Raw genomic sequence first — 96,068 nt, 5'->3', positions numbered from 1 at the left:
CGGGTTCTATCGCTTGAACTACTGATTCATAATCTCTACTTTCTTCAACTGATTCATAAACAAGCTCTAGTTCATTATTAAGCACAAAAAAATCCCCTCTGAAAATATCAGAGGGGATTATCTTATAGCTACAAGATCGTTCAACTATTTCTTAAACGATCGGCATTAAATTATAATAATTAGGCTTTTAGTGTATTAATTTTTGCTTTCAAAAAGGTTAGCGCTTAACCGCTATTTTGCGTTTAACCGAGACTTTCGCTTCAATACGTCTGTTTTCTGCGTGTGCAGTTGCGGTGTTAGCCGGATTAAGTAACTCTTCTTCACCTTTACCTTCGGCTGTTAAACGTGATGGCGCTATGCCAAACTCTTGCACTAAAACATCAACAATTGCTTCAGCACGTTGTTGAGAAAGCTTCTTATTATAGGCAGCCGCACCTTGGCTTGAGGTATGCCCAGAGATTGTTAAGTCTGTATGAGGGTATTGTTTTAAAAAGTCGGCAGCCACCTTTATGTTATCAAGGTACTCTGGTTTTACTATGGCTTTGGCATTATCAAAATTAACCAGTAGGCGCATCTCATCGTTAGCTTCAGTAAAAATAGTACAACCATCGCTATCGACTTTATTGGCTGCAGGGGTATTAGGGCACTGATCTTTGCGGTCAATTACACCGTCGTTATCAGAGTCAAGCTCTGCCTTTGCAACTGGCGCAGGCGCTGCGGGTTTGATTTGGGTTGGTGCTGGTGCCGAACGAACGATTTTTTTCGCCGTATCACCAAAAAAGTAAACCAAGCCAATTTGCGCACTTAAATCTGTGTACTTATTATCAAATTGATAGTGACCATTACCTTCAAAGTATACCGCGCTGCGCTCACTGAGGTAATGACGATAACCAGCACCTATGTTAGCGGAAAGGTCAGAGTCAACAACATCGATGGCACTAGCTCCGGCCATAACATAGAAGTTTTGCTTATTAGGAAAGTACAAATAATTGGCCGCTATGTTTTTACCTGAAGGGGTACTTGGTGCCCAACCCGTTCTGGTTAGGTTAAGACGAGTGTAGGAAAGCCTTAATTCTGAATACTCACTCAAGCGGTGGCCAAACTCTAACCCTATGCCATTAGCGTGTCTAATGTAGTCAACATTGTTTGGCGCTAATCTGTCATCGTCAGTGTTCATGCGCATGCCATGAATACCCAAATAATTTTTTCCGACTAAGTCAGCCGCTTTAGGTTGCTCTTGTGCGTTGACATTAAAAGCACAAATTAACCCCGAAATTAATAAACCTAATTTTTGTTGTTGGCGCACAATAAAATTCCTTTTGAAGTAGATGTTAACAATTTGTTTCACTGTGTTTATGGTATTGGATTTTAAGCGCAAATGCAGCATTAATATAACATTTAAGTAGAGAATTTTATGCTGTAGCAGTATCTGAGACAGATTTTTACGGCGCTATTGCCAATCGTTAAGGCCATATTTAGTCAGTAAAGGTTTTAGCTTACCAGAGCGACGAAAATCACGAATACCAGAATTTAAGATACCTTGCAGCCTAGCTGCTTTTGCATTGGCTATTGCAATGTAAAGCTCAGTTTTCTTACCTTGGTGACCGGCATGAATAATATTATTCAGTTTTAAGCGCTTTATTTCATGGAGCACTGTGGCTTTATTGTCTAATAAAATATCAATTCGGCCTAATTGTAGCTGCGAGAGTAGTTGTGCCAGTGGCGAGTCGCCATGGCCATATGAAAATAGCTCAGGCCTTTGCTGGATAAGTTTACTGAGCTCTTCACCGTAGAAATAACCTTTTATAATCCCGATTTTATGGCCGTTTTCAGCGTATTGGGCAAGTTGTTTAACAGTACTAAAACGCCAAGTATTACCTTGGGTAACAAAAAATCATTATTTGTAATACCCACTGATAGTTTAGAGCTAACCAATTGATAATAATCGATATGTTGTTTTGTTAAACCTAGTACAAGGTCAATGTTATTTTGTTGTAAGTATTTGATAGCGCGCGCCAAAGGCATGGTTTGATTTAAAGGGCTTAGTTCATTATCAATTAAAATAGCGTTAATCATTTCGACCACATAGCCAGGTTGTTGGCTATCCGTACAAATGTACGGGCACCAGATATCTGAGGCAATACTGATCTGGTTCGCGTAAGCTTGACGATTAAACGCTATTATCACGCTAAAGATTAAACGCTATTATCACGCTAAAAATGAAGAGCTTTATCCATAGACTAGACTTACAATAGGTCAAAGGCATAGGCAATTTTTTCTTGTCTAAAGTACAATAGTATTATGCAGTTATATTTTGATTTCGCAAAGTATTAGGGTCTGATCTTTCGAGATTACTTTTACAGCGACTTGTTTGGTATTTATACAAGTGCTGTCTTAGGTTCATTTAAAACAACCGTAGGCTTTGTTGCTCGTTTTTTAAATAGTCTAACGATTATTCAAAGCTCGCGCCGCGATTACATTCGTTTTAAATAGCATAAGCTTTAACCCTGAAAGATCAGCAGACCCTAGTTAGGTTTTGCGAAATGCGTTTAATTGTTAGGTTAAATCTGCTGTCGTGTATTTGATTGTGATGGCAGCCGGGTATAATGCCAGGTAAACGATGAAGAGGCTTCATCAAAAGTGGCAAATAAACTGTGAGTTAATGACTAGGTAATAAATATGAATACACAAACTGCATATGGGATTGGCACACCAGGGAAAAAATGGACCGATGGTGATAAAGAAACTTGGTTATCACAACAACAAAAAAAGCGTAGTTATTATCAGCAAGTGGTTACCAAACTTGAAGATTTAGGCACTGCATTTACTATCGAGCAATACGGCAATTTGTTATATGGCGCAGACAATTACCCTCTTTATGCCGTTAAATCATCTAACTGGCAAGCGGATAAACCGACAATTTTAATTACCGGCGGCGTGCATGGCTATGAAACTAGCGGCGTACAAGGGGCCATTCGCTTTATAACAACAGCGGCGGCACAATATGAAGCGAGTTTTAATTTCGTGGTATTGCCATGTATTAGCCCCTGGGGATATGAAACTATTAATCGTTGGAACCCGTTAACGCTCGACCCTAACCGTTCATTTTATGAAGGTAGCCTAGCGCAAGAATCTGCAGCAGTAATGCAGTATATAAAAAACCTTAGCCTCGAATTCTTGGCACATATTGATCTACACGAAACTACCGACAGTGATAATACGGAGTTTAGACCTGCACTAGCAGCCAGAGATGCCATTGAGCAGAAGAATTGGAATATTCCAGACGGATTTTATTTAGTGGCTGATAGCACTAAACCGCAGGCAAACTTTCAAAAAGCTATTATTGATTCAGTGGCAAAAGTTACTCATATTGCGCCTGCTGACCAAGACAATAAACTGATCGGTGTTCAGTTAGCGCAGTTTGGTGTCATTAATTATGCTGCTAGAGAATTAGGCTTATGTATGGGCTTAACGGATGCACCTTATGTAACTACCACAGAGGTCTATCCAGATAGTCCAAAAGTTGATGATGAAAACTGTATCCTTGCACAAGTTGCGGTTATTACTGGCGCATTAGATTTCTTATTAACGTTATAAACAGGCCAAGCGCTGCATGAATACGGCTAACTTTGTTAGTAGAGTCGGCGGCGCGAGATGTTATTTTTTGCATTATTAAAAGAGGAAGAGTTTTTCATGCCAAAAGCAAGTGATATAAAAAAGAATGCTGCCATAGAGTACAATGGTAAAGTCATGATAGTTAGAGATATTGAACGTTCAGTGCCGCAAGGTCGGGCGGGTGGTAGTTTGTATAGAATGCGCATGTATGACGTTGTCACTGGCGGTAAAGTTGATGAAACATTTAAAGCAGAAGACATGCTTAACTTTGCTGATTTAACGCGCAGGCCGGCAATGTTTTCATATATAGACGGCGACGAGTACGTGTTTATGGATAACGAAGATTACACGCCTTATAACCTAAATCAAACATCGATTGCGGATGAGATACTTTTTATTAATGAAGATACTCAAGGTCTTCAAGTTATCTTAGTTGATGGTGTGCCTGTGGCCATTGATTTACCCTCTAGCGTTGAATTAGTGATCACGGAAACTGATCCGTCGATTAAAGGCGGCTCGGCTACCGCGCGTACTAAACCAGCAATACTCTCTACCGGCTTAACGGTGCAAGTGCCTGAGCATATTTCGACCGGCGATAAAATTAAAGTAAATACTGAAGAGCGCAAATTTATGGGCCGTGCTGATAAGTAAGCCATAAAAGAAAGTAGCAACACTGACAATGTGCTAGTGAACTTGAACACTAAAAACCCGTTAAGCGATTAACGGGTTTTTTATGGTTTTCTCATGTAGGTGCTGTAATTTGTCGTGCTAGTGTTTGAGTACAATTGCTTTACCGCGGCCGCCACTTTCTGCGGCTGCATCTAAACTTTGTGCGTTGGCAATAATTAACTGTACAGCGCCAAAGCGATTTTCTTTCAGTTGATAACCAAGTTGTAAAAGGGCGGTCTTTTCTTGCTCAGCTATGCCTGGGTAATGCTCAATCACGTCTTTAGGTAATAGCTGGTGGTGAAATCTCGGCGCATTAACCGCTTGCTCTGCATTCATATCAAACTCAATAACATTTAAAATAGACTGATAAACTGAGCTAATAATTGTGGTGCCCCCTGGTGAGCCGGTAACAAGCTTAACCTGATCACCTTTTAGCAGAATGGTTGGTGTCATCGACGATAACATACGTTTATTGGCTTGAATTTCATTGGCTTTACCACCCACTGCACCATAGACGTTTGCCACACCAGGCTTAACACTAAAGTCATCCATTTCATCATTTAAAATAAAGCCAGCGCCGTCAACGATCACGCCACTACCAAAGGTGTAGTTTATCGTGGTGGTATTAGATACTGCATTGCCCCATTTATCGATAATTGAAAAGTGCGTGGTATCTCGGCTTTCTTTTAGTCCGGGTTGAATGGTTTTAGTGACCGAAATTCGCTGGTCCGAAATGTCGGCAATGCGGGTTTTTAAGTAGCTATCTGCCAATAATTTTGCTTGTGGTACTTCATAAAAATCCGGATCACCTAAATATTCTGCCCGGTCAGCAAATACGCGTTTACCTATTTCTGCTAAACGGTGCATATAAGGGGCGGAGTTATGAGCTAAAGGCGCTGTTTTGTCCGCTAATAAATCGTACATATTTAACCACTGCAATATTGCAATACCACCAGAGCTAGGCGGTGGCGCTGTGATCACTTGGTAGCCACGCCATGATTTTTGTAGAGGTTTACGCCAAGTGGCACGATAGTTTTTTAAGTCTTCATAACCGATGATACCACCGTGCTTGTTCATAAAGTCGGCAATGATTTGTGCGGTTTCGCCGTGATAAAATCCATTGCGCCCTTGATCGGCAATGCGTTGTAGGGTTTTCGCTAAATTTTTCTGTTTAAATACTGTGCCAGTTTTTGCTTTGGCAAAGTGCTCAGCAAAATTAACGTTTATGCCTTGTTGTTGAAAGCTTTCAATACGCCATTTAATGTTATCTTCAAGGTTTTTATCAACAATAAAGCCTTGTTTTGCTAGTGTAACGGCGGGCATCACTAACGACTTCCATGGCAAAGAACCATACTTTTTGTGGGCTTGCCACATACCATCTACGGTTCCTGGAACGCCAGCAGATAGGGCACCATAAAGAGATAAATTAGCGATAACATTACCCGCATCATCTAAATACATATCGCGGTGCGCTTTTAATGGTGCTACTTCGCGATAATCTAAAAAGTCGCTTTGTTTATCTTTATAAATCACCATAAAGCCACCGCCACCGACATTGCCAGCTTCTGGCAAGGTTACCGCTAAAACAAATTGGGCAGCAATAGCCGCGTCAACGGCATTACCGCCTTGCGCCAATATTTTTGCCGCAACATCCGCACTATAACCATCAGGCATAGCCACCGCGGCTGATGATAATTTTGCTGGCTGGTTTGCGACAACAGTGAGAGAGTAAGAAATTAAAGCGATACAAAGCAAGAATTTATTTATCATAGAGCCAATACATTCCAAGAGTGAGGTAGCAAATAGATTACCCTGATAACAAAAAATGTATAGTGGCTAAGCGCAATTAAGCGATAACTTTTTCTAGTGTGTAAGCAACACTGGGCATCAGCATTAACTAAATGTTTAATTTGCTACATTGAAAATGTTAATTCACTTAACTTTATTGGCCTTTATGAATAGCAAAGGTTCATTTTGCGATTTGTGAAGCTGAGTTAACTAGACTTAAAGTAACTCAGCAACAATACGTTTAAGTAAATAGGTTTCACGCTCGATTGACAAACCTTTCTTGTCACTATTTTTAATCACGGCTTCATTGTGCGCTATAGCATCATGTATATTGATCCACAGTGGTTGCATACCATTGGCTAATTCATGAGCTTCAAATGCGGGGGCTAGGCGCTTTTGGTCAACGTCACAGGTATAACAATAAGACAGCATATGTACAATATCGTAATCATCTTTATACCAATGGCGATATTCTTCATAGCAGCCAAAAGCTTGAATATTGGTAATGTTTTGTGCGCCAGTTTCTTCACGTAACTCGCGTATTAGCCCACTAATTTTATCTTCATTGTCATCAATACCACCACCTGGCAAGCTGTAGTCGTGATATCGCCTGGTGTAAAGCAAAAGAATTTCTTCACCATTTAAGACAATCGCCCGTGCTGCTTTTCGGGTGAATTTTTGCACTGAAGTTTTGTTTAAATCTGGAACTTTTGTTGATTTTAATAGGCGCATTGTTCGGCTAGTTAACAAAAAAGGGCTAATAATGGCTAGGGTATTAAAACAATTCAAGTAATTTTGTCACAATATTTGGTTATTCATCCATTGGCAAGTAGGTTGCGCCGCTACACTTAGTATTAACACTAGCAATGTTCTTTCGTTTCACTGTTGATATGTTTCATTGTGGTTGCGAATGTTTTCGAAGTGAAATATTTATTTGATTTTTTCGAGTAAAATGAAACTTGCTGTGTAATACTACAAGTGAAGTAACGTGAATTAGGAGAGTATTATGGCTCACGAAGAAGCAATTAAAGAATTGGAGTCTAAGAATAAGGCTATAGATGTGTCGAAAACAATTGAGCAGCAATTAATTGATGCCAACGCTGAAATTGAAGATTTAAAGCTACAAATTGCTTGGTTAGAGCGCTCTTACGAATAACAGCAATTTAGCGAATAAAAGCCAAGATAAGACCATTATCTTGGCTTTTTTAATGGACGAAATTTAGTGTAGATTATTATTTAGCGCGAGTGTTTGTATTGGCGTGGTAGTTAGCAAACCCTAGTAATAGCCTTGCTAAAACATTGGCTTGCATATAAAGTCAAAAGACGATTGTAGTGACTAGGTGTATCTTTAATGGCTAGTAGTCGCGGCAGATAAGATTTAGTTTTCGCTTTGTTAGGACCAACCTATGTTAGCAATGCATGGTGAATATAAAATAGAAGTAAACGAACACATTATCCGCGTTTTAGTTAAAGGCGCCTTTAATGATGTGGCAGCAGAAGCGTTAGCTCAAGAGTTAGTAGCAAGGATAGAGGCATTTGATCATGCTCCGTTTGTTATTTTAGCGAATTTACTAGAATTTGATGGTGGCACGCCAAAAGTCTTTGCGGTTTCCGATGAATTCAATGCTTGGCTAAACCAGCACCATATGATTGCAAAAGCATTAGTTTTTACTTCTGAGGTCCTCATTGGTATTGAAAAGGCATTAGTAACATCAAAAGCTAGACAAAATATTGAGTACTTTCCAAGTGAAGCTGAAGCCTTGGTGTGGTTAGCGCAACAAGTTAATGAGTTTTATGAAAAGTTAGCATAACCACAAGCTTGTATTTTGAGCTAAATGTTAGCAAAGAACATTGAAGCTATTTGAACCTATACTGAAGCTTCTAGTACATGACAGGCAAAGGCAGCACACACCTTAAGCTTTATGCTCGCTAATAATGTTAAGTTATTACCCTACTTTCAATCACTTAAAAATAATTACCTTGCTTTAAGTGTTGCAGGGTTATACTTTAATTTATCTTGTTAGCCATGCTAACCTGAATAAGAAAAATACATAATAGGTTGGCAGCAATGTCTTTTGATACGATCATATCTAGTATAAATAATATTCTTTGGGGCGAGGGGCAAGTGCTTATTTATGTCTTGCTTTTTGCCGGTTTCTGGTTTTCTTTTCAACTTAAATTTTTGCAAATATTTAATTTTCGCCATATGTTTTCGGTGCTAAAACAAAGCAGCAAAGTTGACGATGAAAAAGCAACCAACTCTGGTATTAGCTCTTTGCAGGCACTATTTATAGGGTTATCGGCTCGAGTAGGCACTGGCAATTTAGCGGGTGTGGCAGTTGCCATTTCACTGGGCGGTAGTGGCGCGATATTTTGGATGTGGGTTATTGCCTTATTGGGTATGGCGACTGGTTTTGCAGAAAGCATTTTAGGGCAATTATATAAAGTTAGTGATGAACACAAAGAGTACCGTGGTGGTCCAGCGTATTATATTCAGCAAGGCCTCAATCAACGCTGGTTAGCGAGCTTATTTTCAGTGTGTTTGTTTTTAGGTTATGGCTTTAGTTTTAGTGCTATGCAAGCAAATACCATTGCCGACTCGTTAAATCATGCTTTTAATATTCCAAGTTTTTATTCTGGTGCAATTATTACGCTGTTAGCGGGTACCATAGTTTTAGGTGGCTTGAAGCGAATAGCGCGTTTTGCTGAGTTAATTGTGCCATTTATGGGGCTCGCTTTTATTTTAGTGGCAGTGGTGATCACACTGATGAACCTTTCTGCACTACCCAGCATGTTTTATAATATTTTTAGCTCAGCTTTTGGCTTAAATGAGGCAGGGGCAGGCATGCTAGGTGCAGCCATTAAAAATGGTATTCAGCGCGGCTTATATTCTAATGAAGCTGGCGCGGGCAGTGTGCCTCACGCAGCGGCCAGTGCTCGGCCAGTGCCTAATCATCCGGTCACCCAAGGTTATGTACAAATGCTAGGGGTGTTTTTAGACACTATGGTGCTATGTACGTGTACCGCGGTGATTATTTTATTAGCCGACCTAGATGTTAGCGGCGAGATGGAAGGTATACGCTTAACGCAAAATGCCATAACCTACCATTTAGGTGAAAATGGCGTGTATTTTGTTTCAGCCGCGATCAGCCTGTTCGCTTTCACCTCTGTCGTCGCAAATTATGCCTATGCAGAGAGTAACTTACATTTTTTTAAGCTCGATAATAAACTTGGTCGAACACTATATACTTCAATGTACTTGGCTATGGTGTTCTGGGGAACCAGTGCCAGCTTAACGCAAGTATGGCGCATGGCTGATGTTGCCTTAGGCTTAATGACGCTAGTTAATGTCATTGCGATTGTGCAATTGACGCCAACCATAGTGGCATTAACAAAAGATTATAATGCGAAACGAAATATCGCCAACTCCAGCAATAAGGAAATGGCATTTAAAGCCAAAGATATTAAGCCGCAAGGGCGACTATCACCGGGAATATGGCCGGATAAATAGCGGGTATTGGTCATTACTTCCTTTGAATGAATAAGAGCAAATCAAGCCCATTGTTAGTTGACTTGATGTAGATCAAAAAACTATTAGTTACTTAAGGTATGCTTGCAATTATAATTGAGTTGCTTTTCGCTTTACATTTCAATCAGCAGTCGCATACTGCTTTCTATTTGTTTTGCCTGCTGTATTGCACACAAACATCATCTTAAAATTTAACTTATTCATCGGCAGACAAGGTATAGGTAGGTTATGGCATTTTCTGATATTTCATTTAAAAATAAAATACTTTTGCTCTTGATAGGGCCATTATTAGGTTTTATCTGGCTAAGCGGCTCAACAATAAAGCAACACTATTTTATGAATACAGAAATGGCAAAACTGTCACAACTAACTCAATTATCTATAGTTTACAGCGAGCTTGTACATCAACTGCATATTGAGCGTGGTACGACCGCTGCCTTTATCGGCTCAAACGGCGAGAGCTTTTCTCAGCGGTTAAAAAAAACAATACCTAGCCTGGAACTGCCAAATGAGCAAGCGCATTTGGCAGCTTCGTTACAGAGTTTAGCTCATCAATTTAAAGTTTAGTGACCATGTTGCGATTTAGTAATAAAAATAAGCTGATTGTTAGTTTTATTGCCATATTACTACTTGGCTTACTTGCCTCAACGACAGTCGCTTATTTGCATGTTAAAGATCGTCTTGAAATTGCATTTCAGCAAGAAATACAGTTGCAAGCTGATATTATTTCTCAACGGCTTAACCATTGGAGTAACGGCGCTATAGTGCAAGTAGAGCACTTTGCACTTTACCTTGCAGATGTCGATATTCAACACAATCGAAAACATAACCTTGCATCCTTTGTTAATATGCACCCTGACGCTCATCAACTCTATTATTTGGGTTATGTCATAGATAAAGAAGGCTACTTTTCTTTTGATAATTGGCAAGCGCCAAAGGGGTATGATCCCAGAAGCCGTTCTTGGTATATAGAAGGTAAACAAGCAAAAGCGCCAAAGCTTGGCAAGCCCTATATCAGTGTCTCGGCTAACCAAAGTGCCTATCTAGCGGTAACATCGCCAATCATACAACAAGGTCAATTTATTGGTTTGGCCTCGGCTCATGTTAAGTTTGATGATGTGCTAGCCTTATTAAGTGATATAGATAGTAGTTTGATTTCAAAAGTCTTTTTAGTTGATCAATTAGGTAATCTCGATTTACCCGCAAAACAAAATATTAAGATGGAGTGGCAACAAGCACTAAAAAAAATCATTGCCCAACGCAATACCGCAAAGTTGACCTCAATTGACAACAACGCAGAGGTACTTTTTTATATCAGCAAGTCGATTGACAATATGGCTAGTCGTATAGTTTTTGCCGTTCAAAAAGAAGCTATAGCACAGAAAATCTACCATGATACCTTTAAGTTACTGATAAAGTTTCTGCTTATTTTTATTGTCGTTACCATTGCGCTTTATTTATCAAACCGGCATATATTGGCGCCGCTGTTTAACTATCTTGAATTAGATAGTGTGACGCGTCTACCGAGCAAAAACCACTTCAAACAGCAATTGAGTGAGGAATTTTTGCCTAGCTCACAAGCTGGGCGCTTACTGATCATAAGTATGGAAAATTATAGCCGTATCACAGCGACATACACTTCAAAGCATGTCAGCATGTTACAAAATCAAATCAAAGAGCGCATCCAACAGCAATTAACGGTTACTGCCTTGCTTGGACACTTTTCAGAAAGTCGATATATTGCATATATTCAACAAGATAGTAGCAATATTGAACCGTTAAAGGCGTTAACTTCGGCCTTAGCCGCGCCATATATGATTGCAGGTAGTGAGATTTATTGTACCTTTAGAGTCGGGGTGAGTAATTTTCCCGAACATGGACAAGACGTTGAAACCTTAATTGATAATGCCTTTTCTGCTTTAGCGACCGTCAACCGACAAGAAAGTAATACCTTTACGATTTTTACCGAACAAATTAACCAGCAGTTTAGCGAAGCAGAGCAAATCAACAATGCGATGACAAAGGCACTTACTACAGATGAATTTTTTATGGTTTATCAACCACAAGTCGATACAATATCAGGTAAGTTAATTGCTGTTGAAGCCCTAGTGCGTTGGCAGTCTGAGGTTTTAGGGCGCGTGGTCTCGCCGGTAGAGTTTATTGCTATTGCTGAGTCAAATGGCTTGATGGTGTCTTTAGGTGAAAAAATTATTGACCTTGTATTTGCTCAAGTTCAGCAGTGGCAAAAACAAGGGGTTGATTTAAACAAAGTATGTTTAAATATTTCACCGCAACAACTTTTAGCGGCCAACTTTAGTGAGCTTTTGCTGTCTAAAGCAGAGCACTACGCTATTTCACCTGCACATATTGAATTAGAAATAACAGAAACGTCATTATTAACGGATCCGAAAGAGTGTATTAGTATTCTACACAAACTTAATGATTTAGGCTTCACTATAGCTATTGATGATTTTGGTACTGGCTACTCTTCTCTTGAGTATTTAAATACAATGCCACTACATAAGCTGAAAATAGATCGAAGCTTTATTGTTGATATTGACAAAAATATCAAAAGTGCTGCTTTAGTTAAAACTATTATCGCCATGGCAAATAACTTGAATTTACAAGTATTAGCAGAAGGCGTTGAAAACATGGAAGAAGTACAAGCATTGCAAGCGCTAAGTTGTCAGTTTGTGCAAGGCTACTTTTATGCTAAGCCGTTAACAGCGACAGATTTAGTTATTTATATTGATAATAAAAGTAATATCAATCGCTGACGATCACGCTAGGTGTTCTAAATCAATGATAAAACGAGCTACCTCAACGTTTGTTGTTGATGAGTTGGCGCTTTTCTTTGGCCATAGCACTGACTTGCTGCTCAAGTTTTTGCTCAAAGCCTAGAGCGAAGTAAAGCTCAGCCATTAAAAAAATGGGCCCAATGATTAAACCCATAATATCATCAAAAAAAGCCGGCTTAGCTTTTTCATAGATATGACCAATAAATTGTAAGATCCAGCCAAGAACAAATACCGCAATGGCAAGTGAAAATGCATTTTCAGCGCTGGCAGCAAAGCTTGCGAGATAGAGGTTTAGCAAAATGTAAACTAGCATGCCAGCGGCAAGCTTAAGGTGTAGTTTTGCATAGTAAAGTAAGCTAACGGCAAATAAAACCATCGCAGGGGTATAGCTTATTTGACTGCTGCCAAGTTCCGCTTGAAAACTTGTTAAACTCAATAGTACCGTAATAGCCCAGACAATAAGTGGAATGCCAATAAAGTGACTAATCATATTGCGACTATCTAAGTGCACACTTTTATAATTAGCTAATTGCTCTGCGATGGGCTTCACGGTAACTCCTTGGCTTAAAAATAATTATCTACACCCAACATTAGTGGTGCTGAATTGGCGATGAAAAATTTAGTGTAACAATGGCAAGTACTCTTGAGCGATACCAGTGGCGGTATTGGTACTTAGCGCCTTATATTAGTTGACTAATAGTCAATCGCGAGAGTTGCCCTAACATGTTGCTAATTACCATGACAAGTTGTTAGCTAAAAGTAAAGTGGTGCTAATAAAAAGCACGGCGATTAGTCGTTTGAAATCAGCAGTTTTTTTTGATAACGATTAATTGTGAACTATTGCAGTTGTGAAAGCTTACTCATACAATAAACCCCCTCATTTTCTTTGTAATGCATTACTATGTCTTCAGATAGATTAGGTACCAGCCTTAATTATAAGCGCCAAGAGCAAGGTTATCGCGATCGCGCGTTAAAGCTATATCCATGGGTTTGTGGGCGCTGTGCGCGTGAATTTGTTTATTCAAACTTAAAAGAGTTAACCGTACATCATATCGATCACGATCATACTAACAACCCTAATGATGGTAGCAACTGGGAGTTACTCTGTATATATTGCCATGATAATGAGCATGCAAAATATACCGACCATGCCAATTACCAAACCGAGGTTAAAGCCGGTGATAGTAATCAAGACACAGCAACCTATAATCCGTTTGCTGACTTAAAGTCTATGCTAAAAAAATAATCGGTTTATGGCCGCTTAACAATATTAATAAAAGGAGTTTAAGTGGCAGGAGCAAGTTTATTAACCTTACTAGATGATATTGCCGCTGTACTCGATGATGTGGCGATATTATCGAAAGTGGCCGCGAAAAAATCTGCTGGCGTCTTGGGTGACGATCTCGCACTCAATGCGGAACAAGTGTCTGGGGTTAAAGCCAATAGAGAGTTAGCGGTGGTTTGGGCGGTTGCCAAGGGCTCATTTGTTAATAAGTTGATTTTAGTACCCTCGGCGTTATTGATTAGTGCTTTTTTACCGCCACTGATCATCATTTTGATGATTGTTGGTGGCTTATTTCTTTGTTATGAAGGCTTTGAAAAGGTCAGTCATAAACTTTTAGCGAGTAAAGAAACCTCAAAAGGTCAACATCAAACACTTGTGCAAACGGTTAGTAATGACAATGTTGACCTTGTTGCAGTGGAAAAGTACAAGATAAAAGGTGCAATTCGCACTGATTTTATCCTTTCAGCTGAAATTATTGTCATTATCATGGGCTCAGTGCAATCAGCGGCGTTTCAAACACAAGTATTGGTTATCTCAACATTGGCTATTATTTTTACTGTTGGTGTTTACGGGCTGGTTGCTGGCATTGTCAAGCTAGATGATTTAGGGCTGTATTTATTGCGTAAATCACACTCGGGGCACTTTAATACGCTGCAACGAGCACTCGGTCGAAGTTTATTGATATTTGCTCCCCAATTAATGAAGCTGTTAACCATTATCGGCACTATTGCTATGTTTTTGGTTGGTGGTGGCATTATTGTTCATAGCTTTTCTTGGCTGAGCGAACAATTTCACCACCTTGAACTGTGGTTAACTCCATACATTGGCTTGTTAGCGGAAAATGTTTTACCCATATTGCTTGATGGGATTGTCGGTTTTATCGCTGGTGGTTTAGTGTTAGTTGTGGTTAAAGTTATTTCTCGTTTGAATAGTAAGTAGCTAAGCAATGGGGGATGGTGCGTTTAGTTTGATTTAAAACAAGCTTTCTGAGCATCTAAGTATGAAATTACAAATAAGATCAATTTCGCTATTGTATTTTGCTGTCAGTGCCCAGAGTATATAGTTGAAGACAACAACAAAGGTAGCACTATGAAAATAAATATTTCTGGACATCACGTTGAAATCACCGAAGGCATTAACTTAGCAGTTGAAAATAAATTTGCCAAAGTTGCCAAACACTTCCCAAGCTTAATGACCTTAGACGTCATCGTTACCGTTGAGCCTAATCAACAGAAAATAGAAGCTACAACCTCTTATGAAGGCGCAACCGTCTCAGTTAATGCCACCGATAAAGAGCTCTATGCCGCGATAGCAAGCGCCGCAACTAAGCTTGAAAAAGCCTTGGCACATCGAAAAGGCGTGTTATCGGCAAGAAAGAATAAAAGATTTGAAGTTGAGCAATCAAATGCATTTGAAAGTGTGTAAGCTTAATAAACCATAGTTAATCCCTTGAAAGGTCGTCGAATGCACGACCTTTTTTATTGCTGGTATTTATACATTGTATGGCAGAAACTGAGCTTGGTACTTATTGGCTTATGTATAGCAGTAAGGTAAAGCCTAAGTGTGGCTATTATTGCACGGTTTACGTAAAATACGCACTGGGCTTTTTGTTAAATGTTAGCATTAGAGTGTCCATACTATCCGCCAAGGAATTTCATGAAAAAAACTTTCGAAATCAGCCATGATAAAATCAAACCCGCACGCATGGTTGAGTCTATAAAACATCAAGTCAAAAAGTATTTAAAACGCGAGCGCAATAAGGCTTTACCAGAAGCAGCAGACTATTGGGACTTTGATTGTAAAATAGGCAAAACAGAGCAAACTGCCGATATGGTCCATGTATCTAACATTAACAAAGCGATGGATAATATTGTCGCCACCGGTGTCACGTCTTTTTATCTTGAGATTTTAGCGAAACCAGCCGAACGTCAGTTCATTGAAAAAGAGTCTTAAGCGCCAACAGCGCTTGCTCAATAACCTGTCTTAGCATCTGAGCTTTAATACATCCTAGTGTTTGCTGTAGAGCTGCTGCCATCAGTGTTAGCAGTTAAACTCGCAAAATAACGCGCACTGACTATACTTGCCTTACCGAATTTTCGGTAACACTAGGAGAGTATAATATGAGACAGTTTATTAAGCTGATAAGCTTATGTTGCATACTCTTTGCCGTTTCTTCTCACGCTGAGCTTGAGATCTATAAAGATTATGATATTGGAACAGAAGTTATTTCGATGACTACGGTACGCATTGCACCGAATATGGGCGATGTCTATTTGGCTGGCATTAAACAAAGCTGGGTAAAAGCCGTTAAGTTGCAGAAAAAACTAGGCTATATCAAAGACTGGAAAATATATAGCAGCGAACTGCCGCAAAGCGGTGATTTTAACATGGTATTGATGGTGGTTTTTGACAGCAGTGCAGACTTAGAGCCCAACCAGAAAAAGTATAATACTTTTATGAAAAGTTGGGGTCAGGCTAATCAAGATAATGCACGCGAATTAACAAAAACCTATCCTAACGTGAGAACCCTCACTGGGGAATATCGACTGCGAGAAATCATCTTAAAATAATCACAGCACAGTTTGCTACACACTAAGCTTTAACCTTAGATGTGTGGCGAGCAAATTAATCAATGGCAAGGGCATTATTTTAATAACCAATTAAGCCATTAATATGGGCAACCGCACTGCGCCCTAAAGCGTTTAGGGCATAGCCACCTTCTAACACAGAAACTATGCGCCCATGCCCATAGCTATCAGCAATTTGTTTGAGTTGCTCGGTTACCCAACGATAATCTTCGTCTATCAAACTCAGTTGTGACATTTCATCTTCAATGTGAGCGTCAAAGCCAGCTGAGATAAAGATCATCTCCGGTTTAAACTTATGTAATGCTGGCAACCAGTCATCCAGTATTGCTTGGCGAAAGTCAGCACTTTTTGTTGTCGCATCGAGCGGGGTATTAATAATGGGTGCTTTATTACTGGCTTGTATCTCGAAAGGGTAAAATGGGTATTGATAGGTTGAGCAAAATAAAAAGCCTTTGCGGTTTTTTATGATATCTTCCGTACCATTGCCGTGATGAACATCAAAGTCGACAATGGCAACCCGTTTTAATTTATAGTGTGTTTTAGCGTAAATAGCGGCAAGGGCAATATTATTGAAGAAGCAAAAGCCCATGGCTTTGTCGTGTTCAGCGTGATGCCCTGGCGGTCGAGTAACACAAAATGCCGATGAAATTTCTTTGTTCATAACTAAATCAACCGCATCAATAGCAGCGCCAGCAGAGAGCAGGGCGGCATTTAAGGTTGCCGGGCACATACTCGTGTCGGCATCTATTTGAAAGTCACCCTCACTGGGCGCATTAGCAAAAATGTACTCTACATAGTCTTTATCATGGGCTAAATATAGCCGAGTTTTATCAATCGCTTTAGCCTGGTATTGTTTAACGACATAGTCTAAACCACTGCGAATGAGCTGATCTTGGATAGCATTTAAGCGCTCAGGGGCTTCAGGGTGATGCTCGCCCATCTGGTGAGCTAAGCACTGGTGATGGCTAATAATGCCAACGGTCATATTGAAACTCCTATTTAGTGTTATGTCTTGTGTTTAAAACGATACAGCCATCACCGACGCATTGAGTATAATGTGCTAACAATCAGTGGTTGCTAGATTATATTGATAGCCCGACAGACTTTATGACGCTAATACTACGTTCCGTTAATATTATAAAGTGTATGCCAAACTGACTTCGTCGTAATCTTCCGATGGTTTTCTAATAAAGCCTGCGTTTTCAAATACTTTTAGCATGGGTGCATTGTCTCGGCGCACGCACGCTACCAACTGTGATAAGCCTCTGATTTTCGCAATTTTGATTATTTCTGACAAGAGTGCTTTAGCCATACCTTTGCCGCGCTTGCTTTCTTTTATCACAAATGCAACTTCGGCACTGTTACTGGCTTTAAGGTAATAATAGCGCCCAACTGCTTGAATCGACTCTCCTAAGTCATCATGCTCGGTTAAACATAGTGCTAAATCGATATGTTGATTAACACTAACCAAGTTACATGACTTTTCACGACTCATTTGTGTGGCGTGATGGTTATAACGCATCATCAAGGTTTCTTTGTTGTGAGAATAAAAGAACTCTTGTAGTTTACGCTCATCTGCTGGGGCTAGTGGGCGAAGAAAATATTCTGAGTCTGCGAAGGTAAAGCGCTTGATGGCAATTTTACCCAGTTCAGGTACCGAGGTCGGCGTGTTCTCTTGGTATTCAGGAACCCAGTAATGTTTGCGCACATCACTGAGAAGTTGCGCCCTAAACTTAGGATGGGCAATACGAATTAACTCTAACGCACGTTCGCGAACACTTTTGCCTTGCAGTGAGGCAATACCATATTCTGTGACGACATAGGAGACATGCCCGCGAGAGGTGACAACACCCCCCCCTTCAGTGAGATGGGCAACAATACGAGAAATTTTGCCATCTTTTGTGGTTGATGGTAAAGCGATGATAGGTTTGCCGCCTTTACTTAACGATGCGCCGCGAATAAAGTCCACTTGACCACCAATACCACTATAAAAATGATAGCCAATAGAGTCAGCAACCACTTGTCCGGTTAAGTCGACTTCGATGGCGCTGTTAATAGACACCATTTTTTCGTTACGCGCTATGTTAACCGGTGAATTTACATGCTCACTAGGGTAGAACTCAACATGTGGGTTGCCATCGACAAATTTGTATAAACGCCGTGTACCAACGCAGAAGCTGGCAACGGTTTTGCCTCGATGGAACGTTTTTCTGCGGTTGTTGATCACGCCTTTAAGCATTAAGTCGATAATACCTTCAGAAAGCATTTCACTATGCACGCCGAGATCTTTATGGTTTGCTAAATACCGTAATACCGCTGATGGAATATTACCCATACCTATTTGTATGGTAGCGCCATTTTCCACCAACATAGCCACATATTGACCAATTTGCTCAGTGACTTGATCTACCTCTGGCTCAGGTAACTCAGGTAAATACTGTTTGACTGTGATATGGGCATGAATTTGATTAAGGTGCACAAAACTATGACCATTGGTACGGGGCATTTTAGGATTGATTTGGGCAATGACAAAACGCGCTTTTTTTATTGCAGCTGATACAATATCAACACTAACGCCGAGAGAGCAATAGCCATATTCATCAGGTGGGCTGACCATGATCAAGGCCACATCTAGCGGTAAAATATTTTTATTAAACAGTTTTGGAATTTCAGATAAAAAAGTGGGGGTATAATCTGCGCGCCCTTCATTTATGGCTTGACGAACGTTAGTGCCACCTATAAAAAAGGCATTAATTTTAAATAAATCTTGATGTTGGGGTTCAGCCCAAACATTGTCAGATAAGGTTAGGATATGAACCGCTTCAATATCATGCAATCCGGCGGAGTTGGCAATTAAGTTGTCAATTAATGCGTTTGGTACCGCCGCATTTGAGCCAATAAAAATTCTATCCCCAGACTTAAGATATTGAGTCCAATCAATAACTGGCTCACCTTTTTGTTTCAATGGCATAAGCTGTCTCTTTTGTGACGCGATTTTAATGCTTAACGAATGTAACCTTGCTTAATTAACCTAACGACAGGATATCACAGCAGCATAAGTCAGTATGACAGAACAGTAAATATGTTTTTTGATCGCCGTCAAGTTGAGCGAATCGCTGGCTTTTTAAATTGTGGCGTTATCACTTAAGTGTAAAAAATCGCCGTGGCTAAAGCGCAGTTTTTAGGAGGGGCAGGGCATAGGTCGATAAATTGGGCGCCAATGTTTAAAAACGACTCATGTAAACAGACTTAACTTACCCACCGCTGCGGTGGCGTTTGGGCTTATGCGTGGCTTCGTCAGCGCTTATTCCAAGTTGCCACGCTATGCCATAAAAAAGTTGCCAGCTGTGTTTGCTCGCGGAGTGTAATTGTTCATGTATAATGCTCACGCGTTGGGGATTATTGTAAATATTGACGCTTTACGAGACCTGAGCATTATTCTACTGTGATGTTGTTAACCAAATATATTGCGCATTAACGTAATGGCTTGGTCAACGGTTTTGCCGTCTTTAACACTATTGACAATCGTGCTGCGCATATTGTGGATAAAGTCGGGTAAATCATCCTCAGCTAGTGCTTTATCAACAATAGCTTCAGCCGATTCTTTGCTACGCTTTAGTGACCTTACTACCCCAATTTTGGTTTTGCTTGGTTTGTCGCGCATTTTAAGGTAATTCGAGTTTGCTGCGAGATTGTTATCGGCAAATAAAAACAAATCGATAAGGGTAGCACGATATTGCCAAAGCTTAAGCTCAGTCTCATCACTGGGTTTGTCGCTGCGCCACCATGCAGTATTTCTTAGCGTAAGGATCATTTCATGCCAATAGTCATCAAAGCTTTGTTGGTTGAGTTTAACCACACCAAGCCCCACTGAAAGTGACGACATTTTAGTGCTGGTTAAGGCGATAAACTGATCAGGGCGGCGCATGGCCAATAGTCGCGTGGCAACACTTAGTGTTGCATTTTTAGCACTATCATCGGCAGCAAATATCGCTTTAAAGGCGTCAACAAAGCGCAGATAATCGCTCTCAGTCACCTCGCCTGCTAGCGGGATATGTGCTAAGGCTTGATCGAATGCCTGCGGTTTTGTTTGCAAGTATTGATGAAAGGTATTTGCTGCACGGGTGCTAGCAAACCATTCAACATCAAAATCATACACACTAATATCATGGCGCGCGGTATGTTTACCCGCAAATGCTAGCCTATCTTCTTCACTCATATCGCTAAAGCTTTTATCGCAAATGCTACTAAGGTAATCCAGAAGCCTTAGTCGCTCAGTGAGCGCCTGCCGTGATGCATTATCGTGCATAAAGTTAACAAAAAGTGGCCAGGGAATAACGCGCGCCATTTTTAATTGACAAGCGCTTACCCCATTAGCCAAGGTTTGTTGTAATTTTTTTAGCGGCTTTTCTTGGTCAGGGTTTAATAAGTCACGGTTAAGGTCGTGAGCGCAAATGCGATGCAACTCTTTACACCAATCGAGAAAGTTATCGGGGTGGTTAGTTACCTTTACCGCCATTAAGTTTAAGCTAAGGTCGGCGACAAAAGTAAGAGTATTTTGATAAATAGATTGTTCACTAGCACTAAGTGCCATGGCATTAGGAGAGGTAAGCAGTTTACGCATAAAAATAGGGGGCCCTGACGATGGAAAAATAAAAATAGGGCGGCATGATACGTGTAAAATCGTTGAAGGCAAGTGCTGAGCAAGTTTTTTAATTAAGAAATGTACAACTGCTGATAAAGTCGGCATAAATTGGCGTAATAGCGTGCAAACTGCTGTTCCAAGCTGCTTAATACCCGCAAGGGTTTTCGCATAATGTTACCCTTATCCGCACAGACTCACTAGTCTCATTATGCTTTGAATATCCAGAGCAGCAATGAGCGAGTATCCATCAACGAAGCAATTTACACTGAGTATGTTGTCATTAAACAGCTACGCTAGAATAAGCAATGCTAAGGTAAGCGTATTGATGCTTGTCCTTGGTGAAAAAAGTCAGTACGCTAGTGGGGTGTGGTCATACCACTTTGCGTCAGTTTTGTTAGTATGGCGCCTTATGTCAGATGATTTTTTAGCTATTGATAACGAGGAGCGAGTTAATGCAGCAAGAGTCCTTATTTATTACCGATAACGAGCAGCAACTTCACTTGCGACATATTTGGCAGCGCCCAGGCGGGGTGCCAATTTTTTTACTGCATGGTACGATTGAAAATGGCTTTATTTTTTACTCTGAGAAAGGCAAAGGTTTAGCTTGTTTTCTTGCTGAACAGGGCTTTGATGTCTATGTTGGCGATTTGCGCGGCCGTGGTAAAAGTACTCCTTTAATTAATGCGCAGTCATGTTTTGGCCAATATGAAGCAATAACGCGTGATATCCCCTTGTTTTTAGAAAAAATTCAGCTGTTAAACCCGCAAAAAATACACCTTATTGCTCACTCATGGGGCGGCGTGCTGTTAGCCAGTTTTCTTGCTCGTTATCCACAATGGTTAGATAAAGTTCTTAGTCAAACCTGTTTCGGCACTAAACGTGTGGTAACGGCCAAAAACCTTGAGTCTTTTGTGAAGATTGGTTTGATCTGGCGTTATATTGCGCCTTTATTAGTGAAGCGGCATGGCTATTTAGACGCGAAAAAATATCGTCTAGGTGCTGATAATGAAACCAAACAGTCATTGCAAGAAAGTTTAGCTTGGGTCAAGCCGGGGCACTGGCGTGATCGTTATGATGGCTTTGACTATCAACAGGCCGCAAACGCAATAACTTGGCCACCAACATGGCATTTTACTGGCAGTAAAGATCAGGCTTTGGGCCATGCTCAGGATGTACAATTATTTATTGATGAATGTGGGAATACACAAGCCAAATTTAGCTTATTATCTAAACAAGCTGGCAATCTTGTCGATTACGATCATATTAATATATTAACGCATCCGTTAGCGGTTGAAGATCACTTTTTGCCATTGGCCCAGTGGTTAAAAGATAAATCTTAAACTTAACTTTATGCGATAGTTATTGCAGTTTATTAAAACCTTGGCATTAATCTTCATCAATATATTCATCAATATCTTCATTATTTTCCATGGCTTCAATATTGATGATGGTTGAGCGGTTAATGGTGATCTTAAAGCGTTGTGCTTGCCTACGGTGCTGTCTATCTGTATACATAACAACAAGGTTAATTTGATAACGTCGCTCGACCGCTTGCTTCGTCACTTTATTGTTTGATTCAAGCGAATATAAACGACCTTCCCCTTTTTTTAAAAAGCGAATAAAAGGCGTGAGATTAAAGTATATTCGTTGTTGAATTTCGTCATAGCCAGGCATAAAGCTTTTAACATTGACTTTTGTATCACTGCGAAAATGCAGTAATCTGGCGGCTTGTTTATTTTGATGTCGCCGGGTCTGAAATAACTTATCTACCACCTTAGGTAGATCTTTATCACGAATATATTCGAGCCAGATGGTTTGATTAGCTATGGTTACTTTATTGAAGCTATTGGTATAAATGTGCTTCCATTTTGGTAGTCCTTTTTGGATCTTACGCCAAATAACACGGGTAATATCATCTTTAAAAATTTCTCGTAAGCCATAAATAACCCCTAACATGGCAACTAAGGCAATAGTGACTTCAGCAAAGTTAGCGCGTGCATTTAAAACTAATACCATTACAAAGGCCATGATGACCGCCGTAACTGTACCACGCACCACACGCTTTAAATTGCGGTTAAGACTTTTAACATCTTTTTGCAATACCACGCCATATTCAATCAGCCTTTGCAACAGCCGCATTTTATTGGTGATACGATTTGGATCATCTAACGTTATTTGCGAATTATATTGGTTACTTTGTCGATATTCATTTTCACTACGACACAAGGTGATCAAAAAATTGCGTTCGGCACTAAAGTCACTACTTTTAGGGCCACGTGAGAGCAACTTTAAAAAAGATTGCTCTACCTGCCAGCTTAGGTAGTTATCAGCATTTTCAAAAAAAGGCCTAAGTTTTTTATCTGGTGGTGTATAGCGTCTTAATTTTTTTAATAAACTGATAATTTGCTCAGCTAAAACAATGGCCTGCGGATAAAACTCTTCACTTTCTTTTAACTTAATGGTTTGCTTTATATCATTATCTAAAGCGATTAATATTTGATAAGAAAAAAGGTTTAGGTTTAAGCGGTAATCGCGGATCTGTCCTTTTTTTTGACTAATAAAGCGGCTGCGCACTAAGGGCAGGTGCATTTGATCAGAATAATAGGCGCTGTGGTTTTCTATGCTGCTATGAAAGTAATGTTCTTCAGTTAAAGTTTGTGGGCCTATGCCCATTTCAATAGGTAAAGAAAAGTATAAATCCAGTCGCTTATGATCAGTAGGCAACAGCTGATAACTGACTTTGATAGAAAGATTTTCATCTTGGGTGAGGGTCAGGTTATTCACTTAAATTTTTACGCTCCCTACATTGTCTCGCTGTACATTGAAAATAAGTAATGATACTTCATTTATGGCTGCATGAGTTTAGATACATCAGCGCGGTTAAAAGTTTTTATTAAAAAATACCTTTATCTACCTATAGTGATATTGCGGCGTTTACTGTTGATTATAAACAGTTCACTTATCCTTTATACAGCTGACAGTTGAAGCGGTACAGTGATATTAATTTTTTGTTGAATTTAAGATTACATATATTTAAATATAGGGTAAAGTAATGTTTAACAATGGAACGTTTGTACAAAAATGGAGTTTGTTCATGAATATGATTAGTTCAAGCAAAATAGTTAAATGCTTGATCTTGATCCCGCTTTTATTTGTGATGTTTGCCTTTAAAGAGTCCTATGCTCAAGAGCCACTAAGTTCTTACCACGAGCTCAAAACCATACCGCATTTAAATAGTGATGAAAATCGCCGCTTTGTTGCTCAAATACTTAGTGAGATAGAACAAGCAAAATACCTTAAATTACAAGCACCCATTTATGCCTATATTGCTGAGCTCAAAACCAACAAAGGTAATTGGATTGATGGAAGAAATTACCTCGTTTTGGCGATTGCGACATTAAAACATGTTAGTAATGATCATTTATTAATCGATGCGTTAGCCAGCATCAGCGCAATATTTATTATGCGCGGTAATTACTCTGATGCCATATTCTATGTTCAAAAACTGGCGGAACATTCATTTGAAACCGGTAACAGCCGAGGGCAAATTATTGCACTAAATCGTTTAGCGAAAAGTTATATTGAATTAGAGCTATATCAACTAGCCCTTGAGCCACTGCAAAAAGCGATTCAGCTAGCCCAACAAACTAAAAATTATGATAGTGAGCTATTAGCAACGCGCTATTTAATTAAATTACGAAATAACTTGCCTGAGGCTGATCCACAAGAAACCTTTACGCTCATGAACAAGGCGGAACGTATTCCTGTGCAGGGTAAACTTGACGATGGCTACTGGTATCGCTTAAAGGGGGTGGTTAATCAAGGCTTAGGAAATTTCTCTGCAGCTAAACGCTGGTATGCTCTAGCCTATACTAAAGCCTCATCTAGTCATGATGTGCATTTATTACAAATGGTTAACAAAAGCTTCGCTGAGTTATATTTAGCACTTAACCAGCCGATACTTGCGCTTGATTACGCCAGCGAGAGTTTACGGTATAATCGACAAACAGCACATTTAAATAACCGCGCAGCGATACATTACTTACTCAGTAATATTTACCAACAAATGGGCGATGATAAAAGCTCGTTAAAGTATTTACGCACTTACGCGGATTTTCAGCGTTTAGCTCGGGAAAAAAATACCGTGAGCTTACTTACCACTATGGATAAACGCTTAAGTAGTATTAAAAGCCAACATAAACAAGAGGCACTTAAAAATTCCTTGCTAACCAATAAAATCGAGGCTCAGGAAAGTGAAAAAAAACAGCAGTTTTTTATTTTTATCATTGTCGCACTGACGCTAGTATTTTGTTTTTTTCTCTTAGTGTTTATCGCTCGCCAGCGCATACTCAAAGCCCAAATGTTGTTGTCAATGAAAGACGAGTTAACCGGCATTTATTGTCGAAGTTATTTAAAAGAGTTTTTACCCGCGATGCAGTCTCGACTTGATCGCGAGCCCGATAAAACGCTGTCGTTAGGAGCATTAATACTAGATTGTGATGACTTTAAGTTTATTAATGACACCTTTGGCCATGATGGTGGCGATAAAGCCTTAAAGGCAATTGTTAACACCATAAAAACTCAGATACGAGAGCATGATTTATTGCTTCGCTGGGGCGGTGACGAGTTTGTGTTATTGTGTGAAGCCATTACCCAAGTACAAATGCGAGAGCTCACCGAGCGGATAGTAGCAGCAGTCAGCGATATGGTGATTGAATATGATGAACATTCGTTAACGGTTACTGTATCGGCTGGTTATGCTATACATGACAGAAATCAAAGCTTTAATTTTGATGCCCTGATTAAGGAAGCAGACGAGTTTTTATTAGCAAGTAAAAAAGCGGGTAAAAATAGCTATCTTGGTGAAGAATTTGTGGATGAATCAATGCAATATCTTCCCAATAGCTATGTAATCAGTGAAGTTTAATTCAGGTTTTTTAATGCGTAAATCAGATAAAAAGATAGATCAGAAAATTATAAACGCTTTAACACAGGTGTGTGAAAGCGCTCAACGCAATATCGATGGTTTTGTTTGGCTAACACATGACGTGAACTTTAAAGCGTTATCAAAAAGCTTAAAAGTTACTTGTGTATTTGCAAGTAATGAGTATTTAGCCGACTATTTAAAATCGGCAAATAAACAGCATTTACGGCAATTAATTGTTCATCACTTAGCCGAAATTGACATTGTTTTACAAGATGCTAACCAGCAAATAGTCTTAGTTAGTGAGGCAAGTTTTAATCAGCAACACGCAAAACTCAGGCATTAAGCAGCTATTATTGTTCAAGCACGACAAGTGTTAAAGGCGGTTAAAGAGTAAAATGTAATAACAAACATGATCAGCCATTATTGCAGCCGTCAATCATGACAATATCAGCAATAACATGTTCAGGAGAGTGTATGAGTAAGTTAGTGGTCAGAGCGGCAACTGCCGATGATGCTAAATTATTATTTAAATTTATCAAAGATCTTGCGAGATATGAAAAAGCGGAAGCAGAAGTATTAGCGACAGAGCAAAGCATAAAGCAATCGATTTTTGCAAAAGATAGTCATGTTTATGCGTTAATCTGTGAGCTTGATGGCGTGGCAGTAGGCTCGGCGATTTATTTTTTCAATTATTCCACTTGGCTAGCCAAGCCTGGTCTATTTTTAGAAGATTTATACGTTATGCCAGAGCATCGTGGGCAAGGCGCCGGTGTTGCGCTGTTAAAAGCCTTAGCAAAAACTGCCAAAGATAAAGATTGTGCGCGCTTTGAGTGGAATTGTTTAGACTGGAATACGCCGGCCAGAGAGTTTTATCATTCGTTAGGGGCAATCGCGCAAACTGAGTGGGTAGGTTATCGTATGAATGGCAAAACTTTAACTGAATTTGCCGCTGATTATTAAGTTACAATACTCGCAGAGACATTTAGCCAATATCGTGGCTACGGGCTAAATGTCTTTTGAGCACAGCCTAGTATTGCTCAGGTTTTGGCTAACGCTGTACGGTTAAAAATTATATATTACGCATAAATTTTATTAGCCCAGCGGGTTAGGCCGGCGGTGACACTGCCAAAGTGATCGCCAACCACTATCTGACAGCCAGGCAATTGCTGCTGTAAAAATTGCTGTAATACGGGGGACTTAGCCGTACCACCCGTAACAAATACCACATCTGGCTGGGTGTTTGCCTGAGCTATCGCCTCTGTCATTAATGAGGCAATAGCATTGAGCTGGCGCTGACAAGCATTGGCAAAGCAGCTTCTATCTAGGTTAATGTGTAAACCTTCATCTATATCGGTTAAATCAATGTGCTGGCTTGCTTGCTCCGTTAAGGCAATCTTGCTTTGCTCGGCAGCATTAACGACCCGATAACTGAGTTTTTGTTGCTGTACACTGAGCAGACGTGTTAATAGCTCGGGCTGCTCTGCATCACGAATAAGTTGTTGTAAAAAGCGTGCATTTTCAGCACTATAAAACTCGCTTTGTAATTGAATATTATTAATGGCCATCGCTTGCCAAAAGCTATTACTGGGCATAGGTTTACCACTTTTTAGCAAGCTATTTTTACCAAAACTGGGCATAATGGCTTCGATGGCTAAGGCGATATCAAAATCATTACCACCGACGCGCTCGCCACTGTGGCTTAGTAGGTCATGTGCTCTATCCATTGAACTTGCTTGTTTTGGCCCCATTAATAACATAGAGCAATCAGTGGTACCACCACCAATATCCACCACTAGCACTTTTTGCTCTTGGCGCAAGCTAGCTTCATATTCAAAGCCTGCCGCAACGGGTTCATATTGGAATTCAACCGCTTTAAACCCGACGCGTTTTGCTGCGTTGCTAAGTATTGCCAGTGCCTGTTGGTTACTTTTTTGCCCTTGTAAACCTTGAAAGTTTATTGGCCGACCGATCACGGTTTCATCAACCATTCTACCAAGGCTTGCTTCGGTCAAGGATTTAATATGACTCATCATGGCGGCAACAATATCTTCGAATAAGGCGATTTGCTGTGGCATTAAACCGCTAGCACCAAGAAACGATTTTGGCGATTTGATGTAGTAGCCCTCATCGGGCGCTTGTAAATAATGATTTAATGCTGCTTTGCCAAAGGAGAGCTCAGTAGGGTAGCCGTCTAACGTTAACTCACGCAAGCTATTGCGGCCTTTTTGTAATTGTAACTTGCGTTGCTGTTGAAAGCTGTCTCGCGCTGGCGAGCTTAATTGCTTAAATAACCAGTTAACGATAATGTCACGACTGGGTGCATATAAGGTTGACGGAATATATCGACCATGATCGCCTAACGATAACAGTTGTGGTTGATGATCTGTCATCACGCCGATAGCACAGTTTGACGTACCGTAGTCAAATCCAATCATGAAAAGCTCCTAACGAAAAAAAGGCCGCGTAGCATACTGAGTTCGTTGGCGCTAAGCAAGGGCTTTGTCCATTACAGCCGATGTAAACTGTACTTGCATTCTTGATGGTCGAAAGTAACTTAACCAGAAGGCATAGCTAAGATGGTTTTAATATCAATAGTGTCTGTATATTGCACTAATGCTTTAGTGCGCTTCATACGCGCTAATACCGCCATTCTATCGGCCAACTCATTACCTTCTATGTTCGCGTGGCCTTTAACATGGCTAATAATGATTTGATTTTTTAAAGCTTGGTATAGACTAAAGCATTGTTGGATCACCGCCAGATTTTTGATTTCTTCGCCTTTGCCGCGCGTCCAACCTTTTGCTTGCCAACCTTTGGCCCATTTAGTGATACAGTCGATTGAATATTTCGAATCTGACAGTATTTGCACGGTTTTACCTTGTTTAATAGCTGCTTGCGCATACTTAAATGCCGCCAGCATGCCATTAAGCTCGGCGGTGTTATTAGTGCCCATAGGCTCATATAAGCCATACCACAACTCGATTAGTTGTTGCTGATGATAAATAGCTAGGCCAGTGCCCGACTTGCCTGGGTTCGGCGAGCAGGCACCGTCGCAATAAATGGCAATATCTGCCTGAGCAATACCCGTCGCAGCCTGCTTTGGTGCACTATTATCAGCCGCCGCTTTATTGCCGCTATTTTTGCTCAAGGCGCGTTGACTCAAAGCTTTGGTATAACTGGCTTGAAAGGCGGCTTCGGCCTCAGCTTTTGTTGCAAAGCCCATATATTGGGCATCAGCGCGACCTTGAGTGTGGTTTTTGACATCTTGCCAGCTTTGGAAAATACCGGTTTTAGCGCCTTTCCATATCACATAATATTTTTTACTCATAATTCTCTTTGCTTTCGTTTGGTCATTATTGGCGATTGATTACCACTAAGCTGCTAATGCTATTTACTGTCTTTGTGGTTGTTATACGACCATATCACCAGCGCGACACCGGCAAGAAAAAATGGAATACTCAGCATTTGTCCAGCGGTTAAGGCAATATCTGCCGTATAGGCTGCTTGTTTTTCTTTTATCATTTCAATAAGAAAACGAGCGCTAAACACCAGTATTAAGAAAATACCTAAAATTGAGCCCGACGGCGTTTGCGCTTTTTTTTGTTTATAAAAAATTAATAAGGCAAAGAAGATAGTTAAATAAGCAATGGCTTCATAAAGCTGTGAAGGGTGGCGCGGCACGTTGTCAATGCGGGCGAATATGATTGCCCACGGCACGTTGCTCACGGTTCCGAGAATTTCAGAATTTACAAAATTAGCGCTACGGACAAAAAAGCCAAATAATGCGGTACAAATTGCTAGCCTATCTAATAACCAGCTGAATGCTAATTGGTGTTTTTTACTATAAATGCCAGCGGCAATAATAGCGCCTAAACCGCCACCATGGCTTGCCAAGCCGCCTTCCCAAATGGCGAATATTTTTAGTGGATTAGCAAAATAGTAGCCCGGTTCATAAAAGAAGCAATGCCCTAAACGAGCACCAACAATGACGCCAATAACGATGTAAACTAACAAATTATCTAGCTTGGCAAGATCTTGCTGCTCTTGTTGAAAAATCCACTTCATTACTTGCAAACCCGACAAGATAGCAGTGGCAAATAACACGCCATACCAATGTACAGTTAATGGTCCTATGGAGAAAAATACTGGATCTAAGTCCCAAACTAAATGTTGCAATGCTTTACCCTTAATATCATGAATGTTGAACTTTTTTTGCTTAACTTGCCGGACTGTTGAGCGTTAGGTCACTGTTTGACATATTCTAACAAGCAAGCGCTAGCTTAGGTGAATTTATTTTCTCATCTATTAACGAGAAGTTATAAGAAAATTTTGTTAGCCATGTCTTTAACTAAGTTGACAGCGATACAGTTAATCACTTAAACAATAATTAGCCATCAATCTTAATACCATGTGAGTCAGTAATAAACAGAACGCTTTAGGGACAGTTTTGAACGATTAAGGAATTATAAAGCGCAGTGCAGACACTAAAGTAAAATGTGCTAGTGCTGCACCAGTGCATTAAATACCGAGTTAGTTAATGTGAGTTGGCTTAAAGTACATGTTGGGAAATTATTTTAGAGATCGCTAAAATCTCAGAGCGACCATTAAATTCAAACACCACTTTACCAAGCGCGGAAAAGTAAATTTCTAACTCAGAATCAAGATCAAATGTACCCGATGTTTCAATCGAGTAGGCAACAATGTTTTTGTACGGTAATGACGTATAATCAACTTTACTGCCGGTTATTCCTTGTACATTTACCGCAATAATGCGTTTATTGGTAAATACCACGCCATCACGCATGGTTTTATACGCGTCGACTATCTCTTCGTCGGTGAGTAATAACTCTGTCACTTTTTCGGCGTATTCAGGCGCTTGTTTTAATTTAAAGAAACCTTTGTTATTAAAATCAATCATCTAATATCCTTAAAACGGTTGTTAATGACTCATTATCATAGCAGATACTTGCCATAACACTCAGTAAATTAGACGTTTTTTATAAACTATGTCGGCTTAATTTAATGCCGCTATACATCTAAGCACGGTTATTATCATAGCCAATAGCGGGGATAGTGCCGTAAAGGATTGCGAGATAAATTGTTCACAATTAATGCATTGGCCAATAATATTAAAGAGCCAAGTGCCACGGGTGATACAACAAATAAATACCCATTACTGTGTATTTCCGAGCTACCAATAACGGCAATTAATGCTGTGGCACCGCCAGGAGGGTGCAATGTACGCGTATAATGCATGACGACGATAGACACTGAAACCGCTAGCGCACCAAGCAGTGCAATATCTAAAGTTAGGTACTTTTGAATAGTCACGCCAATAAAGGCCGATAATATATGCCCGCCGACAAAGTTTCTAGGCTGTGAAAAATCAGCCTGTGGCGCGCCATAAATAAGCACCGCAGAGGCGCCAAATGAGCCAACAAGAAACATACTTTTCAAAATATCAATATCGGTTAGACGACTAAGTATGGCGATCAAATACATACCGATAAAAGCACCTAACCAAGACCACATTACTTTTGAAGTTCGTTGTCGGGGTGGGCAAATATCTCCACCGCGCATTCTGGAAAAAACAACTTTGATCATATTGAAAATATCATTCCTGTCATCAGGTATTTTGCTCGCTTTAACGAGTTATTTGTTGGTTAATGTTACGCGACCAGGTTGGTTAGCTTATGATGCGAAAGCTCAGATGCCAAATATCGCATAGTGCTGAAACATCCTTGAACGCTTGCGGCGATTGTTTATCATTGACCCATATCTGTACACGATTTTCGCTATGAACTATTTTTGCAATACCAGTCACTTCGGATAATCGTTGATAAAATATTTCTTGATCGCTTTGGCACTTAAAAATACCCACCGTGATTTCTATTTCAGTACTCATAATAGATGGCTCCCATTATAACTTGTACAAGCCATATAGCCTATGCACTAGAGGTATTTTTATCTGGCTAATATCCCACATGACATTAAGAATGAACAATAATTAAAAGTAAAGGCTTATGACTAAAGGCTATTAAAGAAAATCTTTTGCCGCACCGTTTTCGCATTTAACGCAGTTGAGTTGCTGGCCCAACATAGCATCGCGAGTAGTCTGCTTGAGCACCCAAGGACGATTAATAAATGGCGGTTGATGTCTGACATGTTGCAAATGACCACAGTTAAGTTTTGCAACCCAGTGTTGTTGCTCATCACGTTGATAGCCAATAATGGCTTGTAACATGTTGCTCCCTTAAAATATCGGTTTATATGTTTTGCTTTTGTTGCCTTTATTAGCGCGCGTCTGGTGAAAGTTTGCTGGAACGTTTATGCTTACTAACTTGCTCTTTTTTTAAATAAGCCCAGCTAACTAAAAACAAGATGACCACAAATGGTAGGCTTGTTAATACTACACCATGCCAGCCTGAGTTGAATAGAATCCAACCCGCCATTAATGATGCCGTAGCTTGTAAGGCAAAAATAACAAAATCATTTAAGGCTTGTACTTTATGTCGTTCGCTGCTGCGATAACTTTGTGGCAGCAAAGAAGTACCGGTAAGAAAGAGAAAATTCCAGCCAATACCTAGCAGTATTAACGCCCACCAGTAGTGCATTACTTGCTCACCCGACATGGCAATCATAATCACTAGCGCATAGATGACTGTTCCAAGCAGCATGAGATTTTTTAAGCCAATATATTTAACTAACAACGCGGTAAATAACGACGGTATAAACATAGCGGCAATATGACTTTGTATTACCCATTTGGTGTCATGTAAACTGTGCCCTTGTATTTTATGCATACTTAAAGGGGTTGCTGTCATTAAATAACTCATTAACGCAAAGCCAATTGCCGCCGCCAATAATGCAATAATAAAAATAGGTTGTTTAATGATCGTACTTAATGGCCGCACTTCACCAGGCTGATGTTGGTGGTGAATATCGGGGTTGCGAAAGCCGCGCATCAATATCATGGCAATAATAAAAAGCACTGCTAGTAATAAAAACGAGCCAGCATAGCCATGTGGCGAAGCAAGCCAGTCTTTGGCAAGTACGGCAATCTCAGGGCCTAAAAATGCCGAGAAAATGCCGCTTAACATTAAAATGGATAACACCGTTGGGGTATCCTTGCTATCGCTGACGCTTTCTATGGCGCCAAAACGCAATTGCTGAATAAACGCGGTACAAACGCCAAATAACAAACTGGCACAGACCAATAACTCAAAGCTGGCAATTAATGCCGCCAAGCTAGCGATTAAGGCTCCAATAAAACCTAAGCTAAAGCCGGTAAATGTCGCGAACCGACGACCTTTGTGTTTAGCCAACATAGCTGCCGGAATAGCCGCGCATGCTACACCTAAGATCATCACAGTAACAGGAAGCGTAACCAAAGCTGGGTCAGCCCCCATGCTTGTCGCCAAAATGCCACCGATAAATACAATCACGGGTGATGCTGACATAACTAAAGCTTGCACTAAAAAAAGCAACCAAACATTTTTAGGTAACTTCAATAGTCGCTGCAATGTGAAATAGCTGAGCAGTAAAAAGCTCAAAGTGATAATAATGTTGCTTAGCATGAAAACACCTTAAAACAGCAGCCGTTAAATTGAATGAAAAACAGTTCACTATCATACTGATATTTTAGCTAAGAAGGGCAATTAATATCAGTTAAAAATAAGGATTATCAAATAGAGTGCCAAATGATAAACTTGAGCTGAAAAATAATACGAGATGAAAGCGTAATAATGAAATTTAGCCCGTTAGTTCAAGAACTTATAGACTCTCTTAAATGTTTACCAGGTGTTGGCGCAAAATCTGCGCAGCGCATGGCATTTCATTTACTTGAGCGAAATCGTCAAGGTGGCAGTAAGTTGTCACAATCCTTAGCGCGCGCGATGGAAAATATTGGCCATTGTCAGCAATGCCGTAATTTTACCGAGCAAAGTTTATGTGAAATCTGCCAAAGTTCAAAGCGAAAAATTGCAAGCCAGCTATGTATTGTAGAAACTCCAGCAGATGTAATTGCCATTGAGCAAACTGGTGAATTTCAAGGGCGCTACTTTGTTTTAATGGGACATTTATCACCGCTTGATGGAATTGGTCCCGACGATTTAGGCTTGGATGTTTTAGAAAAGCAGCTGGCTTCAGGGCAATTTAGCGAAGTCATTTTAGCGACTAACCCAACCGTTGAAGGTGAAGCAACAGCGCATTTTATTGCCGAACTAGCGCAAACTTATGCGGTAGAAATTTCTCGCATTGCCCACGGTGTGCCGGTTGGTGGAGAGTTAGAGTATGTAGATGGCAACACCTTGTCACATGCACTGTCAGGACGAAAAAACTATAGTTATTAGTCGACATTGTCTTATGGTAATGGCTTATGGCATAGTTTTGTTTTGTTTTGTTTTGACCCATCACTTAGACAGAGAACTACTGAGATAACCGCTATTAATATAATCACAGACACTAAGTTACCAATTAGCCTTGTTTTTAGCCTGATATTTATAGTTGGCTGTGCGTCAAGCAATAAAGTAACGCGACTGACACCAGCTGACGCTATTATCAAATATAAAACAAGCTCAGCGCAACCAGCGCGATACGAGAACCTATATCCGGGTAAAAAAGATTACCCATTAACCTGTCAAGCGCCGTGTTATCCGCCATCGCCAGCACTTGCCTGTGCAACTCCTGCCGAAAGCTGTCGTTTTGTTGGTAGACAATTGGCCATTGAGCCAACGACAGGTTTTACACTACGTTGGTTAGGCCACGCAAGTTTTTATCTACAAAGTGCTGATGGCAGTCGTTTGTTACTTGACCCTGTTAGCCAGCAATTTGATTGGCCGGTGGATTGGGCATTTACGTTAGCTGGTGGTTTTTTTCGGCCTGAGCCTCCTTGGTTGTCGGCAAATGAGCTGGCAGAGGTCGATGCGGTTTTGTATTCGCATATTCATTATGATCATTTTAATAAAGCCGATATAAAAAAAATAGGTAATCAAGCACAATATTTTGTGCCTTTAGGTTTTGCTCAGCACTTTGCTAATGATGGTTATGACATTACTGAAATGGCTTGGTTTGCAAACACAAAGTTAGCCGAGTTGACGCTTAGCTTTGTGCCTAGCCATCACTTTAGCAGTAGAGTGCTAGTGCCTTATATTTATGAAGATAACGATGCGACACTTTGGGGCGGTTGGGTTATCGAGCAGCAAGGTAAGCGGGTATTTTTTGCAGGTGATACCGGCTATTCAAAGCACTTTAAAGATATTCAACAACGTTATGGTGATATGGATATTTGTTTGATGCCAATAGCCTCTTATTACCACAAAGAAAACAGCAATTGGTATCGGTATGTGCACACCACCCCCGAAGATGCCTTAGTTGCAGCACAAGAACTCAACTGTAAAGTGATGATCCCTTGGGGGTATGGCAATAACAGCTGGCAAATGGGCGATCATAGCTCGCACTCGGCCTTGCTGCGCTTATTAAAAATGCATAAAACAATGCAATCTCAAGTGCCGTTATACATATTAAATGAAGGTGAGGCCGTAAGACTTTAGCTTTTTCGCGCTCTTGTGCATATAGCGCCAACTTAGCATGCTGATCAGGTTTGCTTTCCTGCTTCGTTAGTTATCATGTGCTTGCAGGGAGTTTGGTTTATTAATAACAAAATGCCAGAGCAGGCCAATAACCCATAAGCGCTAACGTAATATTAGCCGCCGTTAGGCAGCTAATATTTTAACGCTAACACTTGGGTATTGTCGTATCGTAAACGCTATGACTATTTTACACTTAGTGCCTTGTCACCACGGGCTATGCCAACACAGCCAGATCTAACCGACTCGATAATTTCTGTTTCATTGGCAAGTACTTGAATAAAAGCATTTATTTTTTCAACATCGCCGGTTAATTCAATAGTATAAATTTGCTTACCTATATCAATTATTGAGCCTCGAAAAATATCAGTAATGCGTTTGACTTCACTGCGCGACTTTTCATTCATGGCTAACACTTTAATGAGCAATAATTCACGCTCTACATGGCTGCGTTCAGTTAAGTCGGTAATTTTTATCACATCAATGAGTTTGTTAACTTGTTTGACTATTTGCTCGAGTATTTTGTCGTTACCTTTGGTAACTATGGTGATCCGCGATAAGCTGGCATCTTCTGTCGGCGCAACAGTTAAACTTTCAATGTTAAAGGCTCGTTGCGAAAACAAGCCAACAATACGCGATAATGAGCCCGCTTCGTTTTCTAATAATATTGCTAAAATTCTGCGCATTAGGCTTTTACTCCTTTTTTAATCCACATATCATCAACTGCGCCAGTGCGTATTTGCATCGGGTATACATGCTCGTTCTCGTCAACTAAGACATCAACAAATACCAGTCTATTTTTGATGGCAAACGCTTGTTGTAGTTTATCGTCTAGCTCATCAAGGGTATTAATTTGAATACCAACATGCCCATAAGATTCCGCCAATTTAACAAAGTCGGGCAAAGACTCCATATATGAGGATGAATGTCGGCCGCCATAGACCATGTCTTGCCATTGTCTTACCATACCCAATGATCGGTTATTTAACGAAATAATTACCACAGGTAAGTTATATTGCAAGCAAGTGGAAAGCTCTTGGATGTTCATTTGAATTGAGCCATCGCCGGTAATGCAGATCACATGACTATCAGGGAAGGCCAACTTTACCCCCATAGCCGCAGGCAAGCCAAAGCCCATAGTGCCTAAGCCACCTGAGTTTATCCATTGCCGAGGTTTAGCAAACGGGTAATATTGCGCCGCAAACATTTGGTGTTGGCCAACATCAGAACAGACATACGCTTCACCTTGAGTTATTTGGTACATGGCTTCAATAACGCGTTGTGGTTTGATTTTACCGTCATCTTGCTGATAACTAACGCTTTTTACGGCGCGCCATTGCTCTATTTGCTGCCACCAGTTTTGGTTATCTGCGGGGTTGGGCGTAAACTCTTGTTGCTCAAGTTCGTTAAGTAATTGTTTAATGACTACATCAACTAAGCCGACGACAGGTATATGGGCATTAATGGTTTTAGAGATAGACGTTGGATCAATGTCAACATGGACAATAGTGGCGTTAGGGCAAAACTTATTAACATTATTGGTAACCCTGTCATCAAACCTAGCCCCCAAAGCAAGAATAACATCGGCATTAGCCATGGCTTTGTTAGCTTCTAAGCTGCCATGCATACCCAACATACCTATAAAGTTATCATGTAAGCCAGATACTCCCCCTAAACCCATCAACGTATTAGTAACAGGGGCATTAAGTTTTTCTACTAACTCGGTTAAAAGTTCAGCAGCACTAGCGATAATAACGCCACCACCAGAATATATTACCAGACGCTTGGCTTGGCTAATGGTGTTAACTGCTTTTTTGATTTGCCGATGATGACCTTTTACGGTTGGGTTGTATGAGCGCATAGTTACTTCGGGATCAAACTTAAATGCGGCGCGCTTGTTTTGTGGCATTAAAATATCTTTTGGTAACTCAATAACCACAGGCCCTGGACGGCCGGTACTAGCAATATAAAAAGCTTTCGCTAAGGTATTAGGAATATCAACCACGCGACGGCAGTTAAAACTATGTTTTACGATTGGACGCGAGCAACCAACAATATCCGTTTCTTGAAAGGCATCGTCGCCAATTAAGCCAGTGGGTACTTGTCCAGATAGCACAACCATAGGAATTGAGTCCATGTAAGCGGTGGCGATACCGGTAATACAGTTAGTAGCACCTGGGCCTGATGTGGCTAGCACAACCCCGACTTCGCCTGTAGCACGAGCAAAACCGTCGGCCATGTGAGTGGCAGCTTGTTCATGACGAACAAGAATATGTTCAACGTCAGCTTGTTGAAAGAGCGCGTCATAAATATCTAATACTGTACCGCCTGGGTAACCAAATAAATATTTAACTTTAAGTGCTGATAGTGTTTTTACCACCAGTTCAGCACCTGAATATTGTGCCTGAGTCATAGCTAATCCCTTGTGTAAATAAAATGATTGATGAATAACTAACAATAAAAAACCCCCGGTCTTTGCAGAGCGAGGGTTTATGTTTAAATTTGTTTTACTTTATTTTTTACACACCACATTGCCCGCGCATTACCTGAGAAAGCACGACGACTAAGAGGAGAGATAAAGGTGTGTAAATTGTGTTCATGTATAAAAATTAATGAGTATCTAAAAGTAATGCCTACAGTTTTAAGGGGTTTTTCGGTCAGTGTCAATGGCAAAATGCCGATAACGGATAAAATTTTGTCATTATTTGCTAATAACTCTGGTCATATGAAGAATAGGCAATGATAGCGTCTTGCCATTGAGTTCGTTTTGGCGATTTATTGCTTAGCGTCGCGTCACTTTTTGTCAAACAAGTATTTGACTGAGTTTGAGTAAGATATTACATTTTTCAACAGCTTAATTAAATAAGTATGGTAGGCTGTTATTACTTTGGGTATTTTCAATAACGTTATTTGGAAGGGTGTATGTTAAAAAGTAAATTAATCATGGTATTAACAATTCTTGGTATTTTGGCTGGCTGTGCAACTACGCCACAAGCACGCGTCAACTTTGATCGCAATAATGATGTTAGCACTACGCACTATAAGACCTTTGCTTGGTTAAAGGAAACTAAAGTGTTAGCTGAGCCGGTTGATGTTAACCCCGTCATGAAAGTTAAAATAGATCAAGCCATAGAGCAGGCGTTTATTGCTAAAGGTTATCAATTGGTCAGTGATGCAGAAGCGGCTGACTTTGCTATTTCATATACCATGGGCAGTCGTGACAAAGTGAAAGTGGACTCATTACCTGTTATGTATCGTTCAAACTTTGCTTGGGGTCATCACTATTATGGCGGTTTAAGTATTGGACATGATACTCGCGTGCGTAACTATACCGAAGGTAAATTAGCCATTGATGTTTACGATGTGAAAAGCCACCAACCGGTTTGGCACGGCTGGGCGGTAAAGCGCATAAAATCATCTGAGCAAGACAATCCAAGTAAAGCCATTAAATCTGTGGTTGAACAAGTGGTAGCACAATTTTAAGTTTAAGGTGCAATAATAAAACGTTTTGCACAGGATCAAAAAAGCGCAGTCAAACTGCGCTTTTTGTTTTTCATACTTTCCACTTAAGCTTAAAGTCGATTGCAAGATAAATATATTAAGCGTTATCTGAGAGTAAAGTGGTGATCAGTGCTGCTGTTTCAATCGGTTGCTCCATAGGAAAACAGTGGTGATCACCAAAGTTTTGCCATTGAATGTTGTGATTGAATTTGGCTGCTCTTTTAACCGCTTTAGGGATGAAAAAATAGGTTTTATTAGCCACTAAAATCTCGACTGGCATGTTAATTTTGTGTACCGCGCGCCATAAGCCTTTAGGGTACGAGCCAAAAATCGATGCTTCCCAACTCGGATCGCAGTTTAAAGAAACCCCCCCTTGGTTATTATTATGACTAGCATATTGGCAATAATCTTCAATGGCTTGTTGATGCCAAGGTTTATAAAAGCCTTTACTGGCAATATCGGTTTTCATCTCAGCTAAGCTTGGCCAACTGGCGGTTCGGTTAGCGACCGACTTTACTAACGCTCGTTGCCGCCAAGCCCCGGTTGCACGCATCAGTTGCTGGGCGACAATAATTTCTGTTTGAAATAAAACCGGGTCAAGTAAGATAATTTTACTGAATAAATCAGGATACTTAGCCGCCGCCATTAAAGTTAATACACCGCCCATGGAGTGGCCTATACCGATCAAGGGCCCCTGCTCTCGAACATTGGCTTGCTGATAAATCGCATCGGCAATGCGATTGGCCATTTTTTGCCAGTTGGGCATTTTAGTGCTGGGTTGAGTAGAGCCACCATGGCCGGGAATATCCGTTAACCATATTGACCAATCAGTAGGCATTTGCGATGCCATAGCAGCTAACGTCATGGCACAAAAGCCGGTACCGTGCAACAGGTGTATACGTTGAGCATCTTCGTGACCGGGCCGATAGTACCCGTTGATCAACTGCTGACTTTTCGATTGATATTGCCATTGCTTGATATTATTAAGGGTCAGCGGCTGAGTTTGAGAAGCGGGCGCAGCGTGCGAAGCAGCATAGTCAAGCATGTTGAGGTTTTACCTAAAAATGAGCATTAATAGCAATAACAATAACAATTTACTGGTCTGATGTGAATGAGTTTATCAATTTCAGCCTGCTTTTCAGGCTAAGACGTCATGCGATAAAAAGGCAGCACTAGATTGGCTGGCAGCCAAAGCAGAATTTCTATTCTTTTGGTGCGCTTCGCTTCATTCTATTGATATAATGCCGATAATTACATTTTTTATATTTTAGAGGTTCTGTTGATGTCGGAAGTTGAAAACCGTCCAACCAATTTTATTCGCCAAATCATCGATGCGGATCTTGCCAGCGGCAAGCATGATCATGTGCAAACGCGCTTTCCGCCGGAGCCGAACGGTTATTTACATATTGGTCATGCTAAGTCTATCTGCTTAAATTTTGGTATTGCCCAAGATTACAATGGCTTGTGTAATTTGCGTTTTGACGATACTAACCCTGAGAAAGAAGATATTGACTACGTTAACTCCATTCAAGCGGATGTTAAGTGGTTAGGCTTCGACTGGGCCGGCGATATTCGCTATTCATCAGACTATTTTGATCGCTTATATGGCTACGCCGTTGAGTTAATTGAAAAAGGCTTAGCTTATGTTTGTTTCTTAAATGCTGAAGAAACGCGCGAGTATCGTGGCACCTTAAAGCAGCCAGGTAAAAATAGCCCATACCGTGATACACCAGTTGAGGAAAACTTAGCACTATTTGAGAAAATGAAAGCCGGTGGCTTTAAAGAGGGCGAATGTGCACTGCGCGCGAAAATTGATATGGCCTCAAGCTTCATGTGTATGCGCGATCCGGTGATCTATCGCGTGAAATTTGCCCATCATCATCAAACTGGTGATAAATGGTGTATTTATCCCATGTATGATTTCACACATTGTATTTCTGATGCCATCGAAGGTATTACCCACTCTATTTGTACCTTAGAGTTTCAAGACAATCGTCGTTTATATGACTGGGTGATCGAAAATATTTCCATTGAAACCACTCCGCGCCAATACGAGTTCTCACGTTTAAATCTTGAATATACGGTAATGAGTAAGCGAAAATTAAACAGTTTGGTGGCAGAGCAGTTAGTCAGTGGCTGGGATGATCCACGAATGCCCACTATCGCCGGCTTTCGTCGTCGAGGTTTTACGCCGAGCTCAATACGCGAGTTCGCTAAACGTATCGGCGTCACCAAAATGGATAACACGGTAGAAATGAGTGTGCTTGAAGCTTGCATCCGTGAAGACTTAAATGACAATGCGCCACGGGCGATGGCCGTGCTTGAGCCGATAAAGCTTGTGATTGAAAACTACCCTGAAGACAAGCTTGAAACCCTTACCGTTAAAAACCATCCCAGTGATGAAAGCCAAGGTTCACGCAGCGTGCCTTTTGCCAAAGAGTTATATATTGAGGCGGAAGACTTTCGTGAACAAGCGAACAAGAAATATAAGCGTTTAGTGTTGGATAAAGCGGTTCGTTTGCGTGGCGCTTATGTGGTAACGGCAACCCGTTGTGATAAAGATGCCGATGGCAAGGTGACCACAGTTTACTGTCAATATGACCCTGATACCTTAGGGAAAAACCCAAGTGATGGTACTAAACCCAAAGGTGTCATTCACTGGGTAGCGGCAGCGCAAAGTTTGGACGCGGAAATACATTTATATGACCGATTATTCACTGTGCCCAACCCAGGCGCTGTGGATGACTTAAAATCAGTGATCAACCCTGACTCGCTCATTGTTGTAAACAATGCCAAAGTTGAACCGTCTTTAGCGACAGCTAAACCGGAGCAAGCGTTTCAATTTGAGCGTCAAGGGTATTTTTGTTTAGACAATAAAATATCTGCACAAGATAAAGCCGCAGGTAAATTAGTTTTTAACCGCACTGTTGGCTTGCGTGATACTTGGGCAAAAATCGCTGACTAATGCGTAAGGGCTACTAAATAAAAAGCTCATAAGTGTTAACTTATGAGCTTTTGTTGTTTTTACCGCCAGCATCTGCTGAGCTTTTTGTTTTGACTGAAAAACTGACAGTTTACAGTTTATAGCTTACAGCTTTTTGCTAATGCGTTGAGTCGCTGATTTCATTTCGCCAACAAACTTACTTAATGTATTTAACATCGCGGGGTAGTCATCGAGGTTATTTTCAATAATTTTAACAACAGCAGAGCCGCTGATTGCTCCCTTTGCTCCCGTTGCTAATGCCGCTTTGACTTGCTCAGGCCTAGAAATACCAAAGCCAATGACTGACGGTGCTGCTTGGTGTTTATCTAAAATATCAATCAGTTTATGACCGGTCATTTCTGCTTCTGTTTCCGTGCCAGTCACCCCAACGCGACTTAATACATAGGTATAGCCTGCGCCAAATTCGGCTACTTTTGCCAAGGTAGCTTCACTGGCATTAGGCGGAGCAATAAAAATAGGCGCGACGCCATGCGCTATGGCAGCATCACGAAACGGTTGGCACTCTCGAATAGGTAAGTCAGCGATGAGGACAGAGTCAACGCCTGCCGCGGCAACATCTCGGTAGAAGTTATCTATACCGCGGGCAAAGACTAAGTTGCCATACAACAATAAACCTATGGGTATTTCAGGGGCATAGGCGCGAACTCGCGCTAAAATATCTAAACAGACATCGGTGTTGATATTCGCGTTTAAGGCACGCAATGCCGCCATTTGAATGGTTACGCCGTCGGCACTGGGATCAGAAAACGGAATGCCCAGCTCTATGGCATCTGCGCCGGCATCAATTAACGTTTTGATGATAGCAAATGACTGTTCAGCATCAGGATCGCCGATAGTAACAAAAGGAATAAACGCGCCTTCATTATTTTTAGCTAACTTTTCAAAAGCTTGGTCATAACGTTGACCAAGGTGAGTTGCTTGGTTCATTATGCTTCTCCTCTGTGTTTTACAGCGCTTTTTTCAGCCGTCTCTGGCGAGATAATGGCATTGACATGGGCTAAGTCTTTATCACCTCGACCGGAAAGGTTAACTAAGAAAATGGTTTCTTCGGTGGCATTATCGGCCATTTTTAAGGCTTGTGCTAGCGCATGAGAAGACTCAAGTGCAGGTATAATGCCTTCATTACGGGCCAACAATTGAAAAGCAGTTAACGCTTCATCGTCGTTAATAGCGACGTATTGTGCGCGGCCTGAGTCTTTTAATTGTGCATGTTGTGGACCAACGGCAGGGTAATCTAAGCCCGCTGATACTGAATACGACTCTTCAATTTGACCATTGTCGTCTTGCATAATATAGGTATAGTTACCATGTAACATGCCTTTAGAGCCGGCAACGAGGGTTGCGCCGTGCTGTGTGGTCTCTATGCCTTTACCGCCAGCTTCAACACCAATGAGTTTTACATCATCGTCTGCGATAAAGTCGTTAAACATACCAATAGCATTAGAGCCACCACCGACACAAGCAATAACATAGTCAGGTAAGCGGCCTTCTTCAGCGAGTAGTTGCTGCTTGGCTTCTTCACCGATCATTTTTTGAAACTCGCGTACTATGGTGGGAAAAGGGTGCGGGCCTGCCGCCGTTCCTAATAGATAATGGGCGTTTTCGTAGTTGGCGGACCAATCGCGTAGCGCCTCGTTTACGGCATCTTTTAATGTGCCGCTGCCTGCGGTTACCGGGATCACTTCTGCGCCCATTAATTGCATACGAAAAACATTGGGTTGCTGACGCTGACAGTCGACTGCGCCCATATAAACTTTACATTTTAAGCCTAATAAAGAGCAGGCAATGGCGGTGGCGACGCCATGCTGGCCAGCCCCCGTTTCGGCAATAATTTCGGTTTTGCCCATGCGTTTAGCTAATAACGCTTGCCCTAAAACTTGGTTGGTTTTGTGGGCACCGCCATGCAGTAAATCTTCACGCTTTAAGTATATTTTCGCTAATGGGTTTTTCACCAAGTTTCGACATAAGGTTAATGGTGTAGGTCTGCCGGCATAACTGGTGAGTAGTTTATTAAACTCTTGTAAGAAGGCTTCATCTGCTTGAGATTCTATAAAGGCTTGCTCTAATTGCTCTAGGGCAGGGACGAGTAACTCGCCAACAAACATACCGCCAAATTCGCCAAAATAGGCGGGTAGGGTATTTTGCGTGTCAGTTGTAGATTTTAACATCTTAATAATTCCGTATTTTGGCGAAAACTTGGTGCAGTTTATCGCGACATTTAATACCTGGGCTTGATTCAACACCTGAGTTGATATCTAAGCCAAATAAGTCTTGATTCATGAGTTGTTGGCAAGCTTGGCTGATGTTGTCACTATTTAACCCGCCTGCTAAAAAGCAATGAGATAAATTTTGCTCGCTTTCAGCTAACACTTGCCAGTTAAAGCATTCGCCACTGCCGGCGCGTTTACCGTCTAAAACGATATGGTCAACATTGCTATTTAACAGCGCTAGCTCGTGTTCTACTGGCATTGCTTTAAATATTTGACAATTAGGCGGCAATTTAGCGCGTAATTGCGCGATATAGTGCGCATCTTCTTGGCCATGCAATTGCACCGCGGCCAGTTGCAATGATTTTGCTAAGGCAATCACTTCTGGTTCGGGGTGATTAACAAAGACCCCGACATACTTAAGCGCTGGATATTTTGTCACTATCGCTAACGCTTGATCTGTATTGATATAACGTGGTGACTTTTTTGCAAAAATAAGACCACCAAATTCCGCACCTGCCTCAATGGCAAATTGGGCATGCTCTGGCGTAGTGAGGCCGCAAACTTTGTGGCGGCCATATATCAATTGTCGACAAGCTAAGTCAATATCGTGTTCAGCCATGACCGAGCTGCCCACTAAAAAACCATCAACGGCAGGGGCAAGCTCTCGTACCTGTGCGTTAGTATAAATGCCAGATTCAGAAATAACGATACGATCATCGGGAATTGTTGGTGCTAAGTCAAAGGTACGGGCAATATCGGTGGAGAGATCGCGTAAATTACGATTATTAATCCCAATAAGCTTAGCGTTTAAAGCAATGGCACGTTGGCACTCTTGCGCCGTCGACACTTCGGTTAAAATGGCTAAGTTTAATGACTTCGCCACCTCAGCAAGCTGTTGGTACTCATCATCCGTTAATACACTTAACATAAGCAGTATGGCATCGGCGCCATAGTAACGTGCCAAATAGACTTGGTAGACATCAAAAAAGAAGTCCTTATTTAACACTGGGCAATTGACTTGCTCACTGACGGTTTTTAAGTAATTAAAGTCCCCTTGAAAGTAACTATGCTCGGTGAGCACGGAGATGCCAGCAGCATACTTATCATATATTTTGGCTATTGCTGCGACGTCAAAATCAGCGCGAATTAAACCTTTTGATGGCGAGGCTTTTTTACATTCTAAAATAAAGCCAGCGTGAGGCTTTTCGGCGCTGCGGCTTAGTGCTTGATACATGTCCTTTTTTGACGGGGTTAACTGATCAATAAAGGAGCTTAATGGCAAGCTTTGTTTTAGCGCTGCAATTTCTTTGCGGCGATTGGCAACGATTTGCGCAAGTATGTTACTCATGATGCGGATGTTCCTGTATTGGAAAGTTTTACTAAATCGGCTAAGGTTTTTGCTGCTGCGCCTGACGCCAGTACTTGTGCAGCGTATTGTGCTGCTAATGTTAAAGTGTCGGCTTTACCCTCAAGTTGTTCACGATGTAAATATAACAGTGCGGCGCAATTAATGATGACCGCACTATTGTGGGCGACTTGTCCTTTACCTGCCAGTATTGCTTTCACCACTTGTGCATTTTCTTGTGGACTCGCGCCTTTTATATCTGCCAAGGTATAGCTATTTAGGCCAAAGTCGGCAGGTGATATTTCACGCTCATGGATTTCACCATGGTGAATTTCCGTGACTTTTGTCTTGCCGTGAAGGGCGATTTCATCAAGGCCGCTACCGTGCACCACCCATGCATGCTTAACGCCGGTTAGCAGCAAAGCTTGTGCCATTGGTTTGAGTAACTGTGGGGTATAAACGCCAAGTAACATTTTATCCGGCTGTGCTGGGTTGACTAACGGTCCTAATATATTAAACAGAGTACGAATGCCCATGGCTTTGCGTACTGGCCCTGCATGTTTAAAGCCGGTGTGATAGGCAGGCGCGTATAAAAAACAGATATTAGCCTTTGCTAAACATTCACTTGCCACTGCTGGTGACATGGTCAAATTAACACCAAAGGCTTCAAGTAAGTCCGCTGAGCCAGACATACTGGAGACGCTACGATTGCCGTGTTTTGCCATTTTTAAGCCACAAGCAGCCGCTAAAATAGCCGCGGTGGTGGAAATGTTAATGGTATTTGCGCCATCGCCACCGGTACCAACACAGTCAGCAACGGCACTTGTTTGGCTTGGAAATGCGCGGGCATTGGCGCGAATTGCGATTGCAGCCCCTGCGATTTCAGCAGGAGTTTCACCTTTCATTTTTAAGGCGGTAAGCAAAGCGGCTAGTCGCTCGGGCGCAACATGGCCATTAATGACTTGCTCAAATACATCATGACTTTGCTGTTGCGTTAATGACTTACCATTGACCAATGTGTTTAACGCACCATGACTAATGCTGTCATTACAGGCAATTACCTTAGCTTGGTCGCTATTATGGCTAATTTTTGTGATTGTCATGGTCAGTCCCTTGTTGTGCTAAATTTGATAGATGGCTTAGGCTTTGTGCTAATAAATTGCTGCCGTAAGTGGTTAGTATTGATTCTGGGTGAAATTGAAAACCAATGGCAGCATCTGCGCTATGCTCAACCGCCATAGGCAGAATGTAGGTTTGTTGCTCGGTTTGAAAACTTACCTGTGCGGTGATGGTTAATTGTGCCGGAACTGTACTGGCCACAAGAGAGTGATAACGTGCAACAGGTAAGGGGTTAGCAATACCTTTAAAGGCGCCGGTTTGAATGTGGGTTACGTTTGAAGATTTTCCGTGTACCACTTCTGGCGCGCGTGATATCACGCCACCATAATGTTGAATTAAGGCTTGATGCCCTAAGCAGATGCCTAATATTGGCAATTTTCCAGCGCACAGCGCGATTAATGCCATTAAGCAACCTGCATTGCTTGGCTCACCAGGGCCAGGCGATAACACTAGAATAACGCCATTAGCGTTAGTTTGTTGTTTATGCATTAAGGTTTGATAGATAAACTCAGCACTTAAAGTGTGGCGATAAATGGTCAACTGATAGCCCAAACACCGAAACTCATCTACTAGGTTATAAGTAAAAGAGTCGAGGTTATCGAGCATAACAATTTCAGGTAATGGCTTAGCCGCAATCATGATTTAGACTCCTGTGTTATGACTGGTTGTACCTGAGTCGTTGAACAGTGCGCTTGCTCGCAAATCCGTAAGTTTTTCGTTTCTGCTTCGGCAATAGCATTGATCACCGCTTGCGCTTTTTGTCGTGTTTCATTGGCCTCTGATTGTGGGTCTGAGTCAAATACTACGCCAGCGCCGGCTTGAATATGTGCGCGCTGATTTTTCACAAATGCTGAGCGGATCACTATGCAGGTATCCATATCACCATCGCCGGTCAAGTACCCGACTGCGCCGCCATAGCTGCCGCGGCGTTTGCCCTCTACCTGACGTATTAAACTGGTGGCCTTCACTTTAGGCGCACCGGATAATGTGCCCATATTCATGCACGCTTGGTAAGCATGCAGGGCGTCTAACTCTGGCTCTAAGGTGCCACAAACACGAGATACTAAATGCATAACATGAGAGTACCTATCTACTTTTAATAGATCTGCAACATGACGTGTGCCTGGTTGACTAACGCGGGCAATATCATTGCGGGCTAAGTCCACTAACATAATATGCTCAGCTAACTCTTTTTTATCTAAGCGCAGATCAAGCTCGATACGGCTATCTAAATCAGGTGATAAGCTGCCATCAGCATTAAAACCACGCGGCCGAGTGCCCGCAATGGGATAAATTTCTACTTGGCGATTGTTTTGTTGGTATTTCAGTGCTGACTCAGGTGATGCGCCAAAGATACAAAACTCGCTATCTTGCAGATAAAACATATACGGGCTTGGGTTGCGCTGTTTTAAGGCTTTGTATGCATTGAGCGTATTAGAGCAGGGCAAGCTAAAGGTACGAGAGGGCACCACTTGAAAAATATCACCGGCTAATATGTTTTCTTTTAAGTCATTAACGATTTGACAAAACGCTTGGTCGCTAATATCACAGCTTAAGGCGGGCGCTTTTTTGTTAGTTTCTGTCGATGTTAATGCTTTAGGAGTAAAACTTGCGGTTACGGCCGTATTTAAACTTGCTTTGATTGCGGCTATTTTTTCCTGCGCAGCCCTATGCTCGGCTGCAAATGCGTTACCGGAAAATAGGTTAGTGACGAGTTCGCTGGTTTGTTGTTCGTGATCAATGACGAGTAAGGTTTCTGCTAAATAATAGACAAAGTCTGGGCAGCTATTTTCACCCTCATTGACCTCGGGCAGGTTTTCGCTCATCGCCATCATGTCAAACGCGAAGGCACCGGCTAAAAATACTGCAAACGGATGCTGATTGTTATTGCTTAGCTGAGTAAATATGCGCAGACTTTGCAACGGGTTAGTCGCTAATAGGCGCGCACGCTCATCGAGCTGCTCAGCGGTAGTAGAAAAAGTGGCTGTAAAGGTTTGTTGGTCACCACTAATTTGCGCATCATTTGCTAAGGCTTGTTTTGCAAACGAGAGGGCATTTTCACCATTGCGCGTTAAGGCGGTAAAGGTGACAACATTGCCATAACAGACGATTTTTACCGCGCTTTCGCTCAGCAGCAAGCTTTTTAGTTGGTGCTTTTTATCAATCTCTGCTGATTCAAGTAACAGAGTATTGGCTTTATTCGCACACAGGCGATGAAAGAGGGCAAGCGGATCGCTTTGATAGTTTACTTGCGCAGTTAAGGTGACGACTGCACCAACTTGCTGATGTTCTATAGCAGACTTATGCTGCGTATTATCGGTATTTTTATCTTGGTTGTTGCTCATAGGTATTCCTAAACATAGTAATATTTATAACGGTCATCCAGCGTAAATGGGCAATAGCCACCATAAAAACCAACGTTTAACTTTAATGCGTAACATTTTAATTCCAGTATGTTTTTCAATTAATTAAAAGCAAAAAACCCGCAAAAGAGTGCGGGTTTTCGATATTTTTACTTACAAGTAAAGCTCACAACCCAGCTATGTTGAGTTATGCCACCACCAAATCAGAGAAATAGTTAGTTTTACTTGTATCATTATGGGTTTTATCTCAGTAAAATTGTGTTATTCACTTGCCTAAAATAGTCATGTTAATTTGACTAGGCAATGCTAAGCCCCTATAGAAGAACCGATTCGCGTAATGATGTCAACCACTGATTTAACAAATAAGCAAGATTTTTCAACGCTAAGGGTTGATTTACACAGTCACACCCGTTGCTCTGATGGTGCATTAACGCCACCAGAGCTTATTGCACGGGCGGTTAACTTGCAAATTGACGTATTAGCGATCACAGATCATGACAGCGTTGATGCCTTAGTAAGTGCCCAGCAAACAATAGTGGAAAACCAACTGCCGATAACCTTAATCAACGGCATTGAAATATCGAGCCAATGGCAAGGCTTTGAAATTCACATTGTTGGTTTAAATATCATACCAACCCATAACGCGCTACAAACGTTAATCACACAACAGCAGCAGCACCGAGAAAATCGCGCCATCGCCATGGGGGAAAAACTGGCTAAATGTGGCTTTGATAATGTTTATGCTGATGCCAAAACTTTAGCCGGAGCAGGCTCAATTACCCGCGCCCATTTTGCCAAAGTACTTTTACAACGCGGTGTGGTGAGTAAAATGCAAGCGGCATTTGATAAATATATTGGTAAAGGAAAACGCGCTTATGTTAAACCCCAATGGTGCAGTATTGCCGATGCGGTTGCTGCAATTCACGCCGCCGGTGGCGTTGCCGTTATGGCACATCCGATACGTTATGACTTAACCAGTAAATGGCTGCGGCGCCTAATTGTAGACTTTAAGGCCGCTGCTGGTGATGGTTTAGAAGTGGTGCTACCGCAAATGAATAACGAACAACGAAAATTGATGCTAAGCTTTTGTCAGGAATACGATTTACATGCATCTATGGGCTCTGATTTTCACCAGCCAAGTCGTTGGAGTGAATTAGGGCGAAATTTAACCATGCCTGAGCATGCCAAGCCCATTTGGCAACTTTGGCAATCAAAAGCCTTGAATTAGTTATTTAATGACAGTTTATAATAACCCTATAGTTTTCAGTTGGAGCGCTTTATGAGTCAATTTTTTTATGTACATCCCGATAATCCACAAGGGCGATTAATGAAACAAGCCGCGGCTATCATTAAACAAGGTGGCGTGATTGTGTATCCAACGGATTCAGGATATGCCTTAGGTTGTCATATTGGTGACAAAAAAGCATTAGATCGCATCTGTAATATCCGTTCAATAGATAAAGCCCATAACTTTACCTTAGTGTGTTGTGATTTATCGGAATTATCGGTTTATACCCGTGTTGATAATAGCGCTTTTCGGTTATTGAAAAATAATACCCCAGGCCCGTATACTTTTATTTTCAAGGGGTCAAAAGAAGTACCAAAGCGATTATTAAACCCAAAGCGTAAAACCATAGGTATTCGCGTGCCTAATAATCATATTGCCCAAGCATTGTTAGCAGAGTTAGGCGAGCCTATTATGTCAACCACTTTATTAATGCCTGGCGCTGATACCGCAGAGTTTGACCCTGAACATATTCGCGATATTTTAGAACACCAAGTGGACCTGATTATTCATGGTGGTCATTTAGGTGAGCGCCCCACCACAGTGATTGATTTTTCCAATGATGAGGTAGAAATTATTCGCGTTGGTGAAGGGGATGTTGAGCCATTTCAATAGCGAGAAAAACAGTTCGGAAAATACTAAAGCGCTACTAACCCTTAACCTTTAACGAGAGTATCGTAAAATATCATGGCGGAAAAAGCTCCCGTTGCACAACAAAACAATGGCAAATCTGGCGTTATGTTACAGCAAGTATTACCGTTTGCGGTATTACATGGTGAAGCGATCGTTGAAAAGCCACAAGACTTATTTATTCCCCCTGATGCATTAGAAATTATTCTGGAAATGTTTGAAGGGCCACTGGATTTACTGCTGTATTTAATTCGCAAACAAAAATTTGATATTTTAGACTTACCCATAGCGCCTATTACCACTCAGTACATGAATTATGTCGAACTTATGAAAGACAGTAAGTTAGAACTAGCGGCTGAGTATTTAGTGATGGCGTCAATTCTAGCGGAAATAAAATCCCGGCTTTTATTACCCAAACAAGCAGTTGAAGAGGAAGAGGCCGATCCGAGAGCTGAGCTAGTCAGGAAACTGCAACAATATGAAGTCATTAAAAACGCTGCTGAGAATCTTGACACAATTCCTCGCGTTGAGCGCGATGTTTTTATTGCTAAGGTCAAGCTAGCGGATAACTTTGTCGCTAAAGTTGTTGATACTGACGTTGACTTAACTGAGTTGCTAGCGGCGTTGCAAGGGGTGATTAAGCGCACGCAAGCCTATCAACATCATCATATCCAAAAAGAGGCGCTATCTACACGAGAACGTATGGCAAAAATCATGGCTATCCTCAATGATACGAAAAACCCGCAAAATTATTGTAACTTTAGTGATTTGTTTACCTTAAACGAAGGAAAACAAGGGGTGGTAGTAACATTTTTAGCGATTCTTGAGCTGATAAAAGAGTCGCTAATTACTTGTATTCAAACACATGTTTATGGCGAAATACGGATCGCGTTACCTCAGTCTTAAGCAAGGGAATAAAAGCACATGACAGCAGATAAATTTCGCCATCTAGATATCGATGATGACAAGCTCACACGTTTAGTGGAAGCGGCTCTATTTATCGCCGATAAACCTGTGTCAGTACAAACCCTCAAGCGTGAGCTTTTAATAGAATATCGTGTTAGCAATTTGCGTATTCGTGATATAATTAAAAACATTGCCGCGCATTATCAAGGCCGCGGTATTGAATTAAAAAAAGTAGCATCAGGTTATCGATTTCAAACACCGAGCGAGCTAAGTACAGATTTAGCGCACTTATATAAAGAGAAGGCGCCGAAATATTCGCGGGCAACGTTAGAAACTTTAGCGTTAATTGCCTATAAACAACCGATTACGCGGAGTGAAATAGAAGACATTCGCGGCGTAGCACTAAGCAGCCAAATTATTAAAACCTTGATGCAAAGAAACTGGATTAAAACGGTTGGCCACAAAGAAGTACCGGGTCGGCCGGTATTATATGCAAGCACACAAGAGTTTTTGGACTATTTCTCGCTAACCTCATTAGCGCAGTTACCAGAATTAATGCCATTGGCGGAGCTTGAACGTTAAAAACGCCATGATGACGTGGCAGCAAAATAGCCAGTAAATTACAGGGGTGTTATAGCCCCAAACTTAAAGAGACAGAGACGTAGTGGAAGCCGCAAAGCTTTCATCAAGTTACTGACGTAAGAGAGTGAAGACCTATGTCTGAAAAATTACAAAAAGTATTAGCCCGTGCCGGTATTGGCTCGCGGCGAGAAATGGAAAGTTATATTAGCGCAGGTCGTATCAGTGTTGATGGCAAAACCGCCTATTTAGGCGATCGTGTCGAGGGCAATGAGCTGATTCGCGTTGACGGTCATCAAGTCAAACTAAAGCCGCCAACAGACGATATATGCCGTGTACTCATGTACAACAAGCCCGAAGGTGAAATGTGTACTCGCAAAGATCCCGAAGGTCGTCCAACGGTATTTGACCGTTTACCTAAACTTGAAGGTAGTCGTTGGATAGCCGTAGGGCGCTTAGATATTAATACCTCAGGCATGCTGCTTTTTACCACAGATGGCGAATTGGCAAATCGACTGATGCACCCGTCAAAGCAAGTTGAGCGCGAATATGCGGTGCGCGTTTTTGGTGAAGTTAATGAAGCTATGCTGCAAACCTTAAGACATGGCGTCAAGCTTGAAGATGGTCCTGCAAAATTTCAAAAAATCACCTACCGTGGCGGCGAAGGACGAAATCATTGGTTTCATGTGGTGCTTTCAGAGGGAAGAAACCGTGAAGTGCGTCGCTTATGGGAAAGCCAAGATGTGCAAGTCAGTCGTTTAATACGTGTCAGATACGGTGATATGGAAATGAAGCGACAACTACCGTTAGGTGGTTGGACGGAATTGAATTTACAGGATGTTAATTACTACCGCAAGTTAGTGGACTTACCTCCTGAAACGCAAAGTAAAGTTAAAGTCGATGAAAAAGCCATGGATAACGCGAAAAGCAGAAGAATTCGCCGTTCGGTGAAAAAGCATCAGCATCGCCATCAGCAAACCACCAGGCGTAGACGTTAATCTCTTTATGTCGTTGAAACTAGCACTTTTACAAGCAGAGTAAATGTCTGAGGTAAAAGTGCAGGTTGTGCTATGGCGTATCATTTTGGCATTGATGACAAAATACGTTATCGTAATTGAACAAAAATGTTCGAATCGCTAATCGCATGCGAAAGGCTTCGAACGTCGTTTATCAGTATATGGTTTAAATAGGACAATACGTGCAAGCAACACCTAAAAGAATCTACGTCGACACTCCTGCGTTATTACAATCAGTTTTTCAAAGTTTCAGCCAAGCCAAAGTGCTTGCCATTGACACTGAGTTTGTGCGAACACGTACTTTTTACCCGAAACTAGGTCTTATCCAGATCAATGACGGTAAAACCCTAGCGCTAATTGATCCCATCGCAGTGCCAGACTTATCCTTATTTTGGCAATTATTAGCAAACCCAAATATTGAAAAGGTGCTCCACGCTTGCTCTGAAGATTTAGAGGTTTTTCTATGTGTTGGTCAATGCCGACCTGTTAACTTAATTGACAGCCAAATTATCATGTCATTTTTAGGTCACGGCATTTCGATGGGTTATGCGGCGATGATTGCCCATTATAGCGACATTGAGCTTGATAAGTCAGAATCTCGTACTGACTGGATGAAACGACCATTAACAGAGAAGCAACTGAGTTATGCTGCTGGCGATGTTGAACATCTGTTTAATATAATACCTGCGCTAAAAGCTGATATTACAAAAGCAGGTTGGTTAGCGGCAGCAAAAGAAGAAAGTGCGCTGATGATAGAGCGTAAATTTACAGCAACCGATGAAAGCCAGCTCTATCGCAATATTAAACTGGCTTGGCGACTAAACTCAGCGCAGCTATATCGTTTACAACAACTGGCTATTTGGCGCTATCAGCAAGCGAAACAAAAAGATCGCCCCATAGGCTTTATTGCCAAAGATCATACCTTGCTCGGATTAGCAAAAGTTAACCCAGAAAGTGTCGCTATTATGGCAAAAATTGAAGGGGTAGAAGCACTCGATATTCGCCATAAAGGCAATGCCATGTTGTCGGTACTTAAACGCATTAATGCAGAAAAAAACGTGGCGTTACCTAAAGCCATCGTCCGACTTGATGAATACCCGGGGTATAAACAAAACTTTAAGAAAGTGAAAAGTTACTTAAATGAATTAAGCAGCGAAACAAACTTACTGGCAGAAAATCTAGCATCAAAAAAACAAATCAATCAATTTTTATCTTGGTATTACAAGTTAAACGGCGCCGAGCATCACTTGCATTTAGTGGATATTATGCGGGGTTGGCGTAAAAACTTATTTGGCGATAAACTGCTCGCCTTCGTAGAAAATAACTATACTGCGGTATAAGCGCTGTTGATCTTTTCGGGTTTAAACGTGGCTAAAGGCAGGACTTGTCTGGTATTTATACGGCGTTCTCACCTATTCGTGTCGCTAGCTAGGTGTTACATGCTCGGCCTTGTCTAAATACCAAACAAGTCGCGGTATAAATAATCATGAAAGATCAACATACCCTAATTTATTTTAAAAAAAAGATAAGCTTAATTAGGCTTCATATCGCTGTGATAACCGTCAATTGCTTGCTAACATAGCAGGTGACATTAATACTTCAATAACCTCATTTATCATAGGTCTCCATTATGCTGTGTAGTATTTATAAAAGTGCCAAAAAAGCACAAACTTACCTATTTATTAACCAACGAGATGACTTTTCAGCGGTGCCAGAAGCATTGATGAAAATGTTTGGTAAACCCGAATTAGTTACACTGGTCAATTTGGCCACCAAAGAAAAGCTTGGCTTTGCTGAGCTTGATAAAGTGAAAGCAGCTTTAACTGAGCAAGGCTACTATTTACAACTAACGCCGCCGGAAGAAGACTTGTTAAAAACACACTTAAAAACAATCAAACAAACTCAGCAAAAGACAGGTGAAAAATAATCATGGGCGGGTTAAGTAAGGTTAAACAATGGTCAATGGCGTTGTGCTTAGTCGTGCTAGCTCAAACGAGCGTGGCGGCAGAACCAGCGCCTAAGTTAACGCAAGCAGGCTTTGAAAACTACCTAGTTAAACTTAAGCAAGAAGCGTTAAGTCAGGGGTTTGAACAAGCTCTCATTGATAAATCGTTTGCGAATGTAGTTTTTCATCAGCGCGCGGTAAAAGCGGATCGAAATCAACCCGAAAAAGTTGAAACGCTTGATACTTATTTGCCGAAACGTTTACCCGATTGGAAAATAAAAAGAGCTCGCGCAAAATATAAAGAACATCAAGATTTGTTGCATAAAATTGCTGATGAATACGGCGTGCAAGCGCGCTTTATTGTTGCTCTTTGGGGCTTAGAAACTAATTTTGGTAAAATTATGGGTAACTATAATGTGATTTCCGCATTATCAACTCTAGCCTATGAGGGGCGCCGAGAAGCGTTTTTTAAAAGGCAGTTATGGGCGGCATTAAAGATATTAAAAGACGGCCATATTGACATTGCTGACATGAAAGGCTCTTGGGCGGGCGCTATGGGGCAAAATCAATTTATGCCCACCTCGTTTATTGCTTACGCCGTTGATGGTGATGGCGATGGTAAAAAAGATATCTGGGGCAATCAAGCAGATGTTTTTGCATCAATGGCGAATTATTTGAAAAAAGAAGGTTGGAATGACGAACTTACTTGGGGCCGTCAAGTAAAACTTCCCGCAGACTTTGATAACTCATTAGCGATTCCGCAGCGCACTGGTGGTCGTAAAAACTGGTTGAAAGCTTGGGCAAAAAGTGAAAAAACACTTGCCCAATGGCAAGCATTAGGGGTTCGCCGCACCGATGGCACTAATTTACCGCAGGTAGACATAAAAGCAGCGCTAGTTTTTCCGGATGGTGAACAAGGTCGTGCTTATTTAGCTTACGATAACTATAAAAGCTTGATGCATTGGAATTTGTCCTATTATTTTGTTAGTTCAGTTGGCCACTTGTCTGATCACATTAAATTTCCACCTATTCACTAAGCCAGAAAAGTAAAGCTATGAGTAAAAAAAATAAGCACTCGCCGTCAAAAGCAAAGACCAAAACGAAGGTTGAACCTTTTTGGCAGACTAAGACCCTAGCACAAATGACCCGTGCAGAATGGGAGTCTTTATGTGATGGTTGCGCTAAGTGTTGTTTACATAAATTTATTGATGATGAAAATACCACAGACGAAACAGAGCTAAAGCCCACCACACATATTGCTCAAGGTGAGCAAATGAGTTATTCGAACATTGCTTGTCACTTGCTAAATGATAAAAGTTGCCAATGCTCGAAATATGAACAGCGCACAGAGCTAGTGCCTGATTGCGTGCAGTTAACGCAAGAGAATTTAGATGATGTATTTTTTATGCCGCCCAGTTGCACCTACCGACGCTTGAAAGAAGGGCGGGGAATACCCTCGTGGCACCCACTATTGCACCATGGTAAAAAGTCGGCGATGCACCAAGCAGGCATGTCGGTCCGAGGTAAAGTCATTAAAGATAATGACGTTGAACTTGAGGATTTTGAAGACTACATCGTATTGTGGCCATTACACGATATAGACTAAGTTAGGCACCAATCGTTGATCAGTTGCGACATCTTGGCGTTAGCGCATGTGTCGTTGCTTGTTTTTTTATTTGCTTGGCTTGTTAATATTACCTTTCGCGCTTGCTATTGACGCTTACAGATAGGGCAATTAACACTTTGGCATCAATAGCCGGCTAACTTTAAAATTTAAAGTCATGCCGACTATGGTCATTATTTTGCTATTAAGCTCTAGTTAATCTCAGATAATGTTTGTAAATAACGTTGGCCATTTTCTACATAGTGCGCCGCAGATTGTTGAAATTGCGCGCGTGTAGACTCATCCAAGGCTTTGATCACTTTTGCCGGCGAGCCCAAGACTAAGTGGCCATCGGGTACTTGCATGTTTTCTGTCACTAAACTGTTTGCGCCTATTAAGCAATTTTTGCCTATCTTAGCACCATTGAGTATAACAGCATTCATACCCACGAGTGTGTTGTCGCCAATTGTACAACCATGAAGCATGACTTTGTGACCTATAGTAACATCACGACCTATGGTCATAGGGTAGTCAGCGTCAACATGCAAAATTGACCCATCTTGAATATTAGTATTTTCACCAATAGTTATCTTCGCCATATCGGCTCTAATGACAACATTAAACCAAACGCTGGCATGCTCGCCTAAGACAAGATCGCCAATTATGGTGGCATTGGGGGCAATAAAATTATTGTCATGCAGTGTCGGGCTAATATCTGCTAACCGGTAAATCATGGCTATTTCCTTATCGAGTTTTAACTTTTTTAAGCTATTTAGAGAAGGTAACGAGTGCTTAAACTTAATTACCTGCTTGGGCTAACTTACGTTATTTTTTGCTGAAAGCAAACTAGACCTTAGCATGCCTTTATTACGTTTTGATGCTGGCTTTATAATGAAAATAAACAAGCTTGATGTATGAAAATCAAACAATTAATGGTAAAACATTAAGCGTATCAACTCATGGTTAAGTTTGAGCAAATGGCTAATTGTTGGTCACATTGTGCGCTATAACACCAAGCATAAAAGTGACAAGCGCATCAATAAATTAGTCCGATTGATATAATTATAATAATAATTTTAACGCTAGTATAAAACTCAACGTTAAAGTCGAATGAAATACCTATTGTACCCAATAGTCGTAGCATAACGCGCTGTAGAGTATCTGCCATGGTATTTTTAATGATTAAAAAGGTGATATATGATTATTGGTATACCAAAAGAAACAGTCTCGGGTGAAAACCGAGTTGCAAGTGCGCCAACGGCAGTTGCCGCCTTGCTCAAGCTTGGTTTTGAAGTACATATACAAAAAGGTTGTGGCACCAAGGCAAGCTTTACTGATCAAGAGTTTATTGATGCAGGCGCCAGTGTCAAAAGCAAAAAAGACGTATGGCAGTCGGATATCATTTTTAAAGTTAATCCGCCTTCTCTTGAAGAAATAGCGCAAATGAAAGATCAAGCGCACCTGATCAGCTTTATTGCGCCAGCGCAAAATGACGAATTACTTACCGCACTGAAAGAAAAACAAATTACCACATTGGCCATGGAGATGGTGCCTAGAATGACCCGTAGCCAATCAATGGATGCGTTGAGTTCAATGGCCAACATTGCCGGTTATCGCGCTGTGATTGAAGCAACCCACCATTTTGGTCGCTTTTTAACTGGGCAAATCACCGCTGCGGGCAAAATGCCACCGGCAAAAGTGATGATCATTGGTGCTGGAGTCGCTGGACTTGCCGCTATTGGCACCGCGAGCAGCTTAGGCGCTATTGTTCGTGCCTTTGATACCCGCCCCGAAGTTAAAGAGCAAATTGAAAGTATGGGCGCTGAGTTCCTCGAGCTTGACTACCAAGAGCCCGAAGATACCGGCTCTGGTGATGGCTATGCGAAAGAAATGAGCCAAGCCTTTATTGATGCTGAAATGGCACTATTTGCTGAGCAGGCAAAAGATGTTGATATTATTATAACCACCGCCATGATCCCTGGTAAGCCAGCGCCTAAGCTGATCACAGCGGCCATGGTGGAATCGATGAAAACCGGCAGCATTATTGTTGATTTAGCCGCCGCTGGCGGGGGAAACTGTGAGTTAACACAAGCAGGTAAAGTGGTTAATGCAGACGGTGTTAAAGTGATTGGCTATACCGATCTCGTGTCGCGATTGCCTAATCAGTCTTCGCAATTGTACGCCAACAACTTAGTCAGCTTGGCAAAGCTACTTTGTAAAGACAAAGATGGCACCTTAACCATAGATTTTGATGATGTGGTTATTCGTAACATGACAGTGGTTAAAGGCAATGAAATTACCTTCCCACCACCACCCATACAAGTTAGTGCAGCTCCTGCTGCCAAAGTAAGCGCTGAGCCTGCGCGCAAGGCTGAAATTAAAGCCGATGAGCCCATGAGCAAAACTAAAAAACATGCGTTAATGGCGGCGGGCGCGATACTGTTTGCTTGGGTCGCTAGCGTTGCACCGGCTGACTTTTTATCGCATTTTACCGTATTTGTGCTCGCTTGTGTTATTGGTTACAACGTGGTTTGGAATGTGAGTCATTCGCTACACACGCCACTGATGAGTGTGACTAATGCAATATCAGGCATTATTATTGTTGGCGCCATTTTACAAGTGGGTAACGATAACCCAGTAATACAAGCGCTGGCGGGAATTGCCATTTTGATTGCAACAATCAATATTGTCGGTGGCTTTGTTGTCACTAAACGCATGTTAAAAATGTTTAGAAAGTAAGGACAACATAATGGAATTTTCTCAAGGTTTAATCAGTGCGGCTTATATTGTCGCAGCGCTATTATTTATTTTCAGTTTATCGGGGTTAAGTAAGCAGCAAACCGCTGAAACCGGTAACTGGTACGGTATTGTTGGTATGGCAATCGCGTTAATTGCCACCATAGCCGATCCCCGTGTTGATAATGTATGGATTATTTTTGTCACTATGGTCATAGGTGCGTTAATTGGCTTGCGGTTAGCAAAGCAGGTGGAAATGACCCAAATGCCAGAGTTAGTGGCAATTCTCCATAGCTTTGTCGGTTTAGCGGCAGTTTTAGTTGGCTATAATAGCTACTTTGAAATGGATCATTCACCTTTGGCCACGTTAACCGACAGTCAACAAATGGCAACCAATATTCACTTAGTTGAAGTATTTCTTGGCGTTTTTATTGGCGCTGTAACCTTTACTGGCTCAGTTGTCGCCTTTGGCAAGCTACGCGGCATAATAAACTCTGCCGCGTTGATGTTACCCCATCGCCATAAATTAAATTTAGCGGCGGGTGTGGTATCCCTGTTGTTAATGATCAGCTTTGTTGAGCAAGGTGGTGGTAACAGTTTGTTGTATATCATGACCATTATTGCACTGGTTTTTGGTTGGCATTTAGTGGCATCTATTGGTGGCGCAGATATGCCGGTGGTTGTTTCTATGCTTAACTCATATTCAGGTTGGGCAGCCGCTGCCGCAGGTTTTATGCTTAGCAATGATTTATTAATTGTTACTGGCGCATTAGTGGGCTCTTCAGGGGCGATCCTATCTTATATCATGTGTAAAGCCATGAATCGTTCATTTATTAGTGTTATAGCAGGTGGCTTTGGTACAGACGTTGTAATTGATAATGATACTGACTACGGCGAGCATGTAGAAACCAATGCTGCGGCAGTAGCTGATATGTTAAAAAATGCTAAGTCGGTGATTATTACCCCAGGTTATGGTATGGCAGTTGCCCAAGCGCAATATCCGGTTTACGAACTAACACAGGCGCTAAAAGGGCACGGTGTCGATGTGCGCTTTGCCATTCATCCGGTAGCGGGGCGATTACCTGGGCACATGAATGTACTCTTAGCGGAAGCGAAAGTACCGTACGATATCGTATTAGGGATGGAAGAAATTAATGATGACTTCCCTGAAACCGATGTGGTGTTAGTAATAGGCGCCAATGACACGGTTAATCCTGCCGCTGCAGAAGACCCGTCTAGCCCAATAGCCGGTATGCCAGTGCTAGAAGTTTGGCATGCTAAAAATGTGGTAGTGTTTAAACGCTCGATGAACATGGGCTATGCTGGCGTGCAAAATCCGCTGTTTTTTAAAGACAATACGCAAATGCTATTTGGTGATGCGAAAGACTCTGTTGAAGAAATTTTTAAAGCCTTGTAGTGCAGCTTAGGCTATTTCGCCAATAAGAAATCGAGCATGATAAGTGCCAGTAGTTGATACTGGCATTTTTTATGGCTGCTATTTACCTGATACGGGCACAAAGTGCTTTATGGGCTTAAAAACTTTGATAAGCTGTACGCTAAATACATTATTAGCTATTTCTACTGCGACCTAACTACACACAATAACTTTTGTGTGCCGATACGTCATATTTATTCCCCTTTTTAAATAATGGCTTTTAGCTCAATCTAGCCAGTAGAAATAAACTAATGAAGCGAAGGTTATTTTTTTATTAGCTACGGAGATAATTGCGGTGGCAGCAGATGTTATTGAACCCAGTATCATTGAACTTTGGGTGGGAACCATAAATGGTTATTTGTGGGGCAGTATTTTAATTTACTTACTAAGTGCCTGTGGTATTTGGTTTACATTTCGTTTGAAAGGGCTGCAAATTACGCGCTTTTTTCACATGTTTAGCATTTTAAAGTCGAGTCGAAAACGTTCGAGCCATGGAATATCATCATTTCAAGCCTTGTGTACATCATTGGCGGCACGCGTCGGCACAGGTAATTTAATGGGGGTTGCCGTTGCTATATCACTCGGTGGTGCTGGCGCAGTGTTTTGGATGTGGCTTATTGCGTTTGTCGGTATGGCGACAGCATTTGCTGAGAGTACGCTTGGTCAGTTATATAAAGAGCGCGACAGCATGGGCAATTTTCGTGGTGGCCCCGCTTATTACATGAGCAAAGGCCTAAACAACAAAAAGCTGGCAGTAACCTTTTCACTTTGTTTATTTTTCGGCTATGGCTTTGTGTTTAGTGCCGTGCAGGCTAACTCGATCACCAGTGCCTTTAATGGCTCGTATGGGTTTAATCCCTTGTATACCGGTATTGTTATTACTATTGCCGCAGCATTGATTATTTTTGGCGGTTTAAAAAATATTGCTCGTTTTGCTGAGTTAACCGTTCCTTTTATGGGCTTACTTTATATATTTGTTTGTATTGGCGTGATTGGGATGAATTTGTCAAAAGTGCCGATGATTATAAGTGATATTTTTAGCTCAGCTTTTGGTTTAAAAGAGGCGGGGAGTGGCTTAGTCGGCGCTGCTATAGTTCAAGGGGTTAAGCGAGGTTTATACTCAAATGAGGCAGGCATGGGCAGCGCGCCAAATGCTGCTGCGGCAGCGGTGCCTTTTCCACCTCATCCGGTTTCACAAGGCTATATGCAAATGCTCGCGGTATTTTTTGACACCATAGTGATCTGCTCTTGTACGGCAATCTTAATTTTGTTATTTCATGATAGCGCAAGTCAAGCTGAAGGCATTCAATTAACCCAACAAGCGCTAGCGCATCAAGTGGGAGCGTGGGGCAGTGATTTCATTACCATAGCGATATTGCTATTTGCTTTTACCTCGATAGTCGCTAACTTTGCTTATGCGGATAACAATTTAAAGTATTTAAAAATGGACAATAGACTAGGAAAGTGGTTTTTACGCATTGGCTTTTTATTCATGCTAGTTTTTGGCTCGGTTGCGACATTACCCGAAGTCATCGCCTTAGCGGATTTATCGACCGGCTTAATGACAGTGGTAAATGTTACGGCCTTATTTATGTTATCAAAAGTGGTGGTGAAAATTACCAAAGACTATCATAGCCAGCAAGATAAAGGCGTGTTGCCCACTTACCAGCCCGATGAGAAAGAGCATCAAGGCTTTAATTTAAGTCAGGGCGTATGGTCAAAAAAGTAACCAACGACAGCGCTTGCAACTTTTATAACACTTAGCGATAACAAAGCTGCTATAATGCGCGCCTTAATATTTTGGCGCGCTCGATTTAGTGACTGCCTTCTTGACAATAATATAAAAAATGGTGAAGTAATGAGTGTGGATGCAATTGGTTTTTCAGCGAATTTACTCAAGGCGGTAAAGGCTTGCGGGTATAAAACTTTAACCCCAATCCAACAACAAGCTATTCCGGTTATTCGCACTGGCGTTGATGTATTAGCAAGCGCACAAACAGGCACTGGAAAAACCGCAGCGTTTACTTTGCCAATCCTCGATGCCTTAGCAAAAGATGTCAAGATAAACGCTGACGGCTTTGATAGCACCAGTACGGTAAATGCATTAATTTTAACGCCAACGCGTGAATTGGCGGCACAAGTAGCAAAGAATATAAAAGCCTACAGTGAGTATTTACCCTTACGTTCTGGGGTGGTTTTTGGCGGCGTCAATATGCCGCCGCAAATTAAGATGCTAAAAAGTGGTGTCGATATCTTGGTTGCAACACCAGGCCGCTTGCTTGAACATCTTGAGCAACGCAACGTCGATTTGTCGCAAGTCAAATATTTGGTCTTAGATGAGGCCGATCGTATGCTGGATATGGGGTTTTATCAGGACATTGAGCAAATCGTCTCATTGATCAAAGCAAAACACCAAACCATGATGTTTTCCGCCACATTTTCTAACAAAGTGAAAACGTTAGCCAAAAAGCTATTAAAAACCCCTAAAACGATTGCCGTAGCCAAACAAAATGCGACATCTGGCAAGGTAAAGCAATCAGTATATTGGGTTTCAGAAACGCGAAAAGCCGAGCTGCTGTCCGAAATTATTGGTGTCAACAACTGGCAACAAGTATTGGTGTTTGCGGGCACCAAAGAAAGCGCCAACATACTGGCAAAAGAGTTGGAGCTTGATGGCATAAAAACCGCGTTATGCCATGGTGATAAAAGCCAAGGCGCACGCAATAAAGCATTAGAAAAATTTACGGCTGGTAGTGTCAGAGTGCTTGTCGCGACAGATGTTGCCGCGCGCGGACTCGATATCAGTGATTTGCCTTATGTGGTGAACTTTCACTTACCATTTTTAGCTGAAGATTATGTGCATCGCATTGGTCGCAGCGGCCGGGCTGGGAAATCAGGTACAGCGATATCACTTGTCAGTCCGAAAGATGAACAGTTTTTGGATAATATTGAAGCTTTAATTGGCCGGAAATTTGAGCGCATCGTACTCCCTGGCTATGAGTTAGATAGGCCGCTACCAGCACATTATGATGCGAAAGAAGATGCACCGTTGAAAAAAAGTCGCTATCAGGCAACACAAGAGAAAAATCAGATGTTGGCGCGCAAAAAGCAAAATGCCAAGCCTGCGGCAAAGCGACGAGCAAAATCGCAGCGGGCTAAAACTAAAACCGCTAAAAAGAAACGCTAGTCGCAATTGGCGTTTATTTTAAAGACACTGTTATGACAGAGCATAAAAACTTTGTTGAAATACCGTTTCAATACCGTTATCAGTGCTGGTTTTGTGCCGAACCAGCCGCTGACGCATTTACCTTTCCTGATCAACACCATATCGTGTTGGACTGCCAACACCCAAAGTTAACGATACCTAGTTGTGTTGAATGCACTGATATGGCTAAACAAGCTGCAGTAGATAGTATTTGGCAGGTTCAACGCCAAGTGAAAAAAGCCCTTATGAAAAAGTACCAAAAAGATTTAGCAATCGGGTTAAATTGGACTGAAGAAGCGCTTGCCAATGCGGGATTTGAAGGTGGAAATTTTGCGGGGTTTCAAAAAAGTGCTTGGTTTATGTATCAAGTGGCAAAAGCTCGGTTGAATTTTATGGGCTGGCCTTTGGTTGTTGACGGTATTGATGTGGTAACCGAAGAAGGTCGCAATGACTTTCAGTTTGATGGTGTCTGTTATCCTAGCCTTGAGCATGCAATTGACCACTTTAGCCGAACTTTTAGTTTAGATAGTGGGCTGCTAAAGCAAATACTGGCAAAACTTGGCAAAGAAAACTTTGCGCAAGCGGTACGTATTTGCCGCTTATATGTAGGCGCTACGCCAGATGAAAAGTTACAAGCGTTACGAACGCTTTCGAGCTGAATAACGCAGGCTATAGTAACTTGCCGCGATAAGCGTTTATTTTCTTGTTAGCTGATAATTGGTTACGCGCTCTGGCTAGCGCAAGGCAACAATACTGAGCTTATGGGCCATGGTCATTTTTTGGCGATAGAGTGCACTATCGGCGCGTTCAAATAAACTGTTTTCACTATCGGCATTATTCATTAAGGCTAGCCCTAAACCACAGCCGACTTTATATTGCGCTAATAGCGCATCTTGTGCGATTGCATGTTGAATTCTTTGCTCAATTGCTGATAGCGATTGCGGTGATGCATCACAAACTATGATGGCAAACTCATCACCACCAAAACGGAAAATGCAATCAGCGTCACGAATACTTTGCCTTAGAGCATCGGCAAAGTGAATCAGTACATTATCGCCTACTGTGTGGCCAAAGGAGTCATTAATGGCTTTAAACTTATTTAAATCACACAGTATTAAACCAACACGGCTTTGACGTCTAATCGCTTGTGCCATTGTACGTTTGATTTCTTCGTCAAAATGTCGACGGTTACCCAATTGTGTCAGGGCATCTTGCATTGCTAACTGCATTGCTTGGTGATAGCGCACAGCGTTATTTAAAGGGTTTAGCAGTAAATGGTGCAATTCGTTCAGTACTTTATAATTATCTAGGCTGATTGGGCTATTGACACTGTAAGTGATAATGCCAAAAAAACATTCATTTAGTCTTAATTCAAATTGGCGTTCGACTTTGCCAGCACGACTGCCTTTTGCGGTGACACTGATCTCAGCATGCTTAAAGTAAAGCCCAGAAAAGTTGAGATATTTTGCAACTTCTGTGGCAAAAATATCAATGAGCTGCTTAATATCTAGTGTTGTTTGTAGGCGCTCCAATATGGCTAAGTTACGTTGGCTTTTTTTGTCATTATGTTGAAATAATGTGAAAGCATTAAACTTTGTATTTGGGTGGTTTACAACATTAACAGTTCGCATCATTCTTCCTAGCTAAATTTAGTATTATTGCTTTAGCTTTTAAGCAATAATAATACCAATTATTAAGAGTTGTCAGCAAAATGGTCGGCGTAGCGTAAAGCTTTTGTGTTCTCGATATAAACTGCGCTCCTTAGCTGAAAGTAAGGCTTCGTTTTTACGCGACATTTTTTGGCAGCTTACCGAAAAACATTTAGACAACACAAGGACATCAAAGCTACACTTATATTAAGTTTTTGTTTCCGCTGCCGGTACTTGCTACCTATACAAGCGCTATCATTTTATCACCCTAAAAGGACTATTTGTGACAAGCCATCTTGAATTACTTGCTATTTTGTCGAGTGCCGTTTTAATTGTATGGCTTTTTCGGCGCTTACAATTACCGGCAATTTTAGCGTATTTAGTGGCGGGCGTTATTGTGGGTGAACATGGCTTGGCGTTAGCACAAGAGCATGTCGATTATGATCATTTTGCCGAGCTAGGCATTGTATTTTTACTGTTCACCCTTGGGCTTGAATTTTCTTTACCTAAATTACTGGCAATGCGTCATTTAGTGTTTACCGTTGGCAGTTTGCAAGTGGCAATATCCGGGCTACTGTTTATGCTTGCTGCCATGCTGTTTGGTCAAAGTTTTGCCGCTGCTTTAACTATTGGCGGAATTTTAGCTTTGTCATCAACGGCTATTGTTATTCGGCAGCTCAGCGAAAGTGGTGGCATGAAGAAAAAGTCGGGGCAATTGTCGGTTGCTGTGTTGTTATTTCAAGACGTTGCTGTCGTGCCCTTGTTGATAATCATACCTTTATTAGCCCAAAATGGAGATTCGTCGTTTGTTTTAGCCTTGTTAACGGCCTTGGTAAAAGGCATTTTTGTAGTGTCTTTATTGCTGTTAACTGGCAAGTGGCTACTACCTAGGCTATTTAACCTAGTTGCCCAAGTAAGAACTGACGAGCTGTTTGTTTTGACAACACTATTAGTTACTTTGGTGGCGTCAGCGTTAACACAGTGGTTTGGGCTTTCAATGGCACTTGGTGCATTTTTAGCGGGTATGATGTTAGGTGAGAGCCAATATAAGCATCAGCTCGAAGCCGATATTAGACCTTATCGCGATATTTTATTGGGTTTATTTTTTGTCACTGTTGGCATGAAGCTTAATATTGAGGTGGTGTTTTCTTCGCCATTACTTATTCTGGCGCTGTTAGTGGGTTTTATGGTGGTTAAAGTATTGATTGTGGCAATACTAGCGAAACGGGCAGGAGAGTCTTCTAAAGATGCGTGGGCCGCGGGCATTATGTTGGCGCAAATGGGGGAGTTCGGTTTTGTTCTAATTGCACTGGCCAGCCAAGTTGAGCTGTTATCAGCGACGACAGCAGCAATATTGCTCGGTAGCGGGGTATTGAGCATGGCCATCACACCTTACATGATTAATCATGCCCGTAGCTGGGGGTTGTGGTTGAGTCAGGAAGAAAAAATTAACACGCAAGGTTTGGATGTACTGCCCAAGAATGTCAGCTTAGAAAATCATGTCATTATTTGTGGCTTTGGCCGTATAGGGCAAACCGTTAGTCGATTTTTAAAGCCCGAATCAATCGATTTTGTTGCTATTGATATCGACCCCTTGCGCACAAGTAAAGCGCGAGAAGCGGGTGAAAATGTCTTATTTGGCTCATCACGCCAAGCTGAGTTACTCCATGCGGCTCAACTTTCAAAAGCTAAACTTGTTGTGATAGCCTTTGGTGATGACAAGCAGTCGCTGGATGTGATCCAAAAAGTACGGTCATTGGCACCAGAGGTGCCAATATTAGTGCGCACGCGTAATGATGATCAGTTGAACGAGCTGCATGCTGCCGGTGCCAATGAGGTGGTTCCAGAAAGTCTCGAAGGAAGCTTGATGTTAGTATCACAAGTGCTTTCTTTAACCGGCGTGCCTTTTTCTCGCATTTTTCGACGCGTGCAAAGAGAGCGCAAAAATCACTACAACCATTTACATGGATTCTACCAAGGTGAACACACAGATATGAGCGCTGATGCTATTGATCGCATCGAGTTTGCCCATGCCATTATATTGTCAGCTGACTCCTACGCTTGTGGTCAAACTATTGCAGCATTAAATTTAAATGAGCGACGCGTTTACATCATTGCTTTGCGACGTGAAGAGAAAGAAATAGAACAACCCGATGCTGATACCGTTTTGCAGCCAGAAGATACATTAATTGTTCGCGGTAAACCTCGGCGCGTAGAGCGAGCAGAGCGCTTTCTTCAAGAAGGGCCTTAGTTAGTCTGAGCGCGAATAGGCGTGAGCAGTGAGCAGTGAGCGTGCTAAAGCCCAAACGTCGCTGTAATTTTCATCAAGTTATTAATGCTGATTACAGCAAACGGCGAACATTAGATGTTTAAGAACTGGCGGATCTTATTTTCTTGTTCTAGCGCATCGTTAAAGCCAAGATTAATCAACTCCTTGCAATAATGCTTATCAAACAATAAATAACTGAGCAAGCTCGACTCTGCATCATTACTAATACCCATACTGCGCAGCAATAACCTGATGGGCATAGGTAATTTATGGTAATACTGTTCGGCAATTCTATTAAAGTTATGACTGGGGTTTAACAAATAAGAGTCAATATGTTTTAAGCCAAGGTGTTGTTTTTTCTTCTCGTTAGGGATTAACGCCAAGGTGTTGTTGATCCTGTCCATACGCTCAATATCACTTTGTAAGGTATCTGAGAAAATAGAGTCGAGCAAATGGCCCGCTATAGCGGCGGTTGCTGGCGGGTGTGGATTGTTAACATATGCATGAATTGGCTCTTTGGGTTGCTCGACACCAACAATGAAAATTCTATCAGCGCCTAGGTGAATGGCGGGGCTTAACGGTGATAATTGATGCACCGAACCATCGCCGAAATGATTGCGCTTTATGTTCACCGAAGGAAATACTAACGGAATAGCGGCAGATGCCATTAAGTGTTGGCTATTTAGCTGTGTCGGCTCACCCCGTCGTTTGGCACGAAACCAAGGAGCAATGGTGTCGTCTGACTGAAAAAAACTGATCGAGTCGCCATTACTATAGCTTGACGCGGTAACTGATACCGCAGCAAGATATTTACGCTTAATATTAATATCTATGCGATTGAAGTCCACCACAGACTCAAGTAATTCGCACAAGGGGGTATTATTTAATAAGCTTCGTGCGCTTTTATTGGCATAGTCGGCCTGAAAGCTTCCTAAAATACCAGCAATAAGGTGGCTAGCAACTCGCATCGCATCACTATGATAAATTCGGCTCGGCTCTAAATTTTTCCACACCCATTCTAACTTTTTCACCCCTAGTTGAAAGCATGAAGCATAGCAAGCCAGCGCGGCAGAATTAATTGCTCCAGCAGAGGTACCACAAATGATTGGAAAAGGTACACCATGATTACGAGGCATAAATTTTGCGATCGCTGATAAAACCCCTACTTGATAGGCGGCGCGAGCACCACCTCCGGTTAAAATCAGTGCGTTATTGCTGTCTATATAACTACGTTTATTGGTCACAAATATTGCCAAATTGTGCAAGTGTTGTCTGTTGAGTCATGATGTTACTCAGTTTTTTGTTTTGTTGCTAGTTGAAAGCAAGGCTTTTAATTTTTTCAGAAAAAAAGGCCAGCAAATGCTGGCCTTTTTAATGACATAAGAATTATTGACTAGTAAAACATTGAACTTACATTAAGTATAAACGCCTACTGGAAAATAAACTTCTAGCTGCTAACGCGTTTGTTTGCAGCGTCGATTAATGGTTGCGATCCATTTTGAATAAGTGCCAAGTTAGCTGAAACGGTTTTCTTTGGTAATTTACTAATCATCAAAGAGCCGGTTTTAACTGAACCACTAGTAGCAGCAAATTCCAACAAGTTTTGACCATTACATTGAATACCATCAAAGATATTACGAATTTTTAATTTATTCGTCTTTAAGAATGAGCGCATACGTTTCTTATCGTCAGCGGCAACATACTCACATACACTTTGTGCAATGTCAGATGCTTGCGCATTCGGTGCTAAGACAATAGACGTCATAGTTAAAGCTGTCATGGTTGAAACTAGTAATAATTTTTTCATTTTAATAACCTTTTATAATGCAAGTAGAGTTAATAAAAGAAAAAACCACAGGATGTACCTAATAACACGGTAACTCCGCTGTCATAGGAAGATATAATATATCGACCCTTAGACCGGTGGTTTTGCGTAACACGTTTTCGCGTGTCTTGCCTTTTCTTTGTCAATTTCAGTATTACCAAATCTGTTGAATATTGCAATCAATTTGTGACAAATTGTATACGATAAAGCATGGGGAGGGTTTTCAGCGGCTTAAAAAGGCCGTGCTAGATTTATTATTTTTCTATACGTAACCTAAAATTACATTTACGCGCAGACCTAAGGTAGCTTTTGTTTTTACTGAGCATTAAAAAAGGGGCCAACGCCCCTCAACTGTGTGCTTGTTAACTGCGTAACTTAGAAGGTCATTTCTGGTATATCACCTTCAACAACTAACTTACCTTCCGTTAAACTTATGATCTCTTCAACCGACACACCGGGTGCGCGCTCAAGTAAATGAAATTTACCGTCTTTAATTTCAATAAAGGCTAAATCCGTTAAAACCTTTTTAATACAGCCCTTACCTGTTAAAGGTAGCGTACATTTATTTAAGAGTTTAGATACACCATGTTTTGAAGCATGGGTCATGGTGACAATTATGTTATCGGCACCAGCAACTAAATCCATTGCACCGCCCATGCCTTTAATTAACTTACCTGGGATCATATATGAAGCGATATTACCGTTAACATCCACCTCAAAGGCGCCCAGAACCGTTAAATCAACATGACCGCCACGGATCATGGCAAATGACTCGGCAGAGTCAAAAAGTGAAGCGCCTTTAGCCATGGTCACGGTTTGTTTACCGGCGTTAATGAGGTCAGCGTCAAGTTCTGCTTCGGTGGGAAATTGTCCCATGCCCAGTAAGCCATTTTCAGACTGCAGCATCACTTCCATGCCTTTAGGTACATAGTTAGCCACTAAAGTTGGAATCCCAATACCTAAATTAACGTAATAGCCGTCTTGTAATTCTTGTGCAACGCGCTGGGCTAGTTGCTCTCTTGTTAAAGCCATAAATTACTCCTTAGAAACAGCTGTTATTATGAGTCGCTGCGAACAGTGCGCTGTTCAATGCGTTTTTCAAAGGTGCCTAAAATTAAGCGGTTAACATAAATACCTGGTGTATGAATTTGATCTGGGTCTAACTCGCCAGGCTCAACAATTTCCTCGACTTCAACCACAGTAATTTTGCCGGCAGTGGCGGCCATAGGGTTAAAGTTGCGTGCGGTTTTTCTATACACTAAATTGCCGTAGCGGTCTGCTTTCCATGCTTTAACGATGGCAAAGTCACCTGTTATTGCCGGCTCTAATATGTAATGCCTGCCATCAAACTCACGTTCTTCTTTACCTTCAGCAACCGGCGTACCATAACCTGTGGCAGTATAAAATGCTGGGATCCCTGCACCACCGGCGCGCATTTTTTCCGCTAGCGTGCCTTGTGGGGTTAACTCGACTTCTAATTCGCCATTCATCATTTGACGTTCAAATTCTGCGTTTTCACCTACATAAGAGGCGATAATTTTCTTTATTTGCCGATTGGGTAGTAATATACCTAAGCCAAAATCATCAACCCCGCAGTTATTGGATACGACAGTTAAACCTTTGGTGCCTTTGCGCTTTATTTCGCTAATTAAATTTTCTGGAATTCCACATAAGCCAAAGCCACCAGCGATGACGGTCATATTGTCTTCGAGACCGGCCATCGCTTCTTCATAACTTGACACCACTTTGTCAAACCCTGCCATTGTTTGCTCCTCACTATACTTGTGTTGTTGTTCACAATAGATACAGATAATGATACTTTGCTTCTGCTATCTTATGCTTAATTTAATATATGATCGTTATTTGGTTATTTTGCTCGATACGCTACCGATACTTTAGAGACAGGCTTTTTGCCTAATTTATCACTGATAAACCAGCCCGCAGCAAGCAATTTATCGAGCTTGACACCGGTTGCAATGCCTAATCCATTTAGCATGTAGACTAAGTCTTCTGTAGCGACATTGCCCGATGCACCCTTAGCATAAGGGCAGCCGCCGAGCCCTGCAATGGCACTATCGACTACCTTAATACCCATTTGCAGCGCGGCGTAAATATTACTTAATGCTTGGCCGTAGGTGTCATGAAAGTGCACGGCAAGGTTTTCGATGCTCACTTTAGCGCTAACCGCTGCTAACATTTCACTGACGCTTTTTGGCGTGCCGACACCTATAGTGTCGCCAAGTGATATTTCATAGCAGCCCATGTTGTACAATTGCTCTGCAACCTTGGCGACTTGTTCGGGGGCAATATCACCCTCATAAGGACAGCCAATTACACAAGAGACATAACCTCGTACCGGAATATTGGCTGCTTTAGCCGCTTGCATTATGGGAATAAAACGCTGCAAGCTTTCATCAATTGAGCAATTAGTATTTTTTTGACTAAAACTTTCCGATGCAGCGCCGAATATTGCCACCTCATTGGCATTAACCGCGATGGCGGCGTCAAAGCCTTTCATATTAGGCGTTAGCGCCGCATAAGTGACGTTATCTTTGCGTGTTAAGCGATTAAATATTTCGCTAGATGTGGCCATTTGAGGCACCCATTTAGGAGACACAAAACTGCCGCTTTCAATGTAACTTAGGCCGGCGTCAGCTAACTGCTCAATTAAGGCAATTTTATCGTCTGCGCTGATGGCCTGTTTTTCGTTTTGCAAGCCGTCACGGGGACCAACTTCAACAATTTTTACCGACTTGGGTAGGTTAGACAAAAAACTATCAGTCATTATGCGTCCTCTGGGGTGAAAGCAATTAATTCTGCGCCGCCATCAACCATGTCACCATCATGATAATAAATGCTATCAACCACACCATTACTCGGTGCGCGAATGGTATGCTCCATTTTCATGGCTTCCATAATCATCAATGGTTGCTCGGCTGTTACTTGCTCGCCGGCTTTAACCAATACAGACACCATAGTGCCATTCATAGGTGCGATTAAACCGCCGTGATCGCCACCAGTATTAGCATCACCGCAGTCGGGTAATACATGGGTGAAATTCACCACACCATTTTGATGATAGAGGCTAATTTGGTTATCATTTTGCGCTATGGTGGCGTGACTGCGATAGCCATCAATACTGGTATAAATGGTATTGTTTTCAATTCTGCCTTGGCAATCAACAGTCTGACCATCAACGGTAATCAGGTAGTAACAAGCACTGGCTTGACGCTTTTGTTCAACCGTGATCGGGTATTCAATGTTGTTGTGAGCTAAGGTGATATGATGAATGTTCGCTTCATTTAATCGCCAAGCGTTGGTCATATTCCACGGCGAACAAGGGTCGTTAGTATGAGCCGCATTTTTTTGTGCAGCTTGCGCTTGCGCTAGCACTAAATACAGGGCAGCCATGGGTAACTCACCAGCAAGTGCTTGTTCGTCTTCGTGAAAGATTAATGCTTGGTGCTTGTCAATAAAGCCAGTATCGATTTCTGCGTCAATAAAGGGCTTGCTGGTGGCTAAATTATAGAGAAAATCAATATTGGTGGTGACACCATTGATACGATATTCAGACAAGGCTTTTGCCATGCGCTGTAACGCCTTTTCCCGGTTTTCGTCCCAAACAATTAACTTGGCTATCATAGGGTCATAAAATACGCTGACCTCATCTCCTTGACGAACGCCGGTATCAACGCGCACATGCTCGCTTTCTACTGGGGGCTGTAAAAACGTCAAGGTGCCGGTAGCCGGTAAAAAGTCGTTATTTGGATCTTCAGCGTAAATGCGTGCCTCAAAGGCATGACCGTGAATTGTTAATTGTTGCTGAGTTTTGGGTAACACTTCACCAGCGGCAACACGCAATTGCCACTCAACCAAATCTTGACCGGTAATATATTCAGTTACTGGATGCTCAACCTGTAGGCGAGTATTCATTTCCATAAAATAGAAAGCGCCGTCAACATCCAGTAAAAATTCAACGGTACCCGCGCCACGATAGCCGATGGCTTGTGCTGACTTTATGGCAGATTCACCCATTTTTGCCCGCAGCTCGTCACTCATGTTAAAAGCGGGGGCTTCTTCAATCACTTTTTGATGGCGACGCTGTACTGAGCAATCTCGCTCAAAAAGGTAGACTGCATTTTCATGGTTGTCACAAAAAACTTGTATTTCAACGTGACGTGGCTGGGTAAGGTATTTTTCAACGAGCATAGTGTCGTCACCAAAAGATGATTTAGCTTCACGTTTTGCCGCTAAAAAACCGGCTGAAAACTCTTCTTCATGCCAAATTTGTCGCATACCTTTGCCGCCACCACCGGCTGTTGCTTTAAGCAATACAGGGTAGCCCATCTCATCGGCGGCTTTTTTAATCACTGCCTCTGACTGATCTTCACCGTGGTAGCCTGGCACTAAAGGCACCTGTGCTTTTTCCATAATGTTTTTAGCTGCAGATTTTGAGCCCATGGCTTCAATGGCTGCAACAGGCGGACCAATAAAGGTTATGTTTTCATCGGCACACATACGGCAAAACTCAGCGTTTTCAGCAAGAAATCCGTAACCTGGGTGAATAGCCTGAGCGCCAGTTCGTTTTGCCGCCGCGATGACCTTTTCTGATAACAAGTAACTTTCGCGCGAAGGTGAGCCGCCAATGTGGACCGCTTCATCGGCCATATTAACATGCAGTGAATTCGCATCAGCATCAGAGTATACGGCAACCGTTAAAATGCCCATTTTTCTTGCTGTCTTTATGATGCGACAGGCGATTTCACCACGATTGGCTATTAGTATTTTAGTAAACATGAATATTATCCTTCGCCTTGCTCTAATGTATTTTGTTGCCCAGTTTGTGTTGTTAATTCAACTTGCCATGCTGGTTGGCGTTTATCAAAAAATGCGCCGAGTCCTTCCTGACCTTCTTTTGAGACTCGAATCGAGGCAATACGTTGGCTTGTCATCTCAATTAAAGGAGTATCTATGGCTTGATATGCAACATCAAAGGCCAGTTGTTTTGCTTGACGTACCGCTAATGGTCCGTTTGCTAGTAGTGTTTGCACCATATTTTCAACTTCAGTATCTAAGCTTGCTAATGGGTATATCTCATCAACTAAGCCAAGTTGTTGCGCCTTGTCAGCAAAAAACCGTTCAGCAGTTTGGAAGTAGCGCCGACAGGCTTTTTGTCCAATGGCGTTAACAACATAAGGGCTAATAGTGGCAGGAATTAAGCCCAGCTTAACTTCGCTTAAACAAAAGCTGGCTTTGTCACTGGCAAGTACAATATCACAACAACTTGCAAGCCCAACTGCACCACCAAACGCCGCACCTTGTACTTTGGCAATGGTAGGTTGTGGTAAAAAATTCAGGTTTCTTAGCATTTGTGCTAAGGCGTTTGCATCAGACAAGTTTTCTTCATAAGTATACGCCGCCATGCGTTTCATCCAGCCTAAGTCTGCACCGGCAGAGAAGCTTTTTCCTGTTGCTGCAAGCACCATAATATTGATGTCATTGCATTTAGCAATGGCATCAAATAGCTGGCTTAAGGCAAATATAATGCTGTCATCAAAGGCATTGTGCTTATCGGGATTGTTTAACGTTACGGTAGCCACGCCGCGCTGGTCAACGTCAAATAAGACGTACTCGCTAAGGCTTTTTATATGAACATGTGAAAGCATTTTATTCTTGCTCCTACATTCTAAAGAGACCAAACTTAGTCTCTTTAATCGGTTTATTTAACGATGCAGAAATAGCTAAGCCTAACACCTGACGAGTGTCTGCAGGATCAATCACCCCATCATCCCATAAACGTGCTGAGGCATAATAAGGGTGTCCTTGGTGTTCATAGTCATCAATGATGGGTTGTTTAAACGCGGCTTCGTCTTGTTCGCTCCATACCTCACCACGTTTGTCTTTTTGATCGCGTTTAACTTGCGCCAAAACTCCGGCGGCTTGCTCACCACCCATCACAGATATTCGTGCATTTGGCCACATAAATAAGAATCGAGGATCGTAAGCACGACCACACATACCATAGTTACCCGCACCAAAACTGCCGCCAATTAATAGTGTGAACTTAGGGACTTGTGCCGTTGCTACAGCCGTCACCATTTTTGCACCATGTTTTGCAATGCCGCCGGCTTCATACTGTTGCCCCACCATAAAGCCGGTGATGTTTTGTAAAAATACCAAGGGAATTTTACGTTGAGCACAGAGCTCGATAAAGTGAGCGCCTTTTTGTGCTGACTCGCCAAACAGTATGCCGTTATTGGCAACAATGCCTACTGGATAACCAAAAATATGGGCAAAGCCACAAACTAAGGTGGTACCGTATAGCGCTTTAAACTCATCAAAGTTACTGCCGTCAACAACTCGGGCAATGATCTCTCTGACATCGAAAGGTTGGCGTGGGTCTTTTGGTACAATACCGTAAATTTCTTCCGAACTATAGGCAGGCTCTTGCACGGCTTTTATGGCCATTTGTACAGGTTTGACACGATTTAAATTACTCACTGCACTGCGAGCGATTGCTAGGGCGTGATGATCATTTTGTGCATAATGATCGGCAACACCTGACGTGCGACAATGCACGTCTGCACCCCCTAAATCTTCTGCACTCACTACTTCACCCGTAGCGGCTTTTACCAGTGGTGGCCCGGCAAGAAATATCGTGCCTTGCTCTTTAACGATAATAGACTCATCCGCCATTGCCGGAACATACGCGCCACCAGCGGTACAAGAGCCCATGACCACAGCAATTTGTGGGATGCTTTGCGCCGACATATTGGCTTGGTTAAAGAAAATACGACCAAAGTGCTCTTTGTCAGGAAAAACATCATCTTGGTTGGGTAAATTTGCGCCACCTGAGTCAACTAAATAAATACAAGGTAAGTTATTCTCTTGCGCTATGGTTTGTGCGCGTAAATGCTTTTTCACCGTCAGTGGGTAATAGGTTCCGCCTTTAACTGTGGCATCGTTGGCAACAATAATACACTCTTGACCACCAACGCGACCTATACCGGTAATAATCCCAGCGGCAGGAACATTGTCATCATAAACCTGATATGCGGCTAATTGAGATAACTCTAGAAAAGGTGAACCTGGGTCGAGCAGGGCATAAACGCGGTCTCTTGGCAGTAATTTTCCCCGTGATAAATGACGCTCTCGGCTACGTTCGCCACCACCAAGTTTAATTTCAGCTAATTTTTCTTTTAAATCATCAACTTGTTTCTGCATATGCTGAGTATTTTCAATAAACTCAGGGCTGCGGGGGTTAATTTTCGATATTATCTTAGCCACGGTATAACCTTATATTTTGTTGAATGTTAACGTCATTAGTGTGCAAGAGTTAACAATGCTAATTGATATTTTTTTGACTCTTTTAATGCTTGTAAATCGCTTTTAATCAAGCGAAGGTTAATGACAGCAAATGATTGAGTCGAAATCTGAGTAAAGTTTTCTACGCATTTTGGCCATTTAGCTAAGCGTGAGAAAAGTACCCGTAGCTTCTCGCTAAATAGAGGTACTTTTGTCATAAGTGCGCTTAAATGGTTAAGCTTAAGTCGTATTTAAACAGACTCACTAAATAGTTCTCGGCCGATTAACATACGACGAATTTCTGAGGTACCCGCGCCTATTTCGTAGAGCTTGGCATCGCGTAATAAACGCCCCGCTGGAAACTCATTAATGTAGCCATTACCGCCAAGTAATTGAATGGCATCTAGTGCCATTTTGGTGGCTAATTCAGCGGAGTATAGTATAACGCCTGCCGCATCCTTACGCGTGGTTTCTCCGCGATCAGCAGCCATTGCACACATATAAGCATAAGATTTTGCCGCATTCATTTGCGTATACATATCGGCAATTTTGCCCTGAATTAACTGAAACTCCCCAATGGCTTGCCCAAACTGCTTGCGATCATGAATATAAGGCACAACTAAGTCCATACAGGCGTCCATAATGCCAAGTGGACCACCGGTTAATACCAAACGCTCGTAGTCTAAACCTGACATTAACACCCGTACGCCTTTGCCTTCTTCACCTAAAATATTCTCGGCTGGTACAACACAGTCTTCAAACACTAATTCACAGGTGTTTGAGCCACGCATACCTAATTTGTCAAGCTTTTGATGGCGAGAAAAGCCTGGAAAGTCGCGCTCGACGATAAATGCGGTAATACCTTTAGAGCCGGCTTTAATGTCAGTTTTGGCGTAAATAATATAAACATGAGCGTCAGGACCATTGGTGATCCACATTTTGTTGCCGTTGAGAATATAGTTGTCACCTTGCTTTTTGGCACTAAGTTTCATGCTAACGACATCAGAGCCTGCGTTTGGCTCAGACATTGCCAAGGCACCAATATGTTCACCAGTACAAAGTTTAGGTAAGTACTTGGCTTTTTGCTCATGATTACCATTTTTGTTCAGTTGATTTAAACACAAATTTGACATAGCACCGTAGCTAAGGCCAACCGATGCAGAGGCACGCGAAATTTCTTGCATGGCCACCATGTGCTCTAAATAACCTAAACCTGAGCCACCATATTGCTCGTCTACTGTCATGCCTAACAAGCCTAAATCACCAAACTTTCGCCATAAATCCATCGGAAACTCATTGTCTTTATCGACTTGCTCGGCGCGTGGTGCAATTTCATCACGAGCAAACGCATTTACCGTATCGCGGATCATGTCCACGGTTTCGCCTAAGTTAAAATTCATTGATGAGAAAGTAGAAATCATACTAGTACCTTTAATATTGGTTTGTCGTGTTAACGCTTGCAGTGTTTGGCGTTAGCAGTCATGTAATGTGTTTTTGTTGCAATTAGCGTTATTTATCAATAGCGGCTAACGCTTGCTGACAGTTATTTTCTAAGCCGGTTAATTCAATTAAAACCGCTTGAATGTCTTCGAGTTGCTGATTTAAATCGTTTTTCTTATTCGCAATTAAGTCCATGATGGTTTTTAATTGCGTGACACTGGTTTTATCTGCATCGTAAAGCTCAAATAAGCGTCCAGTTTCAGCCAAAGAGAAACCTAAGCGTTTACCACGTAAAATTAACTTTAGTCGAACTCTGTCCCTTTGGTTGTATATTCTTGTTTGTCCTTTACGACGGGGTGTTAACAAGCCTTGATCTTCGTAAAAACGAATACTGCGGGTGGTAATATCAAACTCTTTGGCTAGCTCACCGATCGCATAGGTTGCTTGATTTTTATCGCTCATTTTTATCGCTCGTTTTAAGACTCTTTTATCAAGGCTATACCTTACAATAAGTTTACGTTAACGTAAAGTGTAGGTTGTGAGTTGGCAAAACGCTCATAATTGTTGAGTGCATGGCGATAACAGCCATTAATAAACGTGCTTGGTTTTATCACTATAAAACTGTAAAGATTGATTGTCAGTTTAGCAGCAATTTATTTGTTGTAGACTAAAGGGCTAGAAAGTTTACGTTGGCGTAAAATTGAAATTGCGGTAACCTGTTGCGCAATTCTTATCAACGTATGTCTATTTTTACGCAAATACACATCGAACATCACTTTATTGGAGAGCTTTATGTCTACTCAAGATCCCATCGTTATTGTCGCTGCAAAACGTACCCCCATGGGTGGTTTTATGGGCGGTTTATCAGCAGTAAGCGCCACTACTTTAGGGGCAACCGCAATTCGTGGTGCAATAGAAGCCGCCAATTTAGCCAATGATCAGGTTGATGAAGTTCTGATGGGGTGTGTGCTGCCAGCGGGTCTAAAACAAGCACCAGCACGCCAAGCGGCACTCGAAGCTGGCTTAGACTTAGCTACAGCCTGTATCACCATCAATAAAGTTTGTGGCTCAGGGATGAAAACCGCCATGCAAGCCCATGATGCCTTACTTGCTGGCTCTATCAATGTTGCTGTTGCTGGTGGCATGGAAAGCATGAGTAACGCGCCACACTTGTTACCTAAAGGTCGAGCGGGTATTAAAATGGGACACGGTCAAGTACTTGATCACATGATGACAGATGGCTTAGAAAATGCCTACGATGGCATTGCTATGGGCTGTTTTGCTCAAGAAACTGCAGACGACTCTGGCTTTAGCCGTGAAGACATGGACGCCTATGCAATCCGTTCTTTAGAGCGCGCCAATGCTGCGATCGCTGATGGCGCTTTCGATAATGAAATTACGCCGGTGACCATTAAGTCTCGTCGTGGTGATTCAGAGTTTGCTGTTGATGAACAGCCAGGTAATGCTCGACCCGATAAAATTCCAAGTCTGCGACCAGCATTTAAAAAAGACGGTACAATTACTGCTGCTAACTCAAGCTCTATTTCTGATGGTGCTGCTGCGTTAGTGATGATGAAACTTTCAGAAGCACAAAAGCGTGGCTTAACTCCTTTATGTAAGATTGTTGCCCACGCTATGCACGCGCAAAAGCCCGCAGAGTTTACCGTTGCGCCAGTTGGCGCCATGCAAAAAGTATTAGCGAAAGCCAATTGGACAGTGGCCGATGTTGATTTATTTGAGATTAACGAAGCCTTTGCCATGGTGACTATGTTAGGAATCAAGGCCTTAGACTTAGACGTAAATAAAGTTAACGTCAATGGTGGCGCTTGTGCATTAGGTCATCCGTTAGGGGCAAGTGGTGCGCGTATACTGGTAACTTTAATTCATGCACTTAAAAACAGAGGCTTAAGTAAAGGTTTGGCATCTTTATGTATAGGTGGCGGTGAGGCAACTGCCATAGCCATTGAAATGATGTAATTATTGGCGTTAAACGCTACTAATGCTATCAAAGCCCACCCTGGTGGGCTTTTTTGATCTGCTAGATAACTTACGATGAGCATTGCTGTTTTATAGGCACTATATTGAAACATCATAATTAGTAACAATTATCGGCGACCTAGTACTTGCAATATTGAGTGAATACTCGCTATATAAGACGCTAACCTTTACCCATAACCATAAAATAGCAAATAATAGGTCAACCATGAAAATGTCTTTTATACCCATGATAATGTTATCTTTATTAAGCCTAACATGGACCATAAATGCTCACGCTGACGGCTTAGCTGATTTACAGCAAGCTTTAGCCAAGCTAAATGGCAGTGCGCCTGTAACGGCTATGTTGGATGTTTCTTTTTCTGAAACCCGAGGCGATGGCAAAGATAAAAAAGTAAAAACAGGTGCAATCACATCGCACTTATTTGAAAATAACATGGGCTTAAATATCAGTTACTCTAAAAATGTTTTGCAACAAATAGCGCAGGAAAATCAGACAAAAATAAGCAATAAAAACGCCGATACGCCAGCACTTAATGGCGCTGAAATATTGTCAGCTTCTTCGCTCATTCCTATCCTTTCATCGGCACAAAGTATATTGGACATCATTAGCCAAGGTGACTTTATCGGTGAAAATTACATCGACTACCAAGATAAGCCAACCCGGGTTTTAAACTTTGAATTACCACTTGAGAGTTTTATTGAAGATAAAAAAATTCGTGGTTATGTTCGAAAGTTCAATGGTAGTTATCAAGTGTTGATTAATGAGGATGGCGTGCCGATTGAAACGCGCATGCGTTATAACGGCAAAGGCAGTGCGTATATCTTTTTTTCTCTGTCAGCAGAAAGTGAAATTACCTCGCAATATACAGTCACAGGAGGACGTTTGGTGAGAATAAATAAAACCGTTGCCTCGCATTCAAGCTCAACATTTAGCGATCGCACTTATCGCGGTACATGGCAATTAGCAATTTTATAACCGCTAAACAGCTAGTTAAGTACCAAGTTTGGCTGGCAAGTGGTCGCTAAAACGTTAACCGTTTGCAAAATAGAGTGCTGGTATAAGAGTGTTTTCGCGCTCGAAAATTTCAGCAGTTGTTTGGTTTTGTTCATTACCCGTGCCTCGTTCTTAACTGCTTTTATAATAAGCAAAGCCGCACTAGGTAAAAATAGGAGCAAAAGGGGGCAAAGCCGTTCGCAATAACGACTAGTTTACAAGGCCGATTTTTTTACCACTGAATTATGTTAGCGTCTTTATAAACAAAAAATGAAGTTTTAGCATAGCTAACGTTAAGGGGGATTAAAAAAATATGTCAGTGTATCCATTTAGTAAGTTTGCCAGCAAAATACCAGCGGACTGGGTTGATTTTAACGGCCACATGAATACCAAATATTATGGTTTAGTGATTTATGATGCCCATATAGCCTTTACCGAGCATTTGGATTTAGGCGAGCGTTATCGGTATGCCAATAACTGCAGCAAAGCGCTCGTTGAGAGCCATTGTATTTTTGAACGCGAATTATGTGAAGGTGACAAGATTGAAGTTATTTCTTGGTTATTGTCTGTTGATCACAAACGATTACACACCTTTCATGAAATCTATTGCACCAACAAAGGCTATCGAGCGGCAGCCGGTGAGCACCTTGATGTTCATATTGACCTGACAACGCGGCGGGTATCGCCATTTCCTGACGATGTTTTTCAGCGATTACAGTTGATCGAGCAGCAATATAATAAATTACCCAAGCCTTATAAAGTGGGTAGTCGTATTAAAGTACCTATTAAAACATAGCAAGCTTTGACTAGGCGGTTACTAAACGGTAATTTTTCAGTGCTCAGTCTCATAAAACCCTGTTAAGAGCTTCGCAATGCAACTTAGTTATCATCGCGATTATCAACATTGCATATACATTGCATCAACATAGCATCAACATAGCATGATGCTATGTATATGCTTAGCAAGATAGCTGGCTATCTGCTTTATTAAGGGCTAACCGCAAGTGTTTTACCAAGTCGACTACTGTCCATTGCCATCGATATTAACCGTATGGTCCATAATGCGTCATTCGCTGATACGGGTGCTTGTGCGCCAGTATTGATGGCTTCGGCCATTTTTTTATAAAAGTGTTGATAACCGCCAGCTAGGGTTTTTTCAGTCTGCGATGACGTGGCCAAATATAATTGACCATAATCTTGTGGCATTTCTTGGCCCCAGTCGTCGCCAATAGGCACTGCACCTGCTTTTAATTTCGCTTCTTGTGGATCAAGTCCAAATTTTCGATAGTGGCCTTTATCACCCTGAATATTAAAGCGTAAGTTAGGTCCGGCACTAAACAGCGATGCTTGTAATGAGGCGAGCATATCGGGGTAATGCAAGCTGATATTAAAATAATCAATTGTGGTTGAGTGTTCACGCATGATCTCACATTGCGCGGTAATTGCTTTGGGTATGCCAAATAATTGTAATGCTTGATCGATTAAATGCGGCCCCAAATCAAACAATATGCCACCACCGTCTTGGGCTTGTTCACGCCAACGTGGGCTAACCTTTGGTCGAAAGCGATCAAAATGAGACTCAAAATGCTTAATGTTACCTAAGGCATTGGTTGCTAGGAGTTTTTTAACGGTTAAAAAGTCGCCGTCCCAGCGACGATTTTGATAAACACTTAGCAGCAGCGATTTTTCCTTTGCTAATGCAATTAACGCCTCACCGTCAGCTACGTTTGTAACGAAGGGTTTTTCTAATATCACGTGTTTGTTATTTTCTAATGCGAGTTTCGCCAGCGAGTAATGAACATCATTCGGCGCGGTAATGATCACTAGCTGGGCATCGGTGGTTGTTAGCATTTCTTCGGCACTAAAGTAATGCGCGGCATTAGGCCAGTCTGTTTTTACTTGCTTTTGTTGGCTGCTACTAATGGCTGCAACTTCAAATTCAGCCAAGCTACTGATAAACGGCAGATGAAAAGTTTTGGCCGAAAAGCCATAGCCAACAAGGGCGGTTTTAATGGTATCAACGTCAGTGTTTTTCGCCATGAAGATGCCTTGATTAACCTTATTTATCAAACAGTGTAATGATAGTTTAAGTTTAACAATTTTGGCGGCTCTGTGATATAGCCGCATATTACGGAGGCTTGCAAATAGCGCAAAATCGTAATGACGTTTCTTTTTGATTAGCGTAATAACGCGTTAGCTTGTTGGCTAGGTTGACATAGGGCTAACCGCTTAGGCTGATATCAATATCTTTGCGATTACACTTTGTATTCGGGACTTGATCAAAGCATTGCTTAGGCACGATGTCGTGAGTCGCGATATTGCTTTGGCGACATACCCACTAATTTTTTAAATAGCCGCGAAAAGTAATAGGGATCGCTATAACCAAGACCATTAGCAATGTCTTTAATGGCAATGTCACTATTATCTAGCTGGCTACAGGCGTGTTGAATTTTCATATTAATAAAATGTTGTATCGGCGAGCTGTCGGTAAGTTCTTTAAACTTCTTGGCAAAATGAAACTTTGACAGTTGGCTATAATGGGCCAAGGTATCTAGGCTGAGTTCTTGATGTAAACTATTGCGCATTAAAGCTTCGACAGCCTCTAAATCAAAATTAGAGCTGTTATTAAACTGCGTAAGCCTTAGTTGCAAGGCCAGAAAACTTAACGCTTGCTGTAAAATATGCACAGCATGAATGACATTAGTGGCGGTATATCCGCGCGCACCGAGCGCCAGTAAATGGTCAAAGTCGCTAACAATATTGTTGAGTACACCGACATGAGCAACACCTAAGTCCATTTTCATCAGCAGCCGTTCGGCAAAATCGTGTGCTAAGGTGCCGGTAAAATTAACCCAATAAACAATATTGCTTGAAACTTTATGCTCAGGTTTGTTGTTTTGCGGTTCAGGGCTCGTACTATTAACTGCTATTTTCGGGCTTTTATTTAGCGTAAAAGTGAATGGGGTATTAGGGTTGATAATAACAATATCGCCACGTTTTATTACTCGTTCTTTATTTTGATAAACTAGTTTTCCAGTGCCAGATAAACAGTAAATTAGCGTATGGCTATGATTGTTCTCTTGTTGTAGTTTGTAGTTGTTTTGGGCTTGTGTAATTCCTAATGATACAGGATATAAACCATCGGTCAATCTGTGCTTAGCCAATTTTTTTAATAAAAACACCGGAATAAACAATCGAATATCGGCCGAATTATCTGCTGTGATTTTTGGCATTTTGTTAGCTGTTTTTTTTAGTGGTCTAATCACAATATAGTCCATTAAATTGACAACAAAATCAATGTTCATTGCTTGTTTTATATGGTCTAATTTTAGTATTAGGTTTCCATTATTCGCTTTTTACGACTAAAACTAGGGCAACAGCATTTTCGCTTACCTTCAGCAGAGCTGCAATTAAGTTGTTACCAGTAAAAGTGATGTTGACAATTAAGAGAGCATAAAATGAATACACCCAGATACCAGTTAAAAAATAAGATCCGCATCGTTACCGCGGCATCTTTGTTCGATGGTCACGACGCCGCCATTAATATTATGCGCAGAATTTTACAATCGAGTGGCGCGGAAGTTATTCATTTGGGTCATGATCGTAGCGTTGAAGAAGTGGTCAATACCGCTATTCAAGAAGATGCTAACGCGATTGCCATGACGTCTTATCAAGGCGGTCATAACGAATATTTTAAATATATGTATGACCTATTAAAAGAAAGGGGTTGTGAGCATATTCGTATCGTTGGCGGTGGTGGTGGCGTTATTCTGCCTGAAGAAATTAACATGTTGCATGAATATGGTATTACCCGTATTTATTCGCCAGATGATGGTCGCGAGCTCGGTTTATTGGGCATGATTGATGACATGCTAGAGCGTTGTGACTTTAAAACCGGTTTAAATGTCACTAAAGACGACGTAGCTAACTTAAAGAAAGACATTGCGCTGACGGATAAAAAGCAAGCTATTGCTCGCTTGATTTCGGCGGCAGAAAACGCCCCCGAAGAGAACAAAACCGATCTGGAAAAAATTCGTAAAATTGCCAAGGTTAGTAAAACGCCGGTTTTGGGTATTACCGGTACCGGCGGTGCGGGTAAGTCTTCTTTAGTTGATGAGTTAATTCGTCGCTTTTTAATGGCCACAGACGATAGCAAAATTGCCATAGTTTCTGTTGACCCGTCTAAGCGTAAAACCGGTGGCGCCTTATTAGGTGACCGCATACGCATGAACGCGGTCAATAACGATCGTGTCTATATGCGATCGTTAGCGACCCGTCAGTCAAATCTAGCCTTATCGGTTTATGTAAATGACACGCTTGATATTTTAAAAGCCACTGACTTTGATTTGATCGTGCTAGAAACTTCAGGCATTGGCCAATCAGATACTGAAATTGAAGAGCATTCTGATGTTTCTTTATATGTGATGACGCCAGAATATGGCGCGGCAACGCAGCTAGAAAAAATAGATATGCTTGATTTTGCTGACATAATCGCGTTGAATAAATTTGATAAGCGTGGCGCACTCGATGCACTGCGTGATGTGAAAAAACAATACAAACGTAACCGTGGCATGTTTGAAGCTGGCGACGATGAAGTACCCGTATACGGTACAATCGCCTCACAGTTTAACGACCGTGGTATGACAAAGTTATACAATGCCGTGATCAGCGCCCTTAATACTAAAGCAAACTTTGAAATAGCGGCACCGCTGAGTATTGAAGGTACACTCGAAGAGAAAAGCAGTGTTATTCCGGGGAAACGCGTACGATACTTGTCTGAAATCTCTGAAAATAACCGTAGCTATGATGCTTGGGTTGAGCAGCAAGCCAAGGTGGCGCAAAAACTTTATGGTATACATCAAGCCATTGAAACGGCGAAAGAGAGTGGTGAAGAAAGTGGCGGTGAATTAGCCCAGCAGCTTGAAACACTCTACAAAAAAGTAGAACTAGACCTAGATCCGAAAAACAAATTGCTAATTGAGCAATGGGCAGACAAAGTTCAGCGTTACAAAGCCCCGGAATTTAAATTTAAAGTGCGTAATAAAGAGCTGGCTATTCAAACCCATACTCAATCCTTGTCTGGCTCTGACATTCCAAAAGTTAGCATGCCGAAATATCAAGGCTGGGGTGATATTTTAAAATGGATTTTACAAGAGAACGTGCCTGGTGAGTTTCCTTATACCGCAGGCTTATTTCCGTTCAAGCGTGAGGGTGAAGATCCAACCCGTATGTTCGCTGGTGAAGGTGGCCCAGAGCGTACTAACCGACGTTTTCATTATGTGTCAAAAGGTATGCCAGCTAAACGTTTGTCTACCGCGTTTGACTCAGTAACCTTATACGGTAACGATCCTGATTTGCGACCTGATATTTACGGTAAAATTGGTAATGCTGGTGTTTCAATTTGTTGCTTAGATGACGCTAAAAAGCTTTATTCTGGTTTCGATTTAGCTGATGCCATGACCTCGGTGTCGATGACCATTAATGGTCCTGCACCTATGTTGTTAGGCTTTTTCTTAAATGCGGCGATTGATCAACAATGTGAGCGTTATATCACTGAGCACGGTTTAGAGAAAGAAACCCAAGCCTTAATTAAAAAAATCTATAAAGAAAAGGGCTGCCCACGTCCACAATATCAAGGTGAGTTACCTGAAGGCAATAACGGCTTAGGGTTAATGTTATTGGGGGTCACGGGCGATCAAGTATTACCACCGGCCATTTACCAAGAAATTAAAGATCGTACCTTAACCTTAGTGCGTGGCACAGTACAAGCCGATATTTTAAAAGAAGATCAAGCACAAAATACCTGTATTTTCTCTACTGAATTTGCTTTGCGCTTAATGGGCGATGTGCAGGAGTACTTTATTGAAAAAGGCGTGCGTAACTTCTATTCGGTGTCAATTTCTGGTTACCATATTGCTGAAGCCGGTGCGAACCCCATAACGCAATTAGCCTTAACGCTTGCCAATGGCTTTACTTTTGTAGAGTACTACTTAAGCCGCGGTATGGACATTAATGAGTTCGGCCCTAACTTGTCGTTTTTCTTTTCAAACGGTATTGATCCTGAGTATGCGGTAATTGGTCGTGTGGCGCGTCGCATTTGGTCAAAAGCCATGAAACATAAATATGGCGCTAATGCCCGTGCTCAAATGTTGAAATACCATATTCAAACCTCAGGTCGTTCACTGCATGCGCAAGAAATTGACTTCAATGATATTCGCACTACATTACAAGCGTTATATGCGCTAAACGATAACTGTAACTCTTTGCATACTAATGCTTATGATGAAGCCATTACCACTCCGACAGAAGACAGCGTTCGCCGCGCCATGGCAATTCAGCTGATTATTAACCGCGAGTTAGGTTTGTCGAAAAATGAAAACCCCATTCAAGGTGCCTTTATTATCGAAGAGTTAACTGATTTGGTTGAAGAAGCGGTATTAACAGAGTTTGATCGCATTAACGAGCGTGGCGGGGTATTAGGCGCCATGGAAACTATGTATCAGCGCAGTAAAATTCAAGAAGAAAGCTTGCATTATGAGCACTTAAAGCATTCAGGTGAGTACCCGATTATTGGCGTTAATACCTTTTTAAGCTCTAAGGGCTCACCAACGGTTATTCCTGAAGAAGTCATTCGTGCCACTGAAGAAGAGAAAAATTATCAAATAGAGATGTTGGCCAGTTTACATAAAGCCAATGAGCAACAAGTGCAAGAGCTGCTAAAACGCTTACAAGCCGCAGCAATTAAGCATGAAAACATATTTGAGTTGATGATGGACGCTTGTAAAGTTTGCTCGCTAGGGCAAATTGTTAATGCGTTATTTGAAGTTGGCGGTCAATACCGTCGCAACATGTAAGGAGCCATTAATGTCTGATTATCAAGCACCCATGCGTGATATGCAGTTTCTATTGCATGAAGTTTTTGACGCAGAAAATTTATGGGCAACCATGCCAGCGGTGGCAGAGTCTGTTGATACAGACACTGCCGATGCCATTTTATCAGAAGCTGCCAAACTCAGCTCAGCCGTTATTGCCCCCCTCAATCGTAATAGCGATGAGCAAGGAGCAACGTGGCAAAATGGTGCAGTAACCACTCCCGAGGGATTTGCCAAAGCTTATCAACTTTATTGCGAAGGCGGCTGGGGCGCGTTAAGTGGTGATCCAGAGTATGGCGGCATGGGGATGCCTAAAATGTTGCAATCGTTTGTTGAAGAAATGACGCAATCGGCGTCTATTTCATTTGCACTTTATCCTATGCTAACCGCGGGGGCATGCTTGGCTTTATCCGCCCATGCCAGCGAAGATATGAAGCAAACTTATCTGGAAAATATGTATTCAGGTAAGTGGGCTGGCACTATGTGCTTAACAGAGCCTCATGCCGGCAGCGACCTCGGCATTATGAGCGCAAAAGCAGAAGCACAAGCTGACGGGAGTTTTGCATTATCGGGTACTAAAATATTTATTACCGGCGGTGAACACGACTTAACGGAAAATATTATTCATTTAGTGTTGGCAAAAATTCCTGGTGCGCCTGCGGGCCCGCGTGGCATTTCTATGTTTGTGGTTCCTAAATTTTTGTTAAATGACGACGGCAGCTTAGGCGCACGAAACACAGTTACTTGTGGCTCAATTGAGCATAAAATGGGCATCAAAGGCTCAGCAACTTGTGTGATGAATTTTGACGGCGCGAAAGGCTTTTTAGTTGGCGAGCAAAACAAAGGCTTAAATTACATGTTCACCATGATGAATTATGAGCGTTTAGGCATGGGGATTCAAGGCGTTGGTGCAGCAGAAGCCTCTTACCAGCAAGCCGCTAAATATGCCTGCGAGCGTATTCAGGGGCGTAGTGCTACGGGCGCGCAATCGCCTGAGAAAAAAGCCGATGCGATTATCGTCCATCCTGATGCCGCCCAGCCTTTCAACGCTTAAAACCACCTTTCATTGCACACCACAATCACATCTCTACGTACTGAATTTAAAGGCTTTTTGTCTTTTTCTCGTTTCTTTGCTTTTCAATGATGTTCAAGCGTAACCTCGGAAAGTGTGTACAAACTTGAGTACAAATTCCGTTTTAGAGGCCTTTGGTGAAAATTCCATGACACAAATCTGGCTGTAGGCCTTGTGTTTACTGGGTTTGATGAAGAAAGTACTTCCTGCTTTTGGTACTTTGGTTTCGACATTACAAAAGCGGAATAAATGCGATCATCTCTAGTTTTTTGTTTATAAGTTTATGAATTTAAAGGGTTCGTCATTGTGGTTTTTGATGTGTCATTGTTGCGAGTGTACAAACAGTGTGTACAAATTTTTCTCGTTAGGCGTGTTGATTGCTATTCATGACACAAACCGCCTTGTAGCCCTTGTTATTCATAGGTTTGAGCTGAAAAGTACCTAATAGCAACATTCGTGTTTCGATAAGGCTGATCTTCTGAACAAATCATGCATCTTTCTGACCATCAACAAGTGATGAATCAGGCGATGATAGCTTTACATTGATTTTCAGGAGAATGCAGATGACAGCAGTAGCGCACCAGGTAACCCCTTTTCTAACATCTTACGAAGTGATGGCTCGTTACCACATTAGCTATACGACGCTCTGGCGAAGAATAAAAGATGGCAGCTTGCCGCAACCTCGTATCAACCGAAATACACGAAACAAGCTGTGGCACATTGAAGATTTGGAGGAGTATGAGAAGAAAGAGGACTGAGCCTCTTTCTTTTATTTTATTGTCCGAAACGCCAGTTGAACGGAAAGCCTGTCGGCTCGATGATGGTCTCTAGCTGTTGATACCAAACGTCGTAAGCATGACGCATTTCATCCAGGTACTGATATTGGTTGTAGATAGCATCCAACCCTTTTTTGCTGTGGCCAATCATCAACTCGGCAACTTCTTGCGTCGTGATGGCCGACATTCGCGTTCGCATAGTTCTGCGAAGATCATGCATAGACCAATGTTCCATCTCGACACTAAGCGACCTGCGAGCCCAAATTTTCACATTGTTAGGAATAGTGGTATCAAAGCCATTTGTGGCAAGCTCTTCTTGTCCGTTCGCGGGAAACAAGTAGGTTGATTTGCTCATCTGCATCGCCAGTTCAATCAGCTCAATAGCTGGCTTAATCAATGGCCGCATGATCGGCGCTCCAATTTTCTCACCTTGTTTGCGGATCTCTATGGGCACTGTCCACATTGCAGATTGCAAGTCAAAGTGATGCTTTTCAGCTTGAATGAGTTCGCCCTTGCGCCCTCCCAATAAGAGAAGCAGTTTTATGTAGATGCGATTCTTCTCAGTGATTTTTGACTCATGCAAATAGCGCCAAAGTATCCTGATCTCGTTGTCATTTAGCACCCGAGTTCGTTTGCCTTTCTTACCGCCAACCTTTTTTGCTGTGATCCCAGCGGCAGCGTTAATTTCCAAAATTTGTTCATCAATCAGCCAGTCATAAAACTTGTGCAGCACAGACACCAGACGTTCTGTGTTTGAAGGGGACGACTCCGAAACCTCACGAAGACAGTTTCGCAAGGACAATTCATTGATGTCAGTTAATGGGTACTTGCCAAGTCGGGGCAGCAAATATATTTCACTGCTGCGTTTTTGGTAGTGCCACGTTTTCTCCTTTAGCCCTTGCTTACCGGCAGAGTCTATCCAGTCTCGAAAAATCGATTCGAAGCTTTGATTGGCAGAATACTTGGCCCGTTCCTGCTGTAGGTAGAGCTTGGGGTTTCTGCCCTGGTCGAGTACCGCCCTTAACCTATCCAGCTCATTCCTAGCTTCAGCAAGCTTCATAAGTGGGTAAGTACCAATGTCTACCCGCTGTTGCTTGCCATCGAAACGATAACGAAACTGAAAAACAATTTTGCCCTTGGGCGATACCCGAGCACTTAGCCCATCTCGGTCGGCTTTTACTACGGTTTCTTTTGCTTCTTTATTTAACCTGGCATCGAGCCAGCTAACTGATAACGCCATGTTATAAGCCCAGCCCTAGTTTGGATTTTAATGATTGTTTACGTGATTCTGCTTTGGGTTCTGGCGCTGTACTCATGGAAGTAACGTCACCATCTGGTGCATGGCCATCCACCGGTGCAGATGTCGTGGATAGATTGGGTTGGCTCATGTGAATTAACCCAAAGGTGGCCAGCATCCGCAGACGCTCAGCGCGTTCCCGTGGTGGCGTCTTTTCCAATTCTTTGAGCAGTTCAGGGTGGCTCCCTGGGGGAATGTTGACGACAACTCTCATAATCAGGCCCCATAAAACCAGAAGCCTCGGACGTTCGCCAAAACAGACTGTTCCGGCACGATTATCTTGCTTCGTGAAAAAATCTCCTTGGCCGCTTCCTTATAAGCCATGGCTCCACCTCCGGCGATCAATACCAAGTCCGCATTGATGCTTTCGTCACGCATGGATTGGCGCATGGCTGTAAGAGCAACAGGCGCTACCTTTTTCATGGCAGCATTCAGATAAGGTGAAATATCGACTTTTTCTCCAAATAGCAGGACCTGTAAGTCGCCAGTTCTCATGGCTTTTTCAAGTCGATCCATTCCGACTTTGGCACCGTGATCTTCTGAAATCAGCTTATCAATGGTTTCCAGTAGCACGGACATTGCCTGAAGACTGGTTCCTGATGAGCTGTAGCGAATTTCTCCGGCCTCAAGGGCAACCCAGTCAACAGAAAAAAAGCCGGGATCGATGACGACGACGCGACCTTCTTCAATCAAGCCCAAATCACCACCTGTTTGAACTAGATCCATATAGGCACCGGCAGGCTGCGGCAGCACTTTGACGTCATGAACGGTGATGCTGCGTTTAGGCGTCACTTGATGGACACCTTTTAGGCGCTTCACAAGGTCAGATTTACGTTGTGGTTCATGAAACTGGGAAACCGGTAATCCAGTGACAACCAAATCGATGGATTCTGTTTCAGCCATTAACAAGGCGGCATGAAAAAGTGCCTTATAGGTTTTTGTGGTGGGATATTCCGGGTGAAGCTCTCGTTCCCAGCCTTGAAGGCGTCCAGCAGGAACACCAGCGGCCCAGCGCTCATTATCGACTGACACATACAAACAAGTTTCATCATCGCCTCCACCGATACGCTCTGGCATACGATCCGCAGGACCGGCACCCGCAGGCAGAATAATGGTTTTCGGTTCACTGCCTGATTGGCCAATTGCCAGCTTCAGGTTTGAGTAACCGATATCTACGCCTAGTACAAACATACTTATCTCCTGTGCACTCAAAGTGCTCTAACGGTTTTCAATCAACCGCACTGGCCACGCTTGGGCATTTCCAAGTGCTCTGGCGGTTCACTCAAATGTCATTATCAGGATTCGGTGCACTGGCGGTGGGCAGAAAGGTGACAAATCCTTTCATCTATCTGCCTGTTGCATTTTCGCAAAAGTATGAGAATAGGCTCTGTTTGGCGGCGGATGACCTAGTCAAAAAAATCGAGACGCCAAACGTCGTTTGCATTCTGGCCTGAACTCGCCAAACGGTTTGTATCTTCATGACGATACGTCGTTTTAGGCGTTTTTAAGTGAAATCGGGCTGTATCCCTTGTCAGGTATGGGATTGCGCGAGTTGATTTATATCGAGACGCCAAACAGTGATTGTTACGGCAGTTTTACGTTTGGCGTTTCGATCCAAAAGCCAAACGGATAGTGGTTTTGGCTTTTGGGGTTAATTGGATGGGGAAATTGGTTTGGTAGAAATCGTCAATGAACAATGGAAAGCAGAGGTATCAGATTTACTTCAGCAAGAAACAGACAGGCTAAAAGCGCTGGCACGAGCTGAAGTTGATGACTTTTGGGTTACCCATTACAAGGTTCGAGAGAATGAGCCCTTTAAAGACTGGGGTCTGCTTGGTGTCCGTATCAGAGACTTTAAGTATGGCTTTGGCATAGAGTGGTACATCAACAGTTTTCACGGTCAACGAGGCAAGCGCGTAGTCTTTAGCAAGGGGCTGCGTATATCAAAGACGAAGCTGAGATACGCATTTTTGGACTGCCAAGGTCTAGCCAAAGAATGGGAGTTAGCGCTGGCCATGGAGAAAGAAGAATTCTTCAGTGATATTCGACGCCAGGTTGATAAGCTCAACATGCTGCGTCGCAGAGTGAATGCATATTGAGTCAACTGCGCTACTTCACTCGTGGTAACTGGTCCCAGCGTGTTGTATAAGCGGGAGACAAATGCTCTCGCTTCATCGACCAATCTTTCTTCGTACCTTGTCCAGCAAAGAAAACCTTTCCGGCACCGCTTTGGTTAATGGTGTCCAATACAGACATTAACTGCTGGCTATTAGCGCGGGTCGATACGTCATCGAATAGTCCTGGTTGAAACATGCCAGGATCGTAAAAGTCAGACAGCATGACGCCCGCTTTGGCATAACGAAAACCATCCTTCCAAATTCGCTTGAGTAAGTGATTGGCCAGCTCGATAAAATCCCGCGTATCGCAACTGGGGATCAGTAACTCACCGGATGCGGAATTGCTGTACTGCGGCTCGTTGTCCTTAAAGGGGCTGGTTCGTATAAACACGGTCATCACTTTGGCTTGCTGCTGTTCTTTGCGTAGCTTCTCAGTGGCGCGGGTTGCGTATTCGCATACGGCCTCACGTAACAATTCAAATTGCGTTACTTTTGCGCCAAATGAACGGCTACAGACGATTTGCTTCTTAGTTGGCGGGATCTCTTCAAGTTCAATGCACGACTCACCATTGAGCTCTCTGACGGTTCTTTCTAAAACCACCGAAAACTGGTCTCTGATGGCTCTAGGAGAGGCATTGGCGAGATCTAAGGCTGTGGTGATACCCAACGCATTTAAACGCTTAGAAAGCCGTCTACCAACGCCCCAAACATCATCAACCGGAACTAATGCGAGCAATCGACGTTGCCGTTCTGGATTGGTCAGGTCTACAACGCCCTGAGTGGCTGGATACTTTTTAGCGGCATGGTTTGCCAGTTTGGCGAGTGTTTTAGTCGGTGCAATGCCTACACAGACGGTGATCCCAATCCAGTGGCCTATGCGCTCTCGCACTTGTTGTCCGAACTCGACAAGAGATATGGCAGACTCAATACCGGTTAAGTCCAAAAACGCTTCGTCAATGGAGTAAACCTCTACTCGTGGTGCCATCTCCTCCAAAGTGCGCATCACTCGACTGCTTAAATCCGCATACAGCTCATACAGTTGGCTAAGAATTCCCGCTAAAAATAGACGAGTAAGTGAGCAACCATTCTGCCGCATGGGTTGCTGGCGTCTAACACCAGAAAAATCACCCAGCCCAACCCGCTGTCTATTTTTTAAGGTGGGCATTCATCTACATGTCTAATTTTTTACCAATTTGATCGCTAAGATGTACTAATTTGATTACCGAGGGAGACTGACGGACTAATTACTTAGGGGCTTAATCGTACAATCTCCACTCGACACCACACAACTCACTTCTGGACATTTCTGAGTTGCATTTTAGCTAATTTAGAAAAACATGAATTAGATAAAGTATGGAAATTTCAAATCAATATGAGGCGGACATGAAGAAATTGAAAAAAGTAGCTTAACTGGGTTGGTCAATTTTGGTTGACCACGTCATGTTCCGGTGAGTACGCAAGTCATTGGCGCTAACGAATATGAAGGTCACTTTGCTTTTGACTTACTCTATAACAACTCTTCAGATATACAGCCTAATACCTTATCGACCGATACGCATGGTACCAATAATGTTAACTTCGCTATATTAGATTTCTTTGGTTACACATTCGCCCCTCGATACGCGAAAATGAAAAAGGTGTTTTTTGAGCTATTTGAAGTGACTGAAGAGAACGGAGGCCGTATTCAATTAAAGAAAGATATTAATCATAAGCTAATTGCTGAAGAATGGGACAATATTCAGCATATTGTTTGTTCATTGAGTCGTAAAACCACCACTCAAAGCACAATCATTAGAAAGTTGAGTAACGGCAAGAGCCGAAGATTGTCAGCATTGCATGAGTACGACCGTTTAATTAAATCTATTTATGTTTTGGAGTATGTTGATAATTCAACGTTGCGTCATTACGTCCAGCAAGCCTTGAACAGAGGTGAAGCATACCATCAGTTAAAACGTGCTATTACTTCAGTTAATGGCAATAAATTTCGTGGGGGGAATGATTACCAAGTATCACAATGGGGTTCTAGGGATTTTCCCCTCTAAAAAGACTTAATCCTCTGTAGACCACACCAATAAATGGCTGCGGAGGTGGGTTACTACTTATAAGTGTGGCAAATTAGGTAAATATCGTACATTTAATAC

The 96,068-nt window shown here is 42.0% G+C and carries 88 protein-coding genes and 1 riboswitch; of the genes, 43 read left to right on the top strand and 45 right to left on the bottom strand.

Translation table 11 applies throughout. The annotated features are described in order from the left end of the window. Positions 1-217: 217 nt before the first annotated feature. From B6K83_RS14260 to B6K83_RS14250, 3 genes are all read right to left on the bottom strand, one after another. Complete coding sequence (locus tag B6K83_RS14260; protein WP_158088361.1) at positions 218-1,306, bottom strand: OmpA family protein; 1,089 nt, start codon at positions 1,304-1,306, stop codon at positions 218-220. Between the two features lie 144 nt (positions 1,307-1,450). Beyond that, positions 1,451-1,654, bottom strand: a complete 204-nt coding sequence (locus B6K83_RS18720) for a hypothetical protein (protein WP_085285592.1) — start codon at positions 1,652-1,654, stop codon at positions 1,451-1,453. Positions 1,655-1,803: 149 nt separating this feature from the next. Further along, positions 1,804-2,187 carry a hypothetical protein gene (locus tag B6K83_RS14250; RefSeq protein WP_085285591.1) on the bottom strand — a complete coding sequence of 128 codons (384 nt, stop codon included), beginning with the start codon at positions 2,185-2,187 and terminating at the stop codon, positions 1,804-1,806. Between the two features lie 492 nt (positions 2,188-2,679). Between B6K83_RS14250 and B6K83_RS14245 the strand changes: the two genes are divergently transcribed. Continuing rightward, complete coding sequence (locus B6K83_RS14245; protein ID WP_085285590.1) at positions 2,680-3,597, top strand: M14 family metallopeptidase; 918 nt, start codon at positions 2,680-2,682, stop codon at positions 3,595-3,597. Between the two features lie 96 nt (positions 3,598-3,693). Next, a complete protein-coding gene (gene efpL, locus B6K83_RS14240) occupies positions 3,694-4,266 on the top strand; it encodes an elongation factor P-like protein EfpL (RefSeq protein WP_085285602.1) in 573 nt (190 codons plus the stop codon). A 117-nt stretch (positions 4,267-4,383) separates the two neighbouring features. Here efpL and ggt read toward each other — a convergent pair whose 3' ends face one another. Both ggt and B6K83_RS14230 read right to left on the bottom strand, forming a co-directional pair. Next, the gene (gene ggt / locus B6K83_RS14235) at positions 4,384-6,054 is read right to left on the bottom strand and encodes a gamma-glutamyltransferase (RefSeq protein ID WP_085285589.1); all 1,671 of its coding nucleotides are present in this window, start codon (positions 6,052-6,054) and stop codon (positions 4,384-4,386) included. A gap of 234 nt (positions 6,055-6,288) precedes the next feature. After that, positions 6,289-6,804, bottom strand: coding sequence for an NUDIX hydrolase (locus tag B6K83_RS14230; protein ID WP_085285588.1), 516 nt, complete (start codon positions 6,802-6,804; stop codon positions 6,289-6,291). Between the two features lie 274 nt (positions 6,805-7,078). Between B6K83_RS14230 and B6K83_RS18450 the strand changes: the two genes are divergently transcribed. From B6K83_RS18450 to B6K83_RS14210, 5 genes are all read left to right on the top strand, one after another. Next, positions 7,079-7,228, top strand: a complete 150-nt coding sequence (locus tag B6K83_RS18450) for a hypothetical protein (RefSeq protein WP_175474836.1) — start codon at positions 7,079-7,081, stop codon at positions 7,226-7,228. Between the two features lie 250 nt (positions 7,229-7,478). Next, the gene (locus tag B6K83_RS14225) at positions 7,479-7,883 is read left to right on the top strand and encodes a hypothetical protein (RefSeq protein ID WP_085285587.1); all 405 of its coding nucleotides are present in this window, start codon (positions 7,479-7,481) and stop codon (positions 7,881-7,883) included. Between the two features lie 257 nt (positions 7,884-8,140). After that, positions 8,141-9,583: an alanine/glycine:cation symporter family protein gene (locus B6K83_RS14220; RefSeq protein WP_085285586.1), complete on the top strand. Its 1,443-nt coding sequence runs from the start codon at positions 8,141-8,143 to the stop codon at positions 9,581-9,583. A gap of 246 nt (positions 9,584-9,829) precedes the next feature. Then, positions 9,830-10,168, top strand: a complete 339-nt coding sequence (locus tag B6K83_RS14215) for a hypothetical protein (RefSeq protein WP_085285585.1) — start codon at positions 9,830-9,832, stop codon at positions 10,166-10,168. Positions 10,169-10,173: 5 nt separating this feature from the next. After that, complete coding sequence (locus B6K83_RS14210) at positions 10,174-12,378, top strand: bifunctional diguanylate cyclase/phosphodiesterase (protein ID WP_085285584.1); 2,205 nt, start codon at positions 10,174-10,176, stop codon at positions 12,376-12,378. Between the two features lie 43 nt (positions 12,379-12,421). Here B6K83_RS14210 and B6K83_RS14205 read toward each other — a convergent pair whose 3' ends face one another. Further along, complete coding sequence (locus tag B6K83_RS14205) at positions 12,422-12,949, bottom strand: Mpo1 family 2-hydroxy fatty acid dioxygenase (protein WP_085285583.1); 528 nt, start codon at positions 12,947-12,949, stop codon at positions 12,422-12,424. A 351-nt stretch (positions 12,950-13,300) separates the two neighbouring features. Here B6K83_RS14205 and B6K83_RS14200 point away from each other — a divergent pair, with 351 nt between their 5' ends. The 5 genes from B6K83_RS14200 (at position 13,301) to B6K83_RS14180 (ending at position 16,254) form a co-directional block, all read left to right on the top strand. Continuing rightward, positions 13,301-13,645 (top strand): YajD family HNH nuclease, encoded by a 345-nt coding sequence (locus B6K83_RS14200; protein ID WP_085285582.1) that lies wholly within the window; start codon positions 13,301-13,303, stop codon positions 13,643-13,645. 42 nt (positions 13,646-13,687) lie between these two features. After that, entirely contained in the window at positions 13,688-14,623 is a 936-nt protein-coding gene (locus B6K83_RS14195; protein ID WP_085285581.1) for a DUF808 domain-containing protein, read from the top strand. A 150-nt stretch (positions 14,624-14,773) separates the two neighbouring features. After that, on the top strand, positions 14,774-15,109 hold the full coding sequence (gene hpf, locus B6K83_RS14190; RefSeq protein WP_085285580.1) for a ribosome hibernation-promoting factor, HPF/YfiA family: 336 nt from the start codon (positions 14,774-14,776) through the stop codon (positions 15,107-15,109). 231 nt (positions 15,110-15,340) lie between these two features. Next, entirely contained in the window at positions 15,341-15,637 is a 297-nt protein-coding gene (locus B6K83_RS14185; protein ID WP_085285579.1) for a DUF6172 family protein, read from the top strand. Positions 15,638-15,804: 167 nt separating this feature from the next. Beyond that, on the top strand, positions 15,805-16,254 hold the full coding sequence (locus tag B6K83_RS14180) for a serpin family protein (protein ID WP_233144029.1): 450 nt from the start codon (positions 15,805-15,807) through the stop codon (positions 16,252-16,254). Between the two features lie 79 nt (positions 16,255-16,333). On the opposite strand, the gene B6K83_RS14175 is transcribed toward B6K83_RS14180, so the two are convergent. The 3 genes from B6K83_RS14175 to B6K83_RS14165 form a co-directional block, all read right to left on the bottom strand. Then, positions 16,334-17,257, bottom strand: a complete 924-nt coding sequence (locus tag B6K83_RS14175) for a histone deacetylase family protein (RefSeq protein ID WP_085285578.1) — start codon at positions 17,255-17,257, stop codon at positions 16,334-16,336. A gap of 150 nt (positions 17,258-17,407) precedes the next feature. Next, the gene (locus B6K83_RS14170) at positions 17,408-19,243 is read right to left on the bottom strand and encodes a GNAT family N-acetyltransferase (RefSeq protein ID WP_085285577.1); all 1,836 of its coding nucleotides are present in this window, start codon (positions 19,241-19,243) and stop codon (positions 17,408-17,410) included. Positions 19,244-19,726: 483 nt separating this feature from the next. Continuing rightward, positions 19,727-20,896, bottom strand: coding sequence for a hypothetical protein (locus tag B6K83_RS14165; RefSeq protein ID WP_085285600.1), 1,170 nt, complete (start codon positions 20,894-20,896; stop codon positions 19,727-19,729). A gap of 473 nt (positions 20,897-21,369) precedes the next feature. Between B6K83_RS14165 and B6K83_RS14160 the strand changes: the two genes are divergently transcribed. Continuing rightward, a complete protein-coding gene (locus B6K83_RS14160) occupies positions 21,370-22,257 on the top strand; it encodes an alpha/beta fold hydrolase (protein ID WP_085285576.1) in 888 nt (295 codons plus the stop codon). 46 nt (positions 22,258-22,303) lie between these two features. Here B6K83_RS14160 and B6K83_RS14155 read toward each other — a convergent pair whose 3' ends face one another. After that, positions 22,304-23,701 carry a hypothetical protein gene (locus B6K83_RS14155; RefSeq protein ID WP_085285575.1) on the bottom strand — a complete coding sequence of 466 codons (1,398 nt, stop codon included), beginning with the start codon at positions 23,699-23,701 and terminating at the stop codon, positions 22,304-22,306. Between the two features lie 310 nt (positions 23,702-24,011). On the opposite strand from B6K83_RS14155, the gene B6K83_RS14150 reads away from it, so the two are divergent. The 3 genes from B6K83_RS14150 (at position 24,012) to B6K83_RS14140 (ending at position 26,804) form a co-directional block, all read left to right on the top strand. Next, positions 24,012-25,844, top strand: a complete 1,833-nt coding sequence (locus tag B6K83_RS14150) for a tetratricopeptide repeat-containing diguanylate cyclase (RefSeq protein ID WP_158088360.1) — start codon at positions 24,012-24,014, stop codon at positions 25,842-25,844. A gap of 13 nt (positions 25,845-25,857) precedes the next feature. Continuing rightward, positions 25,858-26,187 (top strand): Fis family transcriptional regulator, encoded by a 330-nt coding sequence (locus B6K83_RS14145; protein ID WP_139175585.1) that lies wholly within the window; start codon positions 25,858-25,860, stop codon positions 26,185-26,187. Between the two features lie 131 nt (positions 26,188-26,318). Next, entirely contained in the window at positions 26,319-26,804 is a 486-nt protein-coding gene (locus tag B6K83_RS14140) for a GNAT family N-acetyltransferase (protein WP_085285572.1), read from the top strand. Positions 26,805-26,920: 116 nt separating this feature from the next. On the opposite strand, the gene yegD is transcribed toward B6K83_RS14140, so the two are convergent. The 8 genes from yegD to B6K83_RS14100 form a co-directional block, all read right to left on the bottom strand. Then, on the bottom strand, positions 26,921-28,279 hold the full coding sequence (yegD, locus tag B6K83_RS14135) for a molecular chaperone (protein WP_085285571.1): 1,359 nt from the start codon (positions 28,277-28,279) through the stop codon (positions 26,921-26,923). Between the two features lie 119 nt (positions 28,280-28,398). After that, positions 28,399-29,172, bottom strand: a complete 774-nt coding sequence (locus B6K83_RS14130; protein ID WP_085285570.1) for a ribonuclease H family protein — start codon at positions 29,170-29,172, stop codon at positions 28,399-28,401. Positions 29,173-29,231: 59 nt separating this feature from the next. Beyond that, positions 29,232-30,020, bottom strand: coding sequence for a prolipoprotein diacylglyceryl transferase (gene lgt / locus B6K83_RS14125; protein ID WP_085285569.1), 789 nt, complete (start codon positions 30,018-30,020; stop codon positions 29,232-29,234). Between the two features lie 373 nt (positions 30,021-30,393). After that, entirely contained in the window at positions 30,394-30,762 is a 369-nt protein-coding gene (locus tag B6K83_RS14120) for a PH domain-containing protein (RefSeq protein WP_085285568.1), read from the bottom strand. Between the two features lie 134 nt (positions 30,763-30,896). Then, positions 30,897-31,445 carry an HPP family protein gene (locus B6K83_RS14115; protein WP_085285599.1) on the bottom strand — a complete coding sequence of 183 codons (549 nt, stop codon included), beginning with the start codon at positions 31,443-31,445 and terminating at the stop codon, positions 30,897-30,899. A gap of 85 nt (positions 31,446-31,530) precedes the next feature. Beyond that, positions 31,531-31,749: a hypothetical protein gene (locus B6K83_RS14110; protein WP_085285567.1), complete on the bottom strand. Its 219-nt coding sequence runs from the start codon at positions 31,747-31,749 to the stop codon at positions 31,531-31,533. A 132-nt stretch (positions 31,750-31,881) separates the two neighbouring features. Further along, complete coding sequence (locus B6K83_RS14105) at positions 31,882-32,088, bottom strand: DUF3565 domain-containing protein (protein ID WP_085285566.1); 207 nt, start codon at positions 32,086-32,088, stop codon at positions 31,882-31,884. A gap of 49 nt (positions 32,089-32,137) precedes the next feature. Further along, positions 32,138-33,421 (bottom strand): MFS transporter, encoded by a 1,284-nt coding sequence (locus B6K83_RS14100; RefSeq protein WP_085285565.1) that lies wholly within the window; start codon positions 33,419-33,421, stop codon positions 32,138-32,140. Between the two features lie 168 nt (positions 33,422-33,589). On the opposite strand from B6K83_RS14100, the gene recR reads away from it, so the two are divergent. Continuing rightward, the gene (gene recR / locus B6K83_RS14095; protein WP_085285564.1) at positions 33,590-34,195 is read left to right on the top strand and encodes a recombination mediator RecR; all 606 of its coding nucleotides are present in this window, start codon (positions 33,590-33,592) and stop codon (positions 34,193-34,195) included. 93 nt (positions 34,196-34,288) lie between these two features. Beyond that, positions 34,289-35,395: an MBL fold metallo-hydrolase gene (locus B6K83_RS14090; protein ID WP_085285598.1), complete on the top strand. Its 1,107-nt coding sequence runs from the start codon at positions 34,289-34,291 to the stop codon at positions 35,393-35,395. 221 nt (positions 35,396-35,616) lie between these two features. On the opposite strand, the gene ilvN is transcribed toward B6K83_RS14090, so the two are convergent. Together ilvN and B6K83_RS14080 are read right to left on the bottom strand one after the other, a co-directional pair. Further along, entirely contained in the window at positions 35,617-36,117 is a 501-nt protein-coding gene (ilvN, locus tag B6K83_RS14085) for an acetolactate synthase small subunit (RefSeq protein WP_085285563.1), read from the bottom strand. After that, positions 36,117-37,844: an acetolactate synthase 3 large subunit gene (locus B6K83_RS14080; protein ID WP_085285562.1), complete on the bottom strand. Its 1,728-nt coding sequence runs from the start codon at positions 37,842-37,844 to the stop codon at positions 36,117-36,119. The genes ilvN and B6K83_RS14080 overlap by 1 nt, the downstream gene beginning before the upstream one ends. 509 nt (positions 37,845-38,353) lie before the next feature. Between B6K83_RS14080 and B6K83_RS14075 the strand changes: the two genes are divergently transcribed. After that, a complete protein-coding gene (locus B6K83_RS14075; RefSeq protein ID WP_085285561.1) occupies positions 38,354-38,914 on the top strand; it encodes a DUF4136 domain-containing protein in 561 nt (186 codons plus the stop codon). 115 nt (positions 38,915-39,029) lie between these two features. Here B6K83_RS14075 and B6K83_RS14070 read toward each other — a convergent pair whose 3' ends face one another. Next, positions 39,030-39,977, bottom strand: coding sequence for an alpha/beta fold hydrolase (locus tag B6K83_RS14070; RefSeq protein WP_085285560.1), 948 nt, complete (start codon positions 39,975-39,977; stop codon positions 39,030-39,032). A 237-nt stretch (positions 39,978-40,214) separates the two neighbouring features. On the opposite strand from B6K83_RS14070, the gene glnS reads away from it, so the two are divergent. Continuing rightward, complete coding sequence (gene glnS, locus B6K83_RS14065; protein ID WP_085285559.1) at positions 40,215-41,897, top strand: glutamine--tRNA ligase; 1,683 nt, start codon at positions 40,215-40,217, stop codon at positions 41,895-41,897. A gap of 123 nt (positions 41,898-42,020) precedes the next feature. Here the strand turns inward: glnS and trpA are convergent, their stop codons facing one another. The 6 genes from trpA to B6K83_RS14035 are packed head-to-tail and all read right to left on the bottom strand — an operon-like array spanning position 42,021 to position 48,955. Beyond that, entirely contained in the window at positions 42,021-42,863 is an 843-nt protein-coding gene (gene trpA, locus B6K83_RS14060) for a tryptophan synthase subunit alpha (protein ID WP_085285558.1), read from the bottom strand. Further along, on the bottom strand, positions 42,863-44,104 hold the full coding sequence (gene trpB, locus B6K83_RS14055) for a tryptophan synthase subunit beta (RefSeq protein WP_085285557.1): 1,242 nt from the start codon (positions 44,102-44,104) through the stop codon (positions 42,863-42,865). Before trpB ends, trpA begins: the two co-directional genes overlap by 1 nt. A gap of 1 nt (position 44,105) precedes the next feature. Further along, positions 44,106-45,494, bottom strand: coding sequence for a bifunctional indole-3-glycerol-phosphate synthase TrpC/phosphoribosylanthranilate isomerase TrpF (trpCF, locus tag B6K83_RS14050; RefSeq protein WP_085285556.1), 1,389 nt, complete (start codon positions 45,492-45,494; stop codon positions 44,106-44,108). Beyond that, a complete protein-coding gene (gene trpD / locus B6K83_RS14045; protein WP_085285555.1) occupies positions 45,491-46,594 on the bottom strand; it encodes an anthranilate phosphoribosyltransferase in 1,104 nt (367 codons plus the stop codon). Before trpD ends, trpCF begins: the two co-directional genes overlap by 4 nt. Beyond that, positions 46,575-47,249 carry an aminodeoxychorismate/anthranilate synthase component II gene (locus B6K83_RS14040; protein ID WP_085285554.1) on the bottom strand — a complete coding sequence of 225 codons (675 nt, stop codon included), beginning with the start codon at positions 47,247-47,249 and terminating at the stop codon, positions 46,575-46,577. The genes trpD and B6K83_RS14040 overlap by 20 nt, the downstream gene beginning before the upstream one ends. Next, on the bottom strand, positions 47,246-48,955 hold the full coding sequence (locus B6K83_RS14035; RefSeq protein ID WP_085285553.1) for an anthranilate synthase component 1: 1,710 nt from the start codon (positions 48,953-48,955) through the stop codon (positions 47,246-47,248). The genes B6K83_RS14040 and B6K83_RS14035 overlap by 4 nt, the downstream gene beginning before the upstream one ends. A 355-nt stretch (positions 48,956-49,310) precedes the next feature. On the opposite strand from B6K83_RS14035, the gene rnm reads away from it, so the two are divergent. From rnm to B6K83_RS13990, 9 genes are all read left to right on the top strand, one after another. After that, positions 49,311-50,201, top strand: coding sequence for an RNase RNM (rnm, locus tag B6K83_RS14030; RefSeq protein ID WP_085285552.1), 891 nt, complete (start codon positions 49,311-49,313; stop codon positions 50,199-50,201). 51 nt (positions 50,202-50,252) lie between these two features. Beyond that, on the top strand, positions 50,253-50,873 hold the full coding sequence (locus tag B6K83_RS14025) for an L-threonylcarbamoyladenylate synthase (protein WP_085285551.1): 621 nt from the start codon (positions 50,253-50,255) through the stop codon (positions 50,871-50,873). A 72-nt stretch (positions 50,874-50,945) separates the two neighbouring features. Then, positions 50,946-51,794: a segregation and condensation protein A gene (locus tag B6K83_RS14020; RefSeq protein WP_085285550.1), complete on the top strand. Its 849-nt coding sequence runs from the start codon at positions 50,946-50,948 to the stop codon at positions 51,792-51,794. Between the two features lie 18 nt (positions 51,795-51,812). Then, entirely contained in the window at positions 51,813-52,376 is a 564-nt protein-coding gene (gene scpB / locus B6K83_RS14015) for an SMC-Scp complex subunit ScpB (protein WP_085285549.1), read from the top strand. A 134-nt stretch (positions 52,377-52,510) separates the two neighbouring features. Next, a complete protein-coding gene (gene rluB / locus B6K83_RS14010) occupies positions 52,511-53,371 on the top strand; it encodes a 23S rRNA pseudouridine(2605) synthase RluB (RefSeq protein ID WP_085285548.1) in 861 nt (286 codons plus the stop codon). 200 nt (positions 53,372-53,571) lie between these two features. Continuing rightward, positions 53,572-54,729: a ribonuclease D gene (gene rnd, locus B6K83_RS14005; RefSeq protein ID WP_233144028.1), complete on the top strand. Its 1,158-nt coding sequence runs from the start codon at positions 53,572-53,574 to the stop codon at positions 54,727-54,729. Positions 54,730-55,019: 290 nt separating this feature from the next. Further along, positions 55,020-55,316, top strand: a complete 297-nt coding sequence (locus B6K83_RS14000) for a YcgL domain-containing protein (protein WP_085285547.1) — start codon at positions 55,020-55,022, stop codon at positions 55,314-55,316. Positions 55,317-55,351: 35 nt separating this feature from the next. Beyond that, positions 55,352-56,371, top strand: a complete 1,020-nt coding sequence (locus B6K83_RS13995; RefSeq protein WP_408607232.1) for a lytic murein transglycosylase — start codon at positions 55,352-55,354, stop codon at positions 56,369-56,371. A 17-nt stretch (positions 56,372-56,388) separates the two neighbouring features. After that, entirely contained in the window at positions 56,389-56,940 is a 552-nt protein-coding gene (locus B6K83_RS13990; protein ID WP_085285545.1) for a YcgN family cysteine cluster protein, read from the top strand. Between the two features lie 209 nt (positions 56,941-57,149). Here B6K83_RS13990 and B6K83_RS13985 read toward each other — a convergent pair whose 3' ends face one another. Then, complete coding sequence (locus B6K83_RS13985) at positions 57,150-57,671, bottom strand: gamma carbonic anhydrase family protein (protein ID WP_085285544.1); 522 nt, start codon at positions 57,669-57,671, stop codon at positions 57,150-57,152. Positions 57,672-58,134: 463 nt separating this feature from the next. Between B6K83_RS13985 and B6K83_RS13980 the strand changes: the two genes are divergently transcribed. The 5 genes from B6K83_RS13980 (at position 58,135) to B6K83_RS13960 (ending at position 64,972) form a co-directional block, all read left to right on the top strand. Further along, a complete protein-coding gene (locus B6K83_RS13980) occupies positions 58,135-59,676 on the top strand; it encodes a Re/Si-specific NAD(P)(+) transhydrogenase subunit alpha (protein ID WP_085285543.1) in 1,542 nt (513 codons plus the stop codon). Positions 59,677-59,686: 10 nt separating this feature from the next. Beyond that, complete coding sequence (gene pntB / locus B6K83_RS13975; protein ID WP_085285542.1) at positions 59,687-61,090, top strand: Re/Si-specific NAD(P)(+) transhydrogenase subunit beta; 1,404 nt, start codon at positions 59,687-59,689, stop codon at positions 61,088-61,090. Between the two features lie 340 nt (positions 61,091-61,430). Further along, the gene (locus B6K83_RS13970; RefSeq protein WP_085285596.1) at positions 61,431-62,837 is read left to right on the top strand and encodes an alanine/glycine:cation symporter family protein; all 1,407 of its coding nucleotides are present in this window, start codon (positions 61,431-61,433) and stop codon (positions 62,835-62,837) included. Positions 62,838-62,966: 129 nt separating this feature from the next. Then, positions 62,967-64,295, top strand: a complete 1,329-nt coding sequence (locus tag B6K83_RS13965) for a DEAD/DEAH box helicase (RefSeq protein ID WP_085285595.1) — start codon at positions 62,967-62,969, stop codon at positions 64,293-64,295. A gap of 32 nt (positions 64,296-64,327) precedes the next feature. Continuing rightward, a complete protein-coding gene (locus tag B6K83_RS13960; protein WP_085285541.1) occupies positions 64,328-64,972 on the top strand; it encodes a hypothetical protein in 645 nt (214 codons plus the stop codon). A 75-nt stretch (positions 64,973-65,047) separates the two neighbouring features. Here B6K83_RS13960 and B6K83_RS13955 read toward each other — a convergent pair whose 3' ends face one another. Then, on the bottom strand, positions 65,048-65,947 hold the full coding sequence (locus B6K83_RS13955; RefSeq protein ID WP_233144024.1) for a GGDEF domain-containing protein: 900 nt from the start codon (positions 65,945-65,947) through the stop codon (positions 65,048-65,050). A gap of 298 nt (positions 65,948-66,245) precedes the next feature. On the opposite strand from B6K83_RS13955, the gene B6K83_RS13950 reads away from it, so the two are divergent. After that, entirely contained in the window at positions 66,246-68,213 is a 1,968-nt protein-coding gene (locus B6K83_RS13950) for a monovalent cation:proton antiporter family protein (RefSeq protein WP_085285539.1), read from the top strand. A 110-nt stretch (positions 68,214-68,323) separates the two neighbouring features. Here B6K83_RS13950 and B6K83_RS13945 read toward each other — a convergent pair whose 3' ends face one another. The 10 genes from B6K83_RS13945 to B6K83_RS13895 all read right to left on the bottom strand — a co-directional run bounded on the left by B6K83_RS13945 (position 68,324) and on the right by B6K83_RS13895 (position 79,263). Beyond that, a complete protein-coding gene (locus tag B6K83_RS13945; protein WP_085285538.1) occupies positions 68,324-69,475 on the bottom strand; it encodes a patatin-like phospholipase family protein in 1,152 nt (383 codons plus the stop codon). A 203-nt stretch (positions 69,476-69,678) separates the two neighbouring features. Continuing rightward, the gene (locus B6K83_RS13940; protein WP_092251429.1) at positions 69,679-70,038 is read right to left on the bottom strand and encodes a DUF3718 domain-containing protein; all 360 of its coding nucleotides are present in this window, start codon (positions 70,036-70,038) and stop codon (positions 69,679-69,681) included. A gap of 65 nt (positions 70,039-70,103) precedes the next feature. Then, positions 70,104-70,199, bottom strand: a riboswitch (cyclic di-GMP riboswitch). A 232-nt stretch (positions 70,200-70,431) separates the two neighbouring features. Beyond that, complete coding sequence (locus tag B6K83_RS13935) at positions 70,432-71,088, bottom strand: 3-oxoacid CoA-transferase subunit B (protein WP_085285537.1); 657 nt, start codon at positions 71,086-71,088, stop codon at positions 70,432-70,434. A 26-nt stretch (positions 71,089-71,114) separates the two neighbouring features. Beyond that, positions 71,115-71,819 (bottom strand): CoA transferase subunit A, encoded by a 705-nt coding sequence (locus B6K83_RS13930; RefSeq protein WP_085285536.1) that lies wholly within the window; start codon positions 71,817-71,819, stop codon positions 71,115-71,117. Positions 71,820-71,923: 104 nt separating this feature from the next. Next, positions 71,924-72,841, bottom strand: a complete 918-nt coding sequence (locus B6K83_RS13925; RefSeq protein WP_085285535.1) for a hydroxymethylglutaryl-CoA lyase — start codon at positions 72,839-72,841, stop codon at positions 71,924-71,926. Then, positions 72,841-74,853 (bottom strand): acetyl/propionyl/methylcrotonyl-CoA carboxylase subunit alpha, encoded by a 2,013-nt coding sequence (locus tag B6K83_RS13920; RefSeq protein WP_085285534.1) that lies wholly within the window; start codon positions 74,851-74,853, stop codon positions 72,841-72,843. The genes B6K83_RS13925 and B6K83_RS13920 overlap by 1 nt, the downstream gene beginning before the upstream one ends. Positions 74,854-74,858: 5 nt before the next feature. Then, a complete protein-coding gene (locus B6K83_RS13915; RefSeq protein WP_085285533.1) occupies positions 74,859-75,722 on the bottom strand; it encodes an enoyl-CoA hydratase/isomerase family protein in 864 nt (287 codons plus the stop codon). A gap of 13 nt (positions 75,723-75,735) precedes the next feature. Continuing rightward, positions 75,736-77,343, bottom strand: coding sequence for a carboxyl transferase domain-containing protein (locus tag B6K83_RS13910; RefSeq protein ID WP_085285532.1), 1,608 nt, complete (start codon positions 77,341-77,343; stop codon positions 75,736-75,738). A gap of 269 nt (positions 77,344-77,612) precedes the next feature. After that, complete coding sequence (locus tag B6K83_RS13900) at positions 77,613-78,782, bottom strand: isovaleryl-CoA dehydrogenase (protein WP_085285530.1); 1,170 nt, start codon at positions 78,780-78,782, stop codon at positions 77,613-77,615. Between the two features lie 88 nt (positions 78,783-78,870). Then, positions 78,871-79,263: a MerR family transcriptional regulator gene (locus B6K83_RS13895; protein ID WP_085285529.1), complete on the bottom strand. Its 393-nt coding sequence runs from the start codon at positions 79,261-79,263 to the stop codon at positions 78,871-78,873. A gap of 330 nt (positions 79,264-79,593) precedes the next feature. On the opposite strand from B6K83_RS13895, the gene B6K83_RS13890 reads away from it, so the two are divergent. From B6K83_RS13890 to B6K83_RS13880, 3 genes are all read left to right on the top strand, one after another. Further along, on the top strand, positions 79,594-80,778 hold the full coding sequence (locus B6K83_RS13890) for an acetyl-CoA C-acyltransferase (protein WP_085285528.1): 1,185 nt from the start codon (positions 79,594-79,596) through the stop codon (positions 80,776-80,778). 226 nt (positions 80,779-81,004) lie between these two features. Next, the gene (locus B6K83_RS13885) at positions 81,005-81,775 is read left to right on the top strand and encodes a hypothetical protein (protein ID WP_085285527.1); all 771 of its coding nucleotides are present in this window, start codon (positions 81,005-81,007) and stop codon (positions 81,773-81,775) included. A gap of 331 nt (positions 81,776-82,106) precedes the next feature. After that, the gene (locus B6K83_RS13880) at positions 82,107-82,589 is read left to right on the top strand and encodes a thioesterase family protein (protein ID WP_085285526.1); all 483 of its coding nucleotides are present in this window, start codon (positions 82,107-82,109) and stop codon (positions 82,587-82,589) included. 191 nt (positions 82,590-82,780) lie between these two features. On the opposite strand, the gene B6K83_RS13875 is transcribed toward B6K83_RS13880, so the two are convergent. Continuing rightward, positions 82,781-83,833, bottom strand: coding sequence for an oxidoreductase (locus tag B6K83_RS13875; RefSeq protein ID WP_085285594.1), 1,053 nt, complete (start codon positions 83,831-83,833; stop codon positions 82,781-82,783). A 251-nt stretch (positions 83,834-84,084) separates the two neighbouring features. Further along, entirely contained in the window at positions 84,085-85,026 is a 942-nt protein-coding gene (locus B6K83_RS13870; protein WP_158088359.1) for an AraC family transcriptional regulator, read from the bottom strand. Between the two features lie 225 nt (positions 85,027-85,251). Here B6K83_RS13870 and B6K83_RS13865 point away from each other — a divergent pair, with 225 nt between their 5' ends. The 3 genes from B6K83_RS13865 to B6K83_RS13855 all read left to right on the top strand — a co-directional run bounded on the left by B6K83_RS13865 (position 85,252) and on the right by B6K83_RS13855 (position 90,495). Continuing rightward, positions 85,252-88,647 (top strand): methylmalonyl-CoA mutase family protein, encoded by a 3,396-nt coding sequence (locus B6K83_RS13865; protein WP_085285524.1) that lies wholly within the window; start codon positions 85,252-85,254, stop codon positions 88,645-88,647. A gap of 10 nt (positions 88,648-88,657) precedes the next feature. Then, entirely contained in the window at positions 88,658-89,719 is a 1,062-nt protein-coding gene (locus tag B6K83_RS13860; protein WP_085285523.1) for an acyl-CoA dehydrogenase family protein, read from the top strand. A 581-nt stretch (positions 89,720-90,300) separates the two neighbouring features. Then, on the top strand, positions 90,301-90,495 hold the full coding sequence (locus tag B6K83_RS13855; RefSeq protein WP_000127614.1) for a helix-turn-helix transcriptional regulator: 195 nt from the start codon (positions 90,301-90,303) through the stop codon (positions 90,493-90,495). 16 nt (positions 90,496-90,511) lie between these two features. On the opposite strand, the gene B6K83_RS13850 is transcribed toward B6K83_RS13855, so the two are convergent. From B6K83_RS13850 to B6K83_RS13840, 3 genes are read right to left on the bottom strand one after another with little or no spacing between them, the layout of a single operon-like run. Next, positions 90,512-91,753 carry a tyrosine-type recombinase/integrase gene (locus B6K83_RS13850; protein WP_024015921.1) on the bottom strand — a complete coding sequence of 414 codons (1,242 nt, stop codon included), beginning with the start codon at positions 91,751-91,753 and terminating at the stop codon, positions 90,512-90,514. A 1-nt stretch (position 91,754) separates the two neighbouring features. Then, positions 91,755-92,024: a hypothetical protein gene (locus B6K83_RS13845; protein WP_001267005.1), complete on the bottom strand. Its 270-nt coding sequence runs from the start codon at positions 92,022-92,024 to the stop codon at positions 91,755-91,757. A gap of 2 nt (positions 92,025-92,026) precedes the next feature. Next, complete coding sequence (locus B6K83_RS13840; RefSeq protein WP_000497805.1) at positions 92,027-93,001, bottom strand: ParM/StbA family protein; 975 nt, start codon at positions 92,999-93,001, stop codon at positions 92,027-92,029. A gap of 482 nt (positions 93,002-93,483) precedes the next feature. Here B6K83_RS13840 and mobI point away from each other — a divergent pair, with 482 nt between their 5' ends. After that, complete coding sequence (gene mobI, locus B6K83_RS13835) at positions 93,484-93,909, top strand: conjugative transfer protein MobI(A/C) (protein WP_002025988.1); 426 nt, start codon at positions 93,484-93,486, stop codon at positions 93,907-93,909. 10 nt (positions 93,910-93,919) lie between these two features. Here mobI and umuC read toward each other — a convergent pair whose 3' ends face one another. Continuing rightward, positions 93,920-95,092: a translesion error-prone DNA polymerase V subunit UmuC gene (gene umuC, locus B6K83_RS13830; protein WP_001142611.1), complete on the bottom strand. Its 1,173-nt coding sequence runs from the start codon at positions 95,090-95,092 to the stop codon at positions 93,920-93,922. A gap of 283 nt (positions 95,093-95,375) precedes the next feature. Here umuC and B6K83_RS13825 point away from each other — a divergent pair, with 283 nt between their 5' ends. Continuing rightward, positions 95,376-95,969, top strand: coding sequence for a Tn3 family transposase (locus B6K83_RS13825; RefSeq protein WP_000107352.1), 594 nt, complete (start codon positions 95,376-95,378; stop codon positions 95,967-95,969). The last annotated feature ends 99 nt before the right edge of the window (positions 95,970-96,068 follow it).

The organism is Colwellia chukchiensis (genome assembly GCF_002104455.1).
Classification (GTDB): domain Bacteria; phylum Pseudomonadota; class Gammaproteobacteria; order Enterobacterales; family Alteromonadaceae; genus Cognaticolwellia; species Cognaticolwellia chukchiensis.
Note: the sequence above shows the minus strand (reverse complement) of the source record. Positions and strands in the feature narration are given on the sequence as shown.

What these genes read in the sequence shown, in the direction of transcription:
- B6K83_RS14245 (WP_085285590.1), top strand. Translation starts at nt 2,680, where the DNA reads ATGAATACACAAACTGCATATGGGATTGGCACACCAGGGAAAAAATGG.
- efpL (WP_085285602.1), top strand. Translation starts at nt 3,694, where the DNA reads ATGCCAAAAGCAAGTGATATAAAAAAGAATGCTGCCATAGAGTACAAT.
- ggt (WP_085285589.1), bottom strand. Translation starts at nt 6,054, where the DNA reads ATGATAAATAAATTCTTGCTTTGTATCGCTTTAATTTCTTACTCTCTC.
- B6K83_RS14230 (WP_085285588.1), bottom strand. Translation starts at nt 6,804, where the DNA reads ATGCGCCTATTAAAATCAACAAAAGTTCCAGATTTAAACAAAACTTCA.
- B6K83_RS18450 (WP_175474836.1), top strand. Translation starts at nt 7,079, where the DNA reads ATGGCTCACGAAGAAGCAATTAAAGAATTGGAGTCTAAGAATAAGGCT.
- B6K83_RS14225 (WP_085285587.1), top strand. Translation starts at nt 7,479, where the DNA reads ATGTTAGCAATGCATGGTGAATATAAAATAGAAGTAAACGAACACATT.
- B6K83_RS14220 (WP_085285586.1), top strand. Translation starts at nt 8,141, where the DNA reads ATGTCTTTTGATACGATCATATCTAGTATAAATAATATTCTTTGGGGC.
- B6K83_RS14215 (WP_085285585.1), top strand. Translation starts at nt 9,830, where the DNA reads ATGGCATTTTCTGATATTTCATTTAAAAATAAAATACTTTTGCTCTTG.
- B6K83_RS14210 (WP_085285584.1), top strand. Translation starts at nt 10,174, where the DNA reads ATGTTGCGATTTAGTAATAAAAATAAGCTGATTGTTAGTTTTATTGCC.
- B6K83_RS14200 (WP_085285582.1), top strand. Translation starts at nt 13,301, where the DNA reads ATGTCTTCAGATAGATTAGGTACCAGCCTTAATTATAAGCGCCAAGAG.
- hpf (WP_085285580.1), top strand. Translation starts at nt 14,774, where the DNA reads ATGAAAATAAATATTTCTGGACATCACGTTGAAATCACCGAAGGCATT.
- B6K83_RS14185 (WP_085285579.1), top strand. Translation starts at nt 15,341, where the DNA reads ATGAAAAAAACTTTCGAAATCAGCCATGATAAAATCAAACCCGCACGC.
- B6K83_RS14180 (WP_233144029.1), top strand. Translation starts at nt 15,805, where the DNA reads ATGAGACAGTTTATTAAGCTGATAAGCTTATGTTGCATACTCTTTGCC.
- B6K83_RS14175 (WP_085285578.1), bottom strand. Translation starts at nt 17,257, where the DNA reads ATGACCGTTGGCATTATTAGCCATCACCAGTGCTTAGCTCACCAGATG.
- B6K83_RS14170 (WP_085285577.1), bottom strand. Translation starts at nt 19,243, where the DNA reads ATGCCATTGAAACAAAAAGGTGAGCCAGTTATTGATTGGACTCAATAT.
- B6K83_RS14165 (WP_085285600.1), bottom strand. Translation starts at nt 20,896, where the DNA reads ATGCGTAAACTGCTTACCTCTCCTAATGCCATGGCACTTAGTGCTAGT.
- B6K83_RS14160 (WP_085285576.1), top strand. Translation starts at nt 21,370, where the DNA reads ATGCAGCAAGAGTCCTTATTTATTACCGATAACGAGCAGCAACTTCAC.
- B6K83_RS14150 (WP_158088360.1), top strand. Translation starts at nt 24,012, where the DNA reads ATGAATATGATTAGTTCAAGCAAAATAGTTAAATGCTTGATCTTGATC.
- B6K83_RS14145 (WP_139175585.1), top strand. Translation starts at nt 25,858, where the DNA reads ATGCGTAAATCAGATAAAAAGATAGATCAGAAAATTATAAACGCTTTA.
- B6K83_RS14140 (WP_085285572.1), top strand. Translation starts at nt 26,319, where the DNA reads ATGAGTAAGTTAGTGGTCAGAGCGGCAACTGCCGATGATGCTAAATTA.
- yegD (WP_085285571.1), bottom strand. Translation starts at nt 28,279, where the DNA reads ATGATTGGATTTGACTACGGTACGTCAAACTGTGCTATCGGCGTGATG.
- B6K83_RS14130 (WP_085285570.1), bottom strand. Translation starts at nt 29,172, where the DNA reads ATGAGTAAAAAATATTATGTGATATGGAAAGGCGCTAAAACCGGTATT.
- B6K83_RS14120 (WP_085285568.1), bottom strand. Translation starts at nt 30,762, where the DNA reads ATGATTGATTTTAATAACAAAGGTTTCTTTAAATTAAAACAAGCGCCT.
- B6K83_RS14110 (WP_085285567.1), bottom strand. Translation starts at nt 31,749, where the DNA reads ATGAGTACTGAAATAGAAATCACGGTGGGTATTTTTAAGTGCCAAAGC.
- B6K83_RS14105 (WP_085285566.1), bottom strand. Translation starts at nt 32,088, where the DNA reads ATGTTACAAGCCATTATTGGCTATCAACGTGATGAGCAACAACACTGG.
- B6K83_RS14100 (WP_085285565.1), bottom strand. Translation starts at nt 33,421, where the DNA reads ATGCTAAGCAACATTATTATCACTTTGAGCTTTTTACTGCTCAGCTAT.
- recR (WP_085285564.1), top strand. Translation starts at nt 33,590, where the DNA reads ATGAAATTTAGCCCGTTAGTTCAAGAACTTATAGACTCTCTTAAATGT.
- ilvN (WP_085285563.1), bottom strand. Translation starts at nt 36,117, where the DNA reads ATGCGCAGAATTTTAGCAATATTATTAGAAAACGAAGCGGGCTCATTA.
- B6K83_RS14080 (WP_085285562.1), bottom strand. Translation starts at nt 37,844, where the DNA reads ATGACTCAGGCACAATATTCAGGTGCTGAACTGGTGGTAAAAACACTA.
- B6K83_RS14075 (WP_085285561.1), top strand. Translation starts at nt 38,354, where the DNA reads ATGTTAAAAAGTAAATTAATCATGGTATTAACAATTCTTGGTATTTTG.
- B6K83_RS14070 (WP_085285560.1), bottom strand. Translation starts at nt 39,977, where the DNA reads ATGCTTGACTATGCTGCTTCGCACGCTGCGCCCGCTTCTCAAACTCAG.
- glnS (WP_085285559.1), top strand. Translation starts at nt 40,215, where the DNA reads ATGTCGGAAGTTGAAAACCGTCCAACCAATTTTATTCGCCAAATCATC.
- trpA (WP_085285558.1), bottom strand. Translation starts at nt 42,863, where the DNA reads ATGAACCAAGCAACTCACCTTGGTCAACGTTATGACCAAGCTTTTGAA.
- trpB (WP_085285557.1), bottom strand. Translation starts at nt 44,104, where the DNA reads ATGTTAAAATCTACAACTGACACGCAAAATACCCTACCCGCCTATTTT.
- trpCF (WP_085285556.1), bottom strand. Translation starts at nt 45,494, where the DNA reads ATGAGTAACATACTTGCGCAAATCGTTGCCAATCGCCGCAAAGAAATT.
- trpD (WP_085285555.1), bottom strand. Translation starts at nt 46,594, where the DNA reads ATGACAATCACAAAAATTAGCCATAATAGCGACCAAGCTAAGGTAATT.
- B6K83_RS14040 (WP_085285554.1), bottom strand. Translation starts at nt 47,249, where the DNA reads ATGATTGCGGCTAAGCCATTACCTGAAATTGTTATGCTCGATAACCTC.
- B6K83_RS14035 (WP_085285553.1), bottom strand. Translation starts at nt 48,955, where the DNA reads ATGAGCAACAACCAAGATAAAAATACCGATAATACGCAGCATAAGTCT.
- rnm (WP_085285552.1), top strand. Translation starts at nt 49,311, where the DNA reads ATGATGTCAACCACTGATTTAACAAATAAGCAAGATTTTTCAACGCTA.
- B6K83_RS14025 (WP_085285551.1), top strand. Translation starts at nt 50,253, where the DNA reads ATGAGTCAATTTTTTTATGTACATCCCGATAATCCACAAGGGCGATTA.
- B6K83_RS14020 (WP_085285550.1), top strand. Translation starts at nt 50,946, where the DNA reads ATGGCGGAAAAAGCTCCCGTTGCACAACAAAACAATGGCAAATCTGGC.
- scpB (WP_085285549.1), top strand. Translation starts at nt 51,813, where the DNA reads ATGACAGCAGATAAATTTCGCCATCTAGATATCGATGATGACAAGCTC.
- rluB (WP_085285548.1), top strand. Translation starts at nt 52,511, where the DNA reads ATGTCTGAAAAATTACAAAAAGTATTAGCCCGTGCCGGTATTGGCTCG.
- B6K83_RS14000 (WP_085285547.1), top strand. Translation starts at nt 55,020, where the DNA reads ATGCTGTGTAGTATTTATAAAAGTGCCAAAAAAGCACAAACTTACCTA.
- B6K83_RS13995 (WP_408607232.1), top strand. Translation starts at nt 55,352, where the DNA reads ATGGCGTTGTGCTTAGTCGTGCTAGCTCAAACGAGCGTGGCGGCAGAA.
- B6K83_RS13990 (WP_085285545.1), top strand. Translation starts at nt 56,389, where the DNA reads ATGAGTAAAAAAAATAAGCACTCGCCGTCAAAAGCAAAGACCAAAACG.
- B6K83_RS13985 (WP_085285544.1), bottom strand. Translation starts at nt 57,671, where the DNA reads ATGATTTACCGGTTAGCAGATATTAGCCCGACACTGCATGACAATAAT.
- B6K83_RS13980 (WP_085285543.1), top strand. Translation starts at nt 58,135, where the DNA reads ATGATTATTGGTATACCAAAAGAAACAGTCTCGGGTGAAAACCGAGTT.
- pntB (WP_085285542.1), top strand. Translation starts at nt 59,687, where the DNA reads ATGGAATTTTCTCAAGGTTTAATCAGTGCGGCTTATATTGTCGCAGCG.
- B6K83_RS13965 (WP_085285595.1), top strand. Translation starts at nt 62,967, where the DNA reads ATGAGTGTGGATGCAATTGGTTTTTCAGCGAATTTACTCAAGGCGGTA.
- B6K83_RS13960 (WP_085285541.1), top strand. Translation starts at nt 64,328, where the DNA reads ATGACAGAGCATAAAAACTTTGTTGAAATACCGTTTCAATACCGTTAT.
- B6K83_RS13955 (WP_233144024.1), bottom strand. Translation starts at nt 65,947, where the DNA reads ATGATGCGAACTGTTAATGTTGTAAACCACCCAAATACAAAGTTTAAT.
- B6K83_RS13940 (WP_092251429.1), bottom strand. Translation starts at nt 70,038, where the DNA reads ATGAAAAAATTATTACTAGTTTCAACCATGACAGCTTTAACTATGACG.
- B6K83_RS13935 (WP_085285537.1), bottom strand. Translation starts at nt 71,088, where the DNA reads ATGGCTTTAACAAGAGAGCAACTAGCCCAGCGCGTTGCACAAGAATTA.
- B6K83_RS13930 (WP_085285536.1), bottom strand. Translation starts at nt 71,819, where the DNA reads ATGGCAGGGTTTGACAAAGTGGTGTCAAGTTATGAAGAAGCGATGGCC.
- B6K83_RS13925 (WP_085285535.1), bottom strand. Translation starts at nt 72,841, where the DNA reads ATGACTGATAGTTTTTTGTCTAACCTACCCAAGTCGGTAAAAATTGTT.
- B6K83_RS13920 (WP_085285534.1), bottom strand. Translation starts at nt 74,853, where the DNA reads ATGTTTACTAAAATACTAATAGCCAATCGTGGTGAAATCGCCTGTCGC.
- B6K83_RS13915 (WP_085285533.1), bottom strand. Translation starts at nt 75,722, where the DNA reads ATGCTTTCACATGTTCATATAAAAAGCCTTAGCGAGTACGTCTTATTT.
- B6K83_RS13900 (WP_085285530.1), bottom strand. Translation starts at nt 78,782, where the DNA reads ATGATTTCTACTTTCTCATCAATGAATTTTAACTTAGGCGAAACCGTG.
- B6K83_RS13895 (WP_085285529.1), bottom strand. Translation starts at nt 79,263, where the DNA reads ATGAGCGATAAAAATCAAGCAACCTATGCGATCGGTGAGCTAGCCAAA.
- B6K83_RS13890 (WP_085285528.1), top strand. Translation starts at nt 79,594, where the DNA reads ATGTCTACTCAAGATCCCATCGTTATTGTCGCTGCAAAACGTACCCCC.
- B6K83_RS13885 (WP_085285527.1), top strand. Translation starts at nt 81,005, where the DNA reads ATGAAAATGTCTTTTATACCCATGATAATGTTATCTTTATTAAGCCTA.
- B6K83_RS13880 (WP_085285526.1), top strand. Translation starts at nt 82,107, where the DNA reads ATGTCAGTGTATCCATTTAGTAAGTTTGCCAGCAAAATACCAGCGGAC.
- B6K83_RS13875 (WP_085285594.1), bottom strand. Translation starts at nt 83,833, where the DNA reads ATGGCGAAAAACACTGACGTTGATACCATTAAAACCGCCCTTGTTGGC.
- B6K83_RS13870 (WP_158088359.1), bottom strand. Translation starts at nt 85,026, where the DNA reads ATGCCAAAAATCACAGCAGATAATTCGGCCGATATTCGATTGTTTATT.
- B6K83_RS13865 (WP_085285524.1), top strand. Translation starts at nt 85,252, where the DNA reads ATGAATACACCCAGATACCAGTTAAAAAATAAGATCCGCATCGTTACC.
- B6K83_RS13860 (WP_085285523.1), top strand. Translation starts at nt 88,658, where the DNA reads ATGTCTGATTATCAAGCACCCATGCGTGATATGCAGTTTCTATTGCAT.
- B6K83_RS13855 (WP_000127614.1), top strand. Translation starts at nt 90,301, where the DNA reads ATGACAGCAGTAGCGCACCAGGTAACCCCTTTTCTAACATCTTACGAA.
- B6K83_RS13850 (WP_024015921.1), bottom strand. Translation starts at nt 91,753, where the DNA reads ATGGCGTTATCAGTTAGCTGGCTCGATGCCAGGTTAAATAAAGAAGCA.
- B6K83_RS13845 (WP_001267005.1), bottom strand. Translation starts at nt 92,024, where the DNA reads ATGAGAGTTGTCGTCAACATTCCCCCAGGGAGCCACCCTGAACTGCTC.
- B6K83_RS13840 (WP_000497805.1), bottom strand. Translation starts at nt 93,001, where the DNA reads ATGTTTGTACTAGGCGTAGATATCGGTTACTCAAACCTGAAGCTGGCA.
- umuC (WP_001142611.1), bottom strand. Translation starts at nt 95,092, where the DNA reads ATGCCCACCTTAAAAAATAGACAGCGGGTTGGGCTGGGTGATTTTTCT.